Genomic DNA, 83,436 nt, shown 5'->3' with positions numbered 1-83,436 from the left:
GCAGGGCGGCGACTCCAGTGGGATCAAGTGAGTAAGATGAGACTTCACAACGTACGCGCAAGCGGCGGTGAAGGCTCATCACTCACCCCACGGAAAGCGTCCGTCCTGCAGCGAAAATCATAGCGGTCACTAGTCAACGCACTACGTCGCAGTTTCCCTATAATTTGCAGAAAGCCCTAAAATCTATAAGCCGCGCTATTTTAATATTTAGGAAGGCAACTGTTCATTTAACAGATTGGATAATGCTTTTGCTAGAACTGCAATCGAACGATTAATTTCTTCTTCGGTATTGTCGATGCCTCCTAATTCTACATTGATTAAATCATTGGAAAGGTCTTGATTATATACTCCATCTACTCCCTTTCCCTCTTTTGGTAATACCCCTCGTGAAATTCCAGGTACTAATTTATTTAATTGGTTAGAGAGATTCTGTGCCAGTTGCTCATTCCATCTGTAGTTAGGATGCTCTCGGCCAATAACGAATATAAATTTAGCGTAGCTTGCTTCTCCACTTTTTAGTGTCGTCACATTTGCTTTGGCAGAATCTCTATGAATATCTAAAATGATATCATAATCTTTTTGCCCGATTGCTTGTTGGACTAATGGACGTATTGAGTTATAGTCATCCATTTCTTTTTTGTTGTAGTTTTCCAAAAAAGAGGCTTCCAATTGATGAAGTGCAAATTGGGCATTTATTTGATCTTGAAAAGTCGTGATATTGCTTATTGGATGATAAATAGCTATTTTTTCACCTTGTGCAGCAAGTATCGGTTGATAAGCTTCTTGCGAATGAGTAAAGTAAACAAATGCTTTTTTTGGCTCCGTTATTACTTCTTGAACGACTGGATTTTTTTCTAGTTGGGCCGCGTACACTACGGGAATGTCCTCTTTTTTCTTTTCTTCCACTTGTTCCGGTTGAGCCATAAAAAGAGGTGTTTGGATGGTAGCAATAATGATAGGTGCTAAAAATAAAAGGATTAAAATGCTTGTTAAATTCTTCATGGATTTAGCCATATATTCCACTCTCCTCACACAATCGTATGTGGAAAAGTGGAATTTTAGAACGACATCATCTACTAGTAATCCATGTTTCTAAACCGTTAGATAGCAAATGGGCATATTGTTCCACCCATGCATCTGTTTCTTTCGGTGTTACAAATAAGGAGGGATTCTTTCCTACAAAAACTTCTTCAAACAGCTTTCTTTTTTCTTCAGTTGGCCAAGTGACCCATTCCCCAAAAATTGGTTGTAATACTGCTTTGTCAATAGTTGGTTTTTTACTAGAAACCATTGGAGTTACGGCTAAAGCCGAAGAAGGGCTTCCCTTTTCTTCTATTTTGGAGGCAATATAGTGAATAACTTGCTCCATGGCATCCGCATATAAAACCGGTCCATCAACAACCATTGGTATCCCGATTGCCGTTACAGGCACGCCGTATACTTCCTCTGAAACCTCTTTTCGTTGGTTTCCAACACCCGAACCCGGATGTATACCTGTATTGGTAATTTGGATTGTTTTACAAAGCCGTTCACTATTTCTGGCAGCAAGCGCATCTAATACAATGATTAAATCTGGCTTAAACGCATTACTTATCGCTTCTATAAAGTCACTGGTCTCAAAGCCTGTTTGGCCAGTTACTCCTGGGGCATACATGACTACCTTGATAGATTCTTCAGATGTCAATGCAGAGCTTTGTAAAATTTCAATCGCTTTAGGTCCTATTGCATCTGGTGTAATCAGTGCATTGCCAAGCCCTATTATTAAAATTTTAGATGACTTCGTTAGATTAACATTCTGATGAATGTCTTTTAACTTATCAACAAATATTCTTTCTAAGTGTTGAAAGCTTCGATCATCAACTGGACTAACTGTTAAATCGGTTAATGTAATATACTTCCCTTTTTTCTTTCCTAGTTCCTTTTCTCCGTTTTCGTCCACTTCAATCGAGGTTACTAATACAGCTCCTTCCCTACTTTCGTCAAATTTAATGCCCTCAGATTTGTTTAATGTATTCTTGTCTTCTTTTGTACGATGTCTGACCATTTCGTCTGATTCGTCTAATAAATCGGTTCTTCCCCACATATAATTCACCTCCAAATTAGTTTGGTCGATGTGTCAAGTAAATATTCTTTGCATTTATATATTGCAATTTGTTTTTGCGTTTGTTAAAATAATGCTTGTTGTATTAGACAGTTTCAACAAAGAAATGTATCATCTCGAGACCATTTTAGGAGGTGAAAGGTATGCCAAATATTAAATCTGCAATCAAACGTGTTAAGAAAAACGCAACTTTGAACGCTCAAAACGCTACTGCTAAATCTGCAATGCGTACTGCTGTTAAAAAAGCTGACAATGCTGCACTTAACAATGACGAAAACGCAAAAGAACTTATTAAATCTGCAATCCAACAATTGGAGAAAGCAGCTTCTAAAGGTTTAATTCATAAAAACGCAGCTACTCGTAAGAAAGCTCAATTAATGAAAAAAGCGTAATGTAAATAAGACTGACCGGATTCATTCGGTCAGTCTTTATTTATTTTGGGATAACATATTGGGCACTCTATGCATAGGTGCTTACTGAGTGCTTTGAACTGAACGAATTCTACTCCATGACCGAGATTTCTTGATGGGCAAGGGATGCGACAAAGTCGCATCCCTTGCCCATTTTTTTCGGTAATCGTGTGGAAGTCGCTCATCCGTCGCACTCCGTAAGCACGGGTAATTTATGTGCTAAAGCTTTTGAGTCCTACTCTACTTTTTTCCACTTTTTCGCTCAGAAAGAAGTGTCTCTCTTCAATTAAATATCACCAAATTGCCAGTGATAACTTTGCAAAAAATAAGCAAGGAATACATGATAGAAATCGATAGGGTGCCCGAAATTGCATCTTCGGGCACTTCCTCACTGAATAGAAAAGTAGCTTTTCTTTCATTTTCCAAAGAATTTGCATCTTTCTTTTGAACTTTGTAGGTACGCGACGGACAAATAACCACAACAACATTATCGAAAATAGTGTATCAGAAAGTGACGTAGTCACTTTCTGATACACTTAGTCCTCGGTAAGGATGTAGTGATTATTTCTTCCATAGCTAACCGAAAAAGTGCAAGAGGAAAACGGTAAATCAACAGTCTTTATTTCATCAAAAACAATTCTAATATCCGGTCCCGATTAATATTTAATGTTTTTAATTGCAGATCTACAGTCGCTAAATCATTTAATGTCTGTAATAACTTGGCTTCGTTATATAATATCGGATTATCAAATAGCAATTTCACTCGGTAAGGATGTACCTTTAGAATGCCGGCAATTTGTTGGGCATGATACCCTTTTTTCTTTAAATGACCTACTTGTACCATTAATCTTACTTGAGTAGCAATCAATGCATTTAACTTTAATGGATCTTCTTTTTGTTTTAATAGATCATGGTAAATGGCAATTGCTTCGCTTTTATTGCCTGAAAGATAAGCATTTCCAAGTGTAAAAACGTCTTGCTCTAACGTTCGAACCAGTAATATTTTTACTGTTTCTGTATCAATTTCTACTATTTCCCCTACATACGTCGCGATTTTAGCTAATTCTGTTTGTAAATGAACTAAATCGGTTCCACCAAATTCGATAAAACGATCCATCGTTTCTTCTGACATTGTTTTGCCGTGTCTTTTGAGCTCATGTAACACCCAACTTTTTAAATCATGTGCCTGCAAGCTAGTTGCTTCGATTACATTAGCAGATTGTTTCATCGCTTTTGTAATTTTTTTACGCTCGTCTAGTTTCTCATAAGGCGCGATAAAAACGACAATTGCTGTTGGAGAAGGACTTTGAAGCCATTTTTCTAAACCCACTGTGTCATGTACCACTTTTTCTTTTCCCTTTTCTGTTGCTTTTAAAAAGAATGCATTTTTGGCAATGACAAGCTTCTTATCAGAGAAAAAAGGAATTGTATCCGCTTCATAAATTACTTCATCCACGCTTTTTTCTTCCATATCAAAAGTTATTATTTCTACTTCCCCGTGCTCATTTAATTGTCTTTTTAATCTTTTTAATGTCTCTTCTATAAAATACGCTTCCGTTCCGTATAATAAATACACATCTGACAAATCATTGTTCGCTATTTTCATCCACTTTTCTGAAATCATCTTAGATCTCCTTACTGCTGTTGATTTGTCTTTATTATAACGTAAAAGTAGTGAATAATTTGTGACATTGTCAGCGGGAAAGGAGAAAAGAAACATTCCATGTAGATTTTTAATAGGCTATCCTATATAATTAGGTGGAAATAGGAGGGGTAATAATGAATGAATTTGAACAAAATGTACAGTCGAAGCGTAACGACGCAATCGACTCAGGCGTAGGTTTTGTAGTCTCCTTTGGATTTTTTACCATTATGTTCGCTATTGCAGTAATTGTTGAGTTTGTTTCTCGATAATCGCTAAAAAAGGGTTTTGTCTATACTAGGCAAAATCCTTTTTTAGTTAACGCGGAGTCGTTACGAATATTTCTCCTGTTTTCCTTATTTCCACTTCAATAGCCCCATCCTTCCCTGTTTGTAAAAAAGGAATTTGTAGCGCTTCTAAACGTTCAACAACATCTGGATGCGGATGGCCAAATCTATTTCCAAACCCCGCTGTGATTATTGATATATCTGGATTGGTTAATGCTAAAAAAGATTGTTCGCTAGAGGTTTTACTTCCATGATGCCCAATTTTCAATAAGGTAATGTCTTTTAACGCATTTGGGTAATTTTTAACTAATTCTAGCTCTCCTTCTTCCTCTAAATCCCCTATAAATAATCCATGAAAATAACTATTTTGCATTGATAAGACAAGTGAATCATTATTTCCTTCATAGATAGAATCCATTGGATAGATATATTGAAACTGAAAATAGCTTGAATCTATTTCCTCTCCACCTCCTTTTTCTATCAAAGTTAATTGTTGTTCTTTTACTTCTTTCATCAAATCTTCCATAACTTCTTTCTCCGCTGATCCGGGGGTAATATGAATCTCACCTACCCGCACTTCCCGTAGAATCTCTTCAGCACCTTCCATATGGTCCGCATCCGCATGTGTAATAACCAATGTATCTATTTTAGTTATTCCTTTTCCTTTTAAAAACGGTACAACAATTTGCCTTCCCACTTCATAGACTTCATTCGTTGCTTTCCATGCATCCTGTTCAAATCGTAATAACCCTCCCGTATCAATCATGATTACTTCGTTCCGGTAAGGCATTTCAATCACGATACAATCCCCTTGTCCAACATTCAAAAATGTTATTTTCGCCGATGAATCCAAATACGGTCTAACATGCATAACCCCAATTGGCACTAAAAGAAGAATGCTGCTCAAAACTAGTCTTTTTTTCTGTTCTATTGAAACAAAAAAGAATAATACCGTTCCATAAGCAATGAACACAAGTAGTAAGGATGGCTTCATCGGATTCCAAAGCTGATAAGGTAAGCTACCTAAGTGCAGGATAAATTCACTTAATAAACTGCGTATCGGTTCATATAATTGGAAAAGGAAATCGCTTATCGTAGTGGAAAGATACGTAAGTAACAAGAAAAAAAGGTTAATAGGTAAAATGACAAACGAAAACAAAGGAACAAAAACTAAATTTGCGAGGAAGGAGGAAATGGAAATTTCATAAAACTGATAAAGAAGAATTGGATAAACAATCAATTGACATAGTGCGGTAATAACAAAAGATTGCATGACATAGGACATACTATTTTTTAATAAGACAGATGAGTAAATAAGCGAAAACGCGGCTAAATACGATAACTGAAAACCAATTTGAAAAATGACCCAAGGCGTCAGTAAAACAAAACCAATAATGCTTAACGAAAATGCATCATCGATTGCAAGTTTTTTTCTAAACAATATACTCAGTAATACAATCTCTGTTACGGAAACAGATCTCCATACAGATGGAGCTCCTCCAGCGATAAATGCATAAAGTGGAAGAGCAATTATTAAGATTAAATTTGCCGTTTCTCTTCGAATGCCTATCCGAATCATTGATCCATATACAAGCAATGCGAGTAAAGCTACATGGAGACCCGAAATTGCAAATAAATGCGTGATTCCTAATGTTTGGTAAGCATCTTGCATTTGGGACGGCATCTGCTCTCTACTGCCGATTAAAAGCGCTTCCGCTTCTGCCTGTAAAGACAGAGGGAAGGTAGTTTGTATATGCCGCATCATACCAAATCGCTTTTCGGCCATGTACGTAAGAAAGGACTCATGTTTCCTAGTGATTTGGTACGTTTCTACGGCAATTTGACCAACTGCACCATTACTTTTTATATAGGAATCCATGTCAAATGCATAAGCATGGGAAGCTGGTCTTTTCTCTACTTCTTTAGCATCTACCTGAAATACCATACCTGCAACGGATGTTTGCATAAACATATTTTTTTCATTTTCCGTACTTATTTTAAGTTGCACATACCATTTTTCATTTTTTTCAGAAATAGCGAATCCCCGGATATACTGCCCATTTATCCGATAAACATCTGTCCAAGTTATTTCTTTTACTTGAATTTCATTTGCTTGTAACGGCATTACTGTTTGTACATAAAAATAAGAAGCAAAACCAAAGATCATGGTTCCAAATATAAAAAGTATATGCTTTTGTTTGTACACTAGCCAGCAAAAAAGCATGACAAATAACAATAGTAAATTCATAGATTCATAAGCACTAATCGTAGCAATTACAATAGATAAAGCTACATAAATAAGATTGCCTTGGATGTTTATACGCCGAATAATTCTGCCACCTTCGTTTCATAAGGCGCCAATTCTTCCACACTTGCTCCTTTCTCACGTAACTTCGTTAACAGTTCCATATAAAGTGCAACTTTTTCGTCACTTAAAAAGTCGATTTTACGTTCGTCAAACGGCACATGAATTACTTCCACACCAGCTTGTTCAAGCAACTTAATAGCGTATTCGTTGTTTTTATAATCCTGTGCATAATAAAGACGAGCAATTCCTGCTTGAATAATCGATTTTGTGCATGGTAAACAAGGAAAATAAGTCACGTATAAATCTGCTCCATTTACCGAAACACCATATTTCGAGCATTGTAATAATGCATTCATTTCTGCGTGGATGGTCCGTACACAATGATTATCTACAACGTAACAGCCATGATCGATGCAGTGATCTCCACCTGAAATGGAGCCATTATAGCCCCCTGCCATAATACGTCGATCACGAACGATTGTTGCACCGACTGCTAACCTCGTACAAGTGCTTCTTAATGCAAGTAAATGGCTTTGTGCCATGAAAAATTGGTCCCATGTAATACGCTCCATATAACTACCTCCAATATATATACTTCTTCTAGTGTAGTAGTTTTTATCGTGAACAGTCAATATTACTTCACAGTTATTAGGGGTTCTAATTTTTCAAATGTTTTTTGACCAATCCCTGTCACATTCATTAAATCTTGCTTTTCTTTAAAATTGGCGGTTCCTTCTCGGTAAGCAATAATCGCTTCTGCTTTGGCAGGACCGATTCCAGGTAAGGTAGAAAGCATTGTGGTATCCGCTTTATTAATATTTACTAAATTGGAATTCGAGGGTTGCATTGCTTCAATTGTTTCTAATTCCTCCGCCTCTTCTCCTTCAAGCGGTACATAAATAACCATTTCATCTACTACTCTTTGGGCATGGTTAATGTTTTTACTATTAGCCGTAGCTAAATAACCTCCGGCAAGTTCAATTGCGTTTAATACACGATCACCTTCTGTTAGTTCATAAACTCCGGGGTTGTTCACTGCGCCTTTGACTTCGATAAAAATAGCAATATCTTTTATATATTCGGTTGTTTCTAATGGTTGTTCTATTATGGGATTTTCAAAAGGGATGGGTTGTACAACATCAGCTGTGGGAGGTGCTGATTTAAATTGGGATTGTATGATAAAAAATAATATGATTGTGATCACTGTTGTTGGGAGCAACAGCTTTTTCTTGTATTTCTGAACTAATAAACGAAACAGAAATATCATCCTCTCGCAAAAAGAGGTAAATTATATGGAGTCATAAAGACTATACTAAATTTACCTCTCTTTGGAAAGAACTATTTGGTAGCATGTATAAAATAACGTTCGATTTCTTCTTCATCCTGTTCATCAAAAACAGTAGTGGAAACGTCGACAGTAGAAAATCCAATTTGTTTTAACAAATGCGTGTATGATTCTAACGAAAATGTACGTTGGTAATGTGATTCTTCAAATCTTTCGTAATAACCCAATTCATCTTGCACAAAAAAGGTTATATCATGATAAATCGAATGTGCATCTTCCCCTATTTCTGTATGCCATATATAAGCAACCTGTTCATCCTCATATGTAAAGGGACCATCTGGATAAACAACATCCATTTTGTAAAGGGAATGAACATCGAAAAATAATTGACCATCCGGTGTTAATGCTTCAAAAATTCGTTCCAATGTTTGTTTCACTTCTTCAAAGGTTTTCAAATAATTGATCGAATCAATCGCAATAACCGCTACATCTACCTCATCCATGCCATCTAATTCGGCCATTGATTGGCATATGTAAGAAATGTTCATTCCTTGTTCTAAACTGCGACTTTGTGCAATCGTTAACATCGATTCTGATAAATCTACACCCATTACGTCATAGCCAGCTTTCGCAAATTGCACACTTAAGACACCCGTACCACAACCAATATCGACTAAACGTTTTCCGCTAGATACGGGTGCAGATGCCTGCACCCATTTTGCGTATTTATCATAGTCTATATCGGACATGAGTGAATCATAAATAAAGGCAAATCGGTCGTACATTGCCATTATGCATCTTGCCCTACTTCAATCAATGGTGCATCTCCCCAAAGACGCTCTAAGTTGTAGTAAGCACGTTCGTCTTTATGGAATACATGTGCTACTACATCGCCCATGTCTACTAAGATCCATCTCGCTTCATCGAACCCTTCTAGGCGTTTCACATTGTAACCAGCGATTGTTGCTTGTTCCTCTAATTCTTTTGCAATCGCTTGTACTTGACGGTCTGAGTTTGCATGGCAGATTAGAAAGTAGTCTGCAAGTAATGATACTCCTTGCATATTTAATACGACGATATCCTCTGCTCTTTTATCGTCTGCAGCTTTATAAGCTACCTCTACTAATGTTTTTGTCGTTGTCATTCGTTCACTTTTCCTTTCTTTTGTATCAAATCATTGTAACAATGAAATGAATCCGGAAATACCGGTTGTTTTTTATCGATCAAAAAGGTCATACTGTGTTGGATACAACTGATCATTGCATCTTGTAAATTTTGCTCTGCCTTTTCTCTTAGTAGCTCTACTCCAGGGTAATTACGGCCAGGTTCAATCATATCAGAGATGTAAATAATTTTTTCGAGAGATGACATACCTGCTCGGCCAGTTGTATGGTATTTAATCGCATTTAAAATATCTTCATCGTGAATATGAAATTCATGTTCAGCTACATAACTTCCAACAGGCGCGTGCCAAAGTTCATGGTGAAACTCCAAAAGAATCGGATCCATTTTTTCCGAAACAATCTTTTCTCTCAACCATTCCTTCTTCGCATATTTCACACTGTCATGTAAAATACCCGCAAGCTCTGCTTTTTCTATATCTTCTCCATATTTCTTTGCAAGATGAATTGCTGTTATCGCTACACCTTTTGTATGAATATAGCGTTTTTCAGGCATTCTGTCCTTCATCTGCAGCAATACATGTTCAAACTTCATACAATTTCTCCTTTTGGATGAAATCATTCACTTTATCTGGGATAAGGAATTTCGTAGTTACGCCATTCATCAATCGATTACGCAGAAGTGTAGAAGACAAATCAATTTGAGGAATTGTAATTTTACTAATAGGATATGCTGTATCCAGTGTTGTATTTGGTCTCGGAACCCCTACAAATTGTACTTTTTGAACAAGTTCATCAATTCGATGCCACTTCGGTAAAAACTCTACTTGATCGCCACCGATGATAAAGAAAAAATCTGTCTCTGGCTCTCTATTTTGTAACATTTCGATTGTGTCAAATGTATATGAAGTGCCGCCACGCTCTAATTCAATTGTTTCCACTGCCATCTTGGGAATTCCACGGATGGCAAGTTGCGTCATCTTTAATCGTTGCTCCGCTGTTACTAGCTCGTCCTTTTGTTTATGAGGAGGGGTTGCATTTGGCATGAAACGCACTTCATCTAGACCTAATGCGTTTAATACTTCGTTGGCAATGATCAAATGACCAATATGAGGCGGATTAAACGTACCGCCTAAAATCCCTACTTTTTTTCTCATGCTCGACTCGCTTTTGGAAGCTCAATTCTTTTATTATTTTTGGATGGTCTATATAATACAACCGTTAAACCGATTAATTGGACAAGTTCAGAGCTTGTCCCTTTAGCAAGAGCTTCTGCCACTTCATGCTTCTCGTCTTCACAGTTTTGTAAAATACTAATTTTGATCAATTCACGAACTTCTAATGCTTCGCCTATTTGTTTAATCATCGCATCGTTTACGCCACCTTTACCAACTTGAAAAATTGGCGCTAAGTGATGTGCCTGACTACGTAAAAATCTTTTTTGTTTACCTGTTAACATAATTTCCTCCTAATTGCTCGGTTAAACGTTCCACCATTTGCTCCGTATTTGGTTTAACTCCATTCCAATACGTAAAGGCTATTGCCCCTTGATGAACGAGCATTCCTAATCCATTTACCGTGCGAACATTGTATTTTTTCGCTTCCTCTAAAAAAGGGGTAACTAAAGGATTATATACAATATCCGCAACAATTGCATGTTCTTTTATTTGACTTAGCTGAATTGGTAGTGTTGCTGAGTTATTTTTCATTCCTTGCGGAGTTGTTTGAACGATGATATCAAACTGTCCTAGCGTAGCTTCGGCTTCTTCCAAAGTGACTGCTTGTCCAAGTTGTAATTCTTCTACTAAGCGTTTTGCATTCGCATATGTCCGATTAGCAATGGTAATTTGAGAAAAGCCTAATTGTTTGAAAGCATGGGCAATACCTCTTGATGCGCCACCAGCACCTAAAATAAGAATTCGATTTGTTTGGCTAATTGATCCAAGTGATTCGATAAATCCTAAACCATCCGTATTATATCCAACTAACCGGCCATCTTCCGTTTTTACAACGGTATTGACAGCACCGATTCCTTTTGCAGATTGGTCTACTTCATCTAGGTAAGGAATAATCGCCTCTTTATATGGCACGGTTACATTCCAACCACTACAACCTAATAATTTTAATGAATGTACAGCATCCGCTAGCTTGCCTTCTTCCACGTGAATAGGAATATAACTAGCATCTATATGTTGCTCACAAAGCCATTTATCATGCATATACGGAGAAAGCGAATGTGCGATAGGACTTCCTATGACAGCAAACCATTTTTTCAACTCAAAAACCCCCTATATAAGCGATGGTCGAATAGACACTTCAACGCCTGCTGGTGCATGCGCAGCGATAACTACGCCTCCCTGCTGTACAGTAATCCAACCTAATCCTGAAAACACAATATCCGTCTTGCCATCTTTAATCTTAAATTCATGACGCACTAAAGGCGGCAATAGATCTGCAAATGCTTCAGATGGCGGTGCTAATAATTTCCCTTTATGCTCTTTATATAAGTTGTCCGCATTTTCAAGCTTTGTGCGGTGAATTGGAATATCATTTGCGATATGACATGTAAATGCTGAACGATCCCCTTTGATAAAATCGAAACGAGATAAACCACCTAGAAATAATGTTTGCTCGCTGTTCAATTGAAAGACTTTGGGCTTAATTTCTTTTTTCGGCGTGATAAATTTAAGCTCAGTCGGATCCAAATAATGTGCCATTTGGTGATGATTAATAATACCAGGTGTATCATACAATGCTTTTTCATCGTCCAACGGAATTTCAATCATATCCAATGTTGTTCCAGGAAAATGGGATGTTGTAATAACCGCATCTTCTCCAGTTGCTTGTTTAATAATACGATTGATGAATGTTGACTTACCAACGTTTGTACAACCAACAACATATACATTCTCGCCTTTGCGATAATGCTCAATTGCTTCCATTGCTTCACTCATACCTGTTCCTTTATGTGCACTTACAAATAATACATCAATTGGAGACAAGCCTAATTTTTTTGCTTCTTGTTTCATCCAGTTAATTACTTTGTTTTTCTTCACGGATTTCGGCAGTAAATCTGCTTTATTAGCAATTAATAAAATCGGATTATTTCCTACAAAACGATGTAATCCAGGTAGCCAACTACCGTTAAAATCAAAAATATCAACAATCTTAACGATTAATCCTTTTTGCGTTCCTAAACCATTTAAAATGCGTAAAAAGTCATCATCTGTTAGCGAAACTGGTTGTAATTCGTTGTAGTTTTTCAACCGAAAACAACGCTGGCAAATAATCACTTCTTTTTCTAATGAAGATACCGGGGCATACCCTGGCTCTCCTACTTTTTCTGTTTGAATAATCGTACCGCAACCGATACATTTTGGTGCTTCTGTCACACTTCTTCCTCCCATGTTACTTGACCTTTTTTATCAAGATAATTAAAAATTCTTCGTTCTACAATGCGGTTAAACTTCGTTACAAATCCATCTGAATTTGCAACCGGAATGACTAAAATTGTATGAAGTTTTTGTCGATTGCCACCGAACACATCTGTTAATAGTTGATCTCCAATAACAACCACTTCTTGTCGACTGACATTCATTTTCTTAACTGCTTGTTTGAAAGCTTTTCCTAACGGTTTTCGTGCATTGGATATGAAAGGAATATTAAGCGGATCCGCAAATGATTTAACACGCATCTCGTTGTTATTCGAAACAATCGTTACTTGAATTCCTGCTTCTTTCATATTCGTAAACCATTCGATTAACTTTGGTGTTGCATCAGGTCGATCCCACTCTACTAGTGTATTATCTAAATCTGTTATAACCGCTTTCACACCTTTTTCTTTTAAAAATTCAGGTGTGATATGAAAGATAGTTCTAACAAATTCACTTGGTATAAAATATGAATACAAAAACGAACACTCCAATTCGGCGCTTTTTCTTTAACGATTATAGCATATTTGCCAGCTTCTCACCCATTCGTACAAATTTCCCTGGTTTCACAATAGTCGAAAACTCCATGCTATCTTCTTCAAATAACAGGACAACAGTCGAACCAAACGAGAAATAACCAACCTCCTCGCCTTTTTGCCAGATGGAAGAAGTGTTCGTCAATTCAATTGAATTGACGAACATTGCCCCCACTTTAATATGAAAACAGCGCTTCTTATTTGGCATACTAAGTTCTGTTAATAAACGATAATTCCCACTAATTGTGTCTTTCCCATATTGAAGTCCCCATTTGTTGACAGGATATGATTTCTTTCCGAGTATATATTGGCGAATTACTTCCCCGTCGATTGGCGCATGAATACGATGATACTCAGCAGGGCTTAAATACAAAATGATATACGATCCATTTACAAATTGCTTTGCAACCTTTTGCGAGCCAAGTAAATTTTCTAATGTATACGGTTTATCTTTCACGAAAAAAATGCCATCTTTGGTAATAGTACCGAATGTTTCAACCGTTGCATCAACTGGACTAATAATACTACTTTGCCCATCATCTATAGGTCGACTCGCAGTTGATACTTCACGAATAAAAAAATCATGTAGTGTAGAAAATGCTTGAATCGGACGAGGGACATCTTGTAAAGTTATATTAAAATATTTAATATAAGAAGGTATAAAGGATTTACTTAACTTAGATTGTGCATATGATTGAATAATGGTAGAAGACCATTTTCCATTTGTCAATTCAATCATGGATTGGTATAATTTTTCTTTCATTTCTATCTCCTTATGAACAATAGCTTACATTTTTTACTTATTCAAAGTATAATATACAAAATAGTTGGTTTGTAAAGGAGTGATTTACAATGTATTTACAAAGCATTATGTCCAATACCCGGAAAAAATTAAAATCACAAGCAGCAAATATGATTACAATAGCTAATCTTGCTTTCGGTGGTGCTGCTATAATGGCTACAATGCATGAGTCACCCGCATATAGTGTGCTATTTATATTTATTGCAGGCTTATTAGACAGATTTGATGGAATGGTAGCAAGAAAATTTCATCTTGAATCGGAACTTGGAAAACAACTCGACTCCATGAGTGATATTATATCTTTTGGTGTTGCACCTGCCTTGTTATTATATTCTCTAGTATTACAAGATTTTAGTACAGCAGGAATGGCCATCACTATTATTTATATTGCATGTGGTGCATTTAGACTTGCTAGATTTAATATAACCGAATCGAATGGATTTTTTACAGGACTACCGATTACAGTTGCAGGAGTAATTTTAACATTGTCCTATTTTGCTATTGATGTAATCCCTGATGTTGCCTACATGTTTTTATTCATCATTCTTGCTTTTTTAATGATCAGCACTTTTACATTAAAAAAGGTTTAATAAGATTTTCACCATTTAGAACGGTTGCTATGCGCAGTCGTTCTTTTTCATATTCCTGCGTTTTTCGACATATACTAAAAGTGTATAACTTGATGGAGGTGATTAGTATCTCAGGTCTTTTGACTGCATTTATAAGTGTTGTCTCCGATCTTCCTCTTGTTCTCGGTTACTTAAAGGGTCAGGCATTTCATCAACCATTTACACCAGAAGAAGAAAAAGTAATGATAGATCGTTTTTTGGAAGGTGACTTGTCCGCAAGAGATGAACTCATCGAACGAAATATGCGGCTAGTTGCACATGTTGTCAAAAAGTTTCATCCAAAACACGAGCTATTAGACGACTATATCTCTATTGGTACGATTGGATTGATGAAAGCAGTTAATAGCTATACACCTACTAAAAAAACAAAACTAGCAACTTATGCAGCAAGATGCATAGAAAATGAGATTCTTATGTATTTACGTTCTTTAAAGAAAGTACAAAAAGACGTATCTTTGCATGAACCAATCGGAATGGATAAAGATGGCCATTCGTTAGAGATAACAGATTTACTTCAAAATATGGATAAAAGTACCGATGAGCAGCTTGTCGATGAAGAAGATACAAACAGATTGTATACACACTTATCACGTTTAGAAAAACGGGAATTGGATATTGTTATTAGGCGATATGGCTTGCTGGGGCATGAACCAATGACCCAAAAAGAAATATCGAAGCAATTGAAAATATCTCGAAGTTACGTTTCGCGAATTGAAAAACGTGCGCTTGTCAAACTATACCAATCATATATTCATGAAAAAAACTCTTTTGATGTATCAAACACCAAAAGAGCTTAGAAGAACTTAATCTTCGCTTGTCTCTGCTATCATAATGAATGCTAAAACTGCTGTAACTAAAATAGACATTCCCATCAAAAAGATCATCCAATTAACCCCCTCTAACATAATAAAGCCTTTGCTGCCTTTATCATAGCATACAATAGAAAAATTATTAATATGAAAGTAATTATTCTACTTTGTCAAATTCATGACAAATTATATACGCTCCACTACACGTAATACGATCTCCGTCGAATGCTTAGCTGCAATTGGTAGAAATTCATCGAAACTAATAGATGACTCTTTTCCAGCAATATCAGATAGTGATCGGATAACAACGAAGGGAACTTCAAACTGATGACAAACTTGCGCAACAGCTGCCGCTTCCATTTCACAAGCTTTCATCTGTGGAAAATGACCGCGAACTTCTTCTACTTTTTCAGGATTATGCATAAAAATATCGCCAGTTGCGATTAATCCAGTAGCCGCTTCATGTTCACCAATTTCTTTTACTGCTCCTTCTGCCAATTTCATCAAATGTTTATCGGATTTAAACGCTGCAGGAAGTTGCGGTACTTGTCCCATTTCATAGCCAAAAGCGGTCACATCGACGTCATGATGACGAACTTCATCTGAAATAACAATCGCCCCAACCGAAAGTGTCGGATCATATCCACCAGCTGATCCAGTATTAATAACATAGTCCGGATTATACTCGTTTAATAAAATGGCTGTCGTCATGGCAGCATTTACTTTCCCGATTCCGCTTTTTAAAAGAATTACTTCATGATTTTTGTATGTACCAATCGTAAACTCACTATTTGCAATTTCTTTTGTTTCCGCATTTTCTATTGCATTACGCAATAATTCTACTTCTTGTTCCATTGCACCAATAACTGCAATTTTCATTATATTTTTGCCCCTCTCTCTATCAATTACGCCTTGGCGTAATTGCGTCCAGATTTTGAATCGATACCTCGATTAACTCCTTACAAAATCTGTGACATCCACCGGAGGCTTTATCTTCTTTCAGTGGGCGTTAGAATACCCGCTGAATGAAGATAAAGCACTTCTTTTAAAATAAGTCAAAGACGCCCTTGAAGTCAAGAGGCGTCTTCTAATGTTGTTAACTTTTCTCTTTTTGTCGGTTTCCATCCTTGCCCATCTACCCACTCTAAAGAGATTCGATAAATTTCTTTTCCATCTTTTGAAGTGACGGTTCCAATAGATTTTTGGGGGCTTCCACCATTACCTAAAAACTTCACATACATATTAGATGGATCTAATCCAGCAGCGTAAGCGAGTGCTTCCACTTTCTCTGCCCAGTCAACCGAAGAACTGTCGTAGCTTGAAACATGCTCACCAGTTTGCGTTGTACCAATTGGCTCCCATGAAGGGTCAACAGTAGCATTTTCATCGATTGCATTGTTACTAGACTGCTCGGTTGTTGTAACCTCACTAGTATTTTCAGATGAATCTGGTTGAGTAGTTTCTCCCTCAACTTCCTCTTTAGCTGAAGATGAGTTTGTTTCGTTTTGGGAATCAGATTGGTTTACTGAAGATTCTTCTTCCTCTTGATCAGTCGCCTCTTCTTCTGTCGGGTCATCTTGCGATCCTGTAGTCTCTGATACATTTTGTTCTACAGCAGTTTCTTCCGTTTCATCGTCTGTTACTATATTGACCACAACTACAATGATTAAGAGCAATACGATTCCTATTAGTATATTGAGTATTTTATTTGATTTTTTCTTTCTATTTTGCCTTAAAATCGTGCGTCTATTATTTTCTTGCATATAATTCCTCCTCCATTAATAAGAGAATACAATATTATAAGACGATTAGAAAGCATATTTAGTTTCATTTTCCTGAACAAAATCCTAAATGGCTTCAAATGCATCATTTTATTAGTTTTTTCCACAATAGAAAGTATGTGCAATATAAGGATACTGCGACGTAGTGCGTTGACTAGTGACCGCTTTGATTTTCGCTGCAGTCGAACGCTTTCCGTGGGGTGAGTGATGAGCCCACTGGAGTCGTCGCCTGCAGTGAAAATCAATAGAAAATGCTAGCTTATCAGTGCCCGAAATTAACATTAAATGGTTGAACGAGAAAATATAGACTGCGAACGCGACAATAACCCCGTTGAACACGACAAACCTGTCTAGCAGTTGCTAGCTGGCGATTTCGGCGGTCACTACGTCACTGTTTCACTGTAGGATGATTTACACTATTTTTTAAAAGGCACTTAACCAATTGTCTAGTTTATTCATTTTCCCTAAAGCATTCAAAAAAGAGGCAAACATAATCGTTTACCTCTTCTTTGTTATGAAATCGATTTTATTTCTACGTCCATTTCTCCGCCTGGAGTTACGATTTTCACTTTTTCTCCTATTGTTTTACCAAGTAAACCTTTAGCAATAGGTGAATCGTTGGAAATAAGGCCTTCTAGTGGATCTGCTTCTGCCGAGCCGACAATTGTATATGTTTCTTCGTCACCATCGGGTATTTCGATAAATGTTACCGTTTTCCCTAGTGATACTGTATCATTATTGCCTTCTTCTTCTATAATCACTGCATTTCGTATCATTGACTCAAGTGTAGAAATTCTACCTTCTACAAATGCTTGATCTTCTTTTGCAGAATCATACTCCGAGTTTTCGGATAAGTCTCCGAAACTTCTCGCAATTTTAATACGTTCCACCACTTCTTTACGTTTAACCGTTTTCAATAATTCTAATTCATCTTCTAACTTTTGTTTACCAGCAACGGTCATTGGATATTGTTTCTCTGTTGACACTTCCCATACACTCCTTTAAATACACACTTAAAACTTGGTTCATGTACCATTCATATGCTGAATAACTGAATGATATGAATTTCATGAAATTATTGTCAATCACCAATCATCATATTATACAATAACGTCAGTTTCAAGAATTGTTTTTATTTTTGTAACCATTAAATCGATTGCCACTTCATTTTGTCCGCCTTCTGGAATAATAACATCTGCATATTTTTTGGTCGGCTCTATGAATTGGTTATGCATAGGGCGAACGACTGTCAGATATTGTTCCACGACTGATTCAACCGTACGACCTCTTTCGTGAATATCTCGTAAAATTCGACGAATAATTCGTAAATCGGAATCCGTATCGACAAATAATTTTATGTTCATCAAATTACGGAGACGCTCATCTTCTAGCACTAGTATTCCTTCCAAAATGATTACGTCTTTTGGCTCTATCGTAATCGTTTCGTTAGAACGTGTATGCTGTGCATAATCATACACTGGTTTTTCTATTGCTTTATTATTCAATAAATCATTAATATGCTTGATAAGTAAATCATTATCAAAAGCAAGTGGGTGATCATAGTTTGTGTTTAAACGCTCTTCAAATTTTAAATGGCTTTGGTCTTTATAATAATAGTCTTGTTCGATCACTACGACAGAATGATTTTTAAATACATCACTTATCGCATTTGTTACACTCGTTTTCCCAGAACCTGAACCACCAGAAATTCCAATGATAAGAGGAGTTCTATTAGACATTATTTTAGCCCCTTTCTCATCATGTTATTTGGGTACAATTTAACTGGACATGTAAACTGTACTATTTCTAAAGGATGTCTTGCTGCGTCCAATATTTTCCCTTTTTCATTCGTTATTTCACTGATTGTCATTCGGACATTTTCAATTTCTGGACCGAAAAATTCTACTTGGTCTCCAGGTTTAAAATAATTCCGCTGTTGAAGAGTTACTATTTGTGTCGCTTCGTTATAATCTAACACGAGTCCGACAAAATCGTACCCAAGCTTTTTATCGTGTACACCGTACATTTGTTGTTCAAAACTCGGTTCTCCTTCGAAAAATGCCGTATCCGTTTCACGATTTGCACATTTTTCAAGTTCCGTCAGCCATGCTTGTTTCATCACAAAGTTTTCTGGATCTGCACAATATGCATCGATTACTTTCCGGTAAACACTAACTACCGTTGCGATGTAATGAATCGATTTCATACGTCCTTCTACTTTTAATGAATCAATACCCATTTCAATCATTCTTGGTATCGATTCCAGCAGTTTTAAATCTTTTGGACTCATCGCAAATGGAATATCTATTTCATCAAATAAGGCGTGCTCTTCCCCATCAATTTGCTCATATAAATCATAATCCCAACGACAAGATTGGCAACAGCCACCACGGTTCGAATCACGAGCGGTCATATGATTAGAAAGTGTACATCTTCCACTATAAGCTATGCACATAGCTCCGTGTACAAATGTTTCAATTTCTATATCCACTTTTTCTTTCATTAACTGAATTTCATCACCAGTCGTTTCACGAGCCAGTACAACCCGATGCAGCCCTTCTTCTTTCCAATATTGAACGGCTTTCCAGTTGGATAATGATTGTTGTGTACTTAAGTGCAATTCCAGCTTAGGAGCAAAAGTACGACAAGTTTCAATAATTAGCGGATCTGCTACTATGATTCCGGTTACACCGGCATCTTCAATGCCTTGTAAATATTCTTCTAGTCCATCCATATTTTCGTTATGTGCAAAAATATTCGTCGTTACATATATTTTCGCCCCGTATCGATTTGCAAATTCAACGCCTTCACGCATTTCCTCAATCGAGAAATTTCCTGCGTTTGATCGTAATCCGAATTCTTGTCCTCCGATAAACACAGCGTCAGCCCCATAATGAACGGCTATTTTCAGTTTTTCTAAACTACCTGCTGGTGCCAATAATTCAGGCTTTTTTGTAATAACGCGCTTACCATCTATCATTTCGCTTATATTATCTAGTTTAGTGATTGTCACTTGTAACCTTCCTTTCTTAGTAGACTGTTTCTTTAAAGAAGAAACCAGTGTCTAACGGTCGGAGTGGAGGTTGTATTTCTTCTATTTTATGGAATAATTCTTTTTTTACCTTTTTGTAACTAGCTGGAGAGTCGTAGTAGGCATCAATCGCTTGTCTGTAAAAACTTGTAATAGCAGTGACAAAGGATGGATCGTGTAAAATCCCGTCTATTTTCAAACTATCGATCTCTGCATCCAAAAGCTCGTCTAATTCATCAATCATGCACATATCGTTTGGGCTGAATATATGTGTACCATTTTGGTCTTCATAAATCGGATACTTATTGGCACGTTCCTTGTCATGTAAAAACATATGTTTATTGTTGGAACGATTTTCTACTTCCATTGCTTTATCTTGGAATAAAAAATAGTTCCCAAGTAGAGAACGTTTGGATTGGAACATACAAGTCATACCATGCACTTGCACTTCTATTTTTACATCCGCATTTTCTTTAATCTCTACTATTTCATCTAAGCTTAGTTCTCGGGCTAAAACGGCACGATTTGCCCCTCGTTTTCCCCAATAGTTCGCTGTAAAATAGTTTGTTGCAGTTTGTTCAGTACTCCAATGTAATGGAATGGTCAGCTTTGCTTCTCGTCTAGCAATAATAACTGCGGGATCTCCGAATGTAATACCATCCACGCCAATCTCTTGTAGTTTTTGCATATATGAAGCAAGTGCATCTACCTTGTCATTATGAAAAAGACCATTCATCGCCACATATAATTTCTTATTATGTTCTTTTGTTAGTTTTCTTGCAACTTTAATATCTTCTATTGTAAATTCTCCAGCCAAACGCAAACCGTAAAATTGCTCTCCAACTAAAAAAGCATCTGCTCCAGCTGTGATTAATTCACTTAAATGATTTAAATTAGCAGGTGTAACTAAAAGCTCTGTCTTGTTCATCCAATCACCTCTTAATACTTACTAACATACCATCGCCGACCGGTAGAAAGGCTGTGTCATAATCAGGATGGTTCATCAGCCACTCCATAAATTGATGTTGGTTACGAACCATCGTCCTTTTTCGTCTTGGTACTTCACTCATCGGTAGTTCTGACAAACCATTTAACAATATATTATCACAATAAATAACGCCACCATCGTTTAGAAATGGAGCGTATTTCTCAAAAAAGTTTTTATATTGTCCTTTTGCTGCATCGATAAAGATTGCATCAAATGTTTGACCGCCGAGTTGCTCTTCTGAAATTTCTAAAGCATCTCCAATAATAACTTGTATACGATGTTGCAAGTTTTCTCGCTCTATATAACTTTTGGCAAGTTCGCATTTTTGTTCATCTCGTTCTACTGTTACGATTGTAGCATCTGTTAACTTTGTTGCCATACGCATAGAAGAATAGCCAATCGCTGTTCCTAACTCTAAAATGGATGTTGGCTTTTGTAAAGAAAGAAGTTGAAGTAAGGACTCCATCCCTACTAACTGCATAATCGGCACATGGTTTTCTTTTGCATATTGCTCCATTTCCGTAAAAATAGCGGAGCGAGGTTTAATAAAGTCTTTTAAAAATTCATCACTTACATTCATTGCTAGCTAGCTCCCTTTTATATGTAAAAAACATATCTTATAATAGCATAGCAGGAGAAAGAATGCGACCTCATTCCTTCTCCTGCAATATATTATTTTAAAAACTCATCTATTTTTTGAAGATGCTGTTCATATGTTTCGGAAAAGTGGTTTTGTCCTTCTTTGTCAGCTAGGAAATAGAAATAATCAGTATCTGTTGGATTTAATACGGCTTCAATAGACGATTTTCCTGCGTTCGCTATTGGACCTGGTGGTAAACCTAAATTCTGATATGTATTATATGGGTTGTCCACTTCCAAATCTTCAAATAGTACACGGTCTTTATGACTTCCTAATGCGTATAAAACCGTTGGATCTGTTTGCAATGGCATATCGGTATCCAGTCGATTATAAAATACACTAGCAATTGTTTCTCTATCTGTTTGTGCAGTCGCTTCTTCCTCTAGCAATGATGCAAATGTCAACAACCAGTGAACTGTTTTTTCCTCTGTTTGCAACAGGTCATAGTAGGCTGATACCGTTTTTTCCGTATTTGCAAGCATTGTCTCAGCTATTACTTCTAGTGTTGGTTTTTCTTCAAAAAACGGGTATGTTGCAGGATACAAATACCCTTCTAATGCATAACGAACATTTTCTGCTTTAATTTCTGCAGATAGCAGATTCGGATATTTAACCATCATGCGATCAACAAATTCTTCACTCGTTACGAGCGCAAAAAACTCATCGGCAGACTGCCCTGTTTTCTTTTCAATTACTTGTCCAATTTGCTCTAAAGTTAGACCTTCAGGAATTGTTAATGTAAACAATGGTTCTCTGTATACTTTACCTGTTTTTAAACTTTCGATAATTTCATCTAAAGTCATAGCTTTCGTTAAACTATATTAGCCAGCTTGAAAATTAGATTCATTATTAAATTTGGCATAGTATTTAAATATTTTCGCATTTTTAATAATTCCATTTGCTTCCAGTGTGGATGAAATGGTGTCCACTCCAGAACCAATCGGTATATCGATATTCACTTGCTCTTCTGAAGTTGGGTCCATCGGTTCTAAAGCACTTTTCACATAATTATAAGCAATATATCCGCCTACTACGCCTACAATGAGCAGAAAAAGTACAATGGACAATACAATTCTTCTAACTAGTTTCACTTCTTTTTTCTTATTTTTCATTCGATCAAACATTATTTCTTTTTTTGATTCGTTTCCCACGGGTTCCCCCCCTTATTGCAATTCATTATACTAGATAATGACCAAAAAGAAAAAGGAGGAATGAGGAGAACCTCTTTCCTTCCTTTTTTCGAATGATTAATCTTCGTCTTCTTCATCTAAAAATGTATTTAACATTTCTTCGATCATATCCCACTCAGCATCCGTTTCGACTGGAAGTAATTCTCCATCTTCGCCTTCTTCGTTTGGAGTGAATGAAGATGCGTGAATTTCAATTGATTCGTCTTCGTCTTCTTCCGCACCTACTGGATAATACAGCACATACGATTTTCCAAATTCTTCTGATTCAAATGTAAATAGTACATTGCACAGTTGCTCGTTACCATTCTCATCTACTACTGTAATATTTTCTTGACCATGGTCCATTGCAGTCACCTCATCTATTTTTTCTGTCTAGAAAGCCTTGTAATATCATTACGGCAGCCATCTTGTCAATTACCTGTTTCCGTTTTTTACGGCTAACATCAGCATCTATTAACATACGTTCTGCAGCCATTGTTGTCAATCTTTCATCCCACATTGTTACGGGAAAGTTGTATTTATCGGTTAGTAGCTTCGCATAGCGTTCAGATGCTTCAGCCCTAGGACCAATGGTGTTATTCATGTTTTTGGGATAACCAACTACGAATTCAGTTACTTCGTGCTGCTTAACCAGTTCATCAATACGTTCCAAACCAAAGTTTAGTTCGTCTTCGTTAATTTTAACCGTTTCAATCCCTTGTGCTGTCCATCCCATTGCATCACTTATCGCAACGCCTACTGTCCTGGAACCGACATCTAAACCCATAATTCGCATGTTTAAGCCTCATTATTTCTTTTAATATAAAATTTCACCAATTCCTCTAAAATCTCGTCACGCTCAAGTTTTCGAATCATATTACGCGCATCTTGATGGCGAGGAATATAAGCTGGATCACCAGATAGTAGATAGCCTACAATTTGATTGATAGAATTATACCCTTTTTCTTCTAGTGCAGAGTGTACTTGTAGCATCACATGTTTGACTTCCTGTTCCATCGATTCTTCAGGAAAATTAAATTTCATCGTCTTATCAAATGAACTCATGATCAGCACCTCGCTTTCGATTTTAGTAGGCAACATTACTTATCTGACTTTAGTATAACCGAAATTGGAAATAGTATCAAATATACCTAATTTTTTTAGATTGTTTTCATATATTCGTAAACTGAATTTAAAGCGGATTCTAATTTGCTACCATCTTTTGCACCTGCCATTGCGAAGTCTGGGCGACCGCCGCCTTTACCTCCACATTGTTCTGCTACTAATTTGACGATATTTCCTGCATGGTAGTTTCCACCAACTAAATCTTTTGTTACTCCCGCAGAAATCATTACTTTATCCCCATCAATTGCTCCAAGCACGATCACTGCTTTATCAAGTTTTTGTTTTAAATCATCCATCATTTGACGTAATTGATTATTGTCTTTTGCATCTACTTTTACAGACAATACCGTAATCTCGTTTATTGTTTGTGCAGATGATAGTACAGATGAAGCTTGGCTATTTGCAATTTTTGCAGAAAGTGATTCATTTTCTTTTTGCACATGTTTTAATTCTTGTAATGTTTGTGTTACTTTCGAAACCATATCTTTTGGTTGTGCTTTCAATAAACTTGCCGCTTCTGCAAGCACATGTTCATCTTCTTTGACAACTTCAAAAGCACCTTTCCCAGTAACAGCTTCAATACGTCGTGTACCTGCTCCAATTCCACTTTCTGATAGGATTTTAAAGAACCCGATCTCCGAAGTGTTTTTTACATGGACTCCACCACAAAGCTCTAAAGAGAATGAACCCATTTGAACAACACGAACGATATCGCCGTACTTCTCACCGAACAATGCCATTGCACCCATTTTCTTCGCTTCATCAATATTGTGGTATCCAGTAACTACCGGGATATTATCCCACACTTTTTCGTTTACTATACGTTCAATTTTCTCCAGTTCTTCTTTAGTAACTTGTCCAAAATGAGAAAAGTCAAAACGCAGGCGATCTGGTCCAACATAAGAACCCGCTTGGTTTACATGAGTTCCTAGAACATCTTTTAACGCTTGATGTAATAAATGCGTTGCAGAGTGATTTTTGATCGTATGACCACGTAGGGATGGATCTACAATCGCAGTAACCGTTGTATCATTGATCATTTCTCCAGATTCAATCACAACAGTGTGTAAGTTTTGTCCATTTGGTGCTTTTTGCACATCTTTGACAAATCCTCTAAACGACTCATTTTCAATAATTCCATGGTCAGCGATTTGACCGCCACTTTCTGCATAAAAAGGTGTTTGTGTCAAAATAACTTTTACTTCATCACCTTCACTTGCAGATTTTACAAGTGCTTGACCAAGAATAATCGACGTAATTTTCGTTGTTGTAGAAACTGTGTCATATCCAATGAATTCACTTTCATCATGAAGTTTACTAAATACTTCTGATTGGACTTGCATGGAATCGACATTTTGACGAGCAGCGCGAGCGCGAGAACGTTGTGCTTCCATCTCTGTTTTGAACCCTTCATGGTCTACTGTCATATTTGCTTCTTCTGCGTATTCTTCCGTTAATTCAATCGGGAAGCCATACGTATCATATAAAGTAAATGTAGTCGTTCCAGGGATAAATGATTCCCCTTTTGCACGTTGCTCTTCGATTACTTTTTCTAATATCGCTAAACCGTCATGTAGTGTTTCATGGAATCGTTCTTCTTCTGTTTTTATCACACGCATAATGAAATCTTGTTTTGCTGTAACTTCTGGATAGAAGTCTTGCATAATTTCTCCTACAACCGGCACAAGTTCGTGTAAAAATGGTTTATCGATGCCAAGTTGTTTAGCAAAACGTACTGCACGGCGTAGTAATCTTCTTAGCACATACCCTCTGCCTTCATTAGAAGGAAGTGCTCCATCACCAATTGCGAAAGCGACTGTACGAACATGGTCTGCAATTACTTTGAATGCAGTATCATCTTCATCGTTTTGGCCATATGTTTTTCCTGAGATACTTTCCGTTTGGCGAATAATTGGCATAAACAAATCTGTATCAAAGTTAGTAGGTACATCTTGTACAACACTTGCCATACGTTCCAGACCCATACCAGTATCAATATTTTGTTTTGGTAGTGGTGTGTATGTGTGATCTGGATTGTGGTTGAATTCAGAAAATACTAAGTTCCAAATTTCTAAATAACGTTCATTTTCTCCACCTGGGTATAATTCGGGATCATTTGCATCATTTCCGTAACTTTCTCCGCGGTCATAGAAAATTTCAGAGTTCGGACCACTTGGACCTTCTCCTATATCCCAGAAGTTTCCTTCCAGACGAATAATTCTTTCTTCTCGAATACCAATTTCATTTCTCCAAATACTATATGCTTCTTCATCTTCAGGATGAACCGTAATCGATAATTTTTCTGCATCAAAGGCAATCCATTTTTCATCGGTCAGAAACTCCCATGCCCATTTAATTGCTTCTTTTTTAAAGTATTCACCAATGGAGAAGTTTCCTAGCATTTCGAAGAATGTATGGTGTCTAGCCGTTTTCCCTACATTTTCAATATCATTTGTACGAATCGATTTTTGCGCATTTGTAATACGTGGATTTTCTGGTACGACACGCCCGTCAAAATATTTTTTTAATGTAGCAACTCCACTATTGATCCAAAGTAAAGATGGGTCATTGATCGGCACAAGTGGAGCAGAAGGTTCTTGCCTATGTCCTTTTTCGATAAAGAAGTCTAAATACATTTGTCTAATTTGCGCGCCTGTTAATTGTTTCATCGTAATTCCTCCTAATTTTTCATGGAAATAAAAAAAGCCCCCATCCCAAAAAGGGACGAAAGCTATTATTTCGCGGTACCACCCTAGTTACATATTAGCATTCACCAATATGTCTCTTAAGAAGCCTTAACGCGGCAAACGGCAGGTTTTAACTGCACTCAAGAGTAGCTTTCCTAAATGTTAGGCACTGAGGATTCTTCCAGCCATGGAATCCCTCTCTTATCAGGTAACATTAGTACTTTCTCCGTCAACATTTTCCTTATATGCAATTGATTATAAGAAACAATTGTCCCATTGTCAATTGTCAGCATCCATAAATTGATAAGGAGTTACTCCTTTCATGCCGATTAATGGATCAACCAAATGATAGTTATCCGCTGCTAAAAAAGTAGCGTCTACGAGGACTTCCTTCGGTTCATCGTAATTCGCCACTTCCGATTCAACTGGTTGTTCTTCCGGCTCTTCACTTCCAGTCAATCGATCTTTTAATGTTGTTAGACGCTGCAAATCATCTGTCCGCTCCACACCATACTTAAAAGTTTGCGGATCTCCGCATAATATTAAGAAATTTTTAGCTCTTGTGATCCCTGTATATAATAGGTTCCGCCGTAGCATTTTCATATAGCTGCGGGTCACTGGCATAATAACCGTTTGGAACTCACTACCTTGCGATTTATGCACGGAACAGCAATAGGCTAATGTAATTTGGTTTAAATCATTTTTTTCGTAGGTTACTTCTGTACCATCAAACGACACGACGAGTATTTCTTTCTTATCGACTGTCTCAGCAGCTCTGAAAATACTTACAACCTCTCCCATATCTCCGTTAAACACATTACTTTCCGGCTGATTAACGAGTTGCAGTACCTTATCGCCTATTCGGTAGATTGTTTCGCCAAAGATCATTTCTTTTCGTTTTCCATCAGGATTTGGATTGACCATTTCTTGCATCATTTTATTTAAGGCATCTATTCCTGCTGGACCTCTATACATGGGAGCTAACACTTGTATATCCCGGATAGAATGTCCTTTGGATAAAGCACTTTTCAATACTTGTTCCACTACTTTAGGAATTTGTTCAGTGGTAGCTTTGATAAAGGAACGATCCCTCGTTTTGTCTAATAGCGTTTCCGGAACCGATCCTTTTTTCATTTCATGGGCTAATTCAATGATAGAAGATCCTTCTGATTGGCGATAAATATCTTTTAGCTCGACGGTTGGAATCCGATTGGATGCTAGTAAATCTTTTAATACTTGCCCAGGCCCGACTGGAGGTAACTGATCTTGGTCTCCTACGAAAATAACTTGCGCATCTTTTGGAATTGCCTTTAACAGTTGATGTCCTAGCCATGTATCAAGCATGGAAGTTTCATCAATGATGATTAGTTTGCCTTCTATTTCATTTCCTTCTGCATCGTCATCTTCTTGACCAGTAAATCCTAGCAGACGGTGAATGGTCATAGCAGGTAATTCCGTTGACTCGCTTAGACGTTTTGCCGCCCTACCAGTTGGAGCAGCTAACACAATAGGAAAGGGCTTTTTGTCCTTTGCCCATTCTTTTGGATCAAGCGAAAGCCCATGAAGTTCCCCATACAATTCAACGATTCCTCGAACGACCGTCGTTTTGCCTGTACCCGGCCCCCCTGTTAATAAGGTCATACTAGCATTTAAGGCCGTTTCAATCGCTTTTACTTGGGTAGTTGCATATTGTACGCCTAATCGCTCTTCAATACCGCCTAAATGTTTTTTCATCTCTGCTAGTGGAAATTTATGATGTGCCTCATTTTCACCGATCAAAGTTTCAATTTTAGAAGCGATTCCAACTTCTGAATAATAAAGTGAAGGGATATAAAAACGATTCACTTCCCCAACAACCCGGCTTTCTTCTGCAAGTTCAATGCAGCATTTGGAAATCGATTCAAACGGAATTTCTTCTCTTTGAGCGCTTTCTAGTAACTTTTTTACTGATTCAAGCAACTGCTCCGCATATAAAAAGACATGTCCTTCACTTAAAGAAGCTGTTTGCAATAAATGATAAATGGCCGCTTTAATACGATCTGAATGATTTCCTTTAATACCCAATTTATAACCAAGCTCATCCGCGCGTACAAATCCAACGCCTTCCACTTCTTCGATTAAACGGTATGGGTTTTTCGTTAAAACAGTAATTGTTTCTTCACTGTATGCTTGATATATTTTCATTGCAATTTGAGGTCCAAAACCCCATTCATTAAGCTGGATCATTACTTTTTCTAAACCTAAATTTTGTTCTAAGACCGCTCTTAGTGTTTGTTTTTTCTCATCGGCAAGGCGCGGAATCGCATCTAATGCTTCCGGGTCGTCTAATATTTTATTAATGGCATTTGGACCAAGTTTTTTCACGATCGTTTCAGCCGTTTTGCGTCCGATTCCTGGGAACATATCACTCGACAAATAATGAACAATTCCTTGCTCGGTCGCTGGCACTTCTTTTTGAAATGTTTCCACTTGGAACTGTACACCGTATTTGGGATGGTTTTTAATAAATCCAGTAAATTTATAAGCTTCTTCTAGTACGAGAGAAGGGAAGTAACCGGTAACAATTATTTCTTTATCGGTGTAGGAAGTATTCGTAGATTTAATTTTTAATTTGATGATGGAAAATAAGTTTTGAGGATTATGAAAAATAGAGACGATAGGACGACCCGATATAAACTGCTTTTCACTGTTCATTTCGTTTGTCATACTACCGCCTCCAAAATTTTTCATAGATTAATTACGTAAAGAAATCATGTCGTACACATAACGTGCTTGATCATAGGTTGGTTGAATTGTAAATGCCTCTTTTAAATGGTGTAGGGCGGCATCTGTATCCGATGTGGAAACCGCATATAATACACCTAAATTATAATGCGCATCTGCATTTTCTGCGTCTAGTGTTAAAATTTCTTTTAAAACCGGTTCCGCTTGTTCAAACATTTCCATACTTGCTAGCGCAATACTATAGGAAAGTGCAATTTGAATATCGGAAGAATCTAGTTCATATGCACGTTGTAAATACGGTAAGGAAAGCTTGGTATGTCCTTCTTTTTCAAAGCTTTTCCCTAGCATAAAATAGGCATCTGCCCCTTCTATTCCATTCGAAATTGCTTTTTCATACAGTTTTGCAGCTTCCTCGAAACGCTCCGCATTATAGTATAAATTTGCTAGACTATAATAGACAGTTGCGGCGTGCTCGTCTAATGTAATTGCTTTTTGGAAAAACCGTTCCGCACGGTCATTTTCATTCATGGAGGCTAATAGATTTCCGAAGTTAATATAGCCAATCGCTTCATTTGGATTTTCTTCAATTGCCTTCGTGAATAACTCCACTGCTTTTTCGTAATTTTCTTCTTGTATCGCTTGAATACCTAATTCATTGTAATTCATGATAAAACCTCCTGTTACCCGACGTAGTCCAATTTCAATCCATCTTTGAACACTTCATCAATTGTTGCGCCACCTAGGCACTCGTCTTCTTGATAAAAAACAACTGCTTGTCCTGGTGTAATTGCGCGAACTGGTTGATCAAATGTAACGAGTACTTTGTCTTCCGAAAGAAGTTCTACATGAACGCCCACATCTTCTTGACGGTAACGGAATTTCGCTGTGCAATGAAAAGATGTTGGTTTATCTAATGTCGTTGTGAAAGAAAGATCCGTTGCGGTCAAACTTGTAGAAAATAGTGCATCGTTATTAATATTTTGACCTACTAATAATACATTGCGTTCTAAATCTTTCCCAATAACAAACCATGGATCTCCTGAACCACCAATACCTAAACCATGACGTTGACCAATCGTGTAGTACATCAATCCATCGTGATGCCCCATTTGTTTGCCATCCATCGTTTCCATAACACCTTTTTGAGCAGGAAGATATTGTCCTAAAAACTCTTTGAAGTTTCTTTCTCCGATGAAACAGATACCAGTAGAATCTTTTTTCGTTGCTGTAGCTAAACCTTGCTCTAATGCAATTTCTCTAACTCTTTTCTTCTCTAAATGACCAATTGGGAACATGACTTTTTCTAATTGCTCTTGGTTTAATTGGTTTAAGAAGTATGTTTGGTCTTTGTTATTATCTTTCCCGCGTAGCATACGAGTTTGTCCATCTCTTACATCTACTTGTGCATAGTGCCCAGTTGCTAAATAGTCTGCTCCCAGTGCTAGTGCATGCTCTAAAAATGCTTTGAATTTGATTTCTTTATTGCACATAACATCTGGATTTGGTGTTCTCCCAGCTTTATATTCTTCCAAGAAATACGTAAATACTTTGTCCCAATATTGTTTTTCGAAATTCACTGCGTAGTATGGAATTCCAATTTGATTGCACACTTTAATAACATCTTCATAGTCATCTGTTGCGGTACAAACGCCAAATTCGTCTGTATCATCCCAGTTTTTCATGAATATACCGATGACGTCATACCCTTGCTCTTTCAATAAATAAGCTGCAACGGATGAATCTACGCCACCCGACATGCCGATAACTACTCGTGTATCTTCTATTTTTTTCACTTTTACTCACTCATTTCAATTATCCTAGAATAATTTTACTTATTTTATTGGCAGCTTCTATTACTTGCTGCTCTGTATTATTAATCCCAAAACTAAAGCGGACAGAGTTTCGAAGTTCCGGTGTATTCTCCCCGTACATTGCAACAAGTACGTGAGATGGATCGATGGAACCAGCAGTACATGCAGAACCACTAGAAGCATCAATTCCAGCTAAATCGAGTTGTACTAAAAATGTTTCCACATCCGTTTTTGGGATGCTTATATTCAATACATGTGGCAACACGTTTTCTTTTGAACCGTTTACCGTAAACTGAACGCCATTACTTTCTAATTGCTTCACGAAAGCTTGTTTCAATTGAACATAGTCATTGGCACTTTCTTGTAAATGCGCTTGCTTTAGTTCAACTGCTTTTGCAAAAGCAACGACTGCTGGAATATTTTCTGTTCCTGCACGTCTTTTTCGTTCCTGTTGCCCACCGTAAAACAAAGGTTTCAACGCGATTCCTTTGCGTGCAAATAAAAAGCCAATCCCTTTTGGTCCGTTTATTTTATGACTGGACACACTCAGTAAATCTACATGTAATTCATTTACGTTAATTTCTATACTACCGTATGCTTGTACTGCATCTGTATGGAAGTAAGCTGGATGATCTTTTAACAATTCCCCGATCGCTTGAATTGGTTGTATCGCTCCGACTTCATTATTCGCATACATAACAGAAACTAAAATAGTATCGTCTCGTAAGGAATTTTTCAAGTCATTGATCTCGATAAGCCCCTCGTTATTTACAGGTAAGTATGTCACGTCAAACCCTTCACGTTCTAATTGCTCACAAGCATGGAGCACCGCGTGATGTTCAATTTGCGTTGTAATAATATGTTTTCCTTCGCTTTTTCGAGCATATGCAGTACCAAATAGAGCGTAGTTATCCGCTTCAGTTCCACCGCTCGTAATCGTAATTTCTGTTTCATGAGCGCCGATACTTGTCGCAAAAATAGTACGTGATTGATCTAGTTTTTTTCTTGCGTTTCTACCAGTTTGGTGAATGCTTGATGCATTACCAAATTCTTCGTTTATTTCTGCTGTAAATGTTTGTATAACTTCTTTGGCCATTGGTGTAGTTGCCGCATGATCTAAATATATTCTAGTCATTTAAAAGACTCCTTAAATATAAAACATATACCCAGTGTCATCTGGATTATCTTCTGTATATTTCGCTAAATCTTCAATTGTTGTCGTATCTAGTACATTTTTCACTGCGTCTCGTATACGCATCCATAATTCACGTTGTGGTGGTTCTTCCTCTTCAATACCTTCTACGATTTGAATCGGCCCTTCCAAAACGCGAATAACATCACCTGCTGTGATCTCGTTTGGCTTACTTGATAGCATGTACCCGCCATAAGCACCTCGAACACTTTTCACAAGTCCTGCATTTCGTAAGGGAGAAACGATTTGTTCTAAATATGCTTCGGATAAATTATGATCTGCTGCAATTGTTCGAAGCGCAATAGGTCCCTCTCCGAACTGCTTTCCTAAAGCAACCATTATTGTTAAACCATATCGTCCTTTTGTTGAAAATTTCAATATATTCCACCTCATTAAAGTTAAAAAATACTTAAACAAGTATAGCATAACTAAGAGCTGGAACGAATTCAAAATGACTTTTCCGCCAATCTTCGCTATAATTAAAGAACAGACGTTTGAATAAGGAGAGATTGTTTTGAGCAACGAACCTTTAGCATATCGTATGAGACCTCAAACGATAGACGAAATTGCCGGTCAGCAGCATGTTATTGGAAAAGATACAGCATTATATAAAATGATTAAAAACGGGCATGTCCCCTCCATGCTTTTATATGGAGATCCAGGTGTTGGTAAAACTTCCCTAGCCTTTGCCATTGCTGGTACAACCAAGCTTCCTTTTGTAGCACTTAATGCAACAAAAGCAGGAAAAAAAGATGTAGAAGACGTCGTGGCAGATGCACGAATTAGCGGGAAAGTGATTTTATTTTTAGATGAGATCCATCGCTTCAATAAATTACAACAAGATACTTTACTTCCACATGTGGAAAATGGCTCGATCATATTAATCGGGGCTACAACAGAAAACCCTTTTCACGATGTGAATCCAGCCATACGTTCGCGTTGCGGTGAAATAAAACAGCTAAAACGGCTTACAACCGAAGACGTGGACATGCTTTTAGAAAGAGCCTTGGATGATAAAGAAAAAGGACTGGGCAAAATAGCCATCGGCATTACAGACGAACAGCGTAAAAAAATTGCAGATGCCGCAAATGGGGATGCACGTAAAGCATTAACCTTATTAGAATCGACTATTTTTGCAAGTTTTGAAGAAGACGGCGTGACAAAAGTGGAAGATGGTATACTGAACAGTTTAGTTGATCGAGTCGGTGTCTTCGGTGATAAAAAAGGGTCGCATTTTTATAATTTATTGTCTGCATTGCAAAAATCAGTGCGGGGTAGTGATACAGATGCGGCGCTGTATTATTTAGCCCATTTACTGGAAAATGGAGATCTAGTGGCGGTATCAAGACGGTTACTCGTTATGAGCTATGAAGATATTGGACTTGCCAATCCAACTGTTGGTCCACAAGTGCTCGCAGCAATACAGTCGGCCGAAAGACTAGGGCTACCTGAGGCTCGGATACCTCTTGCAAATGCAGTTGTACTTATGTGTTTATCCGAGAAATCTAATTCAGCATATTCAGCACTGGATGCTGCTATAGCGAGCATTCATGCAGGTAAAACGGGAAATATCCCAAACCATTTGAAAGATACCCATTACGCAGGATCAGCAGAGCTTGGTCATGGTGGATATATTTATCCACATGACTACAAAATTGGTACGTTCGGCGGCTGGGTCAATCAAACATACTTACCCGATAATTTAGTCGGCACAAGGTATTATGAACCAATTGATGCTGGAGAAGAAAAAAGGTTAGCCGCGATTTATAAACGGTTGGAAGCGTTCAAAAAAGAAAAATAATCCAAGTTGGACGAATGTCTTGCTTGGATTTTTTGTTTTCAGCACTTAATAATTTCCATAAAATTAAGGGGTGCAGCTAAACACTCCATTTTTCCAACCAGGTTATGCTTGTGCTTGCGGAACAAATGTGAAAATGCCAGTCTCTTCCTTATATAGTGAATGGAATGACGCTCCGCATAGGGATACTATGTCATATATAATCATCTTAATCCAAGTAAAGAGCTATTTTAAGAATTGATTGCTTTCACAGGCGGTTTGGTTGCTTTCGTTGGGATTTGGTTGCTTTCGCATTGATTTTAGTTGCTTTCCTAATAGATTTGGTTGCTTTCAATGACTAGTCCGTTGCCCTTAACCATTTCCTGGTACTTCACATGCAAGAAACTTTTTTAAAAATTTGTTCTAGCCAGTTGCTACTAGGTAAATAGCAGTTTTCCATTGATTCTCGCCGAGGGTCGCTACTCCAGTGGAGGCCAATAGGATGTTTTATTTTCTAAGCAGTAAAAAAGCTCCGCATGAGATAATTCTGTCTCATGCGGAGCTCTTCCTTACACACCCATTTTACGGCGAGTATTACTTACTTTCTTCGTCATTTGACTTTTTGCCTTTTGATTAGCAGCCGGTCCGTTTGCTTGCGATTTTCCGCCATTTGCCTGGTTTTTCTTTTCTTCTAGCTTTTGTTTTACTGCTTCTTGCAAAGTCATTTTCTTTTTAGGTTCTTCTTGATTTGTAGTTTCTGTCATTTTCTATCCCTCTCATTCCACATTGTATTAATTTTAGTATAAGGGAAAAGGAAAAAACTGCAACTGATTACTTCACTCGATTGATGTGAATTTCTCTTGTTATATCGTTAATCACCCAACTTGCACAGATAAGTCCTACTGTAGATGGGACAAATGCGTTAGAAGCTGGTGGCATTTTTGCTTTACGAATCGCTGCATCTGGTTTCCCGACAGTATCTACTACATCTTCACGTACGACTATTGGACTTTCATCCGAAAATACGACTGGAATCCCTTTTGTAATATGGTCTTCTTTACGCAATTTCGTACGAATAACTCGTGCAATTGGATCCGTATGCGTTTTCGAAATATCGACAATTTGAAAGCGAGTAGGATCAGTTTTATTCGCTGCTCCCATACTCGAAATAATTTTAATGCCTCGTTTTAAACATTCTTTCATCAAATGAACTTTATAAATAATTGTATCGGACGCATCAATTACATAATCTATATCCATGGCAAAAAATTGCTCATATGTTTCTTCTGTATAAAACATATGCATATCAATTACTTCACATGCTGGATTAATATCAGCAATTCGCTCTTTCATCACTTCTGATTTCGAACGACCGATCGTAGACATATATGCTACTAATTGACGATTTATATTCGTAATATCTACATTGTCCTTGTCCACTAAAATAATGCGACCGACGCCACTTCTTGCACATGCTTCTGCTGCAAAAGAGCCGACCCCGCCGACACCTAAAATAGCGACCGTCGTATTTCTGATTAAATCTACGCCTTCTTTTCCTACGGATAATTCATTTCTTGAAAATTGATGTAACATATAAACACTCCATCTGTATCAAATTAGTTGGATTAAACCGAATAAAAACCCTCCAGCAAATAATTGCTAGAGGGACATTAGTAATCTAGGACGAATCCCAATCGTGCCGACAATATAAAGCGTATCGTTTTGAACCCGCACTCAGCAGGTGGGTGTCCTCTTTATTACTTTTGGCGTCCCTTTTACAGGGCATGTCATTCATAATAAAAGTTAGACTCCCAACGATAAAAATTGTTCGGTCAAAACTGATTGCATGTTGCGAACACATCAGGATTCGTATTACTTGTATAATAGCATACGATTTATGAAAGTTCAATCATTTTATTGTGATATTTACTAACTATTCTGAATGTTGGGATTTATGACTTTTTACTTATATCTCTATAAAATCATTGTGAAATAGTTAATTTCAACCTTAACTCTTCCAGTTGTGCTTGCGCTACTGGACTTGGGGCTTGCGTCAATAAATCACTAGCACTTGCCGTTTTCGGGAAAGCAATTGTATCGCGTAAGTTTGTGCTGCCAGAAAGAAGCATCACGACACGGTCTAAACCAAATGCCACCCCACCATGTGGAGGAGTTCCATATTCAAAAGCTTCCATTAAGAAACCAAATTGCTCTTTCGCTTCTTCATCTGAGAAACCTAGTATTTGGAACATTTTTTCCTGAACATCTCTCGAATAAATACGTAAAGACCCACCGCCCAGCTCATAGCCGTTTAATACTAAGTCATATGCTTGCGCACGTACTTTACTTGGATCGGTATCCATTAAAGGAAGATCTTCGTCAAATGGTCGTGTAAACGGATGATGTGCTGCATAGTAACGACCTTCTTTTTCGTCATATTCGAATAATGGCCAGTTTACGACCCATAAAAACGCGAAGCTATTTTCATCGATCAATCCTAAATCTTTTCCTAGTTTTAAACGAAGTGCTCCAAGCGCATCTGCTACAACCGATTTTTTATCTGCTACGAATAACAGTAAATCTCCTGCAGAAGCTTCTAATGTTTGGATTAAGCTCGCTTGTGCTTCCCCTTCGAAAAACTTAGCGATAGGACCTTTTAATCCTTCTTCGTCTACTTTTAACCAAGCAAGACCTTTGGCACCGTACACGGCAGCAAATTCACCTAAAGCATCGATATCCTTACGAGAATAATTAGCTGCTGCTCCTTTAACGTTAATCGCTTTTACTTGACCGCCTGTTTCAACTGCTGCAGTAAACACTTTAAATGCGCTATTTTTCACAATTTCCGATAAATCTACTAACTCTAGACCAAATCGAACATCTGGTTTATCTGATCCGTAACGTGCCATTGCTTCGTCGTAATCCATGCGTGCGAAAGGAATTGTCACATCAATACCTTTTACATCTTTCATGATTTTTTTCATCATGCGCTCATTCATTTCTAAAATTTCGTCCATCGATAAGAAACTCATTTCCATATCGATTTGTGTAAATTCAGGTTGACGGTCTGCGCGTAAATCTTCATCACGGAAACATCTTGCGATTTGATAATAACGCTCAAATCCACCTACCATTAACAATTGCTTAAATAATTGAGGAGATTGTGGTAAAGCATAAAACTCTCCATTATGCACACGACTTGGGACTAAATAGTCACGCGCCCCTTCAGGTGTAGATTTTGTTAAAATTGGAGTTTCTACTTCTAAAAACCCTTCATCATCCAAGAAACGTCTTACCGTTTTTGTAATATCTGAGCGCATTTTGAATGTGTCGTACATAGCTGGTCTTCTTAAATCTAAATAACGATATTTTAAACGTACGTCTTCGCCGGCATCTGTATTGTTTTCGATTGCGAATGGTGGGGTTTTCGCTTCGTTGATAATTTTAACTTCTTTTGCATGTACTTCAATTGCACCGGAAGGAATATTTGCATTCACTTGGTTTTCTGCACGTGCAATAACTGTCCCATTCACTTGAATGATGTATTCATTACGAAGTTTCTCTGCAACTTGGATTGCTGTTTCCGAAATTTCTGGATTAAAGACAACTTGTACAAGGCCCGAACGATCGCGCACATCAACAAATATCAATCCACCTAAGTCTCTTCGTTTTTGTACCCATCCGATTAACTGGACGGACTCGCCAATATGTTGCTCATTTAACTGTCCACTTGTATGTGTTCTGTTCATTGTTCTTTTGCCTCCACTTGTGTTGTTATATCTTCTTTTATTTGCTCGATTAATGTGCTAAATGGGATCAGCTTTTGTTCTCCTGTTGCTAAATCTTTTAGCATTGCACTTTGTTTCTCCAGTTCATCGTCACCGATAACAAGTACTAATTTTGCTTTTAAGCGGTCTGCCGATTTCATTTGTGTTTTTACTTTTCGATCTAGGTAGTCCATTTCTGCTGTAATGTCGTTTTGACGTAATTCATATGTAAGCTCGACTGCTTTTTTCTTTGCTGCTTCCCCCATACCAATTACATATACGTCTAATGAAGATAGATCTTCCCATTGATTGTTTTCTGCTTTTACTGCAAGTAATAATCGTTCAATACTCATCGCAAATCCGATACCTGGAGAAGCTGGTCCACCAAGCTCTTCCACAAGTCCGTTATATCTTCCGCCACCTGCAAGTGTTGTAATAGCACCAAAACCTTCCGCTACACTCATAATTTCAAAAGCAGTGTGATTATAATAATCCAGTCCACGAACCAAGTTAGGATCTACTTCGAAAGGTATATTTAATAGCGTTAAATATTCTTTTACTTTTTCAAAATAAGCAGCTGATTCATCATTTAAATAATCAGTCAAAGAAGGAGCAGTTGCCATTAACGGATTATTTCGATCCACTTTACAATCTAAAATACGAAGTGGATTTTTTTGTAATCTATTTTGACAATCCGAACAAAACTCTGCAATATGCGGTTCAAAATGATTTACTAATGCTTCTTTATGCTTAACACGGCTTTCCGTATCCCCAAGCGAATTAATAACGAGCTTCAATTTTTTTAATCCTGCTTTATGATACACAGACATAGCAAGTGAAATTACTTCTGCATCGATTGCTGGATCTGCACTACCAATTGCTTCAATTCCGAATTGAACAAATTGACGATAGCGCCCAGCTTGTTGGCGTTCGTAGCGGAACATTGGTCCCATATAGTACAATTTCACCGGTTGGTCTGGGTATCCGAACATTTTATGTTCTACAAATGCACGTACCGCAGATGCTGTGCCTTCCGGACGAAGCGTAAGTGAACGATCCCCGCGATCTTGGAACGTGTACATTTCTTTTTGCACAATATCTGTTGTATCTCCAACACTTCTTGTAAATAGCTCCGTGTGTTCGAAAATAGGCGTTCTAATTTCTTTATATTGATACATTCGACAAGTGTCTCTTATTAGCTCTTCTACTACTTGCCACTTCCCTGTTTCTGAGGGTAAAATATCTTGCGTTCCTCTTGGTACTTTAATATCCATGGCTATTGCCCCTTTCTTTTTCAATTTATCTTTATTCGACGGGTGTTTGGACATCCGCCTGAATAAAGACAAAAAAGCTCTCATCCCTTGCATATAGCAAGGGACKAGAGCTTATATAAGCTTCCGCGGTTCCACCCTAGTTGGTCAAAAAAACTGACCCTCTCGACTCTGGATAACGGCCAGCTCCGTTTATGCCTACTAAAGAAAATCTTTTTCGACAAAAATCCTCTCGAATGTTGTTCACTGAGTTCGTCTGTAGGAAAGATTTCAGCCACGTCTTTCCTTCTCTTGTCATCCGTTTCAAACAGTTACTTTTTCGGTCATCGGTTTGTTTTAGTTTGTAATTATACTTTATCTTAATAACGTAATGGAAATAAGTCAACCCTTTTGAATAAAAGGTAGAAATTTTATATCAGAAAATTTACAATGGTAGTAGGAGTGATTCAATGTCAAAAAAAATAGTGCAAAAAACAATGATTTTTTTCCTTGCTGTCATTCTACTTATTCCTACTTTTCCAGTAGAAGCACAGGAAAACGAAGTGACCGTAAATGTTTCTTCGCTGAAGGTTCGATCAGGACCAGGACTTACATACGACATAATTGGCGCAGTCTCGCGTAATGACAAGCTAGTTGTGATCGACAAAGAAAATGATTGGCTCCAGATTAAATATGGAACCACCACTGGTTGGGTTGCCAGTTGGTATACATCAAGTGAAGCAATCGAAATGACGAATAAACAAGTCGTTTCAAAAGCAAACCGTTTAAATGTTCGAACAGAGCCATCTACTTCTTCTGCTGTCATCGGTCAGCTAAATGAAGGAGATCAAACACCTGCCTTCAAATCAGAAGGCGAATGGATAGAAATTGATTTTCAAGGTAGAAAAGGATGGGTAAACGCGGCATATATTACGGTTGCCGAACAAACTACAAACGAAGTGACGAATACTAAAATTCCTTCTTCAGACAAATTATTTGTTGTATCTGTTGATGTATTGAATGTTCGTGCAAAAGCGGATCTATCCTCTAAACAAATTGGACAAGTAACAAAGGGCACACAATTTGAAGTACTTGATACCAATCATAATTGGGTAAAAGTTCAATTGGATAACGGAAAAACTGGGTGGTTATACAGCTTTTATGGTACTTTTTCAAATGAATCGCAATCAACATCAACTGCCGAATCGACTAATACGATCACTATTTTATACAATGGAACCAATTTGCGTTCAGATAGCACGACAAATAGTGCCGTGGTTAAGCGAGCAGATGCAGGGGAAACATTTGAAGTATCCGACAAAGTGAATGACTGGTATAAAATCGTTTTAGATAACAAATCAACAGCATATGTTGCAAGCTGGGTCGTCTCGACATCCAATTTAAATGTAAGCATGGAAATACCAACCCAAGAAAAAAAGCAATCTAGAAAAAAAGGAATGTTGAAGGGCTTATCTATCGTGATTGATGCAGGTCATGGTGGGAATGATCGAGGCACTACGGGAGCTCTTGGAACGGATGAGAAAGATATTACCTTGTTAACTGCAGAGTTACTTTCTTCAAAGCTACAAGCAGCTGGAGCAAATGTTATTATGACGAGACAATCAGATGTATATGTTGATCTTCGAAAACGCGTATCAATTGGTCATCAAGCTGATGCCGATGCCTTTATCAGCTTACATTATGATGCGGTAGAAAATAGTACAGTCCGTGGCTATACAACGTATTACATGCATAGTTATCAAAAGAAACTAGCACAATATGTACATGCTGGACTAGGTAATATGATTTCTCTCAGAGATCGTGGTACGCAGCCCGGAAATTATTTAGTTCTACGAGAAAATAGACAAAATGCCATTTTAATAGAGTTGGGATATTTGAGTAACCCTACAGAAGAACGAAATGTCACGACTAGACAATTTAGAGAACAGGCAACACATGGTATTTATAATGGAATTATTAATTATTTTGATAATGAATTAGAATAAAAAAGAGCGAGAACAAAACCTTCTTTGTATCGTTTTCGAAGGGCTTTGGTCAGACTTATCGCGATATTATTACCGTTTATTTTTTTGAGAGGCTATATAAAATAGGGATACTATCTTCCAATAAAAAGGCCGAAATAATATAGAGAAGTACTGAGCAGCCAAAATTGTATCTTTGGCTGCTTTTTAATGAATAAGAAGGTTTAGCTATGCCCTAATTAGCATAAATCTTTAGCATTTTGTTTATTTAAGTTTTAGGAGTACGGCGGACGAATGGTAGTATTAGGATTACCGAAAAAAACGATGAAGGCGCTAGCAGAGCTAGCGCCTTCATCGTTTTAGAAACCCCGGTAATGTTATTGCTAAACATTCAAGTCCAAAGTACTCCGAAAACTTGCTTATACAATTTGTTGTAATATTAATTTTGCATTGGATATTCAATAAGTCTATTATGCCTCTAACATAATCGTCACAGGACCATCATTTGTAAATGTTACATCCATCATTGCTCCAAAAACACCAGTTTCCACGGTAAATCCTTTATCACGAAGATTCGTATTAAATAATTCCCATAATGGTTTCGCTACTTCTGGTCGTGCGGCTTCGATAAAACTTGGTCTTCTACCTTTTCGCGTATCCGCATATAATGTAAACTGGGAAACAGAAAGAATGGAACCCCCTACTTCTTGGATAGAATGATTCATCTTTCCTTCTTCATCTTCAAATAATCGCAAGCCGGCAATTTTGTCTGCTAAATAATTTATTTCTTTTTCACTATCGGTTGACGTAATGCCAACTAATAACACATACCCATGATCAATTTTTCCAGTTACTTGTCCATCTACTGTGACACTGGCATTTCGACAACGTTGAAGTAAGACTTTCATAATACGGTAACTCCTTTAGTTAATAATCCGTTGAACGGAATAGACATCTGGTAACTGTTTAATCCGATCTGCTACTTTGTGTAAATGCGAAATATTAGAGATTAAAATAGTTAAATGGATATTAGCTATATCATTTTCCGTTTTACCGGTCACAGCTGCAATATTTGTTTTCGATTCATTGACAACTTGTAATACTTCATTTAATAATCCAGGACGGTCAAATCCGGAAACTTCAATATCCACTTGATATTCTTTTTTCAGTGGTAAGTCTGTTTGTTCCCACTCGACTTCTATAATTCTAGCGTGCGCATCATCATTTTGTACGTTGGGACAATCTTCACGGTGAACGGATACGCCCCTGCCTTTCGTGATAAACCCTACAATGTCATCACCCGGGACGGGACTGCAACAACGGGAAAGACGAATTAGTAAATTCTCGATCCCTTTTACGATTACACCAGACTCGGTTGTTTTTTTAATAGTAGGTGCTTTCATTTCAGTAGTAATTTTTTCGAGTGCTTCTTCTTGATCACGAATTTTGCGCATTTTTTCTGCTAAACGGTTCACTACTTGTTGTGCTGTTATCCMATTAAAACCAACTGCTGCGTATAAATCTTCTTCCCCTGCAAATGCATATTTTTCACAAACACGTTTAATATTTTCAGAGGTTATTACTTCTTTGATATCAAATTCTTGTGCTTTAATTTCTTTTTCTACTAGTTCTTTACCTTTCAACACGTTTTCATCTCGAAGTTGTTTTTTAAAGAACTGTTTGATTTTATTTTTCGCTTGGGAGGATTGCGCAATTTTTAACCAATCTTTACTAGGGCCAAATGATTGTTTCGACGTTAATACTTCGATAATATCGCCTGTTTTTAGTTTTGTATCAAGCGGAACCATTTTTCCATTTACTTTGGTACCGATTGTTTTATTGCCAACTTCGGAATGCACTCGATAAGCAAAGTCGATTGGCACGGAGCCAGCTGGAAGCTCGACAACGTCCCCTTTTGGAGTAAAAACATAGACCATATCGGAAAATAAATCGAATTTTAAAGACTCCATAAATTCTTCTGCATTGGACGATTCTTGCTGGAATTCGAGAATTTCCCTAAACCAAGTCAATTTAGAATCGATCGTTTGTTTGGCCTCTACTTTTCGACCTTCTTTATATGCCCAGTGTGCTGCAACCCCGTATTCTGCAATATTATGCATCTCTTCTGTACGAATTTGCACTTCTAAAGGATCTCCATTTGGACCAATTACGGTAGTATGGAGAGATTGATACAAATTTTGCTTTGGCATAGCAATATAATCTTTAAATCTTCCAGGCATCGGTTTCCATAATGTATGGATAACCCCTAACACGGCATAACAATCTTTTATACTTTTCACAATGATTCGCATTGCCAGTAAATCGTAAATTTCATTGAACTGTTTGTTTTGGACAACCATTTTACGATAAATACTATAAATATGTTTTGGGCGACCTGATACGTCTGCGACTACTTCCATCTCATCTAGTTGCTTGCGTATATCATTCATGACATCTTTTAAATAGGATTCACGTTCCGTACGCTTTTTCTTCATAAAGTTAACAATACGATAATATTGTTGTGGATTTAAGTAACGTAAAGCCGTATCTTCTAATTCCCACTTCACTGCAGAAATTCCTAGTCGGTGCGCAAGTGGCGCAAAAATTTCTAATGTTTCATTGGAAATACGACGTTGTTTGGCCTCTGGTAAATGTTTTAACGTACGCATATTATGTAAACGATCCGCAAGCTTTATAAGAATGATTCGAATATCTTGTGCCATTGCGATAAACATTTTACGATGATTTTCTGCCTGTTGTTCTTCTTTGGACATATATTTAATCTTACCAAGTTTTGTAACACCATCTACTAAAAGCGCCACTTCTTCATTGAACTCGCGAACAATATCTTCTCGTGTATATTCGGTATCTTCTACCACATCATGTAGAAAACCAGCTGCAACGGTTTCTGGATCCATCTGAAGATCAGCTAAGATTCCGGCTACTTGGATTGGATGCAAAATATATGGTTCACCAGAATTACGAAACTGTTCTCGATGCGCATGTTCTGCAAGGACATATGCTTTTTTCACAAAGTTTACATGCTCTTCGTTCATATAAGTGGAAAGGGTATCGAAAACATCTTCTGCTGTCTTCACTTGATCTTTTGCCATGCTGTGCTCACCTGATTTCGTTTTTATTTATCAAATACGCCTTGGCGTAATAAAGTTAAAATGATATATAAGTTATATTCTATAAAAAAAAAGAGGGACTTGTAAAGTCCGCCCTTATTTAGTATTGCATTAATGTGCAAATATCGTAATCTTTTAGCTTCTTTCGACCTTCCAGATATGTAAGCTCGATTAAGAATGCACAACCAACTACGACTCCGCCCAATTCTTCTACTAATCGAATTGTTGCATCAATCGTACCACCAGTTGCAAGTAAATCATCGACAATTAGTACACGTTGTCCAGGTTTTACCGCATCTTTATGCATAGTCAGAATATCTTTGCCATATTCTAAGCCATATTCTGCACGAATTACTTCCCGTGGAAGCTTGCCTTCTTTACGCACTGGAGCAAAGCCTATTCCAAGTGAATAAGCAACAGGACATCCGATGATGAATCCACGCGCTTCCGGTCCAACGATAATATCAACATTTACTTTTTTTGCATATTCTACAATTTGGTCCGTTGCATATTTATATGCTTCTCCATTATCCATAATTGTCGTAATATCCTTAAAACTAATACCTGGTTTTGGCCAATCTTCAACCGTTGTTACATATTGCTTTAAATCCATTTTTGCTCCTCCTCAGGAACGGTTTGCCCTGCTCTTCGCTCTTCAAACCATTGTTTCAGTTCAATGTATGGCGCATATAATAGCTTCTGTTCAAGCTTAATTTCATTTGCACGCTGTTGATACGCTGGTGCTTCAGATAGATCTTGTTTAGCAGGATTATCATTCAGTACCAACGCCCCACCCTCTATTCTAACAAAATTAAGCTCAAAAAACACCTTTGACATAAAATTAATTGTTTTTTGGCTCCAGCCTGTATGCTTAGATAATTCATGTATATGTTGTTTTAATGCAAATGTTTTGCGCTTTGCTAAAAAGGAGAAGTACCACTTAAATTGATCGCGCGTAGGTAATCCTTCAAAATAGGTAGATTCATCTGCATAGAAATGCGCATATATCCGCTGCCACTGCTGGTATGCTAACAACCCTGTGAGTTCTTTTTCATCAGATGGCAGATCTAATATAGCCACAAAATCTGCATGTACTTGCTGTTCCATCAATTCAGCCGCTTGCCATATATCTTTTGGAATGACGGATCTATAATGAGCTATGGTCTGCTCATGGAAGGCCACAAAAACAGTTTGTTCAAGGGGAATCGTCGGTAGCCAGCGATTCACTTGACGTATTCCACGTATATCAAAAAGCTGCCATTCATTTGTTTTCGCATCTTGAATCATCAGTTGTGGCTTTTTTCGGCCGTTCCATTCATTAATCTGTAAATCGCCAATAAAGGAAAGTTTTGCTGAAGGCGCAATTTCGTCTGCCAGCTCTCCTTTGCCAAACCCAATCGCATCTAATAATGTAACTCCTTGTTTCAACTCCATTTTCACATGGTTTTGCGCAGATCCAATTTTTCGTACAGATGACACTTCCACATTTTCTATACAATAGACTGGTTTAGCGAAATCCATTCCAAAAGGAGCAAGTTTTTGGAGAGATTCAATGGATTCCGTTGAAATTTCATCCATTTCAAGTGGAACATCTATTGAAACGACTGGGACTAACTGTTCGTCTGTTAGAGCGATTTTAGCCTGTTCATTTAATCGATTTCGTAATGCTTCGACATGTTCTAAAGCTAAAGTCATACCAGCTGCCATTGGATGCCCACCGAAATGGGGCACAATGTCGCTGTTTTTGGCAATCTCTTTATACATATGGAATCCTTCAATACTGCGGGCCGACCCTTTTGCTGTTTGCTTTTCTTCATCAAAGCCAAGAACAATAGCTGGTCTATAATATTTTTCGACTAGTTTGGAAGCGACAATACCAAGTACACCTGGGTTCCAATCTTTTTTCCCAACGACGATCACACTAGGACCATCTACGAAATTTGCTTCCTCAATCATTTCCACTGCTTCATCCGTAATTTCTTTAACGATTGCTTGCCGTTCCTTATTTTTTTCATTTAACATATTGGCAATGGCTAATGCATAGTTCGGCTCTTCCGTTAAAAATAATTCAACCCCTGGTGCTGCCTCCCCTAGTCGACCTACTGCATTGATGCGCGGGCCAAACATAAATCCAACAGTTTCCTCATTGATGGTGGATATTTCTACACCACTCACATTGGCAAGTGCCTCTATTGCTATAGAATCGGTTCTTTGCATTTGTTTTATTCCTTGTTGCACAAAATAACGGTTTTCTCCTGTTAATGAAACCAAATCCGCTATTGTTCCGATTGCTACTAAGTAATAGAATTCTTTCGGTATTTCTCCGATCAACGCATGTGCAACTTTAAAAGCAACACCCACTCCAGCTAAATGAGGAAATGGATATGTTGAATTTTGTAAGCCAGGATGAACATCTGCTCCAATCGACTCTAACGTTTTCATCATGATAGTCGTACTAGTTATACCATCTGCGTCATAATCACCATAGACCATGATTCGTTCCCCTGCGTCTATCGCTTTTTGGACACGAGCTACTAAACCATCCATTCCATTCAGTAAAAAAGGACTATATATTTGTTCTTCTGTTATATATAAAAACTCTTTTACATCTTCCACGCTTTCAAAACCCCTAGATACTAGCACTTTAGCACAGACACTTGGTATCGAAAGTGCTGTTTCTAACTCATGTACAAGCTGTTCATCCGGTCTTGAAATACGCCATTTTTTTTGAGATTGAATCATTTCTTCACTTCCTTATGTACTATTAAACGCGTTAGAAAACCTTTTGACATAAGCCAAAAGGTTTTCTACTTAATTTGTCGTATTTTCTTCTGTTACTTTCGTTGTTTTTGGTAGTTGCTCTTGATAAACAACGATTTCATTTTGCAAAGCGCTAATGGAAGCATCTTTCTTTTCCAATTCTTTTTCTAGATGTTTTACTTTTCTCGAAAGTATAAAAGAACGATAGATAGCAACGGTACCACTTAATAATGCACCTAACAATGCAGAACCAAGGATGACTAAAATAAGTGGCCATTCGGCTGTACCAAAAACATAGTTTACTGGTACAGAGTCCACGTTGTAAACCGCAAATAGAGCAATGATAACTGCAAATAATAACCCAAATAATAATGACCACTGAAATTTCATCTCGGCACCTCGTTTATTTTTTATCTTACCATAAAAAAAGGGAACAGAATATAGACTCTGTTCCCAAAATAGACAACCCTTAAACTACTGGCTCATCAGAACCCCATGTCTTTTCTTCTTTTTTCACATCTATTCCGCCTGTTTTACGTAATTCTTTCACTTTCAAATCGAACCACAACTGAGCCGCGATAAAGATAGAAGAATAGGTACCCGCGATTAACCCGATTAACAAAGCAATGGAGAAGTTTCGAATACCCTCTGCTCCAAATAATAGAAGTGCAACGACTACTAATATGACGGTTAATACGGTATTTACGGAACGACCTAATGTTTGACGTAAAGATTTGTTTACAATCGTAGCAAGTTCCTCTTCCGTCGTAATCTTTTTACTTCGATTTAAATTTTCGCGAATACGGTCAAAGGTAACAATCGTATCATTGATTGAGTACCCGACAATTGTCAGTACAGCAGCGATAAATGTAATATCTACTTCCAAGCGTAGAATACTAAATATTGCAATCATTAAAAATGCGTCATGGAGTAAAGAAACGATAGAAGCGACACCCATTCTCCATTCGAATCGGAATGCTACATAAATAACTATACCAAGTGCAGCAAATGCTAGTGCTTTCAGAGCATTTTTAGCAAGCTCTTGTCCTACAGTTGGTGATACACTACTTACGGTTGGATCTATCCCAAACTCTTGCGTCATTTCTGTTTTCATTTTACTAACTTCATCTTGTGAGAAGTCTTCTACATAACGTATAACTGCTATTTCACTGTTATCACCTGAAAGTACAATATCATCAGAAGATAGACCGATTTTATCCAGTTTATCGGATACAAATTCTTTCGTTAATGTTTCAGTCGATTGAATTTCTACACGTGTCCCACTAGAAAAATCTATTCCTAAATTCAATTTAAATGTACTTAATACAATGATCCCCGCTACAGTTAATACAATCGATGCGATATAGAATATTTTACGACTGTGTACAAAGTCAAGGCGATCGAATTTCGTCGTTAAGTCAAGTGTATCCACTTCTTCTTCAGGAGGATGAATACGTTTCTTCGGAATACCGAACCAGCCTGGCTTATTATCGAAATAACCACTGTGAACGAGCAGTCCTAGAAGTAATCTGGAAGCCCACACAGCCGTGATAAAAATAACTAATATACTGATGATTAACAGCGTTGCAAATCCTTTAACAGAACTTGTACCAAAGTAGAACAAAACAGCTGCTGCTAAAAGTGTCGTAATATTTGCGTCAAAAATTGCCGAGAAGGATTCTTTAGCACCTGCGTCAAACGATTTTCGAACCGATTTTCCTACACGTAATTCTTCCCTTATTCGTTCATAGGTAAGAATATTGGCATCCACGGCCATTCCCACACCAAGTACAATCGCTGCAATACCTGGAAGCGTTAATACACCATTAATCCAATCAAAGATGACTAAGATTAAGAAAATATATACGACTAACGAAATAACTGCAACTAAACCTGGTAGACGATAATATACCAGCATAAAGATAAATACCGCAGCAATACCGATTATCCCAGCAAGTACTGTACTATCCAACGCTTGCTCACCAAATTGTGCCCCAACAGACGTCGAGTAAATCTCAGTTAACTTAACTGGAAGTGCTCCAGCATTTAAAATACCAGCTAAATGTTTTGTTTCATCTAATGTAAAAGACCCTGAAATTTCTACGCTATTTGAATTAATACGTTGAGAAACTCGTGGATTTGATGTGAATTTTGGTTCCGGCTTCATCACTTCCGCAGCGTATGAATCGACGCCTTCTTCAAAATCCATCCAAATTACTAATACATTATCTGGTGCTGGTTTAGCGGCAATTTCAGAAGTTACTTCAGCAAACTTATTGGCATCTTTAAGCTCCAAAGTAACGATAGGCTGTCCTTGTTGATTAAAAGCATCCTTGGCTCCGCCTTCTTTTAAATCTGCCCCATCCAGCATTATGTTGTCTTCTGAATCACGGAATGTTAAATTTGCTTCTGTAGAAAGCATTTCCCTTGCGGAGTTTTGGTCTTCAACACCTGCAAGTTGGACACGAATACGTTGACCGCTTTCAATCTGAATACTAGGTTCACTTACCCCTAATACGTCAATACGATTGGAAAGGGCTGCTGCCGTATCAGCAACTACTTCATCTGTAATTTCTTGTCCTTTTTTTAACTCTTCTACTTGGTAAAGGACTTCAAAACCACCTTGTAAGTCTAAGCCAAGTTTAATATTATTTAGAACTCCACTAACAGTAGGACTGATTGTCCCTGCAAAAATAACGATAAGCAATAAAAACGCAACTATGCGCCCTCTAGTTTTCATATGTATGTATTCCTCCTCAAAAAAACGCAACATGTTTATTATGAAACACGATGCGCTGACTGTCAAATAACGGTTACCTTATGCATCTACTTTTTTGGATTTAATAATAGTTGCAGTTCGTCTTTATTGACCTCTGAAAACCAAGTAGCCGTTTTAAATTGATCGATCTGTTCATAGGTCATATATTCTGCAGGTGAAATAGAAAGTACATCATTGACAATTTGATATAAAGGTAAAGTGGCTATGTCTTTTTTACGCCATTTTTTGGACACACAATATTTCCATATATCTCTCTCTGTAACTGTTGCGTACTGGTACACTTCAAATTCGCTTTTCTTACTCTCTAAAGCCGGTAATACGTTCATAAATATTTCTTCGTATGTGTTTTCCAAAATACCGCACCTCTTTTCACGAATAATGTACTAGACTTCAAGCATATTATTATTGTAAACGATGTTCCTGTATTTGAGAAGGAAGTGTTTATTTGTCGACTTTTTTAAAAGGTTCTTTAGTGTTAATGCTTTCCATTTTTTTATCTAAGTTTCTAGGTTTTGTTTATCGAATGCAATTTGTCCGGTTAACCGGCGAAGAAGTAGTGGGTATTTACTCGACCGCCTATCCAGCTTTTATCTTTTTCCTATCCATTATACAACTTGGAATCCCAGTTGCAATTGCTAAAATAGTCGCCGAGCTGCGAACAAGAAATGCAATTTCTCAGTATTTCTCCGTTATGCGAACTTCGGTTATATTAACAGTTGCTTCCACTGTAATATTCACACCACTATTTTTATTTGTCACGCCAATGATTTCTGGTAACTTATTGAAAAACGATGCAATTACGATGACTTTGTATGTAACTATTGCAATCGTACCGCTCGCAGCAGCAAGCGGTATTATTAAAGGCTTTTTCCAAGGAATTGCACGATTAGAAGAAACAGCAGTAGCACAATTGCTAGAACAAATTTTACGAATATTACTCATCACGTTTGCATTACCATTATTACTTAATTCGGCTTCACCGCAAGAAGCTGCAGCATATGCAATGGGTATGACCTTACTCGCTGAAGCTGCTTCATTACTATATTTAAAATGGAAATATGATAAATGGAAATCAAAGCAAAAATATGAAAAAGCAACAAGTTCTTATCCTTTATCACCACTGCTCTCCATTGCATTACCATCATCCGGTTCTAGATTATTCGGATCTTTCACTTGGTTTTTAGAGCCAATCGTTTTCATCAAAGCACTTGCCGTTACTGGTATGACAAGTATTGCAGCTACTACATTGTATGGGGTAATCTCCGGGGTATTAATACCATTAGTATTGTTTCCATCGTTTATTCCTTATGCCCTTTCAATAGTGCTCATTCCTGCAGTCAGCGATGCATTTGCAAGAAGGGATCTCGCCCTTTTAAAAGAAAGAATTCATTTATCATTAAAGTTTTCGACATTGACTGGTTGCTACGCAGCGACTTTATTTTATTTGCATGGAGGCGAACTAGTTTCCGCCCTTTTCCATGTAGAAGATTCCACTATTTACATGAAAATATTGGCACCTGTTTTTTTCTTTTATTATATTCAAAGTCCCTTATTTTCCATTTTACAAGCGCTGAATAGTTCAAAAGCCGCTTTTTTAAATTCTTTATATGGTGGCATTGGGAAACTATTGTTATTATTTTTCCTTGCATCACAGGTTTCTATTCAAGAAAAGGGAGCTGTTGTTGCAATTGGTTTTGGCGTATTAATCACGTCGTTTCTACATATCGCTTCGTTAAAAGAAAAAAAAGAAGCACAAATTGGGTTCTCCTTTTTTGTGCTACCATATGCAGTTTTCTTAATCACTATTATTGCAAGACCGCTTCTGATTGCCATAGGTGAACAATCTTTAATCGTCGATTGTTTGTATACATTAGCCTTTTTGACAGTCGGATTAGTGTTAACTAGACAAATAAAGCGAAAAGAAATAGCTGTGATACTTAAAATTGTTCGGACAACTAAAAAGAAGTTTTAAGTTGTATATAAAGCGCATCTTCCTCATAACTACAATAGAATATTCTTTCTACGCTCATGATCGATTGCTTTTCTAGTTCTTCCCGTAACCATTTTTCACTTTTTCCGATTCGTTCTAAATGGTCTTGTTGAATATCTCCATCTATGACAAGTGGAAAAACGTACTGTTCTTCATCTTTTTTAAATACCGATAAGTTTCCGGAAGGCTCCAAAAATGCATAGGAAACAGAACGTATAGATCCGATTTGTTGTTCTCGTAATTGTTGCAGTAAATCATCTAGGTTATATCGTTGTTTTCGCATTTCTCTTTCAATAATGATCCCTTCTTTCATAATGATCGAAGGTTGACCTTCCATTGCATCTCGAAATTTTTTACTTTTCAATGAAAAATAAGAAACGCCAATTTGGATAATCAATAACATAACCATTGGTACTATCGCATGAATAAAATTACTATGTGGATCATCTAAAGCAAAGGCCGCTACCTCTGCTATTAGTAAAAAAACGACTAAATCAAAAATACTTAACTCTCCGACTTCTCGTTTTCCCATTATACGTAAAATACCCAATATAACCCAATATAGTATTATCGTGCGAAGCATTATGATGAGTATATCTTGCATATGATCACCTCATCTTTACTGTGCCCAGAAAAAAAGAACTTACTCATATATTTTGAGTAAGTTCTTTTACTTTTCTTATGACTCCGAAACAACTCGTCCAACTGCAACGCGCTCGAATTGTAAACGAGTGCCGTCCGCAACTACTACGAAGATTGTTTGATCATCCACTGCATCTATCTTCCCGTGTAAACCACCAACTGTAATGATCTGATCTCCACGTTTTAGACTATTTTGCATTGAAGCTGTATTTTTTTGACGTTTTTGTGCTGGGCGGATGATAAAAAACCACATTACAGCAAACATCGCAACTATCGGTAATAAGCCAACTAAATCCATATATTTTTCCCCTCCTTTTTATCTCTTTCTAGTATACAAGAATCAGAAGTTTTTTGCATTTGGTTTGTTATACCCATATTCTTCAAAAAACTCTTCTTTAAAATCCAATAAGCGATCTTCTCGAATCGCTTGACGGACATTTTCCATTAACTTCATTAAGAAATGAAGATTATGATACGACGCTAAGCGAAGTCCGAATGTTTCATCTGCTTTAAATAAATGACGAATATACGCTCTCGAATAGTTTTTACATGTATAGCAATCACATTTTTCATCAATCGGTCCAAAATCACGAGCAAAGGCTGCTCCTTTAATAACTAAACGACCTTTTGATGTCATGAATGTACCATTACGAGCTATTCGAGTCGGCAACACACAGTCAAACATGTCTACACCGCGAATAGACCCATCTATAAGTGAGTCTGGAGAGCCAACCCCCATCAAGTAACGAGGCTTATTATCAGGCATTAGAGGCGTCGTAAAATCAAGTACACGATTCATCACATCTTTCGGCTCGCCAACAGATAGCCCCCCAATTGCATATCCAGGAAAATCCATTGAAATTAAATCTTTTGCCGATTGGCGACGTAATTCCTCATATTCTCCCCCTTGGATAATCCCGAAAAGCCCTTGTTCATCTGTTTTACTATGTGCAGTCAAACAACGCTCCGCCCAGCGAGATGTACGTTCAACAGATGCCTTCATATATTCAAAGCTAGCAGGATACGGCGGACACTCATCAAATGCCATCATAATATCGGAACCTAATGCATTTTGAATTTCCATTGATTTCTCAGGGCTTAAAAATAATTTATCCCCGTTTAAATGATTGCGGAAGTGAACGCCTTCCTCTTCAATTTTACGCATATCGCTTAAACTAAATACTTGGAAACCACCAGAATCCGTTAAAATCGCACGATCCCAGTTCATAAATTTATGCAAACCGCCCGCTTCTCGAATAATATCATGTCCTGGACGTAGCCATAAATGATATGTATTACTTAAAATAATACCGGCATCCATCTCTTTTATTTCTTCTGGTGCCATCGTCTTTACTGTAGCTTGTGTTCCAACAGGCATGAACGTTGGCGTTTCAAATGAGCCATGCGGTGTATGCACGATACCTAAACGCGCTCCTGTTTGCTTATCTTTTTTGATTAATTCGTACGTAATTGCTGCCATTTAAAAATTCCTTCCTTTTATAAACATTGCATCTCCAAAACTAAAAAATCGGTAGCGCAAATCGATAGCTTCTTTATATGCAGACAAGATGAAGTCCCTTGAAGTAAGCGCACTCACAAGCATAACAAGCGTCGACTTCGGCAAATGGAAATTCGTAATCATACCGTCAATACATTTAAATTCATATCCCGGATAAATGAAAATGGAAGTCCAGCCGCTATCTTCTTGCAATTGTCCATTGAATTTAGAGGCAACCGATTCAAGCGTTCTCGTAGAAGTAGTGCCAACTGCAACTATTTTCCCGCCCGCTTCCTTTACTTCATTTATCGTATTTGCTGTTTCTTTTGATAGACGATAAAACTCTGAGTGCATTTCATGATCATCAATTGAATCTACACTGACAGGGCGGAAAGTTCCAAGTCCTACATGAAGTGTCACAAACGCTATTTTAACACCTTTTGACCGAATGTCATCTAATAAGTTTTCTGTAAAGTGTAGTCCGGCAGTTGGTGCCGCGGCCGAACCTTGTTCTTTCGCATAAACTGTTTGATAACGATCTTTGTTTTCCAATTTTTCATGAATATACGGTGGTAAAGGCATCTCTCCAAGTTGGTCCAATACTTCAAAAAACACACCATCGTATTCAAAGCGGAATATACGTCCGCCATGCTCTTTTATGCCGGTACAAACAGCGCGTAGCAGTCCTTCACCGAACGTAATCGTCGTTCCTACTTTGACACGCTTTGCCGGTTTCACTAGTGTCTCCCACTGATCGTCTTCCATTTGTGTCAATAATAGCACTTCTACATTTGCACCAGTTTCTTCTTTTACTCCCATTAAACGGGCAGGCATTACTTTCGTGTCGTTTAAAACAAGGCAATCTCCTGCGTTTAACTCATCCAAAACGGAAGAAAAATGAGTATGTGTAAACGTCTTCTGCGGATAATCAGCTATTAAAAGTTTACTACTTGTCCGGTCCAGTAACGGCGTTTGTGCAATTAGTTCTTCTGGTAATTCAAAATCAAAATCTTCTACTCTCATATGCGTACATCCTTTATCAGTCGTTTCTTTCTATCGGTAACGGCATTCCTAAATGCTCGTAAGCGAGTGGCGTTACTATTCTTCCCCTTGGGGAACGTTGTATAAACCCAATTTGCAATAAATATGGCTCATATACATCTTCAATTGTCGTCGATTCTTCCCCAATACTTGCAGCAATGGTATCCAAGCCGACAGGACCACCTCTGAACCGCTCAATCATTGCCATTAATAACTTATGATCAATATGATCTAATCCTCTTGGGTCCACTTGAAGCAGCTCAAGCGCTTCTTGTGCTACATTTAATGATATATGGCCATTTCCACGTACTTGTGCATAATCGCGCACACGTTTTAATAATCGGTTTGCGATTCGAGGAGTTCCTCTTGAACGTCTTGCAATTTCACCTGCAGATTCAAAGTCGATGGAAGCATTGAATAATTCAGCACTTCTCTCAACAATCGAGGTAAGCGCTTCTTCTTCATAATAATCCAGTCGAAGCAGTACCCCGAAGCGGTCCCTGAGTGGAGCAGACAAAGAACCAGCTCGTGTTGTTGCACCAATTAGCGTGAAGGGTGGTAAATCTAGTCGAACGCTTCTTGCTGCTGGTCCTTTCCCTACTACAATATCTAGACAAAAATCTTCCATTGCAGGGTATAATACCTCTTCAATGGAACGATTAAGTCGATGTATTTCATCGATGAATAATACGTCCCCCGGCTCGAGCGAACTAACAATAGCCGCTAGATCACCTGGTCGCTCAATTGCCGGTCCGCTGGTCATCCGAATTTGAACGTCCATTTCATTTGCAATAACGGAAGCAAGTGTCGTTTTACCTAGTCCTGGAGGTCCATACAAAAGACAGTGATCCAAACTTTCGCTTCTCATTTTCGCCGCTTCAATGAAAATTTCTAAGTTATGTTTAATCTTATCTTGTCCAATATATTGTTTCAAAAATTGGGGACGAAGCGATTGCTCAAATGGTTCATCATAATTAGAAATCTCGCTTGAAATCACGCGTTCCGTCATGTAAAGTACCTCCTATCCTTATTTCCCAGAAAATAATAATTGCAATGCTTTTTTCATAAACTCATCTGTAGTTTGGAGCTCTTTATTGTCTTTTAGCTTCGGACGAACTTTAGCTAATTCACGTTCAGAATAACCAAGTGCCGTAAGTGCCAGCATTGCTTCTTCTAACTCATGATCGCTACTATCTACAAATAATGTAGGTTCATCATCCACAAATTCGAATTGTTCCAAATCCATGAGATCATGCAATTTTCCTTTTAAGTCTAATATCATTTGACGAGCTGTTTTTTTTCCAACTCCCGGAAATTTCACCAAAAACGTTTCATCTTCGCGTTCAATTGCTTGGATGACATGTGTCGGCTCACCACTTGCTAATATGGCAAGTGCTCCTTTAGGTCCAATCCCAGATACAAGTATAAGTTTACGGAACAACTCTCGCTGCGCTAAAGTCGAAAAACCCATTAGCTGTTGCATATCCTCTCGAACATGCAAGTGGGTATATACTTGGATTATTTCTTCACTTTTCTTGAACGCGAAAGGATTTGGCGTAAACAGCTGATATCCTATCCCCGCTAATTCCAACACAACATGCTCAGGTGTCACGCGTGTAACCTGACCTTTTATGTAATCATACATCTCCTAAATCCCTCACAGTCAATACTACTAGTATACCATAACAAACAAAGATGGCCGCTCCATAAACGAGCGACCAATTCCCACCAGACTTATTTAAGCTTACTTAAATTATAGCATAAATTAGGCCATTCTGTTAACGCTTTGTTCGTATATGGAACTAATTGATCGAGAAACTTTTGTTTTCTTTCAGCAGGCAATGTAAAAGCATATAACCACTCTCTATACAATTCGTTCGGATACATCATCGCTTCTTTATGCGTACGCACTATTTTTTCTAGCATTGGAAATTCACTGATCAAAAAATGAATATCATAATCTATTTCGGATAGGACACGATGCATCCATAAAATATTTTCCATCTCTTTTGGACCAATTACTGCAAGATCAAAATCGATTATTTTATAAGTTGAACCGTCTGATAAGAAATTATGATGCACTACATCTCCATGCAATAATGTCCGATCACTCATATCAAACGGCTTCATATCTTTTAATGCCATATCGCCATACAATAACAGCATTTTCGTATTTTTTACCCCTATAAACGATTCAACGAAAAAAGAAATTTCTTTCATTTTAACTAAACGATTTTGCCACTTGGAAATTAAATTAAATGCATAAAGAACATTGCTATCTTCCCATTCAATTATTTCGTTCGTTTTATGCAAGCGGGTAAGTAAGGAGTAGACCGCTTTCCGATCTTCCTCATTGCTATAATTTACGGTATGTGTACCTGTAAACCATGGTTGAATAATGAAATCCAGTTGAGGAGATTCCATTACCGATAAAACAAATGGATCTTCAATATACTGCAATTTATCGTGAATGAAACGAATTTTTTCCGCCTGTTGTTCTGAAGGATATTTCTTCACAGAAAATACCCCATTTTCATTTTTCCATTTCCATACGTTTTTTTTAATTTGTTTAATATAGTAACTCACTTTTAAAAGTGGTGGTGTGGATGTGGTGGGCATTGATATACCGGTACGTAGCAAATTTGTACACATGGACATCCTCCATAATGTGCCTGCATTTGTGGATGCATGCCTGGATGCATGCCTGGATGCATACCCGGATGCATACCCGGATGCATTTGTGGATACATACAAGGCTGCATATATGAAAAATCTTGTTCCGGTGGGCATGGGTACATTTCTTCGAATATAGGGGATGGCTCTTGCGCTATTGGTTGCTGGACTGGTGGTGCTGGTGCTGGTGCTGGTGCTGGTGGCGTATGAATAATCGTTTCTCGTTCTTGATTTTCATTGTGTATATTAATATGAATAGATGTAGATTCGATTAATCTCCACCCTTGAGGAGATGGTGTCATATCTAAATCTGGAACTGGCATCATGTGATATGGTAAAGAATAGGATGGAATCGGTTGCGGTCTAACCGGTGGTACTGGTTGAATTGGCGGTACTATTGGAACAGGTTGAACAGGCTGAGCTTTTGGTGGTACATGTTGTTGTGCTTTTGGTGGTACATGTTGTTGTGATTTTGGTGGAACGTGTTGTTGTGCCTTTGGTGGTACATGTTGCTCTTTTGGATGCGGGTGAACGTGATGTTCTAGGTGAACATGATGCTGCGGAGCTGGATGCGGCTTCATTTCCTCCTTCTTCACCATTTCTTTTTTAACTGGGCGATTCTCGCTATATGGATGATTAATGGATTCCATTTTCTTTGTATCTGGAATAAAAATCTTCATACCCGGAACGATATATTCTGGGTTTGCGAGATGTGCATTTAATTTCTTTAATTCTTCAAAAGAAACACCATAGCTTCTTGAAATTTTCCAAAGCGTGTCACCTTTTTCGACAATATGAATTTGCACAGTCTTCCTCCTTCCCTTCTCCTTAAACTATGTGCAACTACCTAAATTGGACACAGATTTTTTGTAAAAAGCACTTCCCTTCATGATAAACTTATGAATAGGAGCTATGCCGTTATGCAAGTTGGGAGGAGTTATTATTGAAAAAATTAAAAGGTGCAGATCGAAGAAATTGGATATTTTCTTATTTGGGAGAGCAGCATCAACCAGTTACCGGTTCAGATCTGGCCAAATTAGCTAATGTCAGTCGACAAGTAATCGTAAATGATATTACTTTGTTAAAAGCTACCAATATCCCCATTGTTTCAACAAGTCAAGGATATATGTTAATGCCTAACAAAGAAACAGGTCCATATGTTCAAAGAAAAGTTGCCTGTAATCACCAATCAAAAGATTCAGAAGATGAGCTTCAAACATTGGTAGATGTAGGTGTGACGGTTGAAAATGTAACAGTAGAACATCCAGTATACGGGGAAATTACCTCTTCGATTATGGTATCCAATCGTCATGATGTGGAAATATTCTTAAATAAAGTAAGGGAAACAGAAGCCTCTTTCTTATTGGAGCTGACTTCAGGTATTCATCTACACCTACTTTCTGCTCCGTCAGAAGAGATATTAAATCGCGGTATAGATGCATTAAGGAAAAAAGGGTATTTAATAGAAGAATAACTCTGAACAATGATTGGAATGACGCACATAATAGGGAGACTGCGTGGTAGTGAGGCGAATAAAGTGTCCGCTGTGTTTTTTGCTACAGTCGTACGCTTTCCGCCGGGTGAGCGATGAGCCATCCCCGCCGCCCTTAGGCGTACGTTGGGATGTCTCATTAGCCCACTCATCCGGCAGGAGTCGACGGCTGTAGCGAAAATCAAAAGAAATTGCCCAATTATCCATACCATCCCGTTAAAAACAAAATTTCAACCAGTTTTTCCATTGGATTCATCCAATAAATGGCTTAGGGCAACCAACCGATTACTGGGAGCAACCAGTTCTACTACGAAAGCAACTGAATCAGCACGAGAGCAACCAAATTACTCCTGAAAGCAACCAATTCTCAAAATAGCAAGTGTACTTGATGTGAGACAACTATAAATCCAACAAATTATAGGAATTATAGGTCTTAAAGCCCGTCGAACACGCCTGGCCGGCATCTACTCGACTAGTTTGTCGTGTTCAGCTATCTTATTGTCGCGTTCGCAGTGGATATTGTCTCGTTCAACCATTTATTGTTAATATGGGATCTCAATAATTTGGCAATTTCCATTGATTTTCGCTGCAGGCGGCGACTCCAATGGGATCAAGTGAGCAAGATGAGACTTCACATCGTACGCGCAAGCGGCGGTGATGGCTCATCGCTTACCCGGTGGAAAGCGTACGACTGTAGCGAAAATCACAGCAGTCACTACGACACAGTATCTCTATACCAYGCACCATATTAAAATGCCAGACCTTATGTTACTTGAAAAAAATTCTTCAAATGTCTCTATTTTTATTAATTTCTTTGCAATAACAAAAAAACGCTAGGTAGAAAACAATTCGTTTTCTACCTAGCGTTTTATCTATAGTTCATTTATCTGCAGATTCTTTCGTTTCGTATGTATAGTAGGATCCAAGCGATTTCACTTCACATCCCAAGGCTGCTAGTTCTTCCATCGCACCTTGCATCATTGGAACTCGATCGTCCTCTAATATATCTATGATAAAAAAGTATTGCCCTAGCCCGGTTTTTAATGGTCTCGATTCAATTTTACTTAAATTGAGCTTTCTCCATGCAAAAACAGAAAGCACTTGATGCAATGCCCCAGATCGATCATCTTTCGGCAATGTCAGCATAATAGTCGTCTTCACTTGACTTGTATGCCCAGCTTGCCCAATAATATTATTCTTTTTGGAGAGCACTAAAAATCTCGTATGATTAAAATGAAAATCATGAATATTATGCTCTACAATTTTTAATCCATATTCAACTGCAGCAGATGTATTTCCGATTGCTGCAATACAAGCTTGTTCATTTTCTGAAACGTACTTTGCAGCTGATGCAGTCGAAGTTGATTGTTCGAGTGGAACTTTTCCAAATCGATAATATAAATACTTATGGCATTGCGCTAAAGCATGTGGATGAGAATAAATGGTCCTTATTTTTTCCCATTTTTCCGCGTTAGCTGGATGTACCATTAAATGTTGTTCAATAGGTACCAGGATACTTGCAATTACATGCACATCTACTTCATGAAATAAATAATCAATTGTCAACGAAACTGTGCCTTCTAATGTGTTTTCTATTGGCACAACAGCAATATCCACTTTACCGCTCGCAACCGCTTCGATGCATTCTGGTATTGTTCGTATCGGAATTAACTGGTCATCTTGAAATAAAACCTTCGATGCTAAATGGGTAAAAGAAGCTTCCGGTCCAAGGAAAGCCACTTGTTGAGTTGCCATTCGTTATCCCCCTAACTTGTCTAGCTTCAGCGCCTTGCCTTTAGGGCCAAATAACATTTCCCCAATAAAGTCTAAGAAGCGACTTATTTGGGGAAAGAACATTTGCCTGTCGGGGCAGACATACACGCCTGTGCTTTTCTTATAAAGCGCCTGAACTGATTACTTCTGCAGATTCTACGAAGTCTAGTCGCTTCATTTCATTTAAAAACTCATCTAACTCTTTTGTCATTGCCGTGACATCTAACGATAATGTCACACTTGCTCTACCTTGAATCGGTATCGTTTGATGAATCGTTAATATATTGATCGATGACTCCGCCACAAGTTGCAGTAATCTGGCTAAAGTTCCTTCCCGATCCTCTAACTGTAAAAATACCGTTAAAATTCTTTCTTGAACAATCGAATGGAACGGAAAAACCGCATCACGATATTTGTAAAAAGCACTTCGGGACAAATCTACTTCTTTTACTGCATCCCAAATCGAAGATACTTTCCCAGATTGGAGAAGATGCTTTGCTTCCAAAGTTTTTTGCATTGCTTCGGTTAGGACATCCTCTCGTACTAAATAAAAGCGCTGGCCAGTTACGTCTTTCATGCGGTTCCCCTTCTTTCCTACTCGATAAATTCAAATTCAAATTGTAATAATCGTACTGTATCGCCATCTTTTGCACCGCGTTCGCGAAGTGCATCATCGATACCCATCCCACGAAGCTGCCTAGAAAATCTGCGTATAGAATCTTCTCTGCTGAAATCAGTCATTTTAAATAATCTTTCTACTGTTCCGCCAGACAATACGAATGCACCGTCATCATCTCTAGAAATTTCGAAATCATCTTTTTTCGCTTCATGCTTGTACATAACAGATGTTTCGGTTTCTTCTTCCATTAATTGTTCTAATGGGAATTCAGGAGCTACTTCTAATAAGTCTGCTACAGCAAACAATAGTTCTTGCAATCCTTGACGCGATATTGCTGAAATTGGGAACACTTTCATGTCAGGTCCCACTTTTTCTTTAAATGCTTTTAAATTCTCTTCCGCATCAGGCATGTCCATTTTATTTGCAACAATTATTTGAGGTCTTTCTGTTAAGCGTAGATTATACTGTTTTAACTCTTCATTGATCGTTAAATAATCTTCATATGGATCGCGACCTTCCATTCCCGACATATCGATAACATGCACAATTACACGTGTACGTTCAATATGACGTAGGAATTGGTGACCTAATCCAACCCCTTCAGACGCACCTTCAATTAGTCCTGGTAAATCAGCCATCGCAAAGCTACGATGATCTTCTGTTTCTACCATTCCTAAATTCGGTACTATCGTTGTAAAATGGTAAGCAGCAATTTTTGGTTTCGCTGCGGATACAACGGATAGTAAAGTTGACTTCCCGACACTTGGGAAACCTACTAACCCAACATCTGCTAATACTTTAAGTTCCAAGATTACATTTAACTCAAATCCTGGCTCCCCTTTTTCCGAAAGCTCTGGTGCTGGGTTGGCTGGTGTTGCAAATCGGGAATTTCCTCGACCACCGCGTCCACCTCTTACAATAATTGCTTTTTGACCATGCTCAACTAGATCCGCAATTACATCTCCAGTTTCTTCATTCGTTACGACAGTACCCGGAGGAACTTTTACGAATAAATCATCTGCATTGGCACCATGCATATTTTTACTTCCACCATGGTCACCACGAGTTGCTTTGAAAATACGCTTATAACGAAAATCCATTAATGTACGTAAACCTTCATCCACAACAAAAATAACGTCGCCACCATTTCCTCCATCCCCACCTGCTGGACCGCCCATAGGAACATACTTTTCACGACGGAATCCTACCATTCCATCTCCGCCGTCTCCACCTTTTACATAAATCTTCACGTGATCTACAAACATTTATTTCACTCCAATCTTTCACTTGCAATTAGTTTAACTTTAATTTCGTTTTCTGTATTTACCTGTTCCTCTATATGAAAAAGATCTGTAAATGATTCTTCCACCCACGAATGGAAAGACCAATCTCCTTGAACATCTATTTGGATTTCTAATTGTTCTTCCGTCCTAATATGAACTTTAAATAATTGCTCTTGATATCCTCTAAGATTCGGGTAAATGGATTGAAGAAAACATTCTAAGTATTCCCGAAGTGTAGCATCATATTTACTTGCTCCGCTATTTAAAAGAGATGTTTGAACAACTAAAGTCATTTTATTATATCTCATACTAAACGTTTGTAACCATTCGTTTGTTTTAGCTAGACCAATATTGTTCATATCAAAAAACTGATTACATTTGGACGAATAATTACTGATTAATTTTTTGGCTTCTTCAATCCTGCCCATATCTAAATTCATTTGTATTAAATGTAAGTTATTCAAGAAATCATGCATAGAATGGCGCAGTACATTGTTAATCGTTATCTCTTTATCATCCATTATAGATACCACGCTCCCTTTTATGCTGTTGTATTTATAAGTATAACAGGAATAAGACGTTATTGCTCTAACCTAAAAAAAAGGACTGCATAAATGCAGTCCTTCTCTTATCATCAAGCTTCTTGAGCTACAGGATATACACTTACTTTTTTCTTGTCGCGGCCGAAACGCTCAAAGCGCACTACACCGTCAACTTTCGCAAAAAGTGTGTCATCTCCACCACGTCCAACGTTTTCACCAGGGTGAATTTTAGTACCGCGTTGACGGTATAAAATGGATCCGCCTGATACGAATTGTCCGTCAGCACGTTTAGCGCCTAGACGTTTCGATTGAGAGTCACGACCGTTACGAGTCGAACCAACTCCCTTTTTGGATGCGAAAAACTGAAGATCTAATCTTAACATATGTTCCACCTCCTACTTTTTGAAGGTTATTTTTATATACTTACTATAATCTTGCTCAATCGTTTGTAAAGAAACAATCATCGCTTCTAAAATTAACTGTATGTTGGCAGCTTTTTCAGAATTTGATATGCTCGGTACTTCGACGTATAAATAGCCTCCGTCACCTTTTTGCTTTATGACAGGCGTAATTTCTGTAAGCACGATCATTGCATTCACTGCACCAAATGATACAGCTGACGCTCCAGCACATACTAAATCTTTCCCATGTTCCGCAAAATCAGCATGTCCTTTCATTTCAAATGAATGAATCAGACCTGATTGATCTCTCGTTATCGTCACTTTAATCATCTTATAAACTAATAGATTCTACTACTAATTTAGTGTATGGTTGACGATGACCTTGTTTTTTACGGTAATTCTTTTTCGCTTTGTATTTGAAAACGATGATTTTTTTAGCTTTGCCGTTTTTTACAACTTTCGCTGTAACTTTAGCACCTTCCACGAATGGAGCACCAACTTTAACATCATCTCCACCTACGAATAAAACTTTGTCGAAAGTTACCACTTCATCAGCATTTGCATCTAATTTTTCAATGTAGATTTCTTGCCCTTGTTCAACTTTGATTTGTTTACCACCAGTTTCAATAATTGCGTACATACTTGCACCTCCTCTTAGACTAAGACTCGCCTTCTACAAAGGTGATTCAGGTTACCTGAATACTTCAACCTTGTCAGAGCGGTTGTAGCAACGGGTGCTGCTACAAACAATAACATTTGAATATTATCACATATAAAATACCACGTCAAGCAGTTTTCGTTATTCGTTCAAATGCTAGCTTGTACTTTCGAAATCTCCAATAAGAATAGTTTTGCAAAACGATAAACAAAAAAAGGAACGAAACCGATACAGCCCTTGGAAAATAAGCTAAGCTAATAACAAAAATAAGGCTACTTATCCAAATGGAAAAGCCAATTAGCATCTCATACTTATCCGGAAAAAGCGCATCTAAAGCCCGTCCACCATCTAAAGGATAAATTGGAAGAAGATTTAAACATAATATAATTAATTGGGTGAAAAAAATAAAACGATCTTGCGGAAAGTCGATGAAAAAACTAAAAATCATCAGCAAAAATGTAAAAAATGGTCCACCGAAAATGACGAATAGCTGTCCATTTTTTGGCACTTTCGAAAACTGCTCCATCTTAATCTCTCCACCGTACGGTAAAATTGTGCAAGATCGTACTTTTATCCCTACTAGTTTTGCCGCGATTAAATGACCAACTTCATGAATAAGCAAAGAGCCAAATACTATTGAATAGATTGCGATTTCCCCAGACAAATAAAAAAATAGGAAAAACGGAATCATAATAGGATGTACTCTAAATACCTGCTTATTCATAGGTTGCTGCTAGCCAATCAACAAGTTCGCTCATTTCTAAGTTTTTCCCATCTTTTTCTACTTGAATATATAGTAATTCGTTCTCCACCGTTGCGAATATATCTCCCGGGCTCACCGAAGTATAGGGTAGTTGATGAAACTCTGCTACAAATCCAAATGTGGCTGTCTCCCCTGTATCATATAAAATGGACATCGTTTTACTTGTGTTTTTCTTATAGCCTGTAAAAATAATCAGTCCATTTTCAGATGCATACAAATCCTGCGATTCTTCTACTGCTAAGATGGCCCCGTCACCTAAAGGTTGAATCGATTTATATTCGATTAAAGGAGGGTCCGCCACAGGTGCACTTACTTTAATTTTTTTGTCCGAGTGTTCTACCCATGCCATCACTTTTTTATATACTTCAGCTGGCTTTTGAGGTTCTAATAGCACATTTGTATAGTTGGTCGATAGTGTATTATTTTCCTCCAGGTTGGCTACTACGAAAAAAACTAACACAAATAGTAATGCAAACGCCCATTTTCGTTTTGAAAGCATAACATTCCCCCTAGTAGAAATGTATGATGGCAAGTACAAATAAATGAACAAAAAAGAAGTGAATGGTAAATTAATTAGGCCATAGCTTGCAATGAATGCTTCGGTAACTCTACAGCTTTATGCTAAAGCGCATGTCTCTGACCCGATAAGCGAATGGTACGATGCACATAATAGGGATAGTGCGTCTCACGCAAACACTATGAATCCAATAAATGGCTAAGGGCAACTAATCAAGCATTAAAAGCAACCAATTCTATTCGGAAAGCAACTAAATCAACGTGAAAGCAACCAAATCCGCATGAGAGCAACCAAATCGCTTGCGAAGGCAACCAATTCTCAAAATAAAAAGTTGACTTGGAGTGAGACGACTAGGACTTTGACGCACTATTTATAAATGTTGCAAGTATCCCTGGATATGTTGCGCATTTATAAATAGACCGGATATATTTGCCGTAGCGCTGCCTAAGCCGCATTATCCTTATACCACCTATTATTTTAAAATGCCATACCATATGTTACCTGAAAAAAATTATCCATATATCTAAACTTTTATAGTTTTCTAAGCATAAAAAATGCCAGGGTGTTACTAGCACAGCTAGTGGCACCCTGGTATTATAAAAAATCAGATTATTATATTAATTAGTCAACATGTAAGATATTATTTAGCAAAAATAGATTTAAGTTTAGAGATTACACCTTTTTTAGGCATGTCCATAGACATTAATGGAACAGATTCTCCTAAAATACGGCGAGCAATATTTCGGTAGCCTAGTGCTGCACGATTAGATGGATCCATTACAACCGGCTCTCCTTTATTGGAAGAACTGATAACACTCTCATCATCTGCAACAATTCCTAATAGATCAATAGATAAATGCGTCGTAATTTCATTAATATCAAGTGCTTCGCCTTTAGCCATTAAGTGCTGACGAATACGATTGATGATAAGCTTTGGTGGGTCAATCGATTCTTCTTGTTCTAATAATCCAATAATACGATCCGCATCACGAACAGCAGAAATTTCTGGTGTCGTTACGACAATCGCTTTATCAGCACCAGCAATCGCATTTTTATAGCCTTGCTCAATGCCTGCTGGACAATCGATTAATACGTAGTCATAATCACGTTTCAACTCGTTTACAAGTTCTTTCATCTGCTCTGGGTTTACCGCGTTTTTATCCGTTGTTTGCGCTGCTGGCAATAAGTATAATCGATCCTCAAAACGTTTATCTTTCACTAGTGCTTGATGTATCTTACAACGACCTTCCACAACATCTACTAAATCATAAATAATTCTATTCTCAAGCCCAAGTACAACATCTAAATTTCTTAAACCGATGTCCGTATCCATTAAACAAACTTTTTTGYCTTGTAGAGCCAATGCAGTTCCAAGATTTGCAGTTGTTGTCGTCTTACCGACTCCACCTTTCCCAGAAGTTATTACAATTGCTTCACCCACATTAGCTTCCTCCTTTAAATGTTGATAGATTTGGTCTTAATAATCGTAGTTCTTGTAGGCGATCAATGGCGATCGAACCATTTGTATGTAAATAAGCGCATTCCATTTCAGGGTGTTCAGACAGAACAGTTAACTCATCTGTCATCGTTTCAATGACATTATCGATAATCAGATGTGTTGCTTCTAACCATGATGCTGCAATAACTGCATCTCTGTTTCCGTTTGCACCCGCATGCGCGATTCCTTTTAATCGTCCTAGGACAAATACATTACCACCAGCGATAACACGACCATTTGGGTTTACATCCCCAATGACAACCAAATCTCCGACTGCTGTTATAATTTGACCAGAACGCACGATTCCCACGTATGTCTCGGATTGGTTTTCTAGTAATCTTCTATTACATTCTTCGACGGTCATTACATCGCTCTGAATTTTTGTTACACGAAGATGCTCCGTCTGTTGTACACAATTAATAATTTCTTTGGCCTGCTCATCATTACAATATCGATATCCTAGCTGTAACAGCACTTCCGCTTGACCTTCAAATCCTTCATCAGATACCTTCTTCGCTAACTCTTCTAAAAGCTCTGTATATGAACACTGATCGTCTAGACGTAATACAAGCCCTTCTTTTGTTCCTTTAATCGATATTAACTGCTTTTTCGTCAATCAAGTCACCTCAGATCTACTGTCTAGCCAACAACGATTATTTTTGAAGAAGTAATAATTTTTGGTTAGACCGATTTAGAAGAATATATTTAAACAACCATCCAAACATTAAGATAAATACCCCATTAGCAATCATCGTTGGGATAAGATTAAATTGATAAAAGTCCGCAAATGTCATTGATTTAATACCAATGTATGTATAGAACAAAAACAATATTATTTCCACTGCCGCTACTAAAAGAAGCGTCAAAATAGTGGAAACCAGTAAATGATGATGTATAAACTTTACAATAAAGCTAGCTACTAGACACATTAACGGAAAAATAAAAGAATATAATCCAATAATATCAATGAAAAAGACATCGTACAAGAGTCCAAAAATCAACCCATAAAGCATGGCCCTTTTTCGGTCATAATAAATAGCGATAAATACTAAATACATGATTAAAAAGCGAGGAACTAAAACATAAAAGTCTCCATTCAATTCTATAGGTGAAAAAAGTCCAAAAATCGGTTCCATATAAAACAATAGAACCGAAATAATGACTACTACATAACGAATCATGATTCTTCCCCTGCACCTTCTGTTAAATCAGCTTCTGTATTTCCACCATCTGTCCCATCTACTGGATTAATCGTTCGTTTCGATATAATGACATGATCTAAAATAGAAAAGCTTGCTGCAGGTTTCACATAAGCAAGTTGAGTTAAACCATAATCATCCGTCGTCACTTCGGTCACTTCCCCGACTAAAATACCTTTCGGAAAAATCCCACCCAAACCAGATGTAGTTACTTTTTGGCCTTTTTTCACTTCGAACTCGGAATCGATTCGCTTTAATACTAATTCTTTACGCTCTATATCATATCCTTCTATTAAACCAAAAACTTCTTGCTCATCTGCTGCAATAACTGCCGAAACTCGATAATTCGGATTTTGAGTAGATAAAAGTTCCACTGTCGACGTATACGGAGTCGTTAAAATAACTTTACCGATTAACCCTTGGGATGTCATTACTGCCATATTGACATCGACACCGTGTATTTCCCCTTTATCAATAATAATCTTTTCTTCCCATTGATCTGGATTACGTGCAATAACAGTAGATTGGATTGGATTGAACGCACGAAGGTTTTCTTCTTTATCGATAATTTTACGTATTTTTTCATTTTCTATCTTTAAATCATTAACACTAGCTTGTAAGGTGGCATAATCTTCTAATCTTGCTTTCAACCGTTTATTTTCATCATATGTATTAAGTAAAGATTCGACATTATTAAAAATACCTACAACATACTGGGTCGGCTTGGAAAACATAGTTTGTCCAAAACCGACCACATCTTTAATTAATTGCTCAGGTAATGACGCATGATTTCGATCTCGCAAAGAAAAGCTGATGAGTGCCACAAGAAATATCATCCCTACAAGCAGCAAGACTAATCGCTTATTTGAAAAAAATTGTGGCATTGCTCACTTCTCCTTAACTTCTAGTTTGTTGACGCTTTAATAAGCCCATATGATCAAGTGCTTTTCCTGTACCGATAGCAACACAATCTAATGGATCTTCTGCGATAAATACTGGCATATTTGTTTGATCACTAATTACTTTGTCTAAATTTTTCAGTAATGCTCCACCGCCAGTAAGCATAATTCCACGTTCCATGACATCTGCAGACAATTCTGGTGGTGTTTGCTCTAACGTTTTCTTTACTCCATCAATAATAGAAGCAATAGACTCACGAAGTGCACTTGCAATTTCAGTTGATGTAATATCAATCGTTTTCGGTAATCCAGTAACTAAATCACGTCCGCGAATGTCCATTTTTTCTTCTGCACCAGTTACTCTTGCCGAACCAATTTCCATTTTAATCGCTTCTGCTGTACGTTCCCCGATTGTTAAATTATAGGTTTTACGAACATAACTTGTAATGGCTTGATCCATCGCGTCTCCACCTACACGGACAGATTCACTTGTCACGATACCACCTAGTGAAATAACGGCCACTTCCGTTGTTCCTCCACCTATATCAACGACCATACTTCCCGTAGGTTCCCAAACAGGTAAGTTTGCTCCGATTGCAGCTGCAAACGGTTCTTCAATCGTTACCGCATCACGTGCTCCGGCTTGTTTTGCTGCATCAATCACTGCACGCTGTTCTACTGAAGTAATGCCAAATGGTACACAAATCATTACATTTGGTTTACTCCACGACATACCTGATGCCTTCATCGCATTTTTTAAATAATATTCAATCATGGCAGATGTTGTATCAAAATCCGCAATAACTCCATCTTTCATTGGACGAATTGCTACGATAGATCCAGGTGTACGACCAATCATATTTCTTGCGTCATTCCCTACGGCTACAATCGAACCATTTTGTACATTTTTTGCAACAACTGAAGGCTCTCTTAATACAATTCCTTTTCCTTTAATAAAAACAAGCGTATTCGCTGTTCCTAAGTCAATTCCCAAATCTCTTGATCCAAATCCAAACACTATATTTACTCCCTTTCTATCTCCAACAAGTTTCACTTAATTGTCTTAAAGTCATAACTCTCATTATAACGGATAGAAAGAAAAATGCACAGTGTCACATGTACCCCTTTTCTTTAAGACTGATAAATTGATGATCACCGATGATCAAATGATCGACTAACTCGATTCCCATTATCAGTCCTGCTTCTATTAATCGTTTAGTAACATCGATATCTTCAGGTGAGGGTGAAGCGTTGCCGGATGGGTGGTTATGTGCGCATAAAATCGAGGCTGCAGAGCGTTTTACGGCTTCGCGAAACACCTCTCTAGGATGTACTATGGAAGCATTAAGCGAACCGATAAATATCGTTTGTTTATGAAGGATTTGATTCTTAACATTAAGGAAAAGAACAACGAAATGTTCTTGTTTTAAGGAAGTCATATCTGGCATTAAATAATTTGCGGCATCTTTCGGAGAGCGAATTGTAAATTTTTCATCCGTTTGTTGTTGAGAAAGTCTTCTTCCTAACTCAACAGCTGCGAGAAGTTGGACAGCTTTTGCTTCTCCAATCCCTTTGACGGACATCATTTCTTCCAAGGTAGTATTTTTTAATTCTTGAATTTGTTCGATAAAGTTAAGCACTCTATTAGCTAGCAGTAGAACAGACTCTTGCTTCGTACCTGTACGAAGCAAGATTGCAATTAATTCTTGATTGGACAAGCTTTGTGCACCTTGTCGAATAAGTCTTTCTCGAGGGCGGTCGGCTATATGAACATCACGAATCATTAAAGAAGGTGGTACATCCAAAGTCATTTGCTTATCTCCTTTTCAAACGCAATTACTTCAAGTGTTAACAACGTTTGGAACAAACGACTAATCGGTAAACCGACAACATTATTGTAATCCCCTTCGATTTTTTTTACGAATAATCCTCCCATCGTTTGAATACCGTAGGCACCAGCTTTATCCAAAGAATCTCCAGTCGCGACATAAGCATCTATTTGCTCGTCGGTTAGTTCATAAAATGTCACAAGCGTAGACTCTGCAAAACTGATACTTGTCCCGCCTCCTTGAATGGAGACACCTGTCACCACAGTATGCGTACGTCCAGAAAGTTTTTTTAAATATTCTTTTGCCTGTTCCTTATTTGTCGGTTTCCCTAAAAATTCTTGTTCTAAATGAACAATCGTATCTGCTCCAATTACAATAGCGGTTGGATTTTTTTCTACAATCGGCACCGTTTTTTTATTAGCTATAGACATGGCCATATCTTCTAGCGTAAGTTCCCCTTCTAGCTCTTCTGCAATATTTGCTGGTTGCACTTGGAATGGAATAGCTAATTTACTAAAGAGCTCTTTTCTTCTTGGCGACTCACTGGCAAGTATAAATGAATAATCAGTTGTTAATTTCAATGTAAATTCCTCCTTTTCAATAGCATACAAAAAAATTGAAAAAAGGAAAATTGTCTAAAAAACAAAACTATTTCATTTCTCCTTCGTATTTTGCTCAAAAACTCAATTTTACGCAATTGTTCTTTTCTAAATAATGCGCAAAAACATGTAATCGCATGACAGAAGAAACATCCGAAAATGTTGATACTGCTTGTACAATAGTCATTAAATCATCTGGATAATCTTCTTTTTTGGCAATCGAGTCGAAAAAATTTTTAGATATATTATCTTCTTGTAAAATATTAATCATTTTCTTCACTTTTGGATCTTCACACCCACTTGTAGAAACTAAGATATTTTTATTGAAACTAGGAAGTGCTTCTGTTTGTGGAGTCGGCACATCATTTAAAAATAGATCACTCCAAACAAAAAACTGATTTTCCACTTGCACAATGCCTGCTTTTTCTAAAGAAGGTTGCGTTGCCATAAAAGAGATAACACTTTCTTTTGAGGAAAACATACCGTACTGTTTTACATGGAAAGACAAAGTTCCATCTGCAGTAGCCTCTATTTTCCCGTCAGTGGATTGTTCAGCAGTCGGTGTCGTATCTTCCTCTTTTGCAACTTCCACTTTTTTATCATTGGCTAAATTAAGGATAAAACCAAAAAGTAAAACGCCAACCACGCCAATGATAAGCCCTTGAACACCAGCTAATATTATCTTCTTTCTCGGATTTCGCCTTCTAATCGGCATGACATCACCTCTTTTTTCACAACCTTATCACGAAAGACATAAAAAAAGACGAGACCTATGTCGGCTCGTCCTAAAAATTTATCGAGTTAAAAAAACAAATTCACATACCAATCGACAAGCGAATTTCCATAGAAATAAGCAAGTATCGCCGCAATGGCAATCGATGGACCAAAGGGAATCGGCGTTTTCCTACCCTTTTTCGCTTTTCGCAATACGATAATACCAATTACCGTTCCAATAACCGAAGCTAAAAATAAAGTCAATAAAGTATTAGTCAATCCTAGCACAATACCAATTACAAAAAACAACTTTATATCGCCGCCGCCCATACCAGCTTTCGACAGTAGCGCGATTAAAAATAAGACGCCAAACCCAATAACAGCTCCTACAATACTGTCCCACCAAGGCGTTAGTGGTGAAAATACACGGACAGCAATGAGAGGAATTAAAAAGAACATCAAAATTTTATCAGGAATAAGCATATAGGCCAAATCAGAAACAGTAATGATGACAAGCATAGAAATGAATAAAATGGCGGCAAACAACTCAATCGAAAAGCCGAGTTGAACATAAGCAAAGGCAAATAATAAACCCGTCACAAGCTCCATCACTGGATATATCCAACTAATTTTCGTTCCACAACCTCTACATTTTCCTTTCAAAAAAAGATAGGAAAACACAGGAACCAAATCGACTATAGTCAAATTCCGATCGCAAACCGTACAATGCGATGGAGGTTTTACAATCGATTCTCCCTTAGGAACTCGTAAACCAACTACGTTGAAGAAGGAACCGAATATGATTCCATATATGAAAAACAAAACAATTATAATAGTTTCCATTCGCTAGCCCCTTATGACATTTTTAATACATTCTTTATCCGCATACATATTTAAATCAGCCACATGATATAAATCCTCAAAAGTATGCAGGTCCTCCCCATAAAAGGCAATGCCAATACTAGGTTCAACATGCAAAGATATGATCGTATTTTCATACGCATTTGTAGCAAACATTGATCTGAGTTCATTCACCCATTCGAAAACAGCCGAATCCGACTCATATTCAGACAAAAATAAAATAAATTCATCTCCACCTAAACGAGCAACTATATCATTTTTTCGAACTGCCTTTTTCAATAAATTTGCCGTATACTGAAGCACTTCATCTCCAACCACATGCCCATATGCATCATTAATTTCTTTAAAATTATTTAAATCAAGCAATACGATTGCTGCGTTGCCACTTTCTTTACGAACCATCTCCGCTAATTTATGACCTACTTTCATCACAAAATAAGTACGATTATGTATTTCCGTTAATGTATCATGATAGGCCATATGCATGATTATTTTCTCTTTTTCCACTTCCTCTGAAACATCGCGCCACATAAAGTAATAGATTTTATCCTCTTTCGTTTGCACAAGGGAGGCATCAATCGCTACATGTATTATCCTACCTTTCCGTGGCATCTCAAAAGTCATCCGGTAGTCATGTATCGTTTCATTTTCCTGTAAGTCAAAAGCAAGTTTTCGCAGCAAGTTTTGGTTGTTTTTCGTTTGAACGAACTGCATGAAATTACAAGTAGTTTTTGCATGAACACTAAGCTGCTGCTTGGCATAATCATTTATCTCTAATATATCCCAGCTACTACTAACAGTMATTATGGCAATTGGACTTAAGTTAAATAGCGTTTCATAGCGCTTCGATATATTTGGTAATAAGCCGTAACGCAAAACGGAAATAGACAGGAAAATAGAGAAAATAATCCCTTCATATATATAGGTATAGGGCGGTACATGTTCTCCAAAATTCGTATACCCTAAAACGATATTCGACATGAACACAACAGCAGTACTGATCATTAAAAAACGAAGTAAGTTTTTTTGATGGGCTAATGATGCTTTCAAATAACCAACAAATAGGATGAAGAACATGCATGCGATAAACACATTACCTACTGTGATCGTAACATAATACTGCAAATTGAAAACAGGAACATACCATATGCCTTCAGACACAAAGTCCGTATTGGAGATTAAATTAACATCAAATAACAAAGCAAGGACGACGAGAATAAAAGGAACATAAAAAAGATATACATACACACTTTTTTTCACCCGATCTCGAAAAAAAGCTAAATATGTATATAGATGAAAGGTAATACCTAGCACGAGAAGCCCCAAGTTCCCCAAAAACAACTTCGATATAATCGCACTATAGCTAATTGGCAATAAATGTCTAAAAAACTCTTCCAAAAATAATAGACTATAAATGAAGACAATAGAAGCAACAAGCCTATTTTCAAGCCGATTCGGCTGCTGAGAAATCACGACACATGCCATACCAAACAAATAGAGTGCCGGTAAGATATAAACAGCTATATAAATAGTCATTTGAGATAAAGTCATCGGCTATCTCCCTATCCATTTTATAATTTCAAGAAAAAACGAGTAAACATATTTACAGTTTACTCGCCATCGTAAAAGAACGTCGTTACTTGAATTTCTACTGAAATCGAATCGACTGAATCCACTTTATAATACTGTTCTTCTCCAGGTAAAGAAAAACTTAATTGATCCACTCGAACAATACGCTCCGCTTTTTCAAGTTCTTCCATAAACTGCTTCAAATGATCATAGTCTTTTGTTAGAACTGATAAGTTAAAAGTGATTAGCTTTAATTGTGGAGGAAGTACAATATTTGCAACTGGTGAAACGGGTGTTTCTGTTTCAGTAGTTGTATCTGTTACTTCTGTTATATCCGATGTTTCCGTGTTCTCCGTATTCGTTTCTTCTTCCGTTTGAGTTGGAACAAGTGCCGATTCCGACACAACCTCATCATAATTATTAAAATTCACAGACATAATTTTGGATTCACTAATCAGTTCAATTTCTTCAATCGAACGAATTAACTTATCTAAATCGCGGGTAAGCGGAACTTTTTTCTTTAAAGCAAATGTATGCTCTTCAGGCTCCTCTTCCGCTACTGGAGTTGTTAACTGTTCTTGTAAAACAGCAACTTCACTGCGAACATTGGATACAGTTACTTCCTTCGAATTTTTTTCTTCACTTAAAGGATAAATGACAAAATAATAAATAGCACCAAGGATTACAACAACCAGTGCAAGTAATAATAGATAGCCCGTTCTTTTATTACTGACTAAATCATTCATTTTAGGGCACCTCCTGCACTTAAATACGCTTGGTCAATGATCAAACTAATCCTTGTCGAATACCGTGACTGCACATCAAAATTAGTCTCCGTAGTGTCAGAAGTAGCCTCCGTGCCCACTGATGGCTCAAAACTTGAAATTTCCTGTACTTGCACATCTGTAAAATAGGCACTATTTAATAGCTTCTCTACAAAAATAGACAAATCATTCATCGTTTCAAAATCTGCCCCAAGGTTCACCGCTGTTTCTCCAAATTCATAATCTCGTAAATAAGTGTTTTCCACTAATAATCCATGCACTTCATCGATTAATGGGCTAACCGGATACGAAACACTCTCAACGAAGGCAACGGAGGAAGAGAGACTTCCTTGTTCCTCTGTATTTGGAGTAGAGACTTGTGCCGCTAAAACATCTCGTTCTGCCACTACTTGTGTTTCTTCTAATGTTAAAGCATTAATATCCTTCTTTAACGAGAATAATTGCATACCCAAAAATAATAGAATGGCAAGGACCAAAACGATACCTAAAATAACAACAAGGTTACTGGACTGTTTACCTTCTATTTTTGGCAATAAATTAATTTCAGGAACCATTAATTTACCTCCTTATGTACAAGCCCAATAAGTGGAACATGTCTTGCTTTAAAGTTGGGATACATCTTTTGAACTTCCGCATCCCCTATATAAGTAACTGGAGTATCATAATTTGCTCGAATTTCACCTAAAATATAAGTAATATCCGGCGAGTCTCCTAAGACGATCAATTCATCTACTGCTTTTTCCCCTTTATAAAGAGAAAAACGATAGAAATTGAGAATACGATCGATTTCAGCGATTTGATCGATTAATAGCATACGATATTCTTCTATTTCCCCATCATACGAAAATTGAACTTCCCCATTATCTCCTTGACGACTGTTCCACTTTTGCATGGGAGTGTCAATCGTTTGATAGCGAAGAAATTCTAACTCCCCAGGCCTATAAATACTAATGGATACCCCACCAATAGACCAATCCGTGATGAGATAACTCTTTTTATCGGTAAAAGCATTCATATTTTCTAACAAACGAATGGTAGATAAAGTCCGTACATCGGCCACTGTCGGCGTTAAAGAGACATCATCCAATAAACCTGCCATTTTCCCTACTTCTTCAGAAGGAGCAGCAAAAAGAGTCGCTTCCCCGTCATTGGGCTTTGCATCATATACATCAATTAGCGGATTGGTAAAAGGCAAATGAATGGTTTGTCCAAGCTCCATTTCCACATAAGCTTTTAACTTAGCAGATACCACATCAGCAGGATGCTCAAATGACTTCATCATAACCGAACTATCGGGCACAAAAAAACGAACATCATGACGTTTGATCCCCCAAGCAGCTACAAGTTCTTTCAATTCCTCAAATAAGGCCATCTCATCCCGAATCGTATCGCCTTCCATGATTCCAGCTTTTAAAGGATGTTCATGCACAACGGCTTGTTTTATATCTTGGCTGTTCATAACAATTGCCCGGATGACATATTCATCCACTTCCAAAGCAACAAAACGTTTCTTTTTATTTTTGAACATAGCCGTTTACCCCCTTTATATTTCTAACTATTTCTATTTCTATTTCTATTTTAGTTTCACATTTCAGGAAACGATTGGCTCGTTTGCTCAAAGGTGAAAATAAGGGAATACAGCAGACTCGGTCTGCTGTATTTACAATAATAAATTCTAATTAAATATTTATTATTGATCTAATTTCGCCAAAATAGCGGCTTCTGTAGCCGGGCTTGCAATTATATATTTACTAGTAGCAGATGAAAATTTATCTGTTGCTAAACCTGACCATGTTAATTCCCAATCTGCTTTAGCAACTTGATCAGTAGGGGCTAATGTAATACCATCAACATAACTCTGAATTTCACCATTATCACAAATTTCATTATCAGCGGCTACTGCTGCAGGGGTTGCTGCAGTTTTACCTTTACAGTCACCGTTAGTATATGCTAATTTTGCTCCTGCAATAATTGTTGATGCTTCAGCTAAAACCGCTTTGTCTCTAGAATTATTAATTATGCCTCCAATAGATGGCACTGCAATTGCAGCAACAATAGCAAGGATTACGATTACCGCTAGAAGCTCGATAAGTGTTAAACCTTTTTGATTTTTAAGTATTTTTGTAAATTTTTTCATTTTATTATTCCTCCTAGAATTAGTATTAATCATTTGGTTAGGTGTTTCATTCATCATTGTTTTCATGACTTATCACCTCCTTTAATAGAAAACAATGATTAAATTTGTTCGTACATACTGAACATCGGTACCATAATGGCCATAACGATTGTTCCTACAACTGCCGCTAAAATCACAATCATTAGTGGTTCGATTAAGGATTTCAAGGCATCTACTGTGCGGTCGACATCGTCTTCGTAAAACACTGCAACTTTTTCTAACATATAGTCAAGTGAACCTGTTTGTTCACCAATTGCCGTCATTTGTGTAACAAGTGGCGGGAAAATCCAACTTTTTTCAAGTGGCGCTGTTAGTGTGCTTCCTTGTTCTAGGCTTGTCCTAGATTCTCGTACTACTTTTGCTACTACTGGATTGCCTATTACTTTTTCAACAATGGTAAGCGCCTGTAAAATAGGCACTGAACTACTGAATAAGGAAGAAAGTGTTCGAGTCATCCGTGCGATTGCTGACTTTTGAAGTAGCTTTCCAAAAATCGGGATTCTCAGTAATAGAACATTTATAGAATAATTAAATGCTTCATTATTCTTGTATAAATAGTTGAATACGAAAACTATGATAAGAATTAGCGCCAAAACAATATACCAAGATGATTGGAGTATTCCACTAATGCCCATGACCATTTTTGTGATGGCCGGTAGTTCCGCCCCCATATCTTCAAACATGGATACAAATTGGGGGACAATCGTTAACATCAGAAACCCCGCAACAAATACGGTAAGAACAAGTAAAACGACCGGATATGCCATCGTAGACTGGACTTTCTTTTTCAAATTAAATTGCTTTTCATAGGAAAATGCTAATCTCTCTAATGATTCATCCAGATTCCCAGTCGCTTCCCCTGCACGAATCATATTGACGAATAAGGCAGGAAACACTTTAGGATATCTAGCTGTTGCATCCGAAAATGATAAACCAGATTTTACATCTTCTTCGACTGCTTGCAATGCCTTTTTCAATGGCTTACTGGAAGTTTGTTCTCCTAATATTCTAGTAGACTCTAAAATGGAAACCCCAGCTCTTATTAACGTTGCGAACTGTCTACTATATATAACAAAATCTTGGTTTTTCACTTTTGTGCCAATAGAAAGCTCTTTGTGCAAAATACTTTTCGATTCTTCTAGTTCCCTTGGATTAACTCCCTGCGCACGAAGTTTGGTTATGGCTGCTTGTTTGTTTATTGCGTCTACAGTGCCTTTTTTTAATGTTCCTTGTGCCGTTCGACCGTTGTATTTAAACACAACCATCAATACTCACCTACATTCATAAATGGCTTGGCAGACTCCAGTGAAACTTTACCTGTAGTTACCAAGTTTTGTATGGATGATTCGAGCGTATGCATGCCAAGTGCCCGGCTTGTTTGCATGACGTTTTGAATTTGATGGACTTTTTCATTGCGAATAAGGTTTGCCACGGACGGTGTTTGCACTAATATTTCGGTTGCCGCTATCCGCCCCTTTGCGTCATGTCGAACGAATAGCCTTTGAGAAATGATTCCTTGTAATACATTGGCCAATTGAATACGAATTTGCCCTTGCTGATGCGGAGGGAATACATCTATGATTCGATCAATAGTAGTTGGCGCACTACTTGTATGCAACGTTGCCATAACTAAGTGACCTGTTTCCGCCGCGGTAATGGCAGTAGAAATCGTTTCTAAATCACGCATCTCTCCAACTAATATGACATCCGGGTCTTGCCGAAGTGCGGCACGTAAACCATTGGCAAAACTTTGCGTATCTGCCCCTACTTCACGTTGGTTAATGACAGACTTTTTATGGGTATGTACATACTCTATTGGATCTTCTAATGTAATAATATGCTTGGCCTGAGTGGAGTTAATATAGTCAATCATCGATGCAAGCGTCGTTGACTTACCAGATCCAGTTGGACCGGTTACTAATATTAACCCTTGTGGCTTATCCGCTAGGCTATAAAGTACATTTGGCATCCCAAGTGTCTCAATGGCTGGTATTTTCGAATCAATCATACGTGCTGCAATGGATACTTGCTTTTGTTGATGATAGGCATTAATACGAAAACGGCATTGCTCTGGTATTTCGTAACTAAAGTCTAGCTCCCCTTTTTCTTCAAATTCTTGAATTTTCGAAGCAGGCAAAAGCTCTTTTAGCATTTCTTTTGTATCATACTCATCCAAAGCAGTATCACCGAATGTTTGCAAGGCACCATTCACCCGAAATACTGGAGGCAGTCCTACGGTAATATGAAGATCGGATGCCCGATCCAAAAAAGATTTCTCTAGTAAGCTGATAATCGAAATTTTCATCTGATCCACCTCAATCTGCCGTTGCAACACGGAGCACTTCTTCCGTCGTCGTTAACCCTTGTTGCACTTTTAATAATCCATCTTCTAGTAAATTATAATAACCAGTTTCCTTCATATGGCTTCGAAGTGTCATCGTACTTTTTCCGGTCAAAATAACATCTTTTACGACTTCATCCATAGCAAGTACTTCATGAATCGCTACCCGACCTCTATAACCCGTATTATTACAAGCAGGACATCCTCTACCACGACACACCTTGGTTATTTCCATACCACGTTCAGCGAATATAATTTTTTCCCGTTCATTTGGCTCTTGTACTTCCATACAGTCACGGCAAACTTTACGAACCAATCGTTGTGCAACAACTCCAACAAGAGAAGAGGAAAGTAAGAAAGGCTCCACTCCCATGTCTTTCATACGCGAAACAGATTCTACTGCACTATTGGTATGTAATGTACTTAATACGAGATGCCCTGTTAAAGAAGCACGAACAGCAATTTGAGCAGTTTCTAAATCACGAATCTCACCAACCATGACAATATCAGGATCTTGACGCAAAATTGATCTTAATCCTGCAGCAAAAGTCAGTCCTACTTCTTCTCGAACTTGAATTTGGTTAATGCCTTGTAATTGGTATTCCACTGGATCCTCAACGGTAATGATATTAACATCTTCTCCGTTTAACTCATTTAATGTCGCATACAAAGTAGAAGATTTCCCTGAACCAGTTGGACCAGTAATCAATACAATTCCATTTGGTTTTTTAATCATTTCACTGAATGTATCGAAATTCTTTTTATTGAAACCAAGCTTTTCAGTACTATTCAATGCACTACTTAAATCTAAAATACGCATTACGACTTTTTCGCCGTATATGGTCGGTAAAGTGGAAAGCCGAATATCAACTGGTTTCATATTAACAGTCAATTTTATACGTCCATCTTGGGGAACTCTATTTTCCGTTATATTCAGATTACCCATAATTTTAATACGAGCTAAAATAACATTTTGCATATGCTTGGGTAGCGCTCGTTCTGTTTTCAACATGCCATCTACCCGGTAACGAACACGCAATTCCGTTTCTTGAGGGTCAAAGTGAATATCACTTGCACGTTGGGCAACACCATTTGCAACAATTTGGTTCACTAGTCGTACGATTGGTGAATCTTCATCCGTAATTTGCGTATCATTTTCCAACTCAGTTGGAGCCATATCAACTAATGCTTGGTCCATAGACTCTTGCAAATCATAGTACTTTGTAATGGTCCGGAATACATCATCTTTTGCAGCAATACTTGTCTCAATTTGACAACCCGTTGCCATACGAACTTCTTCAATAGCAAAGTAATCCATGGGATCAGCCATTGCGATCAGCAACTTATTTTTATCTTTACGTATTGGCATTATATGCGTACGTTTAGCTAGTTCCTTAGGGACTAAGTGAATAAGCTCGGGTTCGATAGAAAATTGGTTTAAACTGACGTGGGGGATCCCTAATTGAAACTCCAGTACTTCTATTAACTGTTGCTCGGTTAATAAGTTTTCCCGTATCAAAAAGTCTCCCAGTTTTTCGTCTCTACTTTTATTGGTTAAGGCATACTCTAATTGTTCGTTATTAATAACATGTGATTCAACTAGTAAGTCACCTAAACGTTTCCGCGTATTTGCTTTCATCATCTTTCCTCCCTCTACGGCTATTTCGATTCTGGATGGATGATGTTCCCAGCTTTATCGTAATAACTTCCTTCTGATAATCCAGTAGATTCATCGATTTCTATTTGTTCCTCTTCATTTGTTTCTTCCGAAGATGGAGAAGAAGTTGGAGGAACTGGCTTCATATCTGGTAATCCATCACCATTTAGATCAATAGTCAAGTCCGGATCGGTTAAAGTTGGTACTTCTGGAACTAAGGAAGACTTCAGAATGACTCTATTTACTGGTGGGTAATAATCTTGGTCGATCAATTCTTCCTTTTCAAACGGTCCTGATTTATCTGAAATAGTTCGATAGACTGAGACTCGAAGACCAGCCTTGCCTTCTTGCACAAGTTCTTCTTGCCCCACTTTTAAATCAGCTGAATAGCGATAGATTATTCTAGGTTTTATTTCTACTCTATCTCCCAAACGATATGTCGCTTCCGTATCTAATGGTACAGAATATATTTCGATTAATAAATCTGTCCCTTTTATTTGTACTTTTAATACTGCAGGCGCTGCTTCCTTATTTACAAATTTGAAATCTTCATTCGAATTTTTACGTACTTTCGCTTCTACTCCTGGTTGTAGGTAACCTGGCATAGCCCCTTGTGAATGGCGTTCTAATATCTCAAAATTCGTTTGAAGTATTACACTATATAGCACAGAAGCAACAAAATCTGCCGTTTCATTACTGGCTCCTAAGTTTACGTCGCTTAGGTGATCTAATAGAGAAAATACTTCCCCACTTCCAATCACTTGTTCGTTTAAAGCCGATACGATATTGGTTAAATCGTTAGTATTGACTGCAATATTTTCTAACTCAAATGCCATTCGCTCCGATTCAAACATAGAGAAATCTAAGGCAACAGTTTCTATTGGTTGGGTAGAAAGTACACCAACCTGATTGGTAATATTCGCAATCGTTTCATCCACATTCAATTGGGCATTTCCTTCGATTAAAGTAGTTAATTCGGGATGGATCGAAAACTGCAATGGAATGTGAACAGTTGGTGTGGATTTCCAAAATGCAAACCAAGGCTTATCTACTTGATTTAAATACTGATCGACTGATGCTTCTACGTCAAAGCTAAACCATTCTGGCTCTATCGCAATTTCTATACTATTACCAGTCAACAAAACTGGATTTCGTTTCCACTCTAAAATTTTCGTATTCAATAGAGAGATAATCTCCTCTTTTTTAAGAGAGTCTACTTCTTGCCCGCCAATAGTAGATCCCGAGCTCTCCCCTTCTGCTTGAACTTGTTGTTGCAAAGGTGTGAAGTTACTGGACCATAAATACAATAGAAATGATGTTAAAATAATTAAAATAGCCGTTTTCCAAATGAGCTTCATAAGTACACCTTCCTCTAACTAACATTATGTATAAGTTTATCTATCTATTTTATCTTCCATAAATAAAGTAATATAATGATTATAACGAATTATATAATTCTAGT

Annotated in this window: 85 protein-coding genes, 1 other RNA gene, 1 pseudogene and 3 other annotated features; of the genes and pseudogenes, 8 read left to right on the top strand and 79 right to left on the bottom strand. The window is 37.6% G+C overall.

What is annotated here, in order from left to right; translation table 11 throughout:
• Nucleotides 1–207: 207 nt before the first annotated feature.
• Both spoIIP and gpr read right to left on the bottom strand, forming a co-directional pair.
• Nucleotides 208–1,014 (bottom strand): stage II sporulation protein P, encoded by an 807-nt coding sequence (gene spoIIP / locus AC1DFT_RS07840; protein WP_477918628.1) that lies wholly within the window; start codon nucleotides 1,012–1,014, stop codon nucleotides 208–210.
• Nucleotides 1,015–1,069: 55 nt separating this feature from the next.
• Nucleotides 1,070–2,083, bottom strand: coding sequence for a GPR endopeptidase (gene gpr / locus AC1DFT_RS07835; RefSeq protein ID WP_477918627.1), 1,014 nt, complete (start codon nucleotides 2,081–2,083; stop codon nucleotides 1,070–1,072).
• Between the two features lie 161 nt (nucleotides 2,084–2,244).
• Here gpr and rpsT point away from each other — a divergent pair, with 161 nt between their 5' ends.
• On the top strand, nucleotides 2,245–2,493 hold the full coding sequence (gene rpsT / locus AC1DFT_RS07830) for a 30S ribosomal protein S20 (RefSeq protein ID WP_142538269.1): 249 nt from the start codon (nucleotides 2,245–2,247) through the stop codon (nucleotides 2,491–2,493).
• 637 nt (nucleotides 2,494–3,130) lie between these two features.
• On the opposite strand, the gene holA is transcribed toward rpsT, so the two are convergent.
• Nucleotides 3,131–4,135 carry a DNA polymerase III subunit delta gene (gene holA, locus AC1DFT_RS07825; RefSeq protein WP_477918626.1) on the bottom strand — a complete coding sequence of 335 codons (1,005 nt, stop codon included), beginning with the start codon at nucleotides 4,133–4,135 and terminating at the stop codon, nucleotides 3,131–3,133.
• A 155-nt stretch (nucleotides 4,136–4,290) separates the two neighbouring features.
• On the opposite strand from holA, the gene AC1DFT_RS07820 reads away from it, so the two are divergent.
• Nucleotides 4,291–4,425, top strand: a complete 135-nt coding sequence (locus AC1DFT_RS07820; RefSeq protein ID WP_093266124.1) for a YqzM family protein — start codon at nucleotides 4,291–4,293, stop codon at nucleotides 4,423–4,425.
• A 46-nt stretch (nucleotides 4,426–4,471) separates the two neighbouring features.
• Here the strand turns inward: AC1DFT_RS07820 and AC1DFT_RS07815 are convergent, their stop codons facing one another.
• The 12 genes from AC1DFT_RS07815 to AC1DFT_RS07760 all read right to left on the bottom strand — a co-directional run bounded on the left by AC1DFT_RS07815 (nucleotide 4,472) and on the right by AC1DFT_RS07760 (nucleotide 13,884).
• A complete protein-coding gene (locus AC1DFT_RS07815; protein ID WP_477918625.1) occupies nucleotides 4,472–6,688 on the bottom strand; it encodes a DNA internalization-related competence protein ComEC/Rec2 in 2,217 nt (738 codons plus the stop codon).
• 68 nt (nucleotides 6,689–6,756) lie between these two features.
• Nucleotides 6,757–7,320 (bottom strand): ComE operon protein 2, encoded by a 564-nt coding sequence (locus AC1DFT_RS07810; RefSeq protein ID WP_477918624.1) that lies wholly within the window; start codon nucleotides 7,318–7,320, stop codon nucleotides 6,757–6,759.
• A 62-nt stretch (nucleotides 7,321–7,382) separates the two neighbouring features.
• Complete coding sequence (locus AC1DFT_RS07805; RefSeq protein ID WP_477918623.1) at nucleotides 7,383–8,015, bottom strand: helix-hairpin-helix domain-containing protein; 633 nt, start codon at nucleotides 8,013–8,015, stop codon at nucleotides 7,383–7,385.
• 71 nt (nucleotides 8,016–8,086) lie between these two features.
• Nucleotides 8,087–8,824, bottom strand: a complete 738-nt coding sequence (locus AC1DFT_RS07800; protein ID WP_477918622.1) for a class I SAM-dependent DNA methyltransferase — start codon at nucleotides 8,822–8,824, stop codon at nucleotides 8,087–8,089.
• Nucleotides 8,824–9,177: a ribosome silencing factor gene (gene rsfS / locus AC1DFT_RS07795; RefSeq protein ID WP_477918621.1), complete on the bottom strand. Its 354-nt coding sequence runs from the start codon at nucleotides 9,175–9,177 to the stop codon at nucleotides 8,824–8,826. The genes AC1DFT_RS07800 and rsfS overlap by 1 nt, the downstream gene beginning before the upstream one ends.
• The gene (yqeK, locus tag AC1DFT_RS07790) at nucleotides 9,174–9,749 is read right to left on the bottom strand and encodes a bis(5'-nucleosyl)-tetraphosphatase (symmetrical) YqeK (RefSeq protein ID WP_477918620.1); all 576 of its coding nucleotides are present in this window, start codon (nucleotides 9,747–9,749) and stop codon (nucleotides 9,174–9,176) included. The genes rsfS and yqeK overlap by 4 nt, the downstream gene beginning before the upstream one ends.
• Nucleotides 9,739–10,311 (bottom strand): nicotinate-nucleotide adenylyltransferase, encoded by a 573-nt coding sequence (locus tag AC1DFT_RS07785; RefSeq protein ID WP_477918619.1) that lies wholly within the window; start codon nucleotides 10,309–10,311, stop codon nucleotides 9,739–9,741. The genes yqeK and AC1DFT_RS07785 overlap by 11 nt, the downstream gene beginning before the upstream one ends.
• Nucleotides 10,308–10,613, bottom strand: a complete 306-nt coding sequence (yhbY, locus tag AC1DFT_RS07780; RefSeq protein WP_477918618.1) for a ribosome assembly RNA-binding protein YhbY — start codon at nucleotides 10,611–10,613, stop codon at nucleotides 10,308–10,310. Before yhbY ends, AC1DFT_RS07785 begins: the two co-directional genes overlap by 4 nt.
• Complete coding sequence (aroE, locus tag AC1DFT_RS07775) at nucleotides 10,600–11,430, bottom strand: shikimate dehydrogenase (protein ID WP_477918617.1); 831 nt, start codon at nucleotides 11,428–11,430, stop codon at nucleotides 10,600–10,602. Before aroE ends, yhbY begins: the two co-directional genes overlap by 14 nt.
• 12 nt (nucleotides 11,431–11,442) lie before the next feature.
• Nucleotides 11,443–12,546 carry a ribosome biogenesis GTPase YqeH gene (gene yqeH, locus AC1DFT_RS07770; protein ID WP_477918616.1) on the bottom strand — a complete coding sequence of 368 codons (1,104 nt, stop codon included), beginning with the start codon at nucleotides 12,544–12,546 and terminating at the stop codon, nucleotides 11,443–11,445.
• Nucleotides 12,543–13,064 (bottom strand): YqeG family HAD IIIA-type phosphatase, encoded by a 522-nt coding sequence (locus AC1DFT_RS07765; RefSeq protein WP_477918615.1) that lies wholly within the window; start codon nucleotides 13,062–13,064, stop codon nucleotides 12,543–12,545. Before AC1DFT_RS07765 ends, yqeH begins: the two co-directional genes overlap by 4 nt.
• A 37-nt stretch (nucleotides 13,065–13,101) precedes the next feature.
• On the bottom strand, nucleotides 13,102–13,884 hold the full coding sequence (locus AC1DFT_RS07760; RefSeq protein ID WP_477918614.1) for a phosphatidylserine decarboxylase: 783 nt from the start codon (nucleotides 13,882–13,884) through the stop codon (nucleotides 13,102–13,104).
• An 89-nt stretch (nucleotides 13,885–13,973) separates the two neighbouring features.
• Between AC1DFT_RS07760 and pssA the strand changes: the two genes are divergently transcribed.
• Together pssA and sigK are read left to right on the top strand one after the other, a co-directional pair.
• Nucleotides 13,974–14,513: a CDP-diacylglycerol--serine O-phosphatidyltransferase gene (gene pssA, locus AC1DFT_RS07755; protein ID WP_477918613.1), complete on the top strand. Its 540-nt coding sequence runs from the start codon at nucleotides 13,974–13,976 to the stop codon at nucleotides 14,511–14,513.
• A 107-nt stretch (nucleotides 14,514–14,620) separates the two neighbouring features.
• Nucleotides 14,621–15,349: an RNA polymerase sporulation sigma factor SigK gene (gene sigK, locus AC1DFT_RS07750; protein ID WP_477918633.1), complete on the top strand. Its 729-nt coding sequence runs from the start codon at nucleotides 14,621–14,623 to the stop codon at nucleotides 15,347–15,349.
• Nucleotides 15,350–15,547: 198 nt separating this feature from the next.
• Here sigK and mtnN read toward each other — a convergent pair whose 3' ends face one another.
• From mtnN to cymR, 17 genes and pseudogenes are all read right to left on the bottom strand, one after another.
• Nucleotides 15,548–16,240, bottom strand: coding sequence for a 5'-methylthioadenosine/S-adenosylhomocysteine nucleosidase (gene mtnN, locus AC1DFT_RS07745; protein ID WP_477918612.1), 693 nt, complete (start codon nucleotides 16,238–16,240; stop codon nucleotides 15,548–15,550).
• A 194-nt stretch (nucleotides 16,241–16,434) separates the two neighbouring features.
• Nucleotides 16,435–17,124: a YrrS family protein gene (locus tag AC1DFT_RS07740; RefSeq protein WP_477918611.1), complete on the bottom strand. Its 690-nt coding sequence runs from the start codon at nucleotides 17,122–17,124 to the stop codon at nucleotides 16,435–16,437.
• Nucleotides 17,125–17,654: 530 nt separating this feature from the next.
• The gene (gene greA / locus AC1DFT_RS07735; RefSeq protein ID WP_477918610.1) at nucleotides 17,655–18,128 is read right to left on the bottom strand and encodes a transcription elongation factor GreA; all 474 of its coding nucleotides are present in this window, start codon (nucleotides 18,126–18,128) and stop codon (nucleotides 17,655–17,657) included.
• A gap of 114 nt (nucleotides 18,129–18,242) precedes the next feature.
• Nucleotides 18,243–18,881, bottom strand: a complete 639-nt coding sequence (gene udk / locus AC1DFT_RS07730; protein WP_477918609.1) for a uridine kinase — start codon at nucleotides 18,879–18,881, stop codon at nucleotides 18,243–18,245.
• On the bottom strand, nucleotides 18,881–20,122 hold the full coding sequence (locus AC1DFT_RS07725; RefSeq protein ID WP_477918632.1) for a peptidase U32 family protein: 1,242 nt from the start codon (nucleotides 20,120–20,122) through the stop codon (nucleotides 18,881–18,883). Before AC1DFT_RS07725 ends, udk begins: the two co-directional genes overlap by 1 nt.
• Nucleotides 20,123–20,171: 49 nt before the next feature.
• On the bottom strand, nucleotides 20,172–21,101 hold the full coding sequence (locus tag AC1DFT_RS07720; protein WP_477918608.1) for a peptidase U32 family protein: 930 nt from the start codon (nucleotides 21,099–21,101) through the stop codon (nucleotides 20,172–20,174).
• A 4-nt stretch (nucleotides 21,102–21,105) separates the two neighbouring features.
• Entirely contained in the window at nucleotides 21,106–21,741 is a 636-nt protein-coding gene (locus AC1DFT_RS07715; RefSeq protein ID WP_477918607.1) for an O-methyltransferase, read from the bottom strand.
• 92 nt (nucleotides 21,742–21,833) lie between these two features.
• Nucleotides 21,834–22,952, bottom strand: a pseudogene (gene mltG, locus AC1DFT_RS07710) (endolytic transglycosylase MltG).
• 96 nt (nucleotides 22,953–23,048) lie between these two features.
• On the bottom strand, nucleotides 23,049–23,336 hold the full coding sequence (locus tag AC1DFT_RS07705; protein ID WP_477918606.1) for a DUF1292 domain-containing protein: 288 nt from the start codon (nucleotides 23,334–23,336) through the stop codon (nucleotides 23,049–23,051).
• Nucleotides 23,337–23,346: 10 nt separating this feature from the next.
• Nucleotides 23,347–23,766 carry a Holliday junction resolvase RuvX gene (gene ruvX, locus AC1DFT_RS07700; protein ID WP_477918605.1) on the bottom strand — a complete coding sequence of 140 codons (420 nt, stop codon included), beginning with the start codon at nucleotides 23,764–23,766 and terminating at the stop codon, nucleotides 23,347–23,349.
• Between the two features lie 2 nt (nucleotides 23,767–23,768).
• A complete protein-coding gene (locus tag AC1DFT_RS07695) occupies nucleotides 23,769–24,035 on the bottom strand; it encodes an IreB family regulatory phosphoprotein (protein ID WP_093266172.1) in 267 nt (88 codons plus the stop codon).
• 95 nt (nucleotides 24,036–24,130) lie between these two features.
• Nucleotides 24,131–26,764 (bottom strand): alanine--tRNA ligase, encoded by a 2,634-nt coding sequence (gene alaS / locus AC1DFT_RS07690; RefSeq protein ID WP_477918604.1) that lies wholly within the window; start codon nucleotides 26,762–26,764, stop codon nucleotides 24,131–24,133.
• Between the two features lie 48 nt (nucleotides 26,765–26,812).
• Nucleotides 26,813–27,024: a binding site (T-box leader), on the bottom strand.
• 37 nt (nucleotides 27,025–27,061) lie between these two features.
• Nucleotides 27,062–29,488 carry an SF1B family DNA helicase RecD2 gene (gene recD2 / locus AC1DFT_RS07685; protein ID WP_477918603.1) on the bottom strand — a complete coding sequence of 809 codons (2,427 nt, stop codon included), beginning with the start codon at nucleotides 29,486–29,488 and terminating at the stop codon, nucleotides 27,062–27,064.
• A 27-nt stretch (nucleotides 29,489–29,515) separates the two neighbouring features.
• Entirely contained in the window at nucleotides 29,516–30,172 is a 657-nt protein-coding gene (locus tag AC1DFT_RS07680; RefSeq protein WP_477918602.1) for a tetratricopeptide repeat protein, read from the bottom strand.
• A gap of 14 nt (nucleotides 30,173–30,186) precedes the next feature.
• Nucleotides 30,187–31,299, bottom strand: coding sequence for a tRNA 2-thiouridine(34) synthase MnmA (gene mnmA / locus AC1DFT_RS07675; RefSeq protein WP_477918601.1), 1,113 nt, complete (start codon nucleotides 31,297–31,299; stop codon nucleotides 30,187–30,189).
• A gap of 19 nt (nucleotides 31,300–31,318) precedes the next feature.
• Nucleotides 31,319–32,452, bottom strand: a complete 1,134-nt coding sequence (locus tag AC1DFT_RS07670; protein ID WP_477918600.1) for a cysteine desulfurase family protein — start codon at nucleotides 32,450–32,452, stop codon at nucleotides 31,319–31,321.
• Nucleotides 32,453–32,464: 12 nt separating this feature from the next.
• Nucleotides 32,465–32,887, bottom strand: a complete 423-nt coding sequence (gene cymR, locus AC1DFT_RS07665; protein WP_402820436.1) for a cysteine metabolism transcriptional regulator CymR — start codon at nucleotides 32,885–32,887, stop codon at nucleotides 32,465–32,467.
• A 136-nt stretch (nucleotides 32,888–33,023) separates the two neighbouring features.
• Here cymR and AC1DFT_RS07660 point away from each other — a divergent pair, with 136 nt between their 5' ends.
• Complete coding sequence (locus AC1DFT_RS07660) at nucleotides 33,024–34,310, top strand: replication-associated recombination protein A (protein WP_477918599.1); 1,287 nt, start codon at nucleotides 33,024–33,026, stop codon at nucleotides 34,308–34,310.
• Nucleotides 34,311–34,855: 545 nt separating this feature from the next.
• Here AC1DFT_RS07660 and AC1DFT_RS07655 read toward each other — a convergent pair.
• From AC1DFT_RS07655 to hisS, 5 genes are all read right to left on the bottom strand, one after another.
• On the bottom strand, nucleotides 34,856–35,050 hold the full coding sequence (locus AC1DFT_RS07655; protein ID WP_477918598.1) for a hypothetical protein: 195 nt from the start codon (nucleotides 35,048–35,050) through the stop codon (nucleotides 34,856–34,858).
• A 67-nt stretch (nucleotides 35,051–35,117) separates the two neighbouring features.
• Nucleotides 35,118–35,879 carry a tRNA threonylcarbamoyladenosine dehydratase gene (locus AC1DFT_RS07650; protein ID WP_477918597.1) on the bottom strand — a complete coding sequence of 254 codons (762 nt, stop codon included), beginning with the start codon at nucleotides 35,877–35,879 and terminating at the stop codon, nucleotides 35,118–35,120.
• Between the two features lie 90 nt (nucleotides 35,880–35,969).
• Nucleotides 35,970–36,156: non-coding RNA, 6S RNA (ssrS, locus tag AC1DFT_RS07645), on the bottom strand.
• A gap of 112 nt (nucleotides 36,157–36,268) precedes the next feature.
• Nucleotides 36,269–38,035 carry an aspartate--tRNA ligase gene (gene aspS, locus AC1DFT_RS07640; RefSeq protein ID WP_477918596.1) on the bottom strand — a complete coding sequence of 589 codons (1,767 nt, stop codon included), beginning with the start codon at nucleotides 38,033–38,035 and terminating at the stop codon, nucleotides 36,269–36,271.
• Nucleotides 38,032–39,327, bottom strand: coding sequence for a histidine--tRNA ligase (gene hisS / locus AC1DFT_RS07635; RefSeq protein ID WP_477918595.1), 1,296 nt, complete (start codon nucleotides 39,325–39,327; stop codon nucleotides 38,032–38,034). Before hisS ends, aspS begins: the two co-directional genes overlap by 4 nt.
• A gap of 96 nt (nucleotides 39,328–39,423) precedes the next feature.
• Nucleotides 39,424–39,660 (bottom strand) — a binding site (T-box leader).
• Nucleotides 39,661–39,773: 113 nt separating this feature from the next.
• Here hisS and AC1DFT_RS07630 point away from each other — a divergent pair.
• Nucleotides 39,774–41,309: an SH3 domain-containing protein gene (locus AC1DFT_RS07630; protein WP_477918594.1), complete on the top strand. Its 1,536-nt coding sequence runs from the start codon at nucleotides 39,774–39,776 to the stop codon at nucleotides 41,307–41,309.
• A gap of 446 nt (nucleotides 41,310–41,755) precedes the next feature.
• Here the strand turns inward: AC1DFT_RS07630 and dtd are convergent, their stop codons facing one another.
• From dtd to AC1DFT_RS07595, 7 genes are all read right to left on the bottom strand, one after another.
• Entirely contained in the window at nucleotides 41,756–42,193 is a 438-nt protein-coding gene (dtd, locus tag AC1DFT_RS07625; RefSeq protein ID WP_477918593.1) for a D-aminoacyl-tRNA deacylase, read from the bottom strand.
• A gap of 15 nt (nucleotides 42,194–42,208) precedes the next feature.
• Nucleotides 42,209–44,398 (bottom strand): RelA/SpoT family protein, encoded by a 2,190-nt coding sequence (locus AC1DFT_RS07620; protein WP_477918592.1) that lies wholly within the window; start codon nucleotides 44,396–44,398, stop codon nucleotides 42,209–42,211.
• A 118-nt stretch (nucleotides 44,399–44,516) separates the two neighbouring features.
• Nucleotides 44,517–45,029, bottom strand: coding sequence for an adenine phosphoribosyltransferase (locus AC1DFT_RS07615; RefSeq protein WP_093266200.1), 513 nt, complete (start codon nucleotides 45,027–45,029; stop codon nucleotides 44,517–44,519).
• Entirely contained in the window at nucleotides 45,020–47,158 is a 2,139-nt protein-coding gene (locus tag AC1DFT_RS07610; RefSeq protein WP_477918591.1) for a single-stranded-DNA-specific exonuclease C-terminal domain-containing protein, read from the bottom strand. The genes AC1DFT_RS07615 and AC1DFT_RS07610 overlap by 10 nt, the downstream gene beginning before the upstream one ends.
• A 69-nt stretch (nucleotides 47,159–47,227) precedes the next feature.
• Entirely contained in the window at nucleotides 47,228–47,566 is a 339-nt protein-coding gene (locus tag AC1DFT_RS07605) for a LapA family protein (protein WP_477918590.1), read from the bottom strand.
• A 79-nt stretch (nucleotides 47,567–47,645) separates the two neighbouring features.
• On the bottom strand, nucleotides 47,646–49,916 hold the full coding sequence (secDF, locus tag AC1DFT_RS07600; protein ID WP_477918589.1) for a protein translocase subunit SecDF: 2,271 nt from the start codon (nucleotides 49,914–49,916) through the stop codon (nucleotides 47,646–47,648).
• Between the two features lie 86 nt (nucleotides 49,917–50,002).
• Nucleotides 50,003–50,308: a post-transcriptional regulator gene (locus AC1DFT_RS07595; RefSeq protein WP_477918588.1), complete on the bottom strand. Its 306-nt coding sequence runs from the start codon at nucleotides 50,306–50,308 to the stop codon at nucleotides 50,003–50,005.
• A gap of 92 nt (nucleotides 50,309–50,400) precedes the next feature.
• On the opposite strand from AC1DFT_RS07595, the gene AC1DFT_RS07590 reads away from it, so the two are divergent.
• Nucleotides 50,401–51,927, top strand: a complete 1,527-nt coding sequence (locus AC1DFT_RS07590; protein WP_477918587.1) for a putative polysaccharide biosynthesis protein — start codon at nucleotides 50,401–50,403, stop codon at nucleotides 51,925–51,927.
• On the opposite strand, the gene AC1DFT_RS07585 is transcribed toward AC1DFT_RS07590, so the two are convergent.
• The 8 genes from AC1DFT_RS07585 to AC1DFT_RS07550 all read right to left on the bottom strand — a co-directional run bounded on the left by AC1DFT_RS07585 (nucleotide 51,911) and on the right by AC1DFT_RS07550 (nucleotide 58,605).
• Nucleotides 51,911–52,549 (bottom strand): DUF421 domain-containing protein, encoded by a 639-nt coding sequence (locus AC1DFT_RS07585; RefSeq protein WP_477918586.1) that lies wholly within the window; start codon nucleotides 52,547–52,549, stop codon nucleotides 51,911–51,913. The two genes, AC1DFT_RS07590 and AC1DFT_RS07585, sit on opposite strands and share 17 nt — an antisense overlap.
• 75 nt (nucleotides 52,550–52,624) lie before the next feature.
• Nucleotides 52,625–52,885, bottom strand: a complete 261-nt coding sequence (gene yajC / locus AC1DFT_RS07580) for a preprotein translocase subunit YajC (protein ID WP_477918585.1) — start codon at nucleotides 52,883–52,885, stop codon at nucleotides 52,625–52,627.
• Between the two features lie 42 nt (nucleotides 52,886–52,927).
• The gene (tgt, locus tag AC1DFT_RS07575; RefSeq protein ID WP_477918584.1) at nucleotides 52,928–54,067 is read right to left on the bottom strand and encodes a tRNA guanosine(34) transglycosylase Tgt; all 1,140 of its coding nucleotides are present in this window, start codon (nucleotides 54,065–54,067) and stop codon (nucleotides 52,928–52,930) included.
• Entirely contained in the window at nucleotides 54,068–55,108 is a 1,041-nt protein-coding gene (gene queA, locus AC1DFT_RS07570) for a tRNA preQ1(34) S-adenosylmethionine ribosyltransferase-isomerase QueA (RefSeq protein WP_477918583.1), read from the bottom strand. It abuts the gene before it with no gap.
• A gap of 16 nt (nucleotides 55,109–55,124) precedes the next feature.
• On the bottom strand, nucleotides 55,125–56,135 hold the full coding sequence (ruvB, locus tag AC1DFT_RS07565) for a Holliday junction branch migration DNA helicase RuvB (RefSeq protein ID WP_477918582.1): 1,011 nt from the start codon (nucleotides 56,133–56,135) through the stop codon (nucleotides 55,125–55,127).
• A gap of 18 nt (nucleotides 56,136–56,153) precedes the next feature.
• Complete coding sequence (gene ruvA, locus AC1DFT_RS07560; RefSeq protein ID WP_477918581.1) at nucleotides 56,154–56,771, bottom strand: Holliday junction branch migration protein RuvA; 618 nt, start codon at nucleotides 56,769–56,771, stop codon at nucleotides 56,154–56,156.
• An 89-nt stretch (nucleotides 56,772–56,860) separates the two neighbouring features.
• Nucleotides 56,861–57,778, bottom strand: coding sequence for a phosphotransferase (locus AC1DFT_RS07555; RefSeq protein ID WP_477918580.1), 918 nt, complete (start codon nucleotides 57,776–57,778; stop codon nucleotides 56,861–56,863).
• The gene (locus AC1DFT_RS07550; protein WP_477918579.1) at nucleotides 57,715–58,605 is read right to left on the bottom strand and encodes a LysM peptidoglycan-binding domain-containing protein; all 891 of its coding nucleotides are present in this window, start codon (nucleotides 58,603–58,605) and stop codon (nucleotides 57,715–57,717) included. The genes AC1DFT_RS07555 and AC1DFT_RS07550 overlap by 64 nt, the downstream gene beginning before the upstream one ends.
• A gap of 137 nt (nucleotides 58,606–58,742) precedes the next feature.
• Between AC1DFT_RS07550 and AC1DFT_RS07545 the strand changes: the two genes are divergently transcribed.
• The gene (locus tag AC1DFT_RS07545; RefSeq protein WP_477918578.1) at nucleotides 58,743–59,273 is read left to right on the top strand and encodes a 3H domain-containing protein; all 531 of its coding nucleotides are present in this window, start codon (nucleotides 58,743–58,745) and stop codon (nucleotides 59,271–59,273) included.
• 897 nt (nucleotides 59,274–60,170) lie between these two features.
• Here the strand turns inward: AC1DFT_RS07545 and pheA are convergent.
• The 27 genes from pheA to AC1DFT_RS07410 form a co-directional block, all read right to left on the bottom strand.
• The gene (gene pheA / locus AC1DFT_RS07540) at nucleotides 60,171–61,046 is read right to left on the bottom strand and encodes a prephenate dehydratase (RefSeq protein WP_477918577.1); all 876 of its coding nucleotides are present in this window, start codon (nucleotides 61,044–61,046) and stop codon (nucleotides 60,171–60,173) included.
• A 139-nt stretch (nucleotides 61,047–61,185) separates the two neighbouring features.
• The gene (locus AC1DFT_RS07535) at nucleotides 61,186–61,641 is read right to left on the bottom strand and encodes an ACT domain-containing protein (RefSeq protein WP_477918576.1); all 456 of its coding nucleotides are present in this window, start codon (nucleotides 61,639–61,641) and stop codon (nucleotides 61,186–61,188) included.
• 17 nt (nucleotides 61,642–61,658) lie between these two features.
• Nucleotides 61,659–62,948, bottom strand: coding sequence for a GTPase ObgE (gene obgE, locus AC1DFT_RS07530; RefSeq protein ID WP_477918575.1), 1,290 nt, complete (start codon nucleotides 62,946–62,948; stop codon nucleotides 61,659–61,661).
• Nucleotides 62,949–62,953: 5 nt separating this feature from the next.
• The gene (locus tag AC1DFT_RS07525; protein ID WP_477918574.1) at nucleotides 62,954–63,487 is read right to left on the bottom strand and encodes a Spo0B domain-containing protein; all 534 of its coding nucleotides are present in this window, start codon (nucleotides 63,485–63,487) and stop codon (nucleotides 62,954–62,956) included.
• A gap of 113 nt (nucleotides 63,488–63,600) precedes the next feature.
• On the bottom strand, nucleotides 63,601–63,891 hold the full coding sequence (gene rpmA / locus AC1DFT_RS07520) for a 50S ribosomal protein L27 (protein WP_093266255.1): 291 nt from the start codon (nucleotides 63,889–63,891) through the stop codon (nucleotides 63,601–63,603).
• Between the two features lie 12 nt (nucleotides 63,892–63,903).
• A complete protein-coding gene (locus tag AC1DFT_RS07515; protein ID WP_477918573.1) occupies nucleotides 63,904–64,239 on the bottom strand; it encodes a ribosomal-processing cysteine protease Prp in 336 nt (111 codons plus the stop codon).
• Between the two features lies 1 nt (nucleotide 64,240).
• Nucleotides 64,241–64,549 (bottom strand): 50S ribosomal protein L21, encoded by a 309-nt coding sequence (gene rplU, locus AC1DFT_RS07510; protein ID WP_093266260.1) that lies wholly within the window; start codon nucleotides 64,547–64,549, stop codon nucleotides 64,241–64,243.
• A 12-nt stretch (nucleotides 64,550–64,561) separates the two neighbouring features.
• Nucleotides 64,562–64,643: a sequence feature (ribosomal protein L21 leader region), on the bottom strand.
• Nucleotides 64,644–64,694: 51 nt separating this feature from the next.
• Nucleotides 64,695–65,291: a site-2 protease family protein gene (locus tag AC1DFT_RS07505; RefSeq protein WP_477918572.1), complete on the bottom strand. Its 597-nt coding sequence runs from the start codon at nucleotides 65,289–65,291 to the stop codon at nucleotides 64,695–64,697.
• On the bottom strand, nucleotides 65,284–65,829 hold the full coding sequence (locus tag AC1DFT_RS07500; protein WP_477918571.1) for a hypothetical protein: 546 nt from the start codon (nucleotides 65,827–65,829) through the stop codon (nucleotides 65,284–65,286). Before AC1DFT_RS07500 ends, AC1DFT_RS07505 begins: the two co-directional genes overlap by 8 nt.
• Before the next feature lie 658 nt (nucleotides 65,830–66,487).
• Nucleotides 66,488–67,288: a septum site-determining protein MinD gene (minD, locus tag AC1DFT_RS07495; RefSeq protein WP_477918570.1), complete on the bottom strand. Its 801-nt coding sequence runs from the start codon at nucleotides 67,286–67,288 to the stop codon at nucleotides 66,488–66,490.
• 1 nt (nucleotide 67,289) lies between these two features.
• Nucleotides 67,290–67,961, bottom strand: a complete 672-nt coding sequence (gene minC / locus AC1DFT_RS07490; protein WP_477918569.1) for a septum site-determining protein MinC — start codon at nucleotides 67,959–67,961, stop codon at nucleotides 67,290–67,292.
• Nucleotides 67,962–67,998: 37 nt separating this feature from the next.
• A complete protein-coding gene (mreD, locus tag AC1DFT_RS07485; RefSeq protein WP_477918568.1) occupies nucleotides 67,999–68,526 on the bottom strand; it encodes a rod shape-determining protein MreD in 528 nt (175 codons plus the stop codon).
• The gene (gene mreC / locus AC1DFT_RS07480) at nucleotides 68,523–69,428 is read right to left on the bottom strand and encodes a rod shape-determining protein MreC (RefSeq protein ID WP_477918567.1); all 906 of its coding nucleotides are present in this window, start codon (nucleotides 69,426–69,428) and stop codon (nucleotides 68,523–68,525) included. Before mreC ends, mreD begins: the two co-directional genes overlap by 4 nt.
• Nucleotides 69,429–69,441: 13 nt before the next feature.
• Complete coding sequence (locus tag AC1DFT_RS07475) at nucleotides 69,442–70,461, bottom strand: rod shape-determining protein (RefSeq protein ID WP_477918566.1); 1,020 nt, start codon at nucleotides 70,459–70,461, stop codon at nucleotides 69,442–69,444.
• A 94-nt stretch (nucleotides 70,462–70,555) separates the two neighbouring features.
• Nucleotides 70,556–71,254: a RadC family protein gene (gene radC / locus AC1DFT_RS07470; RefSeq protein WP_477918565.1), complete on the bottom strand. Its 699-nt coding sequence runs from the start codon at nucleotides 71,252–71,254 to the stop codon at nucleotides 70,556–70,558.
• A complete protein-coding gene (locus tag AC1DFT_RS07465) occupies nucleotides 71,251–71,853 on the bottom strand; it encodes a Maf family protein (RefSeq protein WP_477918564.1) in 603 nt (200 codons plus the stop codon). Before AC1DFT_RS07465 ends, radC begins: the two co-directional genes overlap by 4 nt.
• A 94-nt stretch (nucleotides 71,854–71,947) precedes the next feature.
• Complete coding sequence (locus tag AC1DFT_RS07460; RefSeq protein WP_477918563.1) at nucleotides 71,948–72,586, bottom strand: hypothetical protein; 639 nt, start codon at nucleotides 72,584–72,586, stop codon at nucleotides 71,948–71,950.
• Between the two features lie 86 nt (nucleotides 72,587–72,672).
• On the bottom strand, nucleotides 72,673–73,428 hold the full coding sequence (locus AC1DFT_RS07455; RefSeq protein WP_477918562.1) for a prepilin peptidase: 756 nt from the start codon (nucleotides 73,426–73,428) through the stop codon (nucleotides 72,673–72,675).
• Nucleotides 73,429–73,431: 3 nt separating this feature from the next.
• Nucleotides 73,432–74,997, bottom strand: coding sequence for a GGDEF domain-containing protein (locus AC1DFT_RS07450; RefSeq protein WP_477918561.1), 1,566 nt, complete (start codon nucleotides 74,995–74,997; stop codon nucleotides 73,432–73,434).
• Between the two features lie 59 nt (nucleotides 74,998–75,056).
• Nucleotides 75,057–75,761 carry a potassium transporter gene (locus AC1DFT_RS07445; protein ID WP_477918560.1) on the bottom strand — a complete coding sequence of 235 codons (705 nt, stop codon included), beginning with the start codon at nucleotides 75,759–75,761 and terminating at the stop codon, nucleotides 75,057–75,059.
• Nucleotides 75,758–76,354, bottom strand: a complete 597-nt coding sequence (locus tag AC1DFT_RS07440) for a hypothetical protein (protein WP_477918559.1) — start codon at nucleotides 76,352–76,354, stop codon at nucleotides 75,758–75,760. Before AC1DFT_RS07440 ends, AC1DFT_RS07445 begins: the two co-directional genes overlap by 4 nt.
• Nucleotides 76,354–77,328: a type IV pilus biogenesis protein PilM gene (gene pilM / locus AC1DFT_RS07435; protein ID WP_477918558.1), complete on the bottom strand. Its 975-nt coding sequence runs from the start codon at nucleotides 77,326–77,328 to the stop codon at nucleotides 76,354–76,356. The genes AC1DFT_RS07440 and pilM overlap by 1 nt, the downstream gene beginning before the upstream one ends.
• A 162-nt stretch (nucleotides 77,329–77,490) precedes the next feature.
• Nucleotides 77,491–77,937, bottom strand: a complete 447-nt coding sequence (locus AC1DFT_RS07430; protein WP_477918631.1) for a type II secretion system protein — start codon at nucleotides 77,935–77,937, stop codon at nucleotides 77,491–77,493.
• A 98-nt stretch (nucleotides 77,938–78,035) separates the two neighbouring features.
• The gene (locus tag AC1DFT_RS07425; protein ID WP_477918557.1) at nucleotides 78,036–79,241 is read right to left on the bottom strand and encodes a type II secretion system F family protein; all 1,206 of its coding nucleotides are present in this window, start codon (nucleotides 79,239–79,241) and stop codon (nucleotides 78,036–78,038) included.
• The gene (locus AC1DFT_RS07420; RefSeq protein WP_477918556.1) at nucleotides 79,241–80,281 is read right to left on the bottom strand and encodes a type IV pilus twitching motility protein PilT; all 1,041 of its coding nucleotides are present in this window, start codon (nucleotides 80,279–80,281) and stop codon (nucleotides 79,241–79,243) included. Before AC1DFT_RS07420 ends, AC1DFT_RS07425 begins: the two co-directional genes overlap by 1 nt.
• Before the next feature lie 10 nt (nucleotides 80,282–80,291).
• The gene (locus tag AC1DFT_RS07415; protein ID WP_477918555.1) at nucleotides 80,292–81,956 is read right to left on the bottom strand and encodes a GspE/PulE family protein; all 1,665 of its coding nucleotides are present in this window, start codon (nucleotides 81,954–81,956) and stop codon (nucleotides 80,292–80,294) included.
• A gap of 20 nt (nucleotides 81,957–81,976) precedes the next feature.
• On the bottom strand, nucleotides 81,977–83,332 hold the full coding sequence (locus tag AC1DFT_RS07410) for a VanW family protein (RefSeq protein WP_477918554.1): 1,356 nt from the start codon (nucleotides 83,330–83,332) through the stop codon (nucleotides 81,977–81,979).
• Nucleotides 83,333–83,436: the final 104 nt, after the last annotated feature.

The sequence above is a fragment of the Psychrobacillus sp. 05T411 genome, assembly GCF_056396485.1.
The sequence above is the reverse complement of the archived record's forward strand: the minus strand, read 5'-3'. Positions and strand labels throughout refer to the sequence as shown.

Excerpts from the sequence above, each read along its gene's own strand:
- spoIIP (WP_477918628.1), bottom strand. The coding sequence starts at position 1,014 with ATGGCTAAATCCATGAAGAATTTAACAAGCATTTTAATCCTTTTATTT.
- gpr (WP_477918627.1), bottom strand. The coding sequence starts at position 2,083 with ATGTGGGGAAGAACCGATTTATTAGACGAATCAGACGAAATGGTCAGA.
- rpsT (WP_142538269.1), top strand. The coding sequence starts at position 2,245 with ATGCCAAATATTAAATCTGCAATCAAACGTGTTAAGAAAAACGCAACT.
- holA (WP_477918626.1), bottom strand. The coding sequence starts at position 4,135 with ATGATTTCAGAAAAGTGGATGAAAATAGCGAACAATGATTTGTCAGAT.
- AC1DFT_RS07820 (WP_093266124.1), top strand. The coding sequence starts at position 4,291 with ATGAATGAATTTGAACAAAATGTACAGTCGAAGCGTAACGACGCAATC.
- AC1DFT_RS07815 (WP_477918625.1), bottom strand. The coding sequence starts at position 6,688 with ATGAATTTACTATTGTTATTTGTCATGCTTTTTTGCTGGCTAGTGTAC.
- AC1DFT_RS07810 (WP_477918624.1), bottom strand. The coding sequence starts at position 7,320 with ATGGAGCGTATTACATGGGACCAATTTTTCATGGCACAAAGCCATTTA.
- AC1DFT_RS07805 (WP_477918623.1), bottom strand. The coding sequence starts at position 8,015 with ATGATATTTCTGTTTCGTTTATTAGTTCAGAAATACAAGAAAAAGCTG.
- AC1DFT_RS07800 (WP_477918622.1), bottom strand. The coding sequence starts at position 8,824 with ATGGCAATGTACGACCGATTTGCCTTTATTTATGATTCACTCATGTCC.
- rsfS (WP_477918621.1), bottom strand. The coding sequence starts at position 9,177 with ATGACAACGACAAAAACATTAGTAGAGGTAGCTTATAAAGCTGCAGAC.
- yqeK (WP_477918620.1), bottom strand. The coding sequence starts at position 9,749 with ATGAAGTTTGAACATGTATTGCTGCAGATGAAGGACAGAATGCCTGAA.
- AC1DFT_RS07785 (WP_477918619.1), bottom strand. The coding sequence starts at position 10,311 with ATGAGAAAAAAAGTAGGGATTTTAGGCGGTACGTTTAATCCGCCTCAT.
- yhbY (WP_477918618.1), bottom strand. The coding sequence starts at position 10,613 with ATGTTAACAGGTAAACAAAAAAGATTTTTACGTAGTCAGGCACATCAC.
- AC1DFT_RS07760 (WP_477918614.1), bottom strand. The coding sequence starts at position 13,884 with ATGAAAGAAAAATTATACCAATCCATGATTGAATTGACAAATGGAAAA.
- pssA (WP_477918613.1), top strand. The coding sequence starts at position 13,974 with ATGTATTTACAAAGCATTATGTCCAATACCCGGAAAAAATTAAAATCA.
- mtnN (WP_477918612.1), bottom strand. The coding sequence starts at position 16,240 with ATGAAAATTGCAGTTATTGGTGCAATGGAACAAGAAGTAGAATTATTG.
- AC1DFT_RS07740 (WP_477918611.1), bottom strand. The coding sequence starts at position 17,124 with ATGCAAGAAAATAATAGACGCACGATTTTAAGGCAAAATAGAAAGAAA.
- udk (WP_477918609.1), bottom strand. The coding sequence starts at position 18,881 with ATGTCTAATAGAACTCCTCTTATCATTGGAATTTCTGGTGGTTCAGGT.
- AC1DFT_RS07725 (WP_477918632.1), bottom strand. The coding sequence starts at position 20,122 with ATGATAGATGGTAAGCGCGTTATTACAAAAAAGCCTGAATTATTGGCA.
- AC1DFT_RS07720 (WP_477918608.1), bottom strand. The coding sequence starts at position 21,101 with ATGAACAAGACAGAGCTTTTAGTTACACCTGCTAATTTAAATCATTTA.
- AC1DFT_RS07715 (WP_477918607.1), bottom strand. The coding sequence starts at position 21,741 with ATGAATGTAAGTGATGAATTTTTAAAAGACTTTATTAAACCTCGCTCC.
- AC1DFT_RS07705 (WP_477918606.1), bottom strand. The coding sequence starts at position 23,336 with ATGGACCATGGTCAAGAAAATATTACAGTAGTAGATGAGAATGGTAAC.
- ruvX (WP_477918605.1), bottom strand. The coding sequence starts at position 23,766 with ATGCGAATTATGGGTTTAGATGTCGGTTCCAGGACAGTAGGCGTTGCG.
- AC1DFT_RS07695 (WP_093266172.1), bottom strand. The coding sequence starts at position 24,035 with ATGAGTTCATTTGATAAGACGATGAAATTTAATTTTCCTGAAGAATCG.
- alaS (WP_477918604.1), bottom strand. The coding sequence starts at position 26,764 with ATGAAACAATTAACAGGCGCGCAAATTAGACAAATGTATTTAGACTTC.
- recD2 (WP_477918603.1), bottom strand. The coding sequence starts at position 29,488 with ATGACAAACGAAATGAACAGTGAAAAGCAGTTTATATCGGGTCGTCCT.
- AC1DFT_RS07680 (WP_477918602.1), bottom strand. The coding sequence starts at position 30,172 with ATGAATTACAATGAATTAGGTATTCAAGCGATACAAGAAGAAAATTAC.
- AC1DFT_RS07670 (WP_477918600.1), bottom strand. The coding sequence starts at position 32,452 with ATGACTAGAATATATTTAGATCATGCGGCAACTACACCAATGGCCAAA.
- AC1DFT_RS07655 (WP_477918598.1), bottom strand. The coding sequence starts at position 35,050 with ATGACAGAAACTACAAATCAAGAAGAACCTAAAAAGAAAATGACTTTG.
- AC1DFT_RS07650 (WP_477918597.1), bottom strand. The coding sequence starts at position 35,879 with ATGTTACATCAATTTTCAAGAAATGAATTATCCGTAGGAAAAGAAGGC.
- aspS (WP_477918596.1), bottom strand. The coding sequence starts at position 38,035 with ATGAACAGAACACATACAAGTGGACAGTTAAATGAGCAACATATTGGC.
- hisS (WP_477918595.1), bottom strand. The coding sequence starts at position 39,327 with ATGGATATTAAAGTACCAAGAGGAACGCAAGATATTTTACCCTCAGAA.
- AC1DFT_RS07630 (WP_477918594.1), top strand. The coding sequence starts at position 39,774 with ATGTCAAAAAAAATAGTGCAAAAAACAATGATTTTTTTCCTTGCTGTC.
- dtd (WP_477918593.1), bottom strand. The coding sequence starts at position 42,193 with ATGAAAGTCTTACTTCAACGTTGTCGAAATGCCAGTGTCACAGTAGAT.
- AC1DFT_RS07615 (WP_093266200.1), bottom strand. The coding sequence starts at position 45,029 with ATGGATTTAAAGCAATATGTAACAACGGTTGAAGATTGGCCAAAACCA.
- AC1DFT_RS07610 (WP_477918591.1), bottom strand. The coding sequence starts at position 47,158 with ATGATTCAATCTCAAAAAAAATGGCGTATTTCAAGACCGGATGAACAG.
- AC1DFT_RS07605 (WP_477918590.1), bottom strand. The coding sequence starts at position 47,566 with ATGAAATTTCAGTGGTCATTATTATTTGGGTTATTATTTGCAGTTATC.
- secDF (WP_477918589.1), bottom strand. The coding sequence starts at position 49,916 with ATGAAAACTAGAGGGCGCATAGTTGCGTTTTTATTGCTTATCGTTATT.
- AC1DFT_RS07585 (WP_477918586.1), bottom strand. The coding sequence starts at position 52,549 with ATGCAAGATATACTCATCATAATGCTTCGCACGATAATACTATATTGG.
- yajC (WP_477918585.1), bottom strand. The coding sequence starts at position 52,885 with ATGGATTTAGTTGGCTTATTACCGATAGTTGCGATGTTTGCTGTAATG.
- tgt (WP_477918584.1), bottom strand. The coding sequence starts at position 54,067 with ATGGCAGCAATTACGTACGAATTAATCAAAAAAGATAAGCAAACAGGA.
- queA (WP_477918583.1), bottom strand. The coding sequence starts at position 55,108 with ATGAGAGTAGAAGATTTTGATTTTGAATTACCAGAAGAACTAATTGCA.
- ruvB (WP_477918582.1), bottom strand. The coding sequence starts at position 56,135 with ATGACGGAACGCGTGATTTCAAGCGAGATTTCTAATTATGATGAACCA.
- ruvA (WP_477918581.1), bottom strand. The coding sequence starts at position 56,771 with ATGTATGATTACATAAAAGGTCAGGTTACACGCGTGACACCTGAGCAT.
- AC1DFT_RS07555 (WP_477918580.1), bottom strand. The coding sequence starts at position 57,778 with ATGTGTACAAATTTGCTACGTACCGGTATATCAATGCCCACCACATCC.
- pheA (WP_477918577.1), bottom strand. The coding sequence starts at position 61,046 with ATGGCAACTCAACAAGTGGCTTTCCTTGGACCGGAAGCTTCTTTTACC.
- AC1DFT_RS07535 (WP_477918576.1), bottom strand. The coding sequence starts at position 61,641 with ATGAAAGACGTAACTGGCCAGCGCTTTTATTTAGTACGAGAGGATGTC.
- obgE (WP_477918575.1), bottom strand. The coding sequence starts at position 62,948 with ATGTTTGTAGATCACGTGAAGATTTATGTAAAAGGTGGAGACGGCGGA.
- AC1DFT_RS07525 (WP_477918574.1), bottom strand. The coding sequence starts at position 63,487 with ATGGATGATAAAGAGATAACGATTAACAATGTACTGCGCCATTCTATG.
- rpmA (WP_093266255.1), bottom strand. The coding sequence starts at position 63,891 with ATGTTAAGATTAGATCTTCAGTTTTTCGCATCCAAAAAGGGAGTTGGT.
- AC1DFT_RS07515 (WP_477918573.1), bottom strand. The coding sequence starts at position 64,239 with ATGATTAAAGTGACGATAACGAGAGATCAATCAGGTCTGATTCATTCA.
- rplU (WP_093266260.1), bottom strand. The coding sequence starts at position 64,549 with ATGTACGCAATTATTGAAACTGGTGGTAAACAAATCAAAGTTGAACAA.
- AC1DFT_RS07505 (WP_477918572.1), bottom strand. The coding sequence starts at position 65,291 with ATGAATAAGCAGGTATTTAGAGTACATCCTATTATGATTCCGTTTTTC.
- AC1DFT_RS07500 (WP_477918571.1), bottom strand. The coding sequence starts at position 65,829 with ATGCTTTCAAAACGAAAATGGGCGTTTGCATTACTATTTGTGTTAGTT.
- mreD (WP_477918568.1), bottom strand. The coding sequence starts at position 68,526 with ATGATTCGTTATGTAGTAGTCATTATTTCGGTTCTATTGTTTTATATG.
- mreC (WP_477918567.1), bottom strand. The coding sequence starts at position 69,428 with ATGCCACAATTTTTTTCAAATAAGCGATTAGTCTTGCTGCTTGTAGGG.
- radC (WP_477918565.1), bottom strand. The coding sequence starts at position 71,254 with ATGACTTTGGATGTACCACCTTCTTTAATGATTCGTGATGTTCATATA.
- AC1DFT_RS07460 (WP_477918563.1), bottom strand. The coding sequence starts at position 72,586 with ATGCCGATTAGAAGGCGAAATCCGAGAAAGAAGATAATATTAGCTGGT.
- AC1DFT_RS07455 (WP_477918562.1), bottom strand. The coding sequence starts at position 73,428 with ATGGAAACTATTATAATTGTTTTGTTTTTCATATATGGAATCATATTC.
- AC1DFT_RS07445 (WP_477918560.1), bottom strand. The coding sequence starts at position 75,761 with ATGAATGATTTAGTCAGTAATAAAAGAACGGGCTATCTATTATTACTT.
- AC1DFT_RS07440 (WP_477918559.1), bottom strand. The coding sequence starts at position 76,354 with ATGGTTCCTGAAATTAATTTATTGCCAAAAATAGAAGGTAAACAGTCC.
- pilM (WP_477918558.1), bottom strand. The coding sequence starts at position 77,328 with ATGTTCAAAAATAAAAAGAAACGTTTTGTTGCTTTGGAAGTGGATGAA.
- AC1DFT_RS07430 (WP_477918631.1), bottom strand. The coding sequence starts at position 77,937 with ATGAAAAAATTTACAAAAATACTTAAAAATCAAAAAGGTTTAACACTT.
- AC1DFT_RS07425 (WP_477918557.1), bottom strand. The coding sequence starts at position 79,241 with ATGGTTGTGTTTAAATACAACGGTCGAACGGCACAAGGAACATTAAAA.
- AC1DFT_RS07420 (WP_477918556.1), bottom strand. The coding sequence starts at position 80,281 with ATGAAAATTTCGATTATCAGCTTACTAGAGAAATCTTTTTTGGATCGG.
- AC1DFT_RS07415 (WP_477918555.1), bottom strand. The coding sequence starts at position 81,956 with ATGAAAGCAAATACGCGGAAACGTTTAGGTGACTTACTAGTTGAATCA.
- AC1DFT_RS07410 (WP_477918554.1), bottom strand. The coding sequence starts at position 83,332 with ATGAAGCTCATTTGGAAAACGGCTATTTTAATTATTTTAACATCATTT.